This window comes from Rhizobium sp. N731, assembly GCF_001664145.1.
Taxonomy (GTDB): domain Bacteria; phylum Pseudomonadota; class Alphaproteobacteria; order Rhizobiales; family Rhizobiaceae; genus Rhizobium; species Rhizobium esperanzae.
Genome location: NZ_CP013602.1, coordinates 56,069 through 162,302 on the forward strand (window position 1 = coordinate 56,069; position 106,234 = coordinate 162,302).

At 61.6% G+C, this 106,234-nt stretch carries 94 protein-coding genes, 5 pseudogenes and 1 riboswitch (1 of these 100 only partly in view); of the genes and pseudogenes, 42 read left to right on the forward strand and 57 right to left on the reverse strand.

Going from position 1 to position 106,234, the window contains the following annotated elements:
* From AMK02_RS21225 to AMK02_RS21275, 11 genes and pseudogenes are all read left to right on the forward strand, one after another.
* Window positions 1–719: the 3' portion of a glycosyltransferase family 4 protein gene (locus AMK02_RS21225; protein WP_064806515.1), read on the forward strand. The gene continues 394 nt to the left of window position 1, outside the view; 719 of the gene's 1,113 nt are visible here — the last part of the coding sequence; its start codon lies beyond the left edge, outside the window; it ends in the stop codon at window positions 717–719.
* Window positions 720–721: 2 nt separating this feature from the next.
* Window positions 722–1,852: a CgeB family protein gene (locus AMK02_RS21230; RefSeq protein ID WP_064806516.1), complete on the forward strand. Its 1,131-nt coding sequence runs from the start codon at window positions 722–724 to the stop codon at window positions 1,850–1,852.
* On the forward strand, window positions 1,849–2,937 hold the full coding sequence (locus AMK02_RS21235; protein ID WP_064806517.1) for a CgeB family protein: 1,089 nt from the start codon (window positions 1,849–1,851) through the stop codon (window positions 2,935–2,937). Before AMK02_RS21230 ends, AMK02_RS21235 begins: the two co-directional genes overlap by 4 nt.
* Complete coding sequence (locus AMK02_RS21240) at window positions 2,934–4,034, forward strand: CgeB family protein (protein WP_064806518.1); 1,101 nt, start codon at window positions 2,934–2,936, stop codon at window positions 4,032–4,034. The genes AMK02_RS21235 and AMK02_RS21240 overlap by 4 nt, the downstream gene beginning before the upstream one ends.
* Window positions 4,035–4,046: 12 nt before the next feature.
* On the forward strand, window positions 4,047–5,093 hold the full coding sequence (locus AMK02_RS21245) for a UDP-glucuronic acid decarboxylase family protein (RefSeq protein ID WP_064806520.1): 1,047 nt from the start codon (window positions 4,047–4,049) through the stop codon (window positions 5,091–5,093).
* A 20-nt stretch (window positions 5,094–5,113) separates the two neighbouring features.
* Window positions 5,114–5,318 (forward strand): annotated as a pseudogene (locus tag AMK02_RS21250) (TIGR04290 family methyltransferase); the annotation flags it as partial.
* 64 nt (window positions 5,319–5,382) lie between these two features.
* Window positions 5,383–6,297 (forward strand): cytochrome c, encoded by a 915-nt coding sequence (locus AMK02_RS21255; RefSeq protein WP_064806524.1) that lies wholly within the window; start codon window positions 5,383–5,385, stop codon window positions 6,295–6,297.
* 203 nt (window positions 6,298–6,500) lie between these two features.
* Window positions 6,501–7,664, forward strand: a complete 1,164-nt coding sequence (locus tag AMK02_RS21260) for a helix-turn-helix domain-containing protein (protein ID WP_064806526.1) — start codon at window positions 6,501–6,503, stop codon at window positions 7,662–7,664.
* Window positions 7,665–7,821: 157 nt separating this feature from the next.
* Window positions 7,822–8,217 (forward strand): response regulator, encoded by a 396-nt coding sequence (locus AMK02_RS21265; RefSeq protein ID WP_064806528.1) that lies wholly within the window; start codon window positions 7,822–7,824, stop codon window positions 8,215–8,217.
* A 182-nt stretch (window positions 8,218–8,399) separates the two neighbouring features.
* Window positions 8,400–9,422: a chemotaxis protein CheB gene (locus tag AMK02_RS21270; RefSeq protein WP_064806529.1), complete on the forward strand. Its 1,023-nt coding sequence runs from the start codon at window positions 8,400–8,402 to the stop codon at window positions 9,420–9,422.
* Between the two features lie 65 nt (window positions 9,423–9,487).
* Window positions 9,488–13,459: a CheR family methyltransferase gene (locus AMK02_RS21275; RefSeq protein WP_064806530.1), complete on the forward strand. Its 3,972-nt coding sequence runs from the start codon at window positions 9,488–9,490 to the stop codon at window positions 13,457–13,459.
* 175 nt (window positions 13,460–13,634) lie between these two features.
* Here AMK02_RS21275 and AMK02_RS21280 read toward each other — a convergent pair whose 3' ends face one another.
* The 18 genes and pseudogenes from AMK02_RS21280 to AMK02_RS21360 all read right to left on the reverse strand — a co-directional run bounded on the left by AMK02_RS21280 (window position 13,635) and on the right by AMK02_RS21360 (window position 33,903).
* Window positions 13,635–13,898, reverse strand: coding sequence for a hypothetical protein (locus AMK02_RS21280; RefSeq protein ID WP_064806659.1), 264 nt, complete (start codon window positions 13,896–13,898; stop codon window positions 13,635–13,637).
* Between the two features lie 205 nt (window positions 13,899–14,103).
* Window positions 14,104–14,526, reverse strand: coding sequence for a c-type cytochrome (locus AMK02_RS21285; protein ID WP_064806531.1), 423 nt, complete (start codon window positions 14,524–14,526; stop codon window positions 14,104–14,106).
* A complete protein-coding gene (locus tag AMK02_RS21290; RefSeq protein ID WP_064806532.1) occupies window positions 14,501–15,394 on the reverse strand; it encodes a cytochrome c oxidase assembly protein in 894 nt (297 codons plus the stop codon). Before AMK02_RS21290 ends, AMK02_RS21285 begins: the two co-directional genes overlap by 26 nt.
* A complete protein-coding gene (locus tag AMK02_RS21295; RefSeq protein ID WP_064806533.1) occupies window positions 15,391–15,993 on the reverse strand; it encodes a cytochrome c oxidase subunit 3 in 603 nt (200 codons plus the stop codon). The genes AMK02_RS21290 and AMK02_RS21295 overlap by 4 nt, the downstream gene beginning before the upstream one ends.
* Window positions 15,990–17,903 (reverse strand): cytochrome c oxidase subunit I, encoded by a 1,914-nt coding sequence (ctaD, locus tag AMK02_RS21300; RefSeq protein ID WP_064806534.1) that lies wholly within the window; start codon window positions 17,901–17,903, stop codon window positions 15,990–15,992. The genes AMK02_RS21295 and ctaD overlap by 4 nt, the downstream gene beginning before the upstream one ends.
* Entirely contained in the window at window positions 17,900–18,880 is a 981-nt protein-coding gene (gene coxB / locus AMK02_RS21305; protein ID WP_064806535.1) for a cytochrome c oxidase subunit II, read from the reverse strand. The genes ctaD and coxB overlap by 4 nt, the downstream gene beginning before the upstream one ends.
* Window positions 18,877–19,419 carry a c-type cytochrome gene (locus AMK02_RS21310; RefSeq protein WP_064806661.1) on the reverse strand — a complete coding sequence of 181 codons (543 nt, stop codon included), beginning with the start codon at window positions 19,417–19,419 and terminating at the stop codon, window positions 18,877–18,879. Before AMK02_RS21310 ends, coxB begins: the two co-directional genes overlap by 4 nt.
* A 221-nt stretch (window positions 19,420–19,640) precedes the next feature.
* Window positions 19,641–22,043, reverse strand: coding sequence for an FdhF/YdeP family oxidoreductase (locus AMK02_RS21315; protein WP_064806536.1), 2,403 nt, complete (start codon window positions 22,041–22,043; stop codon window positions 19,641–19,643).
* A 187-nt stretch (window positions 22,044–22,230) separates the two neighbouring features.
* Window positions 22,231–22,482, reverse strand: a complete 252-nt coding sequence (locus AMK02_RS21320) for a hypothetical protein (protein WP_064806537.1) — start codon at window positions 22,480–22,482, stop codon at window positions 22,231–22,233.
* A gap of 398 nt (window positions 22,483–22,880) precedes the next feature.
* Window positions 22,881–24,253: pseudogene (locus AMK02_RS21325) on the reverse strand (ISNCY family transposase).
* A 179-nt stretch (window positions 24,254–24,432) separates the two neighbouring features.
* Window positions 24,433–24,662 (reverse strand): annotated as a pseudogene (locus AMK02_RS32585) (FadR family transcriptional regulator); the annotation flags it as partial.
* 24 nt (window positions 24,663–24,686) lie between these two features.
* Window positions 24,687–27,713 (reverse strand): D-2-hydroxyglutarate dehydrogenase YdiJ, encoded by a 3,027-nt coding sequence (gene ydiJ, locus AMK02_RS21330; RefSeq protein WP_064806538.1) that lies wholly within the window; start codon window positions 27,711–27,713, stop codon window positions 24,687–24,689.
* A gap of 318 nt (window positions 27,714–28,031) precedes the next feature.
* A complete protein-coding gene (locus AMK02_RS21335; protein ID WP_064806539.1) occupies window positions 28,032–28,652 on the reverse strand; it encodes a thiamine phosphate synthase in 621 nt (206 codons plus the stop codon).
* Entirely contained in the window at window positions 28,649–29,422 is a 774-nt protein-coding gene (locus tag AMK02_RS21340; RefSeq protein WP_064806540.1) for a thiazole synthase, read from the reverse strand. The genes AMK02_RS21335 and AMK02_RS21340 overlap by 4 nt, the downstream gene beginning before the upstream one ends.
* Before the next feature lies 1 nt (window position 29,423).
* Complete coding sequence (gene thiS, locus AMK02_RS21345) at window positions 29,424–29,621, reverse strand: sulfur carrier protein ThiS (protein ID WP_040112909.1); 198 nt, start codon at window positions 29,619–29,621, stop codon at window positions 29,424–29,426.
* The gene (gene thiO / locus AMK02_RS21350; RefSeq protein WP_189637028.1) at window positions 29,618–30,604 is read right to left on the reverse strand and encodes a glycine oxidase ThiO; all 987 of its coding nucleotides are present in this window, start codon (window positions 30,602–30,604) and stop codon (window positions 29,618–29,620) included. The genes thiS and thiO overlap by 4 nt, the downstream gene beginning before the upstream one ends.
* Before the next feature lie 2 nt (window positions 30,605–30,606).
* Window positions 30,607–32,439, reverse strand: coding sequence for a phosphomethylpyrimidine synthase ThiC (gene thiC / locus AMK02_RS21355; RefSeq protein ID WP_064806542.1), 1,833 nt, complete (start codon window positions 32,437–32,439; stop codon window positions 30,607–30,609).
* A gap of 95 nt (window positions 32,440–32,534) precedes the next feature.
* A riboswitch (TPP riboswitch) is annotated at window positions 32,535–32,666 on the reverse strand.
* A gap of 106 nt (window positions 32,667–32,772) precedes the next feature.
* Complete coding sequence (locus AMK02_RS21360) at window positions 32,773–33,903, reverse strand: acyltransferase family protein (RefSeq protein ID WP_082929702.1); 1,131 nt, start codon at window positions 33,901–33,903, stop codon at window positions 32,773–32,775.
* 429 nt (window positions 33,904–34,332) lie between these two features.
* Here AMK02_RS21360 and AMK02_RS21365 point away from each other — a divergent pair, with 429 nt between their 5' ends.
* Complete coding sequence (locus AMK02_RS21365) at window positions 34,333–35,601, forward strand: metallophosphoesterase family protein (protein WP_064806543.1); 1,269 nt, start codon at window positions 34,333–34,335, stop codon at window positions 35,599–35,601.
* On the forward strand, window positions 35,601–39,074 hold the full coding sequence (locus AMK02_RS21370) for an AAA family ATPase (protein WP_064806544.1): 3,474 nt from the start codon (window positions 35,601–35,603) through the stop codon (window positions 39,072–39,074). Before AMK02_RS21365 ends, AMK02_RS21370 begins: the two co-directional genes overlap by 1 nt.
* 120 nt (window positions 39,075–39,194) lie before the next feature.
* Here AMK02_RS21370 and AMK02_RS21375 read toward each other — a convergent pair whose 3' ends face one another.
* Window positions 39,195–39,617 (reverse strand): type II toxin-antitoxin system VapC family toxin, encoded by a 423-nt coding sequence (locus AMK02_RS21375; RefSeq protein ID WP_064806545.1) that lies wholly within the window; start codon window positions 39,615–39,617, stop codon window positions 39,195–39,197.
* Window positions 39,614–39,868 (reverse strand): type II toxin-antitoxin system Phd/YefM family antitoxin, encoded by a 255-nt coding sequence (locus tag AMK02_RS21380; RefSeq protein WP_064806546.1) that lies wholly within the window; start codon window positions 39,866–39,868, stop codon window positions 39,614–39,616. Before AMK02_RS21380 ends, AMK02_RS21375 begins: the two co-directional genes overlap by 4 nt.
* Before the next feature lie 260 nt (window positions 39,869–40,128).
* Here AMK02_RS21380 and AMK02_RS21385 point away from each other — a divergent pair, with 260 nt between their 5' ends.
* Window positions 40,129–41,040, forward strand: coding sequence for an acetamidase/formamidase family protein (locus AMK02_RS21385; RefSeq protein WP_064806547.1), 912 nt, complete (start codon window positions 40,129–40,131; stop codon window positions 41,038–41,040).
* 159 nt (window positions 41,041–41,199) lie between these two features.
* Here the strand turns inward: AMK02_RS21385 and yghU are convergent, their stop codons facing one another.
* On the reverse strand, window positions 41,200–42,078 hold the full coding sequence (gene yghU, locus AMK02_RS21390; RefSeq protein WP_064806548.1) for a glutathione-dependent disulfide-bond oxidoreductase: 879 nt from the start codon (window positions 42,076–42,078) through the stop codon (window positions 41,200–41,202).
* Window positions 42,079–42,380: 302 nt separating this feature from the next.
* Here yghU and AMK02_RS30325 point away from each other — a divergent pair.
* A pseudogene (locus AMK02_RS30325) lies at window positions 42,381–42,572 on the forward strand (phosphoenolpyruvate hydrolase family protein); the annotation flags it as partial.
* A 67-nt stretch (window positions 42,573–42,639) separates the two neighbouring features.
* Here the strand turns inward: AMK02_RS30325 and AMK02_RS21400 are convergent.
* Complete coding sequence (locus AMK02_RS21400; protein WP_064806550.1) at window positions 42,640–43,500, reverse strand: NAD(P)-dependent oxidoreductase; 861 nt, start codon at window positions 43,498–43,500, stop codon at window positions 42,640–42,642.
* 207 nt (window positions 43,501–43,707) lie between these two features.
* Between AMK02_RS21400 and AMK02_RS21405 the strand changes: the two genes are divergently transcribed.
* The 3 genes from AMK02_RS21405 (at window position 43,708) to AMK02_RS21415 (ending at window position 45,545) form a co-directional block, all read left to right on the forward strand.
* Entirely contained in the window at window positions 43,708–44,175 is a 468-nt protein-coding gene (locus AMK02_RS21405; RefSeq protein WP_064806551.1) for a universal stress protein, read from the forward strand.
* A 129-nt stretch (window positions 44,176–44,304) separates the two neighbouring features.
* Window positions 44,305–45,219, forward strand: coding sequence for a DnaJ C-terminal domain-containing protein (locus tag AMK02_RS21410; protein ID WP_064806552.1), 915 nt, complete (start codon window positions 44,305–44,307; stop codon window positions 45,217–45,219).
* A gap of 2 nt (window positions 45,220–45,221) precedes the next feature.
* On the forward strand, window positions 45,222–45,545 hold the full coding sequence (locus AMK02_RS21415; RefSeq protein ID WP_064806553.1) for a chaperone modulator CbpM: 324 nt from the start codon (window positions 45,222–45,224) through the stop codon (window positions 45,543–45,545).
* Window positions 45,546–45,563: 18 nt separating this feature from the next.
* On the opposite strand, the gene AMK02_RS21420 is transcribed toward AMK02_RS21415, so the two are convergent.
* Genes AMK02_RS21420 through AMK02_RS21430 form a run of 3 tightly spaced genes read right to left on the reverse strand, consistent with a single transcriptional unit; the run spans window position 45,564 to window position 47,736 of the window.
* Window positions 45,564–46,493, reverse strand: coding sequence for a phosphatidate cytidylyltransferase (locus AMK02_RS21420; protein ID WP_064806554.1), 930 nt, complete (start codon window positions 46,491–46,493; stop codon window positions 45,564–45,566).
* Window positions 46,490–47,110, reverse strand: coding sequence for a lysophospholipid acyltransferase family protein (locus AMK02_RS21425; protein ID WP_064806555.1), 621 nt, complete (start codon window positions 47,108–47,110; stop codon window positions 46,490–46,492). Before AMK02_RS21425 ends, AMK02_RS21420 begins: the two co-directional genes overlap by 4 nt.
* Complete coding sequence (locus AMK02_RS21430; RefSeq protein ID WP_064806556.1) at window positions 47,107–47,736, reverse strand: CDP-alcohol phosphatidyltransferase family protein; 630 nt, start codon at window positions 47,734–47,736, stop codon at window positions 47,107–47,109. The genes AMK02_RS21425 and AMK02_RS21430 overlap by 4 nt, the downstream gene beginning before the upstream one ends.
* Before the next feature lie 381 nt (window positions 47,737–48,117).
* Here AMK02_RS21430 and AMK02_RS31320 point away from each other — a divergent pair.
* Window positions 48,118–48,249 (forward strand): annotated as a pseudogene (locus AMK02_RS31320) (ABC transporter permease); the annotation flags it as partial.
* A gap of 26 nt (window positions 48,250–48,275) precedes the next feature.
* On the forward strand, window positions 48,276–49,565 hold the full coding sequence (locus tag AMK02_RS21435) for an amidohydrolase family protein (protein ID WP_064806557.1): 1,290 nt from the start codon (window positions 48,276–48,278) through the stop codon (window positions 49,563–49,565).
* 20 nt (window positions 49,566–49,585) lie between these two features.
* Here the strand turns inward: AMK02_RS21435 and AMK02_RS21440 are convergent, their stop codons facing one another.
* Complete coding sequence (locus tag AMK02_RS21440; RefSeq protein WP_064806558.1) at window positions 49,586–50,365, reverse strand: class I SAM-dependent methyltransferase; 780 nt, start codon at window positions 50,363–50,365, stop codon at window positions 49,586–49,588.
* Between the two features lie 78 nt (window positions 50,366–50,443).
* On the reverse strand, window positions 50,444–50,953 hold the full coding sequence (gene msrA, locus AMK02_RS21445; RefSeq protein WP_064806559.1) for a peptide-methionine (S)-S-oxide reductase MsrA: 510 nt from the start codon (window positions 50,951–50,953) through the stop codon (window positions 50,444–50,446).
* A gap of 188 nt (window positions 50,954–51,141) precedes the next feature.
* Here msrA and AMK02_RS21450 point away from each other — a divergent pair, with 188 nt between their 5' ends.
* Genes AMK02_RS21450 through AMK02_RS21465 form a run of 4 tightly spaced genes read left to right on the forward strand, consistent with a single transcriptional unit; the run spans window position 51,142 to window position 55,115 of the window.
* Complete coding sequence (locus AMK02_RS21450; RefSeq protein WP_064806560.1) at window positions 51,142–52,287, forward strand: extracellular solute-binding protein; 1,146 nt, start codon at window positions 51,142–51,144, stop codon at window positions 52,285–52,287.
* Complete coding sequence (locus AMK02_RS21455; RefSeq protein ID WP_064806561.1) at window positions 52,287–53,177, forward strand: ABC transporter permease; 891 nt, start codon at window positions 52,287–52,289, stop codon at window positions 53,175–53,177. Before AMK02_RS21450 ends, AMK02_RS21455 begins: the two co-directional genes overlap by 1 nt.
* A complete protein-coding gene (locus AMK02_RS21460) occupies window positions 53,174–54,001 on the forward strand; it encodes an ABC transporter permease (protein ID WP_064806562.1) in 828 nt (275 codons plus the stop codon). The genes AMK02_RS21455 and AMK02_RS21460 overlap by 4 nt, the downstream gene beginning before the upstream one ends.
* Window positions 54,002–54,035: 34 nt before the next feature.
* Window positions 54,036–55,115 (forward strand): ABC transporter ATP-binding protein, encoded by a 1,080-nt coding sequence (locus AMK02_RS21465; RefSeq protein WP_064806563.1) that lies wholly within the window; start codon window positions 54,036–54,038, stop codon window positions 55,113–55,115.
* Between the two features lie 5 nt (window positions 55,116–55,120).
* Here the strand turns inward: AMK02_RS21465 and AMK02_RS21470 are convergent, their stop codons facing one another.
* The 7 genes from AMK02_RS21470 to AMK02_RS21500 all read right to left on the reverse strand — a co-directional run bounded on the left by AMK02_RS21470 (window position 55,121) and on the right by AMK02_RS21500 (window position 62,377).
* The gene (locus AMK02_RS21470) at window positions 55,121–55,954 is read right to left on the reverse strand and encodes an inositol monophosphatase family protein (RefSeq protein WP_064806565.1); all 834 of its coding nucleotides are present in this window, start codon (window positions 55,952–55,954) and stop codon (window positions 55,121–55,123) included.
* Between the two features lie 106 nt (window positions 55,955–56,060).
* The gene (locus tag AMK02_RS21475) at window positions 56,061–57,137 is read right to left on the reverse strand and encodes an ABC transporter ATP-binding protein (RefSeq protein ID WP_064806566.1); all 1,077 of its coding nucleotides are present in this window, start codon (window positions 57,135–57,137) and stop codon (window positions 56,061–56,063) included.
* A gap of 61 nt (window positions 57,138–57,198) precedes the next feature.
* The gene (locus AMK02_RS21480) at window positions 57,199–58,086 is read right to left on the reverse strand and encodes a carbohydrate ABC transporter permease (RefSeq protein ID WP_064806568.1); all 888 of its coding nucleotides are present in this window, start codon (window positions 58,084–58,086) and stop codon (window positions 57,199–57,201) included.
* Window positions 58,087–58,089: 3 nt separating this feature from the next.
* Window positions 58,090–58,998 (reverse strand): carbohydrate ABC transporter permease, encoded by a 909-nt coding sequence (locus AMK02_RS21485; RefSeq protein ID WP_064806570.1) that lies wholly within the window; start codon window positions 58,996–58,998, stop codon window positions 58,090–58,092.
* A 66-nt stretch (window positions 58,999–59,064) separates the two neighbouring features.
* The gene (locus AMK02_RS21490) at window positions 59,065–60,327 is read right to left on the reverse strand and encodes an ABC transporter substrate-binding protein (protein ID WP_064806572.1); all 1,263 of its coding nucleotides are present in this window, start codon (window positions 60,325–60,327) and stop codon (window positions 59,065–59,067) included.
* Between the two features lie 104 nt (window positions 60,328–60,431).
* Window positions 60,432–61,331, reverse strand: coding sequence for a sugar phosphate isomerase/epimerase family protein (locus tag AMK02_RS21495; protein ID WP_064806574.1), 900 nt, complete (start codon window positions 61,329–61,331; stop codon window positions 60,432–60,434).
* Between the two features lie 11 nt (window positions 61,332–61,342).
* Window positions 61,343–62,377 (reverse strand): Gfo/Idh/MocA family protein, encoded by a 1,035-nt coding sequence (locus AMK02_RS21500; protein ID WP_064806576.1) that lies wholly within the window; start codon window positions 62,375–62,377, stop codon window positions 61,343–61,345.
* A 135-nt stretch (window positions 62,378–62,512) separates the two neighbouring features.
* Here AMK02_RS21500 and AMK02_RS21505 point away from each other — a divergent pair, with 135 nt between their 5' ends.
* Together AMK02_RS21505 and AMK02_RS21510 are read left to right on the forward strand one after the other, a co-directional pair.
* Window positions 62,513–63,556, forward strand: a complete 1,044-nt coding sequence (locus AMK02_RS21505) for a substrate-binding domain-containing protein (RefSeq protein ID WP_064806578.1) — start codon at window positions 62,513–62,515, stop codon at window positions 63,554–63,556.
* 180 nt (window positions 63,557–63,736) lie between these two features.
* Window positions 63,737–64,606: a glycerophosphodiester phosphodiesterase gene (locus AMK02_RS21510; protein ID WP_064806581.1), complete on the forward strand. Its 870-nt coding sequence runs from the start codon at window positions 63,737–63,739 to the stop codon at window positions 64,604–64,606.
* A 23-nt stretch (window positions 64,607–64,629) separates the two neighbouring features.
* On the opposite strand, the gene AMK02_RS21515 is transcribed toward AMK02_RS21510, so the two are convergent.
* From AMK02_RS21515 to AMK02_RS21545, 7 genes are all read right to left on the reverse strand, one after another.
* Complete coding sequence (locus AMK02_RS21515) at window positions 64,630–65,439, reverse strand: inositol monophosphatase family protein (RefSeq protein WP_064806583.1); 810 nt, start codon at window positions 65,437–65,439, stop codon at window positions 64,630–64,632.
* Window positions 65,439–66,443 (reverse strand): LacI family DNA-binding transcriptional regulator, encoded by a 1,005-nt coding sequence (locus AMK02_RS21520; protein WP_064806585.1) that lies wholly within the window; start codon window positions 66,441–66,443, stop codon window positions 65,439–65,441. Before AMK02_RS21520 ends, AMK02_RS21515 begins: the two co-directional genes overlap by 1 nt.
* A complete protein-coding gene (locus tag AMK02_RS21525) occupies window positions 66,436–67,206 on the reverse strand; it encodes a glycerophosphodiester phosphodiesterase (RefSeq protein ID WP_064806587.1) in 771 nt (256 codons plus the stop codon). The genes AMK02_RS21520 and AMK02_RS21525 overlap by 8 nt, the downstream gene beginning before the upstream one ends.
* On the reverse strand, window positions 67,206–68,261 hold the full coding sequence (locus AMK02_RS21530; RefSeq protein WP_064806589.1) for an ABC transporter ATP-binding protein: 1,056 nt from the start codon (window positions 68,259–68,261) through the stop codon (window positions 67,206–67,208). The genes AMK02_RS21525 and AMK02_RS21530 overlap by 1 nt, the downstream gene beginning before the upstream one ends.
* Window positions 68,261–69,103, reverse strand: coding sequence for a carbohydrate ABC transporter permease (locus AMK02_RS21535; RefSeq protein WP_064806591.1), 843 nt, complete (start codon window positions 69,101–69,103; stop codon window positions 68,261–68,263). Before AMK02_RS21535 ends, AMK02_RS21530 begins: the two co-directional genes overlap by 1 nt.
* 2 nt (window positions 69,104–69,105) lie before the next feature.
* Window positions 69,106–70,407, reverse strand: coding sequence for a carbohydrate ABC transporter permease (locus tag AMK02_RS21540; RefSeq protein WP_064806593.1), 1,302 nt, complete (start codon window positions 70,405–70,407; stop codon window positions 69,106–69,108).
* 65 nt (window positions 70,408–70,472) lie between these two features.
* A complete protein-coding gene (locus AMK02_RS21545; RefSeq protein ID WP_064806595.1) occupies window positions 70,473–71,819 on the reverse strand; it encodes an extracellular solute-binding protein in 1,347 nt (448 codons plus the stop codon).
* A gap of 248 nt (window positions 71,820–72,067) precedes the next feature.
* On the opposite strand from AMK02_RS21545, the gene AMK02_RS21550 reads away from it, so the two are divergent.
* Both AMK02_RS21550 and AMK02_RS21555 read left to right on the forward strand, forming a co-directional pair.
* The gene (locus AMK02_RS21550; RefSeq protein ID WP_064806597.1) at window positions 72,068–72,526 is read left to right on the forward strand and encodes a YbaK/EbsC family protein; all 459 of its coding nucleotides are present in this window, start codon (window positions 72,068–72,070) and stop codon (window positions 72,524–72,526) included.
* A gap of 84 nt (window positions 72,527–72,610) precedes the next feature.
* On the forward strand, window positions 72,611–73,624 hold the full coding sequence (locus AMK02_RS21555) for a Tim44 domain-containing protein (RefSeq protein ID WP_064806598.1): 1,014 nt from the start codon (window positions 72,611–72,613) through the stop codon (window positions 73,622–73,624).
* Between the two features lie 52 nt (window positions 73,625–73,676).
* On the opposite strand, the gene AMK02_RS21560 is transcribed toward AMK02_RS21555, so the two are convergent.
* The gene (locus tag AMK02_RS21560) at window positions 73,677–74,708 is read right to left on the reverse strand and encodes a hydroxyacid dehydrogenase (RefSeq protein ID WP_064806665.1); all 1,032 of its coding nucleotides are present in this window, start codon (window positions 74,706–74,708) and stop codon (window positions 73,677–73,679) included.
* A 290-nt stretch (window positions 74,709–74,998) separates the two neighbouring features.
* On the opposite strand from AMK02_RS21560, the gene AMK02_RS21565 reads away from it, so the two are divergent.
* The 7 genes from AMK02_RS21565 to cydX all read left to right on the forward strand — a co-directional run bounded on the left by AMK02_RS21565 (window position 74,999) and on the right by cydX (window position 82,845).
* On the forward strand, window positions 74,999–75,598 hold the full coding sequence (locus AMK02_RS21565) for a HupE/UreJ family protein (RefSeq protein WP_064806600.1): 600 nt from the start codon (window positions 74,999–75,001) through the stop codon (window positions 75,596–75,598).
* Between the two features lie 275 nt (window positions 75,599–75,873).
* Entirely contained in the window at window positions 75,874–76,452 is a 579-nt protein-coding gene (locus AMK02_RS21570; RefSeq protein WP_064806603.1) for a GbsR/MarR family transcriptional regulator, read from the forward strand.
* Window positions 76,453–76,456: 4 nt separating this feature from the next.
* Window positions 76,457–78,187 (forward strand): thiol reductant ABC exporter subunit CydD, encoded by a 1,731-nt coding sequence (gene cydD, locus AMK02_RS21575; protein WP_064806605.1) that lies wholly within the window; start codon window positions 76,457–76,459, stop codon window positions 78,185–78,187.
* The gene (locus AMK02_RS21580) at window positions 78,184–79,875 is read left to right on the forward strand and encodes an amino acid ABC transporter ATP-binding/permease protein (RefSeq protein ID WP_064806607.1); all 1,692 of its coding nucleotides are present in this window, start codon (window positions 78,184–78,186) and stop codon (window positions 79,873–79,875) included. The genes cydD and AMK02_RS21580 overlap by 4 nt, the downstream gene beginning before the upstream one ends.
* A 77-nt stretch (window positions 79,876–79,952) precedes the next feature.
* The gene (locus tag AMK02_RS21585; RefSeq protein ID WP_064806609.1) at window positions 79,953–81,533 is read left to right on the forward strand and encodes a cytochrome ubiquinol oxidase subunit I; all 1,581 of its coding nucleotides are present in this window, start codon (window positions 79,953–79,955) and stop codon (window positions 81,531–81,533) included.
* Window positions 81,534–81,539: 6 nt separating this feature from the next.
* Complete coding sequence (gene cydB, locus AMK02_RS21590) at window positions 81,540–82,709, forward strand: cytochrome d ubiquinol oxidase subunit II (protein ID WP_064806611.1); 1,170 nt, start codon at window positions 81,540–81,542, stop codon at window positions 82,707–82,709.
* A 13-nt stretch (window positions 82,710–82,722) separates the two neighbouring features.
* The gene (gene cydX, locus AMK02_RS21595; protein WP_064806613.1) at window positions 82,723–82,845 is read left to right on the forward strand and encodes a cytochrome bd-I oxidase subunit CydX; all 123 of its coding nucleotides are present in this window, start codon (window positions 82,723–82,725) and stop codon (window positions 82,843–82,845) included.
* Window positions 82,846–82,890: 45 nt separating this feature from the next.
* Here the strand turns inward: cydX and AMK02_RS21600 are convergent, their stop codons facing one another.
* The 5 genes from AMK02_RS21600 to AMK02_RS21620 form a co-directional block, all read right to left on the reverse strand.
* On the reverse strand, window positions 82,891–84,894 hold the full coding sequence (locus AMK02_RS21600) for an aldo/keto reductase (RefSeq protein ID WP_064806615.1): 2,004 nt from the start codon (window positions 84,892–84,894) through the stop codon (window positions 82,891–82,893).
* A gap of 35 nt (window positions 84,895–84,929) precedes the next feature.
* The gene (locus tag AMK02_RS21605; RefSeq protein WP_064806616.1) at window positions 84,930–86,012 is read right to left on the reverse strand and encodes an ABC transporter ATP-binding protein; all 1,083 of its coding nucleotides are present in this window, start codon (window positions 86,010–86,012) and stop codon (window positions 84,930–84,932) included.
* A gap of 13 nt (window positions 86,013–86,025) precedes the next feature.
* Entirely contained in the window at window positions 86,026–86,862 is an 837-nt protein-coding gene (locus AMK02_RS21610; RefSeq protein WP_064806618.1) for a carbohydrate ABC transporter permease, read from the reverse strand.
* Window positions 86,859–87,719: a carbohydrate ABC transporter permease gene (locus tag AMK02_RS21615; protein ID WP_064806620.1), complete on the reverse strand. Its 861-nt coding sequence runs from the start codon at window positions 87,717–87,719 to the stop codon at window positions 86,859–86,861. The genes AMK02_RS21610 and AMK02_RS21615 overlap by 4 nt, the downstream gene beginning before the upstream one ends.
* 83 nt (window positions 87,720–87,802) lie before the next feature.
* Window positions 87,803–89,077, reverse strand: coding sequence for an extracellular solute-binding protein (locus AMK02_RS21620; protein ID WP_064806621.1), 1,275 nt, complete (start codon window positions 89,075–89,077; stop codon window positions 87,803–87,805).
* Between the two features lie 86 nt (window positions 89,078–89,163).
* On the opposite strand from AMK02_RS21620, the gene AMK02_RS21625 reads away from it, so the two are divergent.
* On the forward strand, window positions 89,164–90,084 hold the full coding sequence (locus tag AMK02_RS21625) for a helix-turn-helix domain-containing protein (protein ID WP_064806623.1): 921 nt from the start codon (window positions 89,164–89,166) through the stop codon (window positions 90,082–90,084).
* A gap of 41 nt (window positions 90,085–90,125) precedes the next feature.
* Here the strand turns inward: AMK02_RS21625 and AMK02_RS21630 are convergent, their stop codons facing one another.
* Window positions 90,126–90,521 (reverse strand): VOC family protein, encoded by a 396-nt coding sequence (locus tag AMK02_RS21630; protein WP_064806624.1) that lies wholly within the window; start codon window positions 90,519–90,521, stop codon window positions 90,126–90,128.
* 134 nt (window positions 90,522–90,655) lie between these two features.
* Here AMK02_RS21630 and AMK02_RS21635 point away from each other — a divergent pair, with 134 nt between their 5' ends.
* Window positions 90,656–91,165 carry a GNAT family N-acetyltransferase gene (locus tag AMK02_RS21635; RefSeq protein WP_064806626.1) on the forward strand — a complete coding sequence of 170 codons (510 nt, stop codon included), beginning with the start codon at window positions 90,656–90,658 and terminating at the stop codon, window positions 91,163–91,165.
* 20 nt (window positions 91,166–91,185) lie between these two features.
* On the opposite strand, the gene AMK02_RS21640 is transcribed toward AMK02_RS21635, so the two are convergent.
* Both AMK02_RS21640 and AMK02_RS21645 read right to left on the reverse strand, forming a co-directional pair.
* Window positions 91,186–92,280: a Gfo/Idh/MocA family protein gene (locus tag AMK02_RS21640; protein ID WP_064806628.1), complete on the reverse strand. Its 1,095-nt coding sequence runs from the start codon at window positions 92,278–92,280 to the stop codon at window positions 91,186–91,188.
* A gap of 10 nt (window positions 92,281–92,290) precedes the next feature.
* Window positions 92,291–93,301, reverse strand: a complete 1,011-nt coding sequence (locus tag AMK02_RS21645) for a Gfo/Idh/MocA family protein (RefSeq protein ID WP_064806630.1) — start codon at window positions 93,299–93,301, stop codon at window positions 92,291–92,293.
* Between the two features lie 358 nt (window positions 93,302–93,659).
* Between AMK02_RS21645 and AMK02_RS21650 the strand changes: the two genes are divergently transcribed.
* Window positions 93,660–94,820, forward strand: coding sequence for a fumarylacetoacetate hydrolase family protein (locus AMK02_RS21650; protein ID WP_064806632.1), 1,161 nt, complete (start codon window positions 93,660–93,662; stop codon window positions 94,818–94,820).
* 51 nt (window positions 94,821–94,871) lie between these two features.
* Here AMK02_RS21650 and scpA read toward each other — a convergent pair whose 3' ends face one another.
* The 6 genes from scpA to AMK02_RS31835 all read right to left on the reverse strand — a co-directional run bounded on the left by scpA (window position 94,872) and on the right by AMK02_RS31835 (window position 101,462).
* Entirely contained in the window at window positions 94,872–97,010 is a 2,139-nt protein-coding gene (gene scpA / locus AMK02_RS21655) for a methylmalonyl-CoA mutase (RefSeq protein ID WP_064806667.1), read from the reverse strand.
* A gap of 116 nt (window positions 97,011–97,126) precedes the next feature.
* Window positions 97,127–97,780, reverse strand: coding sequence for a methionine ABC transporter permease (locus tag AMK02_RS21660; RefSeq protein WP_064806634.1), 654 nt, complete (start codon window positions 97,778–97,780; stop codon window positions 97,127–97,129).
* Window positions 97,761–98,846, reverse strand: coding sequence for a methionine ABC transporter ATP-binding protein (locus AMK02_RS21665; RefSeq protein WP_064806636.1), 1,086 nt, complete (start codon window positions 98,844–98,846; stop codon window positions 97,761–97,763). Before AMK02_RS21665 ends, AMK02_RS21660 begins: the two co-directional genes overlap by 20 nt.
* Before the next feature lie 88 nt (window positions 98,847–98,934).
* Window positions 98,935–99,774, reverse strand: coding sequence for a MetQ/NlpA family lipoprotein (locus AMK02_RS21670; RefSeq protein ID WP_064806638.1), 840 nt, complete (start codon window positions 99,772–99,774; stop codon window positions 98,935–98,937).
* Between the two features lie 309 nt (window positions 99,775–100,083).
* Window positions 100,084–101,286 (reverse strand): MFS transporter, encoded by a 1,203-nt coding sequence (locus AMK02_RS21675; RefSeq protein WP_064806640.1) that lies wholly within the window; start codon window positions 101,284–101,286, stop codon window positions 100,084–100,086.
* On the reverse strand, window positions 101,286–101,462 hold the full coding sequence (locus AMK02_RS31835; protein ID WP_164517817.1) for a hypothetical protein: 177 nt from the start codon (window positions 101,460–101,462) through the stop codon (window positions 101,286–101,288). Before AMK02_RS31835 ends, AMK02_RS21675 begins: the two co-directional genes overlap by 1 nt.
* Before the next feature lie 169 nt (window positions 101,463–101,631).
* On the opposite strand from AMK02_RS31835, the gene AMK02_RS21680 reads away from it, so the two are divergent.
* On the forward strand, window positions 101,632–102,084 hold the full coding sequence (locus tag AMK02_RS21680) for a helix-turn-helix domain-containing protein (RefSeq protein WP_064806641.1): 453 nt from the start codon (window positions 101,632–101,634) through the stop codon (window positions 102,082–102,084).
* A 52-nt stretch (window positions 102,085–102,136) separates the two neighbouring features.
* Here the strand turns inward: AMK02_RS21680 and AMK02_RS31325 are convergent, their stop codons facing one another.
* Window positions 102,137–102,487, reverse strand: coding sequence for a hypothetical protein (locus tag AMK02_RS31325; RefSeq protein ID WP_145924247.1), 351 nt, complete (start codon window positions 102,485–102,487; stop codon window positions 102,137–102,139).
* Between AMK02_RS31325 and repA the strand changes: the two genes are divergently transcribed.
* From repA to repC, 3 genes are all read left to right on the forward strand, one after another.
* A complete protein-coding gene (gene repA, locus AMK02_RS21690) occupies window positions 102,486–103,700 on the forward strand; it encodes a plasmid partitioning protein RepA (RefSeq protein WP_064806645.1) in 1,215 nt (404 codons plus the stop codon). The two genes, AMK02_RS31325 and repA, sit on opposite strands and share 2 nt — an antisense overlap.
* A 42-nt stretch (window positions 103,701–103,742) precedes the next feature.
* Window positions 103,743–104,792 carry a plasmid partitioning protein RepB gene (repB, locus tag AMK02_RS21695; protein ID WP_064806647.1) on the forward strand — a complete coding sequence of 350 codons (1,050 nt, stop codon included), beginning with the start codon at window positions 103,743–103,745 and terminating at the stop codon, window positions 104,790–104,792.
* Window positions 104,793–104,941: 149 nt separating this feature from the next.
* Window positions 104,942–106,234, forward strand: a complete 1,293-nt coding sequence (gene repC, locus AMK02_RS21700; protein WP_064806649.1) for a plasmid replication protein RepC — start codon at window positions 104,942–104,944, stop codon at window positions 106,232–106,234.

Below are 106,234 nucleotides of genomic sequence, written 5' to 3' on the forward strand. Positions count from 1 at the left end.
TTCGCGGACGTGAAGTGCCAAAGGACTGGCAATGGCAGTACCGGCTGAACCAGGAGGGCTTTGCATGCGCGGACGCAGTGATCGCGCCAAGCCACGGCCATGCGAAAGCGATGGAAGCGGCCTACGGAATGATCGGAAATCTTCAGGTCGTTCACAACGCCAGCGCCCTTGAGGCTTCCGACGAGCCCAAGCAGGACTTTGTTCTTGCCGCTGGGCGCTGGTGGGACGACGGCAAAAACGGCGCCGTGCTGGATAAGGCTGCAGCTATGACGCGCTGGACGGTGGCGGCGGCCGGCGCGACCACCGGTCCCAATGGCCAGACCATGCGATTTCGCCATGCTGATTATCGAGGCGAGCTTTCGCATGAGCGGATGAGCGCCTTGACGCGGCGGGCGGCCGTCGTGGCCTCGCCGTCGCTCTACGAGCCGTTCGGTCTTGCCGCTCTCGAGGCGGCGCGGTCGGGCGCGGCCTTGGTGCTTTCTGATATCCCAACCTATCGCGAGATATGGGACGGGGCTGCTCTTTTTGCCGATCCACATCGCCCCGATGCCTTCGCCGATGCCTTCAATACTCTTGCCGACGATCCGCAGCTGCGCGCTGCGTTCGGACGAAAAGCGCGTGCCAGGTCCGCCGCCTTCAGCGTCGAGGCTCAGGCAGAGGCGATGTGCTCGATCTATTCCGGCATGTGCGCCCGCGATTTTTCAACAGCAGCGGAGTAATCATGAAGTTCGTTTTCTACACCCATTCACTGGTCTCCGACTGGAATCACGGCAATGCTCATTTTCTTCGCGGCGTCATGCGCGATCTCCAGCGGCGCGGTCATGAGACGCTGGCGCTGGAGCCGCACGATGCCTGGAGCCGGGCCAATCTGCTGAGGGACCAGGGGGCGGCTGCGGTCGAGGCATTTCACCAGGCATTTCCGCAGCACCGTTCGCGGACTTATGGCGTCGAGTTCGACCATGAAGCAGCGCTTGCCGATGCCGACGTCGTTATCGTCCACGAATGGACGGAGCCGCAATTGGTCGAGAGGCTCGGCCGCATCAGGCGCGATGGCGCGACCTTCACCCTGCTTTTCCACGATACGCATCATCGCGCCGTCTCCGCCGAAGGCGATATCGCGGGGCTGGCGCTTGACGATTATGATGGTGTGCTGGCCTTCGGGCAGACCTTGCGTGAACGCTATCTCCGAGCCGGCTGGGGAAAGTCGGTCTTTACCTGGCACGAGGCGGCTGACGACGCCCTGTTTCGGCCGCTGCCGGACATCGAGAAAACTGGAGACCTCATCTGGATCGGCAACTGGGGCGACGATGAACGGTCGGCCGAAATCGGCGAATTCCTGATCCGTCCCGCGACAGATCTCGCCTTGAACACGGTCGTCCGCGGCGTTCGCTATCCCGCTCATGCACTGGACGAACTTCGAAAAGTCGGCATCGCCTATGGCGGCTGGATCGCCAATGCCGACGTTCCTGCGGCCTTCGCCCGCCACAGGGTCACCGTCCACATTCCGCGCCGACCCTATGTCGAACATCTGCCGGGTATTCCGACCATCCGTGTCTTCGAGGCGCTCGCCTGCGGAATACCGTTGATCTCGGCGCCGTGGAACGATGTCGAACATCTCTTCGAAGCTGGCCGCGACTATTTGCTCGTCGGTGACGGCGAGGGGATGAAGAAAAGCCTGCGCGATGTCCTCTCCGATGCCGATCTGGCGGCGAGCCTTGCCGCCGCCGGGCTTGAAACGATTAAGGGCCGTCACACCTGCCGCCACCGCGTCGACGAGCTTTTCGCCGTCCTGGCGCGCTGCGGCACGCATAGGGTCACCGCAAACCTGCAATCCAGGGAGGCTGCCGAATGAAGATCGCCTTTTACGGATCGAGTCTCGTCTCCGCCTATTGGAACGGCGCCGCCACCTATTATCGCGGCTTGCTGCGCGCTCTGGCGGAGAAAGGTTACGACATCACCTTCTTCGAACCCGATGTCTATGATCGGCAGAAGAACCGCGACATGGATCCGCCGGACTGGTGCAGGGTCGTTGTCTATGAAGGGACGATCGATGCCCTCAAGACCGTCACAAGTCAAGCAACTGAAGCTGATATCGTCGTCAAGGCAAGCGGCGTCGGTTTCGAGGACGATCGATTGCTGGAAGAGGTGCTACGTCACGCACGCCCGCACGCGCTGAAGATCTTCTGGGACGTCGATGCGCCGGCGACGCTCGCCGAACTCAGGGCCAACCCCGATCACCCATTGCGCCATGCGCTCGCCGGGCTTGATCTCGTGCTGACCTACGGTGGCGGCGATCCTGTGGTAAGCGCATACCGTTCCTTCGGAGCGGCCGAATGTGTGCCGATCTACAATGCGCTGGACCCGCAAACGCATCATCCGGTGCCGCAGGACTACCGCTTCGCCGCCGACCTCGGGTTCCTTGGCAATCGCCTGCCGGACCGCGAGGCGAGGGTCGAGCATTTCTTCCTGGAGCCGGCGTCGCGTCTGCCGAACCGGACGTTCCTGCTTGGCGGATCCGGCTGGCAGGACAAGCCGATCTCGTCAAATGTCCGTTATATCGGCCATGTCCCGACACGCGATCACAACGCCTTCAACGTGACGCCGAAGGCGGTCCTCAACATATCGCGCGCCAGTATGGCGGAGAATGGCTTTTCTCCCGCGACGCGGGTCTTCGAGGCGGCCGGTGCCGGGGCTTGCCTTATCACCGATTACTGGGAAGGCATCGATGTCTTTCTGAAGTCCGGCGAGGAGGTCCTGGTCGCGCGCGACGGACAGGACGTGGCTGCCTTGCTCAGCGGCCTGTCCCACCAATCCGCACGGGAAATTGGAGAAAGGGCGCGCCGGCGCGTCCTGGCCGAACACACCTATAGCAATCGCGCCGAAGCGGTAGACGAGATTTTTCGCGCACGGCTCGGCGGACGGGAGGCGGCCGAATGACGAGATCGCTCGACATCGTCCTCCTCGGGCTTTCCCTTTCCTCTTCCTGGGGGAACGGTCACGCCACGACCTATCGCGCCCTGATCAAAGGTCTTCGGCAGGACGGCCATCGGGTCCTGTTCGTGGAGCGGGACGTGCCGTGGTATGCCAGCCACCGGGATCTCCCTTCGCCTGACTTCTGCGAGCTCGCCTATTATTCCGATATCGGCGCAATGGTCGAGCGTCACGGCGAAAGGCTCCGCAGAGCCGATGCCGTCATCGTCGGATCCTACGTTCCCCACGGTGTGCAGCTCATCGACAGGCTCGAGGCGCTGGAGCCGAAACGCCTGTGCTTCTATGACATCGATACGCCAGTCACGCTGGCGAAGCTCGATCGGGCCGATCAGGAATATCTGGCGCTAAGGCAGATTCCTTTGTTCGACGCTTATTTTTCCTTCTCCGGAGGCGAGGTGTTGACCCGGCTGGAACAGAGATACGGTGCCCGCAGAGCCATCGCGCTCTACTGCTCGGTCGACGAGAGCCGGTATGTCCGGACGGGCGAGTCCCATCGCTGGGATTTCGGCTATCTCGGAACCTACAGCCCTGACCGGCAGCCGACACTGGAGCGCCTTCTGCTGGAGCCGGCGCGCCGCCTGCCGTCGATGCGCTTCGTGGTCGCCGGGCCGCAATATCCAGCCGAGATCGAATGGCCGGCCAATGTCGAGCGCATCGAGCATCTGCCGCCTGCCGATCACGCAAGCTTTTACAGTCGGCAGCGGTTCACGCTGAACGTGACCCGCGGCGATATGATCGCCGCCGGCTGGTCTCCCAGCGTGCGGCTGTTCGAGGCTGCTGCCTGCGGGGCGCCCATTGTCAGCGACTTCTGGCAGGGCCTCGATGAGCTGCTGCCGGACGGCAAGGCTTTGTTCATTGCGCGCGCGCCGGAGGATGTCGTGGCGCTCCTGACGGAGCTTCCCGACAGCGACCGTCTGGCGGTCGCCGCCGCAGCGAGAAAGCTGGTGATGAGCAGTCATACCGGTGCCGCACGTGCCGGTGAGCTCGTCAGGGCTCTTTCCGACCTGCCCGCCAAGCCAGCTTTCGACCGTATCTCAGCGTGAAGGAGAGTATCGATGCTTCAAGTCAATCGTCGCGGAAAAGGCAAGACTATTCTGGTGGCAGGAGGCGCCGGCTTTGTCGGCTCGCATCTCTGCGATGCTCTGCTCGGCCGTGGCGACACCGTCATTTGCGTCGACAGCTATATTACCGGCTCGCCGGACAACGTCAGGCCGTTGATGAACCATCCGGACTTCCGGCTCATCGAACAGGATATCTGCAAATTCATTGAAATCGGCGAACCGCTCGACCAGATCTATAATCTCGCCTGCGCCGCGTCCCCGCCGCAATACCAGGCGGATCCCGTTCACACGATGATGACGTGCGTCGCCGGTACGGGCAATCTGCTGGCGCTTGCCGAGCGGCACCGGGCCGCCTTTCTCCAGGCCTCGACGAGCGAGGTCTATGGCGATCCCGCCGAGCATCCGCAAAAGGAAGACTATCGCGGCAACGTCAGCTGCACCGGGCCGCGCGCCTGCTATGACGAGGGAAAGCGCGCCGCCGAAGCTCTTTGCTTCGATATGCTGCGTGCCGGCCGCGTCGACGTGCGGGTCGCCCGCATCTTCAACACCTATGGGCCGCGAATGCAGGCCAATGACGGCCGAATCGTCTCCAACCTGATCGTGCAGGCACTCTCGGGGAATCCGCTCACCATCTACGGAAGCGGCATGCAGACCCGGTCCTTCTGCTACGTCAGCGATCTTGTCGGCGGCCTTATGGCGCTGATGGATGTGCGGCCGAACCCTGGTGTTCCCGTCAACCTCGGCAATCCCGGGGAGTTCACCATCAACGAGCTCGCGCAGATGATCCGTTCGATGGTGCCTGTGCGAACGGCTGTTGCCTACCGACCTTTGCCGAAGGATGATCCTCAACGCCGCCGGCCCGATATTTCTCGCGCGACAGAACTTCTCGATTGGCAGCCGACAGTGCCCCTTGCCGAGGGGCTCAGATATACGATCGACTGGTTTGCCGCCAATTTGGATGATCGTCCCCGCAAACGCGTCGCTGCGCCTCGCCGTCATCGCGCCGCGGCTGCCTCGCAGGCTGCCCCCTTGGACAACTGACCGAGAAGCGGATGCACGCGATGATGAACCTGGCTTTGCAACAGCGTATCAACGGATTAGGCCCCCTGGTTTCAGAATATGCGGTTCGGAGAGATCGAAACCGCGCCGGATCATTTTCTCGGCGACTATCCGGCGTTCAAATGGGAAGGCTTCAAGCATGTCGTGCCGAAGGATCTGCAAGGACGCAGCGTTCTCGATATCAGCTGCAATGCCGGCTTTTATAGCGCTTCGCGCTTTGCCTGGGAAAACCGTTTCACACTTTTTCTGGAATTGCTCTAGCGGGTTCAGAATGCTTAGAGGTGCCCGATTGTTTTCGACCGCTGTCGCTGCGGTCCTCCTTGTCTTACTCTCGACCTGGCTGCTGACGAGACCGCATCCACGTTTTGCGGCCGGCGATCCGACGCTGACGCCGGGAGATGCCGGGCGCGGCAGACTGGTCTTTGCCGCAGGCGGATGTGCCTCCTGCCATGCTTCCCCCGGTCAGCCGGACCGCTTCAGGCTGGGAGGCGACCTTGCGCTGGCCTCACACTACGGAACCTTCAGAGTTCCCAATATCTCGCCCGACCCGAAGGCCGGTATCGGATCGTGGTCGGTCGCCGATCTCGCCAATGCCCTGATCTCAGGCGTTTCTCCGTCAGGTCAACATTACTATCCCGCATTCCCCTATGCCAGCTACACCGGCATGATGCTCGACGATATCAGAGATCTCTACGCCTTTCTGCATACGCTTTCGCCGGTGCCGGAGCGCCCGCAACCGCATGAGATTTCTCCGCTGTTTCGCATCCGCCGGTTCGTCGGTTTCTGGAAGCTCCTGTTCTTCCACGAAGGCAGATCGGAAGGAGCGCGGAACGGCGATCCGGTACATGATCGCGGCGCCTATCTCGTGGAGACACTCGGCCATTGCGCCGAGTGCCACTCATCCCGCAACATCTTCGGCGCGGTAAAGCCGAAAACGCGGTTCGCCGGCGGAGTGAGTTCGGAAGGTGTCGGCTTCAGCCCTAACATCACGCCGACAGGCATCGGCTCGTGGTCGCAGCAGGATGTCGTCGAAATGCTTTACAGCGGCAGGACGCCCGACCACGGCTATGTCGGCTGGTCCATGGTGGATGTGGTCGAGAATACGGCGGAACTCCCGGAGGCCGACCGGCTGGCCGTCGCCCGATATCTGAAGTCGCTGCCGCCGCGACCGACGCCGCATCCTTGATGCGTATCGTCCATAAGCGCGCGACGGGTTGCAGACTCCGCCAGAAACCGGAATTATCCGGCAGCAGATCTTGAAGAAGGCGAGGACGCGGCCGGCGCTCGAAGCTATCGATGATGCAACGCCATCCGATTGGATACCGGCGGAACAGGGCAATGGCGGGAACGTTTCCAGCTGAACAGATATAATGTGGGAGGCAGATCGTCATGAATACGGCTTTTGACGAACTCGCGCAAAAAGCTGTCTTGGTCGTCGAGGACGATTACGCTCTCGCCAGCGAACTCGCATCGAAGCTGACAGCAACCGGAATCAAGATTGTCGGGCCCGCACCGAGCGTCGAACGAGCGTTGCAATATATTGAAGATTCCCAAGTTGAAGCTGCCATTCTGGATATCAATCTCGGTGGCACGATGGTGTTCCCTGTCGCCGATGCGCTGGCGAAGCGCAATATCCCCTTCTTCTTCGCAACCGGCTACAGCCGCGACGTTGTGCCTCCCCGCTTTGCGGATCGGATTTTCGTGGAAAAGCCGCTGGACACGAGCGCGATTTACGCTGCCCTTTCCGATTGCCGAACTTCGACGGCGAAAGCACCAGGCGGCCAGAAGAATCTCGTTCTTTCCGCTCTTTCCCAGCGTGAAAATGATCTTATCCGGCCGCTTCTCAAGCCGGTTCGGCTGATTCAAGGAGAGATTCTTGAGCAGCAGTTTGGAGAGATCACGACAGTTTCTTTCATTGAAAGCGGGACGGTCTCGCTGATCGCCTCGTCTCTGGATCGCTCACAGGTAGAGGTGGGCCTTATCGGGCGTGAAGGCGTAACGGGCACCGGGCTGTTGGAGGGCGATTGGCGCACTCCCTACAATCTGGTGGTGCAGACCGAAGGAACCGCGCAGCGCATCGACATCGACAGCTTCCTTCGTCTGACGCAGAGGGCACCGCAACTGCGCTCGCTTTCATCGGCGTTTTCAAGGACGCTCGCAATTCAGATGGGTTATACGGCCCTGGCCAACAGCCGATATTCCATCGAACAGAGACTGGCCCGTTTGCTGCTCATGCTTGATGATCGATCGGAAAGCCAGGTGCTGCTTCTCACCCACGAGCACATGTCTTCCATGCTCGGCGTCCGGCGTTCCGGAGTTACTGGCGCGCTTCCCATCCTGGAGGGTGAAAAGCTCATCAGGTCGGTACGAGGCAAGGTGATCGTCGTCGATCGCGAGGGCCTCATTCTCAAGGCCAATGGCTCCTACGGCATTCCGGAGGCGGAATACGAGCGGTTGATGGGATTTCCATTGAGGGGCACCGAGAATGTTAGAAGAGTTCATAACCAATTACGGCCTCACTTTTACAGCCCCCAAAATTCCGGGGAGAGGTAGTCGCGCATAAATCGCTATGACGAAAATTGCTGAACTTCGTCACGGACGGGATCCCGTCGAAAAAGAGCGCAACTTTAGCCGTCCGCAATCGTTCGGACGCGCAAAGGACTTTGTAACAGTTTGAATCGACGCATCGTGCTCGTTGGAAAGGCGCCCGGTGGAAAAAATCAATCAAGCCAGACTTTTCTCGGGAAAGCGTATTCTGGTTGTCGAAGACGAGTATTTTGTTGCCGACGAGACGCGTCGGAAATTGGAAAATCTCGGGGCAATCGTCGTAGGCCCCACCGCAAATATTCACCGCGCGCTCGACCTGATCGCCGGGGAAGACGTCGACGCGGCGATCCTTGACGTTCACCTTGGTGACGAGCTGGTGTTTGCTGTGGCCGATGAACTGGAGGCGCGACAAATCAACTTCGTCTTTGCCACCGGCTACGACCCATCCTTCGTTCCGACAAAGTATAATGGTTTTGCCTTGTGTGAAAAACCGACCGAACTCGAAAAGATCGCCGTTGCGCTCTTCGGTGCGACCGATGGTTTGAAACGGCTTGATTGATCGCCTGGCGGTAGAGCTGTCTTGCAGGTGCTGACGTGCACTTGGCTCGCCGGCATCTCCTGGCCGCCAGCCGCAGCTCCGCCGCCTCGAGCCGGTACCCGGCGGACTGATTCCGTTTGCACTCACGCGCAAGGGAACCATATGGGGCATCGACTGTTGGGGTGACATGAAAGGGCAAGACCATGTCTTCCAGCGCTACCAAGGATATCATTGCGATCGGCGGGTCGGCGGGGAGCAGAGCTGTCCTCAAGACCCTCTTTGCCGATTTGCCCTCCGACCTTCCGGCAAGCATTTTCGTCAGCACCCATATTCCTGCAAACTCTCCCAGCCTGCTACCTGAGATTCTTGCCGATAGTTCCAACCTGCCCGTGAGGCAGGCGGTCGACGGGCAGCCGATCGAGCGAGGCCACATCTATGTCGCCGCACCCGACCGCCACCTTCTCCTCATGGGTGAAACGATCAAGTTCGGAGCGGGTCCGCGCGAGAACATGGTCCGTCCGTCGATTGACCCGATGTTCCGATCTGCTGCCCTGTCGTTTGGTCCACGAGCAGTGGGGCTCGTCCTGACGGGGATGCTCAATGACGGAGCGGCGGGGCTGCATGCGATCAAGTCCCATGGCGGGACGACCGTGGTGCAACACCCGCTTGATGCGGAGGCGGATCAAATGCCCTTAGCCGCGTTGGAAGCAGTGGAGGTCGATCATGTGGCCTCGGCAGCCGAGCTCGGCGGGCTTCTTGTCAAAATCGCCGGAAGCGAGGCCGGACCGGTTCCTGATGTGCCATCCGACGATCTGCGGCTGGAGGTCGAAATCGCCGCTGGCGACCGGCTTGGCAGTGCGGCACTTCGCAAGATCGCGTCTCCAAGCGCCCTGACCTGCCCCGATTGCCATGGCGTGCTTTCCGAGGTTCGCGGTTCGCGGCCGTTGCGATTTCGGTGCCAGATCGGCCACGCCTATACCGCCGACGTCCTTGCTTCGCATATCGACGAGCTTGATGAGGCGATCAGAATCGCCATGCGCATCATGGAGGAGCGGCTGACGCTCGTGGAACGGATGGCACGCGACGCTCGCGCCACCGGCCGCAATGCCGTTGCCGAACTCTACGAGGCAAGGGCGGCGGAGTATCGGCAATATTCCACGACCCTGCGTGACGCCGCTCTGAGCTCGCTGCGCCACGGTCGCGCGTCGCCGTTCCAGGACATCTGATAAAGTTGTATCTTTCTGCCGTGCGGAGGGTTTAGAATCGTCCGCGGCAGAGGCATGGATCGACGATGGCGTACGACGAACGGGAAGACATGGAGGAACAGACAGGCGCGGCTGAGCGAGATCAGCACGAACAGCCTATCGTGATCGTCGGCATAGCGGTATGCGCTCGCTCGCTCCGTTCGCTCGAGCAGGTATTCTCCGACATCGGCGCCGGCCTCGGCGCATCCTATCTCGTGGCGGTGCGCCAGGAGGAGGGGCTCACTGCAGCTGCCGTCCTCGAAATGCTGGCACAGCAGCAACGACTGGCGGTGACGGTCGCGGTGGACGGAGAGTGCATCCTTCCAAACCATATCTACGTCGGCGGTTCCGACGATATGATGACCGTCGAGGATGGTCATATCCGCATTCGGCCTGCCTCGGAACCCGTCGGCCATCGTGGAACGGTCGACACGATGTTGATCTCGCTGGCAGAACATGCCCATGAACGCGCGATCGCTGTGGTCCTGGCGGGTCTCGACAATGATGGCATCGCCGGGGTGGCGGCAACCAAGAAATTTGGCGGTCTGTCGATCACGGAGATAGACGACGGCGACGATCAATCTGCTGAGGAGGGAGGAGTGCTGGCAATCGCTGACTTGCGACTGCCGGCGAGGGGTATCGCAGCCCACATTGCGCTCTATGCCGGCAATGTCGTCGAGGAGGAAGACGCGGGCCTGGATGAGGAGCCATCGAGCGCCATCGAGGCGCAGATCACCCAGATTGCCACGGTTCTTCGTAATGTCACCAGCCATGACTTCCACGGATACAAGCGCGGCACCTTCACGCGGCGCGTTCAGCGGCGTATGCAGGTGCTGCAAATCGGCGATATCGATAGCTATATCGAGCGGCTGCGCGCCAGCCGCGACGAAGTTCAAAACCTCTTTCAGGACCTGCTGATCGGCGTTACCCAGTTTTTCAGAGATCCCGCCGAGTTCGAAGCGCTGGAGCGCGAAATTCCGAGGCTGTTCGAGGGCAAGGAACCGGGTGACCAGCTGCGCGTCTGGGTGCTGGGCTGCGCCACCGGGGAAGAAGCCTATTCGATCGCGATGCTGCTGCGCGAGCATATGGCGACCATGGATTATCCTCCGGACGTGCAGATCTTCGCGACAGATCTCGATGCCCGCGCGCTCGGGATTGCGCGTGCCGGGCGGTATTCCGCAGCGATAACCTCCCAGCTCAAGCCGGACCGGCTTGCCCGATGGTTCGTGCGTGAGGGCGACACCTATTGCGTCGTCAAGGAGTTGCGGGAAATGTGCATCTTCTCGCCGCACAACATCGTCAAGGATGCGCCATTCTCCCGCATCGACATCCTCTCGTGCAGGAACCTGCTGATCTATCTCGACAGCGAGCTGCAGAACCGGGTTATCCCGATCTTTCACTTCGCCCTCAGGCCGAGTGGTATCCTGTTTCTGGGTTCATCGGAAAACGTCACCCGCCACGCCAAGCTTTTCGCGCCTGTCGACCGAAAGAACCGGCTGTTTCGAAGGCTGGAGACGGCGACCCGCATTATTCCGGACTTCCCGCTCAGTCCACGTCCTCGCAGCCCCGACCATGCGCTTTCGGCGCCGGCGCCGATGCTGCAGACCGGCCGGCTGTCGGCCACGATCAGCCGGCAGGCAGAGGTCGTCGCAGAGCGATTCGCGCCGGCCTATGTCGTCGTCGATTCACATTACGACGTGCTGCACTTTTCGGGACGCACGGGCCGGTACCTCGAACCGGCTTCGGGGACCGCGACGCTCAATCTCCTCAGCCTTGCCCACCGAGATCTGCGGCTTGACATGCGATCCGCCTTGCAGCGTGCCACGACGGAGGCGGTCAAGGTCGAAGTTCCAAGGGTGCTGCTGCGCCAGGACGATCGCACCTACGCCGTCAACATCATTGTCGAACCCCTCGGAAGCGGCGATGTCACCTCGCTGATCGTGCTTTTTCAGGATGCCGGGCAAGTGGCCGAAGGGGCGGCTCCTGACGGAGGGAGGCTGACGAGCGAAGAGCATGTCCAGCGTCTGGAGACCGATCTGCGCGTCACCCGTGACCGTCTTCAGGCAACGATCGAGGAGCTCGAATCGACAAATGAGGAGCTCAAATCTTCGAACGAGGAATATCAGTCGATCAATGAAGAGCTGCAGTCGGCCAACGAGGAGATGGAAACCTCGAAGGAAGAATTGCAGTCGGTGAACGAGGAGCTGCAGACCGTCAACGGCGAGCTTGCCCATCGCGTTACCGAACTCGATCGTACGAATTCCGACTTGAAGAACCTTCTCGAAGCGACGCAGATCGCCACGGTGTTCCTCGACAACGATCTGCGAGTCAGGAGCTTCACGCCGGCGGCGACCGAAATATTCCATCTGCTCGAAACCGATGTCGGGCGGCCGCTGGACCACGTCGTCTCCCGCGTCGCTTATCCGGAGCTGCTGGACGATGTTCGCCTTGTCCTCAGAACGTTGGTGCCTGTTGATCGGAAAGTCAGCGATCCCGTTAATAACCGGCATTATGCTGCACGCGCCCTGCCTTACCGCAGTGTCGACAACTATATCAGCGGTGCTGTCGTCACCTTCACCGATCTGACCGCCACTTACGAGGCGGAGGTGGCGCTTCGACGGAGCGAGGAGCGCCTGCAGCGCGTCTTGGAGACGGACGCGGTCGGCGTGATTTTTCTTCATCGGGACGGCGTCATATTCGACGCCAACGAGGTTTTCCTGAAGATGTCCGGCTACAGCCGCTCGCAGATGGAACGCGGCGAACTGCACTGGCGTCGGCTGACTCCGGAGGAGCATCTCGCCGAGACCGAAGCCCAGATGGAGGCTTTGAAGGAGACCGGCAAGATCGGGCCATATGAGAAGGAGTTTTTCCTCGCCGACGGCACGCGCCGCTGGATGTTGTTTGCCGGTCGTGATCTTGGGGATGGTACGATCGCCGAATTCTGCATCGACATCTCGGCGAGAAAACAGGCGCAAGCAGCTGTGCGGCAGGGGGAGGAGCAGTTCCGCCTGTTCGGCGAAGCCTCTTCCGACGTTTTGTGGATCCGAGACGCAGAGACGCTGCAATGGGTCTATCTGACGCCGGCCTTCGAGACCATCTATGGTGTCGACCGGGAGCAGGCGATGACCGGCAATAATTTCCGCAGCTGGGCCGAACTGATCATTCCCGAAGACCGGGAACAGGCGCTTTCCGAGATTCGCCGTGTGCGGAACGGTGAGCGGGTAGAATTCGAATACCGCATCAGGCGGGCCTCGGACCACGAAATCCGCTGGTTGCGCAACGCCGACTTCCCGCTCTTAGGAGAAGACGGAAATGTCCAGCAGATCGGTGGTATCGGCCGCGACATCACCGATGAAAAGGCCTCTGCCGACCGTATGAAGGTACTCGTTGCCGAGCTTCAGCACCGCACGCGCAACCTCATGGCCGTTGTCCGCTCGATGGCTGATAAGACCATGCGTACCAGCGTCGACCTGGCGGATTTCCACGAAAGATTCCGTAACCGCCTGGATGTGCTGGCACGGGTGCAGGGCCTCCTGTCACGTCTGCAGGAGGGAGACCGCATCACATTCGATCAGCTAATCCGTTCCGAACTGGCGGCCCACGGCGTGCTGGACGGCCAGATGGACCGGATCACCCTGGATGGCGCGGAAGGCGTCAGGCTTCGCTCGACCACCGTGCAGACAATGGCTTTGGCAATGCATGAGTTGGCCACCAATGCCGTCAAATATGGGGCGCTTAGCCAACCCCAAGCGCAACTGTCGATCACGTGGCGCCTCGAACAACCCGGCGACGGGGGCAAGCCATGGCTGCATGTCGACTGGCGGGAGAACGGGGTGAAGATGCCGCCCGAAGATTCCGGACCGCAAGGGGGCGGCCAAGGCCGAGAATTGATCGAGCGGGCGCTGCCCTACCAGCTTGATGCGAAAACCTCCTACACACTTGGAGAGGACGGAATCAGTTGCTCGATCGCAATTCCCATTTCCGTCAGCAACCTGCTCGAGGACGAAGCAAACGGCTGAAGGATAAGGCGTCGATGCTTGGTCGTTCGAGAGGACAGATTTTGGCTGATGGATCTCTCCGGGAGAGCTGAGACAAAGCCCTTGAACCGTGTCAAGCTATAAGCTGACGGCCGTGTCGCAGCTGTTTTCGGGGTCGGTGGGCGTAGCTAAAAGGACGGCGTAAGACTCTCGCCCGTCACGGGGTCGAACTATCTTCGGATCCGCCGGCCTGTTGCTTCTCGTCGCATTCTAGCAGCTCTGCCTTAAGCCTCTCAAGGTGCGCCACATGCATGTCCTGCGACTCCTCGAAATTGGTCAAAAGCCGTATCGCTTCCGTCACGTCGGCGCCGCGGTTGATCAGCTCAGCGACGATCTCGCGCTGCCGAGCGACGTGCAGTCCTCCCGCGGTGACATGTTCTTGCGCCTGCTCTAAATGCTTCTTCACAATCGCGCGATCCATCCGGATCTCCTCTAAAGCGCGTCGAGCAAATTTCTTCATGCCACGCGCTTTAGTTTTTGTTTTGATGCATGTCACATCTTGGAACTGCAGACTTCCGGAGGGCATGCACCCAAGCATGATCATGCGCTTATTATCAACGTTTGGATACTGGCGCCGTGATGGTCCGAGTAACTTTAAAGGCGGGTTGATCGGAAACCCAAATTTCTTAACGAGCATAGAGATAGGCTGCGAGATCGCGGGCCTCCTGTTCGGATATTCCGGTAGGCGGCATCGCCGTTCTTGGCGACTGGGCCTGCGGCGCGACGATCCAGCCAATGAGGTTGTCGGCGGAATTGTTAAGTACGCCGGCAATGTAGACCCTCTCGCGCAGACCGGAGAGATCGCCGCCGACCTTGCCGTCGGCGCCCTCGATGCCGGGAATGGTGTGACATCCGGCGCAGCCATATCGGCGAAAAATCGCCGGCGCCCGCGCCGGATCGCCTTTCGTCATGGCGACGGCAACAGCTTGCCTTTCGGACCGCTGCCGGTAGATGTCGGTCAAAGTCAATGCCGCCGTCAGGCTCACCACGCAGGCGGCGATCACAAAGGCGGAGCGAAGGGAATTATGGGGCGACGATACGTGTTCCATCTGCGCCTCCTTTTCCGGAATCCCTGATCCACAGAGCCGTCAGCGCCAGCGCAACAGTGGCGTAGACGAGGCCGGCAGGAACCCACATTACCAAGCCTGCCATCTGCTGGTCTTCGAGCGGCGACAGCCCCCAAGCCCCGGACGATCGGGTCTGCACGGCGTAGAGCACGTTTGGTGACAGGGCGATGAGGGCCCCGAGAATGCTCATATGGAGCATCGTCAGGAAAAGATGCCAGGCCGCCAGCCCCCTGTTCGTCTTCCAGATGACGGACCACCAGAACAGGATGGCACTCAGGAAAAACGAAAGATGCTGCAGACGGTGGAGCGGCGTGCTTTCGATCGCGGCGTCGAACAGGACGGGCGCATGCCATGCCCAGATTGCCGCCCCGTGCAGCAGCGTCGCGACAGTGCCGTTGCTCAGCAACGTCCAGGTCCTGCGGACCATGCTCGAGGCAAGCACCTGTCCCGCCCGGCGCCTGACGATCCTTGGCAGGCCCCAGAGCAGCACCGCCGATGGGCGTGCCAATACGATGAGCGGCGCGGCGATTGCCATGGCCAGTTCATGTTCGATCATATGGACGGTGAAAAGCTGCTCTCCCAGCCAATGCAGGGGAGAGATCAGTGCGCCGGCAAGCACCAGCCAGCCGGCCCAATAGGCCAAAAGCCGGTGCGCGAAGACGCGGCGGCCCGCGGATGATCGCGACATGAAGCGAAGGCTTCCGCTTGCATAGAGACCTGCGCAGACTGCGAGCGGCGCAATTATCCAGGCATCGGCCGTCCATGGGAACGAACTCGAATGGGCATGGCCTTCATGTGCCAATCCCGGTGTCGCCATGAGAAGAAAAGCGATTGTCGTTGCTGTTCTCATAGCCGCGGCACCCAATAGATGCATCCGTAGAGGGGAAGCCAGGCGAGGACGACAAAGTTCCAGTAGAGCGCATTGTCTTCGACATCGCCGTAGCGCCGCGCATTGTCGCCATGCTTCGAAAACATCAGGCAGGCGAGAACGACGGTATCGACGAGGTCGGTGATGATGTGGGTCGCGTGCAGGCCGAGCATCGTCCAGACGATCGATCCGTAGGCATCGTCGTCCCAGCCTATGTGAAGGGCAGGAAATTCATAGGCGCGGGGTATGAGGGGCGCCGCGCCGAGAAGCGCCATGATGATCAATCCCGCGCGCACCTTGCGGAGATCCCTCTGCTTCGCCCACCGCGCGACAAGCATATTCGGCACGATGCTGAGGAGAAGCAGCAAAGTCAGGATCGTGCCGGGAAGGAGATCCGGGGCAGGGGCTTCGATCGGCCAACGCGGCGCCAGGCTCATGAGATAGAAGTAGACGACGATCGCCAGCGCGAATCCCATGCCTTCGATCAGCATGAAGGCGCTGGTTCCCCAGAAGGTCAGGCTCGCGCTGCCCAGGCCGTGCAGGGGAAGCTTCGACAGATCGGTGACCACGCGCTCCTTCATGACTCGTCCTCCGGCGTTTGCTTGGGCCAGAACCATCCTGTCAGGGTGATCGCCACCGGAACGGCTCCCCAGACGACCGCCCACGGGCTGAAGATCGAGCCGATCAGCATGATGCTGGTGGCAATGGCCGCCAGAAATGGCCAGATGGAATCGGCTGGCGAGGCCTCCCGCGCCTCCGGCTCGCCTGATGTGACGCTGCTGACGATCAGTTCCCGCCGATCGAGCCGAAGTCCCGTCGCCACCGGCAACGTCTCGCCCGACATCCAGAGCGGTTCGCGCGTTTCGACCACGGGAATATGCCGAAAATTATAAGGGGGAGGGGGCGAGGGTATGGCCCACTCCAGTGTTGACGCATTCCAGGGATTGGGGCCGGCCGGTGGGCCATGGCGGAAGCTGCGCAGGGCATCGATGAAGAATACGAGGAAGCCGGCGGCCAGGATAAAGGCGCTGAGGCTGACGAACAGGTTCAAGCCGGCCCAGGGCAGCTCGGGCGGATAGGTGTAGACGCGCCGCGGCATGCCCTGGAGGCCCAGGATGTGCATCGGGAAGAAAGTCAGGTGGAAGCCGGTGAAGATCAGGCCGAAGGCCCACCGGCCGAGCCTTTCGCTCATCATCCGGCCGGTCATCTTCGGGAACCAGTAATAGATCGCGCCGATCAGCGGGAAGACGGAGCCGCCGATCAGCACATAGTGGAAATGGGCGACGACGAAATAGGTGTCGTGGACCTGGGTATCGAGCGGCACCGACGCCACCATGACGCCGGTCAGGCCGCCGATGACGAAGGTGATGAGAAAGCCGATGACGAAAAGCAGCGGTGTCTTGAAGACCGGACGGCCATCCCACAGCGTTGCCAGCCAGCAAAAGATCTGGGTTCCGGCGGGAATGGCGATTGCCATGCTCGAGGCGGTGAAAAAGCTGCTCCCCAGCCGCGGCAGGCCGGCCACGAACATGTGGTGCACCCACAGGCCGAAGGAGAGAATTCCGGTGGCGATCATCGCCAGCACCAGCGGCATATAGCCGAAGACAGGACGCCGCGTGAAGGTGGAGATCATGGCGGAGACGATGCCGACCGCCGGCAGGAAGATGATGTAGACCTCGGGATGACCGAAGAACCAGAACAGGTGCTGCCAGAGAAGGACATCGCCCCCTTCTGCCGGATTATAGAACTGGGTGCCGACCAGCCGGTCGAGAATGAGCGACGAGCTGGCGAACATGATCGCCGGCATGGCCAGGATGACGAGAAAGGCGGTGACCAGCATCGACCAGACGAAGACGGGGATCCGGTCGAGCGACATGCCGGGCGCCCGCAGTTTGAAGACCGTCACGACGATTTCGACGGCAACAGCGAGGGCGGAGACCTCGGTGAAGGTGATCATCTGCGCCCAGAGGTCTGCCCGTTTCCCCGCGCCATATTGCGGGCCGGCCAGAGGCACGTAGGAAAACCAGCCGACATCGGGGGCGGTATCGAGGGCGAGAGAGATCCAGAGCAGCAGCCCGCCCGCGAGGTAGATCCAGTAGGAGAAGGCATTCAGCCTGGGAAAGGCGATGTTGCGGGTTCCGACCATCAGAGGAACCAGATAGACCGCCATCGCCTCCATGACCGGCACCGCAAACAGGAACATCATGTTGCTTCCGTGCACGGTGAAGATCTGATTGTAGCGGTCGGCGCTGATGAAGCGGGCCTCGGGGAAGGCGAGCTGGATGCGCATCACCAGCGCCAGCACGCCGCCGAGGATGAGAAAGACAAAGGCTGTCGCGATATAGCGCCGACCGATGATCTTGTGATCGACCGTGGAGAGCGCTGCCAGCAATCCGGAAGGCGTCGACCATGTGCGCCTGAGGAAGGCTTCCGCTTCTTCACTGCCGGCAGCCAGATCGGCGGGCGAAGGGGTTCTGCCGCCGCCGGTCATCGCAGACCACTCAAGTAGGCGCTCACTTGCCGCAGCTCTTCGCCGGTGAGGGGGATCAAGGGCATGTTGTTGCCGGGCTTCAGCGTTTGCGGGTCGGCAATCCATGCCGCAACCGATCCCCGCGTATTCTCCAGCCGCCCCGCGGCAATCATGCTGCGGCTGCCGACATGGGTGAGGTCAGGTCCGGAGGTGCCCGATGCCTCGGTGCCGCGGATGGCGTGACAGGCGGCGCAAGGCTTGCTCATGAAAACCAGCTTTCCCGACGCGGCATCACCGTCGGCCGGCGCGGCTGCCGTCTTTCTCTGCGACTCCAGCCATCTGGCATAGTCCTCCGGCTCCTCGGCGATCACCAACAGCGCCATGTGGCTGTGCTGCAGGCCGCAGAATTCGGCGCATTGGCCACGATAGATGCCGGCTTTGCTGGCATGCAGCGTCAGCCGGTTGTCGCGGCCGGGGACCAGATCCTGCTTTCCCGTCAGGTTGGGCACCCAGAAGGAATGAATGACATCAGTCGCTTCCAGGCGCAGCCGGACATCGGTTCCCACCGGGATATGCAGCTCGTTGGCGGTCTGGAATGTCCTGGCGGGATCCGCATCGAGATAGGTAAACTGCCACCACCACTGCTGCCCGCGAACGGCGATGGTCGGCGGATTGTCCCGGCCGCGGTCGACGCCATTCGTTGCGTAAAAGCTGGTGACGGTCAGGAAGCTTACGACCAGGAAGGTCATAACGATCGCGCCGCTAACGACCCTGCCCATGGAACGCTCAGTTTGTGGTTCGCCGAGGGCCTGGTTTTTCCTGCCAACCAGCGCCCATGCCATGACGCTCATGACAAGCACGAAGACGACGCCGCAGACGGCGACGAACAGGAATATCAGGCTCTTGAGTTCCGAAGCGGCAGGTCCGTCCGCATTCAGCGCCGATTGCGTCCCAGCGCAGCCTGACAAAAACAGGGTGCATGCCGCGGCGATCTTCAAGGCCGGACACCTCGATCGGAGCGGACGCCCACCGGCCCTTCCTCGAAAAGAGTTGCGGCCGGCGCGCGGTTCTCGGCCGGTCTCGTATGCTTGTCGTCGTTGCGGCTCGGCGCGGTATAGGGGGCGGAATAGGCGCCGATCGTCCTGACATAACCGGCGAGCTGCCAGATCTGGTCGCTCGTCATTCTGTTCGCGAAGGCAGGCATGCCGTGAGGCCGTCCGTCGCGTATGGATGCCACGACCGATACCATTTCCGAGCCATAAAACCACCAGCCGTCAAGAAACGAAGGGCCGGTCCCGCCTCGTCCGTCTCCATGGCAAGTAGGGCAGCCGAACCAGGAATAAAGGCGCTTGCCCTGGCTCAGATCATAAGCGGTCGTCTCATAGGGCTTGCCAAGCGCGAAATAGACGTCGGGTGGTGTGCCGCCGATCCTGTCCGGCATCAGCCGGAACTGATCGAGAGATGATGTGAGCGGCGGATCGGCGCGATACTGCCTTGGATGTCTTGCCCAGCCGATCGCGGCTCCGATCATCAACATACCGAGCAGCACTATCGAGACCAACCAGATGCCGTCCTTCTTGACGGCGCTATCGGCAAGCAAAGGGAACCGATCGGGACCGGACGCGACGCTGGGATGGGCGCGACGCAAGCATAGACGGCTTGCCCAGGCGATGGCGGCCCAGACGGCTGCCATCGTGAGAAGCGATACTGCCGCCGACCAGGGGACGTGCTTGCTTTCGCGCATTGCCGGGACCTAGATCAGGACCGCGACGACAGGGCCGAGAGACTGAGCCGCACCGGCAACATCTTGTAAGAGGGGGTCTTGGCCTTGGCGTCGTGGTGCGACAGCGGAAAGAGCGGGTTCGCCTCAGGGTAATAGGCCGCACAGCACCCGGCCGGAATTGGGTGCCGAGCAACCTTGAAGCCGGTGACGCGGCGCGTTGTGGCGATGTCGATGGCGGTCGTCAGATCGACGAAATCGCCTTCTTTGAAGCCCAGTCTGCCAATATCCTCTTCGTTCATGAAGACCACCTTTCGCGTTCCCTTCACGCCGCGATAGCGATCGCCGTAACCGTAGATGGTCGTGTTGAACTGGTCGTTGGAGCGTAGCGTGGCGAGGTTGAGAACCTCAGTGGCGCCCGGACCGATGTCGAGTTCGGGGAAGAGCCGCGGCGGCGTGATGAAATTGGCTTTCTGGTTGGGCGTCGTCCATTTGCGTTCCCTGGCCGGCACCGGTCTCGGAATGCCGCCCGGCTGAAACATGCGTTTGTTGAAATCCCTGAATGTCTCGGGATAGGTCGCTTCGATCGCATCGCGGATCTTCGAATAATCGCCGACCCATTCGTCCCAGGGGACTCGGCCATTCGCCAGCGTCGCCTTGGCAATGCCGGCGATGATGGCGGGCTCCGACAGAAGCTCCTCGCTCGCGGGCTTCGCCTTCCCACGCGAGCCATGGAAATGAGCCACAGAACTTTCGATGGAAACGGCTTGCGGACCGCTTGCCTGTTCATCGATCTCGATACGGCCGAGACAGGGAAGGAGATAGGCGATTTCGCCATGGATAACGTGGCTGCGATTGAGCTTCGTCGCGATCTGTACGGTCAGGCGGAGTTTGCGCCAGGCCTCCTCCATCGCTTCCGTTTCCGGGACGGCGCGCAAGAAATTGCCACCGAGGCTGACGAAGGCCTTGGCTTCGCCCTCCATGATCGCCTTGCAGGTGTCGACGGTCGAGCGTCCTTCCCATGGTGGCGGTTCGAACCGGTAGAGTTCCTTCAGCTTATCGAGCGGCACGAGGTCCGGCTTTTCCGTTATCCCGACCGTGCGCTGGCCCTGCACGTTCGAGTGGCCACGCACGGCGCAGATATTGGCGCCGGGCTTGCCGATATTGCCGCGCAACAGCGCGAGGTTGGCGACCATATGAACGTTCTGGACACCCATCACATGCTGGGTGAGACCCATGCCGTAGATCATTAGCACCGCCTCCGAATGGGCGTAGGTGCGGGCTGCCTGAATCATCTGTTCGCGGGTCAAGCCGGAAACACGTTCCAGCTCGGCCCAGTCATATCGGCGGGCGGCTTCGGCGAATTCCTCGAAACCCGACGTATGCGTGTTGATGAAATCGTGGTCGAGAACATGCTTTTTGTCGGCGGCGGCAATGGAAGCGGCGAACGCCACCGCCGCGGCATTATCCGGTTTATGGGGCACGGCATCGGAGCCTGAAACCTTGCTCATGCCCATTGCCTTCATCGCATCGTCGGCTTCGATCAAGGCTTTGCAGACCCCGAAGAGGGCCGCGATGTCGCCTCCGTTCTTCACCTGGTAATATTCCGACGAAATCGGCGTCGACCGACCGGTCAGCATCTGGCTCGGCATTTGCGGGTTGATGAAACGTTCAAGGCCCGGTTCGCGCAACAAATTGAAGGTGACGATTTTCACGCCACGGTCGACGGCGTCCTGAAGGTCATGCAGCATTCGCGGGGAGGAGGTGGCGACGTTCTGCGCCATATAGAAAATGCAATCGCAGTTCTGGAAATCGGACAGGATTGCCGTGCCGACGGAGGCTCCGATGCTTTCCGGCAGACCGACCGAGGAGCTTTCGTGACACATATTGGAAGAATCGGGCAAGTTGTTGCTGCCGAAGATGCGGGCAAAAAGCTGATACATGTAGGAGGTCTCGAGGGAGGCGCGCCCGGAGGTGTAGAAATCGACCTCACGCGGAGGAATTGACCGCAGCGCCTCGCCGATTTCTGCGAATGCATCGTTCCAGTCTACCGGCTCGTATTTGTCGGTCGAGCGGTTCCACCGCATCGGATGGGTCAGGCGACCTTGTTCTTCGAGATCGTGATCGCTCCACTGCTCCAGCTCATGCAATGTATGGGCGGCGAAGAAGGCGCGGTCGGCGCGGCGGGAAGTGACCTCCCAGGCGGTCGCCTTCGCGCCGCTTTCGCAAAATTCCATCGCATGCGGTTTTGCAGGCTTGGCCCAGGCACAACTGACGCACATGTAACCGTCTGGTTTGTTGTGATGGGAAAGCAGCGACGGCCCCGATCGGGGGACGTGTTCGCGGAGAAGAATTTCTCCAAGAGATCTCGCCGCCGCCCAGCCGCCAGCCGCAGGCGTGCTCTCACCGATAGTTGGCGGATGTTTCGATCGCGCTGACATTTTTGCCTCCCGATATTGTCGTAGGGGGATCCCCGGCAGATATTTTGCGACCCAAACTCTTCGAGAAACAAACTGTTCCAGGCGAGTCGGCAAAGTGACGAGCGGGGCTGTCGACAGCCGGTGACGAGAGACGATAGGCAATAGGCAATAGGCAATAGGCTGGGCTTCTCAGCCGCGTCGCATATGCTTAGAGCGGCGTCGGAGCGTCGGCCTCCACCTCGGCATAGAGCTGACCGCACATCGTCAGCGATCGCCGCATCGCAGCGACGCGATCTTCGGCGTCTTTGGATGAATAGGCCCAGATGTCGGTCGCCCAGCTCTTGCCATCCATCTCGTACTGCAGGGCAAATCTATAGAGCCGTCGCTCATCTGCATCGGTGCTGACGAAAGCGCGATCGGGATCATCGTGGCGCTGGCGCGGAAAACTTACAACATTCACAACCTGCTCCTCGGGTTCACCTCATCGCCAGGGCTCGAAAGCCCGCTTTTCCTTTGGACTAACCTGATCGCCCGGATTTCGTTCCCTGAGCTCTGAGCGACGAATAATGTGTGGGACTTTTTCAGTTGCGAGGGCTTGCGTGCCGAAAACTGGCTGCTCGCGTGAGCGCCAAAGGGCGGCCCGGCGCGTCGCAGTTGGAAATAGAATGTACCCGCCTACAGGCCATGTGGCGGGGAAGTTGAAATGTCCGGATGTTTGCAAAGTAGGAATGTCACTTTGGTCCGCATCCGGCAGGTCGATCAGCCCCGATCTGAGCGGCTGGTCCGGGTTGCAAGATCAGATCGGGGCGGGTGAGGGGCACCCTTCGGCTTTAGCTATGTAACGATGCGACCAACGCCTCACTCGGCAGCGTCAAGCTTTGCCAGCGCCGCTTTACGGCGTTCGATCACCCCGGATCGTTCATGAAATCCTTCCGCCGTCCCGGACCGCGAGCCCGTCGCACATAGCCGTTCTTCTCGCTGTTGGTCTTCACATCAGGCTTCGGCTGCTGCTCCTGGCGCTCCTTGATATAAGCCAGAATGTCGCCGACCCGCTTGTTCTCGATGATCGCCGCATGCGTCACCCGCTGGTCCTTGTCGAACACCTTGTAGGGCAGGGAGTGTCCCTTCCACCGCACATCGAGCCGGCCGTCCGCATAGGCATAGGTCTCGACATAGCGGCCCACCAGACCGCGCGTCACCTCGGTCTCCTCCAGCATGATCCGCTTGCGCTCAAACGAAAACGTCAACTGCGCCCCGACATAGCGCTGCTCGCGTTTGCACAGGATCTCGGCCAACCGATCCGGGGCCAGATTCATCGGCCGGTGCAGATCACCGGATCGGGCAGGCACAAGCGCAAACCGCGCATTGTAGTCCGCCATGAAGCCAGGCAAGAACGCATTGCCTGCCTCCATGTTGTCGATGCCTGCCAGCCGCAATTCCTTGACCAGCCGGTCCTGCAACGTCCGGTTCATGAGCTCGACACGACCTTTGGCCTGGCTGGAGTTTGCACAAAGAATCTCGATGTTTAGCTCTGAAAGCGCCCGCCCGAACTGGGTCATGCCCTGGCCACCCTTGGCATCCTTCTTCGCCACCCGGAACACTGAGTGCTTGTCGGAATAAAAGGCGATCGGCGCCCCGTGATGCTTCAGATAAAGCTCCAGGGCATCGAAATAGCTGACGGCGCTTTCGGAACGGACGAAGCGCAGCTGCATCAACCTGCCCGTCGCATCATCGACGAACACCAAGAGCGAACACGGATCGCCGCGATCCTCGAACCAGCGATGTTCGGACCCGTCGATCTGTACCAGCTCGCCATAGGCTTCGCGCCGCAACCGCGGCTGATGAAACGTCCGCCGCTGCTTGGCAGATAGCCACAGGCCAGCCTCCACCATCCAGCTGCGCAACGTCTCGCGCGACACACGCAATCCATCGCGTTCGGCCAGCTTCTCGGCCGCCAGCGTCGGACCGAAATCCGCATAGCGTTCGCCAACCAACGTCATCGCATAATCGCGAACGCCGTCGCTGATCCGGTTGTTCGACGGCCGACCGATCGCCTTATGGCGGATCGACGCGGCGCCGTCAGTACTAATGCGATCCAACAGGCGCCGCACCTGGCGCTCGCTCAGATCAAGCACATGCGCCGCCGTGACCATCGTCATCCGGCCGGCGATCACCTTCGACAGAACCTCGATCCGCTGCAGATCACGCTCGCTCATCGCTATCAATCCCATCCGCAATCTCCGCCGTCATCCAAAACGGGGAGAGAGTGACATTCCTACTTTGCAGAAACAGGACATTCTAACTTTGCGGCTACAGGCGAATCTGGCGTAAGCTGAATTATGGAACTTGCTTCCGTGGTGGGCTATTCGCAATAGCCGCTGTGGCCGCGCGCGAAAGGAACCATCGCCGCATGCTCCTTGTTGATCCGGGGTTGCGCCTCGGGCGTGCGCCGGGTTGCGGCGAGCGCTGCGGCCTGAATTTCGACACCCAGGCGCAGTTCGAGGATCTGCATGGCGGAACGGATGTCTTCGACCCGGCTGATCTCGAAATTCAGGGTCCTGGCATCCTTTTCGCTGACGAAAACGCCGGCCCCTGGCGGGCGGTCACCCTGCCGCCGACCTTCAGCGACGTCAGCGTCTCGCCACCTGCCTTGCGCCCGGGTTTTCAGCTTATCAGATCCCGGATGACTTCCAGAGGATGGGGGATCATCCTGCGGTCTATTTCCTTGACCTGCGACCGGCAGGAATAGCCGGTCGCCATGACGACGGTCCCGTCCTCGCCGGCGGCGATCTGTTCTGCCCAGCTCATCGCATAGAGCGTTTCGGAAATCTCTCTGTTGCGGGCTTCGTGGCCAAACGTTCCCGCCATGCCGCAGCAACCCGCATCGGCCACCTGCAGGTCGATGCCGAGGGTGCCGAAGACCGCTTTCCACTGCGCAACCGCCGAGGGCATATTGGTGCGTTCGGTACAGTGCGGCAGAAGCCGGACCGTCGCCACGGCCTGCCGCCTGACCGCCTCCGCCAGGTCCTTGCCGTTTGCGGCCAGCCATTCCTGCGGCAGCTGCACGGTTGCGTGGGGTAGTCCTTTCGGCAAGGTCATGTACTCGCTGCGATAGGCGAGGGTCATGGATGGGTCCAGCCCGACAAGCGGCACGCCGATTGTCGCCAAACGATTCAGGGAGCGCAAGGTCGCGACGGCCGCCTTTTCGAAACGGTCGAGGTAGCCGTGGACATGCAGCGCTTTTCCGTTGGTGAGCGGCGGCGCGATGAACGGCGACAGCCCGAGCTTGCGGGCGACCTCGACGGCGGCGACGACCACTTTGGGATCGAAATGCGCAGTGAAGGCGTCGGGAATGAAGACGACGGTGCGGCCGCGCGCCTCGGGAGACATCTTCATGATCTGCTCCGCGTCGGCGGTCGGAACCCCGAGGCCGGCCAGCGGTGACGCCGGCGGCATCTTCGGCAGCGCGGTCAAGCCGACGAGCTTCATCGCCGCGCGGCCGGCAGCCGTTCCGGCAAGGAGATTGTAGAGAGGACGGATCCGCGCCATCAGCGGCAGAGTGGCCTCAATGCCGGCCACCAGCGGATCTTTCAGCGGCCTGAGGTAGCGGCCGTAATAGAGGTTCAGGAACTTCGAGCGGAACGCGGGGACGCTGACCTTGACAGGACATTGACCGGCGCAGGCCTTGCAGGCGAGGCACGTATCCATAGCTGCCCGCACTTCGTGCGAAAAATCGGTCCGATTGGCCGGGTTCAGCGAGTTGAACGCCCGCCTGACAAGCCCGATCACCTTGTTCGAATTGCGGAGCCGAACCGCTTCCTCACGGGGATCGACACCCTGCTCGACGAGGAGCCGCAGCCATTCCCGCATCAGGGCGGCGCGCCCCTTCGGCGAGTACACCCGGTTGCGGGTTGCCTTGTAGGACGGGCACATCGGGCTGGTCTCGTCGAAATCGAAACAGGCGCCGTTGCCGTTGCAATAGGCCGCATTGTCGAAGGCCGCGCGGATCTCGTTGCCGATGATGCGGTCGACGCTTCCCCGCAAGGGAACCTCGTCGATCTTCATCAGCGCGCCATCGTCGGGCGTGGCGATCTTGCCCGGATTGAGGCGGTTCTCCGGATCGAACGTCTTCTTGATCTGCTGGAGGCTCGGATAGAGATCGCCGAAGAATTCCGGCACATATTCTGAACGCACACCCTTGCCGTGCTCGCCCCAGAGAACGCCGCCATGCTTGCGGGTGAGCGCCACCACCGCGTCGGTGATTTCCCGGATGAGCGGCACATGGTCGTCCCGCGTCAGGTCGAGGGCCGGCCGCACATGAAGCACGCCCGCATCCACATGCCCGAACATGCCGTAGGAGACGCCGGCCGCATCGAGGAGAGCGCGGAATTCTCGGATATAGGCGGCGAGATTGTCAGGAGGGACGGCGGTGTCCTCGACGAAAGCCACAGGGCGCACCGGGCCTTCGACATTGCCGAGAAGCCCGACGGCGCGCTTGCGCATCGCCCATATCGCCTCGACGTCCGCTTTCTCCCGGGCGATCGTAAGGCCGATATTGCGGACGACATCGGCGCGGGCCAGCGCCGACGTCACCGCCATGAGCTTCTGTTCCAACTCGACCGGGTCGTCGGCCAACACCTCGGCGATATTGATGCCGTTGGCCGGACCGCGCTGGTCATCCGGGAAAAACCGCGCGATGCCGCTCCACACGATGTCACCCTTGGCAAGGCCAAGCACCTTCTCGTCGATCGTTTCCACCGAGGCGACGTTCAGCGCGGTCAGCGACCTTGCGTCTTCGAGAGCGGTGTTGAAGTCGTCGTAGCGGATATTGACCAGCGCCGCATATTTGGGGATCGGCAGAAGGCTGAGCTCGATCTCGGCGATCATCGCCAGCGTGCCTTCCGAGCCGCAGATGATCGCATTGAGATCGAAGCGTCCGTCGTCGCGACGGATATGCGCAAGGTCGTAGCCCGTCATGTAGCGGTTGAGGCGCGGAAAGATTTCCTCGATGCGCGCGCGCTCGTCGCGCGCGATCCTGTCGACCGTCCGATGGATTTCGCCGACGCGATCATCGCGAGACTTGACCTTGGCAAGAGACACGTCGTCGAGGGGACGCGACCACCAGTCCGTCGCATCGGTCAGGACCATCCTGAGGCCGAGCACATGGTTGCTCGTCTTGCCGTAGAGGCAGGAGCCCTGGCCGCAGGCATCGGTCGAGACCATGCCGCCGATCGTCGCCCGATTGGAGGTCGAAAGTTCCGGAGCGAAGAACAGGCCATGATTCTCAAGGGCGCGGTTGAGCTGGTCCTTGACGACGCCGGCTTCGACGCGGGCGACCCGCCGCACCGGATCGATCTCCAGAATCCGGTTCATATGCCGTGAGCAGTCGACGACGAGGCCGTCCGTCAGCGACTGGCCATTGGTGCCGGTGCCGCCGCCGCGCGCGACGATGCACAGGTCGCGGAACGGGTCTTCGGAGAGGACCCGCATCAAGGCCTTCATGTCCGCGATATCCTTGGGAAAGAGGATCCCTGCCGGCTCGATCTGGTAGATCGAGTTATCCGTCGAAAGCACGGTGCGCGAGGCGGCGCTGGTCTCGATGTCGCCGGCAAAGCCTGCCTCGAGCAGTCGCTCGAAGAAGCCAGCTCCGGGAAGAAGTGAAGATTCTCTGGTCTTGATACGGGGGATCATTTTATCGCTGCCGAAAACGCCCGAGCTTATAAAACTTTTGAAGCAACTGAAATAGAGTGCGCAGGTACCGCAGCCATTTTCGCCATGGCTGAATGCTGAACCGACAGGCTGGCAAGATTGAAAATTGCTCTTCTCTTGGAGGGAGTAGAACCTGAGACTCGCCATTTGACGTCTGGCTGTTGAACAGATCCGAACCGGCGTTCCCCCTCACAAGTGAACTACGCAATCGAAAAGTCGAATTTCCGGTGTAGTTGAGCATGTAACAATACCCTGCCCGGCAGCATCAAAGGTTTCCGCGCTGTCGGCAAGATCAACCCTTCATACGTCATTCGCGGGCCGCCACGGCGCGGTCGCGGCAAGCCACTGTCGCGTGCGGGCCTCGGGATCCGCGTTGCGGGTGATATCGGTGACCACGGCAGCACTATCGGCGCCTTTTTCCAGCACCAGCTGCGCGCGTTCGGCGGTGATCCCGCCAATGGCGACGAGCGGTATCGCGCCGACGCGCCGCCGCCAGTCCGAAAGACGTTCAATGCCTTGCGGCGCCCATTTCATCTGTTTGAGAATCGTCGGCCAGACCGGTCCGAGTGCAACGTAATCCGGCTCGGCCGCCAGCGCCGTCTCCAGCTCCGATATGTCGTGCGTCGAAAGGCCGAGCTTCAGGCCGGCGCGACGAATGGCATTCCTGTCGGCGGCCATCAGGTCTTCCTGCCCGAGATGAATGAAATCGCATCCTTCATCGATCGCCAGTTTCCAGTAGTCGTTGACGACCAATTGGCAACCTGCTGCCGCGCAGGCAGCCTTCGAACGCCGGATCTCCTCGCGAAGCGCGGAGTCCGGGCAATCCTTGATGCGCAGCTGGACGAGTTTGACGCCGAGTGGCACGAGACGCTCGACCCATTCGGCGCTGTCGACGATGAGATAGAAGGGGTCTAGCCTCATGAGAAGACTGCCTTGCCGATGACGGGAGTGGATGGGACGGCCATGTCGCGCGGCTCCAACGGCACGGCGCCATGCGCAATGCGGCCGGCATCGATGGCAAGCGCGAAGGCCTCGGCCATGGCGGCGGGATCACCAGCGCCGGCAACGGCGGTGTTGAGAAGAACGGCATCATAGCCGTATTCCATGACAGCGGCGGCGTGAGACGGGCGGCCGATGCCGGCATCGACGATGAGCGGCACATCCGGAAAATGTGCTCGGAATGCCCGCAGCGCCATCGGGTTCACCGGTCCCATGGCGGAGCCGATCGGCGCGCACCAGGGCATCAGAACGCGGCAGCCGGCATCCAGCAGTTTTTCGGCGACGACTAGATCGTCGGTCGTATAGGGGAAGACCTGAAAGCCTTCGCCCGACAGGATGCGAGCCGCTTCGACAAGGCCGAAGACATCGGGCTGCAGCGTATCGTGATGGCCGATCACCTCGAGCTTGATCCAGTCGGTGCGGAATACGTCGCGCGCCATCTTCGCCGTCAGCACAGCCTCCTGTACGCTGTGGCATCCGGCGGTATTCGGCAGCACGCGCACACCAAGCTCGCGGATCAGCTCGAAGAAGGCGCCACCCGCCTTGCCGCCGGCGGCCTCGCGCCGAAGCGAGACAGTGACAATCTCAGCCTTCGAGCGTCTCACGGCTTCTGCAAGGACGGCGGGTGACGGGTAGCGGGCGGTGCCGAGCAGCAGTCGGGAGCGGACTTCAACATCATAAATTTTCAGCATCTCAGCCCCCTTGCATCGGTGAGAGAATTTCGATGCGGTCGCCTTCGCCGAGCCTGAAATCGGCGCGATCCTCGCGGTGCACCAACTCGCCGTTGACCGCAGTTGCCAGCCAGCCGCCTTCGTAGTCCAGAGCGAGAAGCAGGTCTGCGAGCGTCGCGGCCGCGACCTGCTGTTCCTCGCCATTGATGATGAAGGTCATGAGGGCCTCCTTTCCGGTTGTCCTTGTTCTGTGAGAAGACGCCGCGCCACCTCGCCGGCCATCGCCGGCGCCAGCAGAAAGCCGTGGCGGTAGAGGCCGTTGACATGGAGGGTGGATCCCTCCTGTGTCACCCGCGGCAGATTGTCGGGATTAGCGGGGCGCACGCCTGCACCGGTTTCCGTGACCCGTGCCTCGCCGAAGGCGGGATGCATCGCATAGGCGGCGTTCAGCAACTCCATCAGCGAACGCGCGGTAACCGGGCCGGCATCGTCGCTTTCGATCATCGTCGCGCCGACCATGAAGCGATTTTTCTCGCGCGGCACGATGTAGATCGGGTGGCGGGGATGCAGCAGGCGGACGGGGCGGGACAGACTGAGCTCGCTTGTTTCGAGGCAGAGCATCTCACCTCGAACACCGCGCAATCCGGGCAGCCGGCCGATCTGGGCGGCACCGGTGCAGTCGATCACCCGGTCATAATGGGCAAAATCAGCTTCGCCGGTGACGCCGAGCATGAGACGCATGCGGGCGTCCTCCAACCCTGCGGCCAGGGCGGCGAGCGCCTGCCGTGGATCGAGATGCGCTTCCTGCCGGAAGAACAGCGCCCTGCGGAAGCGGCCGGCGAGATCAGGCTCCAGAGCGGCGATCGCCGCCTCGTCCAGCCATTCCCATCCACTTGTCCGGCGGGAAAAGCGGTCGAGCTCGCCGGCATCGCGCCCGCCCGCCACGACAAGTGTTCCCCGGCGATTGACATGGCCGGGCAGTGCAGCCTCCCACCAGTCCGCGGCAAGGCGACCGAGCGTCAGCACCGGCTCCTCCGCACCTTCCCGCTCGCACCACGGCGCCAGCATGCCGCCGGCAAAGCCGGAGGCACCAGCGCCGACCTTGTCGGCCAGCTCCGCAAGGGTGACGCGGAAGCCGTGGCGATAGAGCTGCCAGGCCACGGTGAGGCCGGCAACGCCGGCCCCCTTGACGAGAACGCGCATGGTCATTCTCCGACGGGCGTTTTCGCGACCTCTGCGACCGGCATGTAGAGATCGCCGCCATCGCGGTACTTGGCCGCCATGGCTTCCAATCCCTCTTTCTGGGCTTCGGCGCGAATGTCGTGGGAAATTCGCATGGAGCAGAATTTCGGGCCGCACATCGAACAGAAATGCGCCACCTTGTGCGCCTCCTTCGGGAGGGTCTCGTCGTGGAAGGAACGCGCCGTATCCGGGTCGAGGGAGAGGTTGAACTGATCCTCCCAACGGAATTCGAAGCGCGCCCGCGACAGCGCATCGTCGCGGATGCGGGCGGCCGGATGTCCCTTGGCAAGATCGGCGGCATGGGCGGCGATCTTGTAGGTAATGACGCCGGTCTTGACGTCGCTGCGGTCGGGCAGCCCCAGATGCTCCTTCGGCGTGACGTAGCAGAGCATCGCCGTGCCGAACCAGCCGATCATGGCGGCTCCGATGCCGGAGGTAATGTGATCATAGCCCGGCGCGATGTCGGTCGTCAGCGGACCGAGCGTATAGAAGGGGGCTTCGCCGCAGACCTTGAGCTGCTTATCCATATTCTCTTTGATCTTGTGCATCGGCACATGGCCGGGGCCTTCGATCATCACCTGGCAATCCCTGGCCCAGGCGATCTTCGTCAGTTCGCCGAGGGTTTCGAGCTCGGCAAATTGCGCTGCGTCATTGGCATCCGCGATCGACCCCGGCCGCAAACCGTCGCCGAGCGAGAAGGAGACGTCATAGGCACGGCAGATGTCGCAGATTTCCTCGAAATGCTCGTAGAGGAAACTCTCCTTGTGGTGATGCAAACACCACTTGGCCATGATCGAGCCGCCGCGTGAGACGATGCCGGTGACGCGATTGACGGTGAGCGGAATATAGGCCAGCCGCACGCCCGCATGGATCGTGAAATAATCGACGCCCTGCTCGGCCTGCTCGATCAGCGTATCCCGATAGACTTCCCAGGTCAGATCTTCGGCAATGCCGTTGACCTTCTCGAGCGCCTGGTAAAGCGGCACGGTTCCAATCGGAACCGGCGAGTTGCGAATGATCCATTCGCGGATGTTGTGAATGTTGCGACCGGTGGAAAGGTCCATGACGGTGTCGGCGCCCCAGCGGATCGCCCAGACCATCTTTTCCACCTCTTCCGCCATCGACGAGGTGACGGCCGAATTGCCGATATTGGCGTTGATCTTCACGAGGAAATTCCGGCCGATGATCATCGGTTCGGATTCGGGGTGGTTGATATTCGCTGGGATGATCGCCCTGCCCTCGGCGACTTCCCGGCGCACGAATTCGGGCGTCACGAAATCCGGAACATGCGCGCCGAAGCTCTCGCCGTCGCGGGTGAGCGCCTCCTTCGCGGCCTGCCGGCCGAGGTTTTCGCGGATCGCGATAAATTCCATTTCCGGGGTGATAATGCCGGCCCGCGCATAGGCGAGCTGGGTGACGGCGCGGCCGGCCTTTGCCTTTAGCGGCGTGTTGCGAATGGGAAATTCCGGCGTCAGCCGTTCGCCCGTGGCAAAACCATTGTCTTCAGGCTTCACCACCCGGCCTTCGTAGGCTTCGACGTCGCCACGCGCCCTGACCCAGGCCTCGCGCAAACGCGGCAGCCCGGCGTCGATGGAGACCACGTGGGCCGGATCGGTATAAGGGCCGGAGGAATCATAGACCGTGACCGGCGGTTCACCCGAGGTCGGGTGAAGGTTGATTTCGCGCATCGGCACGCGCAGATCCGGATAGAGCGTTCCGGGTTTGACGATCTTGGTCGAGGCCGGAAGCGAGCCGGTGGTGACGACGGGAGTAAGCTGGGGTGCAACAATATTCATGGATGAGGCTCCAAGGTTTGACGTTTGGAGACCCAGTTCCAGTGTTGGAATGATGGAAAGACGCCTTCCGCGACAAAGCGAAGATCCGCCCAACAGCCGCAGCGTCCGCACCGTCCCTACGCCAGTATGAACTGGATCAGGTTCAACGGGTCACTGCGCCACAACAGGCAAAGCCGTATTGTTCAGCAGAATCTCAGCCCCTTGCCGGGACACCCCTGGTGAATGTTCGGCATCAAAGAGCGGAGCGGCCTTCGTGTCAAGCCACGACCCGATGCGTTTCCATCGCCCAATCCCTAGCACGGGGGTTGCCGCCGTCGCAAAAAAACGACGCCGTCAAGCTGATCTGAGCAGCTTGCGGCCTAAATAGACGCGCACGGGTGTATCGAAGCGAGTGTACAAGAGATGCGCAACAGCTATGGCAGTCAGGAGTGCGAGGCCGGCGGTGATCGGCCGTGGGATCACCTCGCCGGTGGAGATTTGGAGCTGTGCGCCGAGTTGCATTATTGGCTGATGGACGATGTAGAGAGGATAAGATATCTGGCCAAGATATGCGGCGAATGGCCGTTTCTCATGGGAGGAAACCGCTACGGCCAGCACGAGCACGATCGGAAATATGATAGCGATGCAGACGAAGTCGAAGATGTCTCTGGCGACGGCAAAGGGGCAAAACAGAACCGCGATCAGGAGGAAAAGCGGGACCTGAGGCGGTACCGCCCTGATACGGTTGCTTATATCCCAGCGGAGGATCAGCACACCGGCAAGGAACGAAAAGCCGACCCTGACCAATCCCTCGAAGAACGTTCGCCAGCTGCCAAATCCGACCGATCCGACGGTACCCTCGATCGAGACGACGGCGAAAAGCGCTGCGGCCAATAGGGCGAGAGCCGCTATCTCATGCCAAAGACGAATTCTCCGTCGGGCGACTGAGCCGTAGGCCACGCCTGCGACTATTTCAAAACAGATAGACCAGAGGGGGTTGTTGATCGCGAACGCCTCTTGTCCCACCAAAAGTCCGAGCGGCAAAAGAAGCAATGCGCCGAGTGCAAGAATCGAGACGTCAAGACCGGAAAGAATCGAGGCGTAGGTAAATTGCGCCGCGAGAACGCCTAAAGCGACACCGACCGCGATCATGGGATAAAGTCGTATTGTGCGTTTGAGGAGGAATGTCCTGTTTCGCAACATGCCCGACTTCAGCTTTGCGTCATATCCGTGTGCGAGAACGAAGCCACTGAGACAAAAGAAGAAATCCACCGCCAGATAGGCGTGAAAATGAAGGCCGAAGGCAAAAGCCTGGTTAGCATGTAGGAGAACCACTGACAGCGCCGCTATCCCCCGAAGCTCGTCCAGGAAGACAAAATGGTTCTTTACCTCGTTTTCCCAACTGGCCGGGCGCAAGGCGCCATTGGTATCGAGATCCGCGGTGCCACAGAATTCTGATCGGGTTAACTCGTCTGTGACAGCCAAGGGCTTTCACTCCCCTCATGTTTGCGTGCATTTTCCTGCCGGGAGTCAAAAACCGCTGCACATTCCGCGAAGATCGTCCGGCTCATTTTCTTCCGCAAGTTGCGACGATAGACATTTGGGTTGAAAATATTGCCACAGCGGAACCTAAAGTTTTATCGACAGGAAATTTGCCGCCGCGATACCGAAAGCAGCAATCATGAGTTTGCATTCGAAATACCTCATGCTGCGATTGCTGCCGTGCCTGCCCCGATCGAGCAGCATTGACTGTGGATGGGCCGGTTTCGCCGACCCATTTTACTCGCCAGGCCGCCGCCGCCATGCTCTGAATGTTCGTGGCATATTCCGATGTTTTACTGCCGGGCGATAACGATCGTACGCTTATCTCCGGCGCCTGTTGGATCACTCTATCGCAACACCATTCTTGCATTCATGGCCTATCGTTTCGTCCACACCGCCGATCTCCATCTCGACTCTCCCCTGCGCTCTCTCGCGCTTCGCAACGCAGAGCTGGCCGACCTCGTGAGTGACGCCAGCCGGCAAGCGCTGGTCGCGATCGTCGATCTTTGCCTTGAAGAGCGGGTCGATGCGCTTGTCATCGCCGGTGATCTCTATGACGGCGAGCAGACGTCGATGAAGACGGCGCGCTTCCTGGCAGGCGAGCTCGAACGCCTGCACCGAGCGGGCATCTCAGTCTTCAAGATCCGGGGCAATCATGATGCGATGTCGAAGATCGCCAGGGAACTGGTGATGCCCGATACGGTGAAGATCTTCGGCGGTCATGCCGAGATCGTGGAGGCCACGAAGGGCAGCTTGTCGGTCGCGATCCACGGCCTGAGCTTTGCGAAACCGCAGGCCCCGGACCCGTTGCTGCCGAAATTCAAGCCGCCGGTAGCGGATGCCGTCAACATCGGCATCATGCATACGAGCCTGGCCGGATCGGCCGGACATGATGTCTATGCGCCCTGCAGCGTGCTCGACCTGCATACCTCGGGTTTCGATTACTGGGCGCTCGGGCATCTCCACCAGCGCAGCCATTATCCCGGCGCGGCGACGGTCATCATGCCCGGCATGCCGCAGGGCCGCGACATCAATGAAGCGGGGGTCAAGACCGTGTCGCTGGTGACCGTGGCGGACAACCGGACCGTGACGGTCGAGGAGCGGCGCACCAGCATCGCGCAGTTCGAGCGCGTCAATGTCGACCTCACGGATGTCGATGATTGGCGTGAGGCGGCCACAGTGGTCGAGACGGCGCTGATGGCGCAGCGCGACCGCACGGCTTCGCCGCATCTTGTCGCACGCCTCAGGCTTTCCGGCCGCACGCCGCTCTCCTGGCAGCTGCGGCGCGATGTTGACCTCATGCAGGCGGAAGCCGAGCGGCGCAGCGACGTGATCGGCCGCACCTGGATCGAGAAGCTGGAACTCGCCTTCGAAGCGCCCTCGATCCCCGCAGACGCGCCCGCCGCCGATCCCGTCGTCGAACTCGGCGCGCTGATGCGGGACGAGGTCATCGCCCGCAGCGGGTTTCGCGACGATGTCAGGGAGATGGTCCGGGACCTGCTCGCCGACCTGCCGCCCGAGAGCCGGGCATTTGCCGGCCAGAACGAGGAGGGTTTTGAGCGCTTCATCAACAGCCTTCTCGCCGATGGCGCCGAGGACATCGCTGCCCGAATGAAGGCGGTGGATCGGGGAGACAGCTGATGCGCCTGCGCCGCCTCGACCTCACCCGTTATGGCAAGTTCACTGATCACTCCATCGATTTCGGCACGGCCCGTCAAGGTTCGCCGGACTTGCACATCGTTTATGGCCTGAACGAAGCGGGCAAATCGACCACCTTCGCCGCCTATCTTGATCTGCTCTACGGCATTGGTGAGCGCAGCACCTATAATTTCCTGCATCCCTACAATACGATGAAGGTCGGTGCGCGGCTGGAATTTGGTGGCTCGGAATACGAGCTGGCGCGGCTCAAGCTGCGGACCGGCAGCCTTGTCGACGATCGGGGACAAGCTGTGAACGAGGCGCTCCTGGCCGGCGCGCTTGGCGGCGTCGGTCGCGAGGCCTATCGCACCATGTTCTCGCTCGATGATCAGTCGCTCAAGGAAGGCGGCAACGCCATCATACAAAGCAAGGGCGAACTCGGCGAATTGCTGTTCTCGGCCAGCTCGGGTCTGGCAGGGCTCAGCCGTTCGCTGGTGACCGCGGCCGACGAAGCCAACGCGATCTATAAGAAGCGGTCGTCGAGCACCAGGCTGGCGGAACTCAAGCGCTCGCTCGAAGCGCTCAAGGCCGAGCGCAATGCCATCGACACGCTGGCCTCGGCCTATGCGGGCCTGAAATCGACCCATGAGCAGGCCGAGCGCGCCTATAGCACGACCACACGGGAACTGGCCGAGACCAAGTCGCGGCATCAGGAGCTGACGCGCCTTCTCGGCGCCTTGCCTGCGGCGCTGGAGCTCCGGCGGCTGATCGCAGATACAGCCGGCATGGCCGATCTGCCGCGGCCGCCCTCCGAATGGTATGCGCTCCTGCCGCAGCTTTCCCGCGACGAGACGCGGCTGCAGGCGCTTGTCGAGGCCGCCGACCGCACGCTCCGCCAGCTTGCCGATCAGATCGAGGCGATCACCATCGACGAAAAGGGGCTGGCAGTCGCTGCGCATATGGACCTGCTGGATCAGGGGCGGGCGCGCTGTCTCGCGGCGGAGAGCGATCTGCCGAAACGCCGGTTAGCGCTCGCCGAACAGGAAGGCATGTTGGTTCGGCTGTTGGCCGATCTCGAACAGCCCGGCCACACGGCGCCCGAGGCACTGCTGCTGCCCGCTTCGCTGATCGGCGTCGTCCGCGATCTCATCGAACGGCGCTCCGGCGTCGAGGCCAAACTGGCCGCGGCGGGCCGCGAACTGGTGCGAGCACAAGAGAATCTCGAAAGGCTGAACAAGGAAGGCGGCTCGCAAGATGCGGCCGGCCACCTCGATCCCACGCGTCTCGGCCGCATCGAGATCGCCCTGAACCGGCTGACGGGGTCTGATCTCTCGATGCGGCTGACCATGGAGGAACGCACACTTGTCCAGGCGAAGCGAATACAGGAGAAGCAATTCGCACAGCTTGCACCTTGGACCGGTGATGCCGTCGCCCTAGAACGCACGGCTGCGGCGGAGCCACGGCAGATCGAGGTTTGGCGCGGCCAGGCGACCTCTATCGACAAGCGGATCGAGGATCATCAGGCACGGCTGCGGGATCTCGGTACGGAACAGGCGCTGACCAAAGCCCGGATCGTGGCGATCGCCACTGACGGTTCGATAGACGATGGCCAAGCCGCGCGGCTACGCGATGAACGCGATGCCGCCTGGGAGGTGCATCTCGCCAATCTGAATGCCGCCACAGCTCAGACATTCGAGGAGCGGATGCGACAAGACGACATGTTGTCCGCCGGCCGGCTGTCCCGCGCTCAGGAACTGGCCGAACTGCGCCAACTCCGCCAGACGGAAGCGGCAACGATAGCGGCGATCGAACGGCAAAGGGAACTGCTTGCCGAAGCGCGCGCCGAACATGAGGCGCTCTGCGAGCGCCTCGGCGGTCTGCTGCCGGGTGCAATCGAATATGGTGCCGAAGCCGCGGCGCGCATTGCCGCACTCGAGGCATGGAGCGCCAAGCGAGCCGCGGCGCTTTCCGCCTGGGACGATCTGCAACAGGCCGAAGACGCGGTGGACGCGCTTCGCCTCGAACTGGACGGGCACGTCGCGACGCTTGCGGCGAGCCTTGCGGATGCTGGTCATGATGACGTCGACCAATTATCGGTCGCCGAGCTGATGCAGACTGCGAACAATATGCTTGCCACCGGCAAAGCGGAACAAGCGGCGCGGCAGGCGCATGAGAAGGCGCTCGACGATCTCAATCGCGATTTCAGGGAACGCGAGCGCGACCGGCAGGAGGCGGAAGCCGCCATGGCGGCCTGGGAGCGGGAATGGGCGGAGGCGCTGTCGCGAACTTGGTTTGCCGACAAGGCCGGTTCGATGGCCGCCGTCCGCGCAATGCTGAATGCGCTCGCTACACTGCCCTCCATCCTGAAGGAGAGGGATGACCTCGCAAGTCGTGTTGCCGCGATGGAGCGCGACCAGCAGCAATTCCGCGAGCATATCGCCGGTCTTCTCATAGACTGCGGCCTTAGCCAGCCGGCGGTGGATACGCTCGCCTCCGCAAACGCGCTCGTGGAACGTCATGAGGCGGCGCGGCATGCGGCGCAGCTTCGGGCAGACCGGCAGGCAGATCTCGACAAACAATTGGAAAAACGGCGTGCGCTGGAGGAGGAACTGGCCGTTCACAATGCCCGCAAGGACGAATTGACCGGCTATTTCGCCGCAGACTCGCTTGCTTCGGTCGAAATATTCCTGAACCAGTCCCGAGAGCGGGACCGGCTGGAAGAGCGGGCGGCCACCTTACGCCACCAGATCACCGAGGCATTGCGTGCTGCGAGTTTTTCCGAGGCGGAACAGCGCCTCGACGGTGTCGACGCCGCTGCGGTCGAGCGCGACGCCATGGAGCTTGGCGCCCGGATCGAGGATCTTACCGAGCGTGCGAAGCTTCTCTATTCCGACGTGTCGCTGGCGCGGCGGAAGCTCGAGGCCGTCGGCGGAGACGACGCCGTGGCCCGGATCGAGGCCAAGCGCCGAACCATTTTCCTTGAAATCGAGGAACTGGCCGTGCGGCACCTGACGCTGCGCGCCGGCACGCTCGCGGCCGAACAGGCGCTGCATATCTATCGGGAAAAACATCGCAGTTCGATGATGAACCGCGCATCGGAGGCCTTTCGCCTGATCACCGGCGGCAATTATTCCGGCCTGACGACCCAGCCCGACCGGGACAAGGAGATATTGATCGGCGTGTCGCGCGACGGTGGTTCGAAGCTTGCGGATGCGATGTCGGCCGGCACTCAGTTCCAGCTCTACCTCGCGCTTCGGCTGGCGGGTTACGAGGAATTCGCAGCGTTTCGCCGGCCCGTACCCTTCGTCGCCGACGACATCATGGAGAGCTTCGACAATCCCCGCTCCGAAGAGGTTTTCCGCCTGCTCGGCGAAATGGCAAAGGTCGGACAGGTTATCTACCTGACCCACCATTGGCATCTCTGCGAGATCGCGCGAGACGTTGTTCCGAACGTGACCATACATCAACTGCCGTGACAGGTTGCAGAGAAACGCCGCGCCACCATGACGCGACGCTCCTGGTGAGGGCAAACTGGCGGCGTCCCCAATAAGGAGCAGCCCTGGCCGTAGCATTGTCTCTGCATTTCGGCAGAGAGATCAATCTTGCCACGGATCCAGCACGATAACGCCTGCGCCTTCGAAATCCCGGACATTGCGGGTAACGACGGTCAGGCCGTGAATCAGGGCAGTCGCGGCAATCAAGGCATCGGCTTCATTGCGCCGGTCTGGAACATGTAGATGCGCGCAGCGCGTCGCGACCGCATCGTCGATCGGCAGGATACGGTCGGCGAATGCTGGTCGAACCTGATTTTCCAGCCACGCACGCAGACGAGCGCCCTGCGCTGCATCGCGGCGCTGCACGCCGAGTATTCCACGTTCCAATTCCAGGATCGTCATGGCGGAGATACATAGGCCTGTTGCATCTTGCGCTCCAGCCCATGCGACCACATTGGCATCGGCCTTGCCGTCTCCGACCTTGCGCAGCTCGGAAACAACATTGGTATCCAGCAGATATTTCAAGATAGATCGACTCCTCGGGGGGCGATCTCAACACGAGACGGGTCGAAGTCGATATCCGAAAGGCCAGGCATTGAGAGAGCATCGACGAGACTGCGGGGCTTGCCGGTTAGCCGCTCGAATTCGTCATAGGTCATCAACACGTGGGATGGCTTCCCACGATCCGTGATGATGACCGGACCATGTTGCGCCGCCTTCTTTGCCCTGCTCACGTCGTGATTGAGTTCGCGGCTGGAAAGATGTGTCACGCTCATAATCCACCTCCGACGTAGGTACTTACCTACATATAGCATCCGGAGAATGAAAGGCAAGATCGGCCATAACGCTCCTGAGCGGATCGGCCAACCGACTCGCGGCAGCAGACGTCGGGGCACGATCGCGAAATCGACGCAGGGCTACACGAGCGATGCAGGGATATTGGCTTCCCAGATCATCTCTGATCTAGTCTCGACTCTCAGCCTGGCAGCCCAGCCGTGGCCTGATGGTATCTGAAAAAAGCGAGAGCCGTATTCTCATGACCACTCACCGCTTCATTCCGACGACCTTTCACAATGTCATCGGCTCTCTTCCGCCCGCCTTGCATATCGCTGACGGCGATACTGTCGTCACGGAGACGCTCGACGCCATTGGCTATGACAAGGACGGCATCCGGCGGACATCCGGTCCCAACCCGATGAACGGCCCGATCTTAGTAGAGGGCGCGGAGCCCGGAGATGCGCTGAAGGTCGAGATCATCAGCATGATTCCGACGAGGGACACTGGATTTACGCGCAGCATTGTCGCGGCCAATGTCATCGATCCTGAAACGGTTCGCGACCTGCCGCCGCGCGATATGGCGATCTGGGCCATCGACCGCGAAGCATTGACGGTCCGATTGTCCGAGCCGGTCTCCGGACTCGATAATTTCGTTGTGCCTCTTGCGCCGATGATCGGCTGTTTCGGCGTTGCGCCCAGCCTTGGCCAGGCAATCTCGACGGCGACCAGCGGCGAATATGGCGGTAACATGGATTATCGCCTGTTTGGTCCGGGCACGGCCGTACGATTGCCCGTATCGGCGCCGGGCGCCCTTTTCTTTTTGGGCGACTGCCATGCCGTGCAAGGAGATGGCGAGATCGTCGGCACCGGCGTCGAGACCACTTTCGAAGTCACGGTGCGGCTGACGGTGGAAAAGAAGGCCGGGCTGGTCTGGCCACGCGGAGAAACTAATGAAGACATTTTCACTATCGGCAATGCCCGGCCCCTCGATCAAGCGCTTCAGCATGCGACGAGCGAAATGTTGAACTGGCTGGCCTCGGATTACGGGCTCGACAGGACAGCGGCAAGCCATCTGCTGGGTCAGGTGGTGCGTTACGATGTCGGCAACGTCTTTGACCCGGCCTATACAATGGCTTGCCGGGTCGCCAAGAAATGGCTGGTCCGCCGATAGGCCGCTGCATATCGCCCGGAAGTGTTCAGCGGTTCCGGGGTAACGACATGCATGGAAGCAAAGAGCTAAGCGCGTCGCATGAATCAAGTTTAACGCGACGCGCTTTAGATCGAAGGCCGATCACCGGCCTTTGATCTGACCGCCTGATGTCAGGCTTGTTTATTCGGCGGCAGCCGCCAGCTTGTCCTGCGTCCTGGTCTCGAAGTCGCTGGCGTCGTGGCGCTCGTGCAATTGCGTCGAGGGTTCGCCGGAGAGACGGTTGACCATCCGGCCGCGTTGAACCGCCGGCCGGCTGTGGATAGCGTCGGCCCAGCGCAGCACGTTCTTATAGTCCTCGACCTGCAGGAACTCGGCCGCTCCGTAGGTCCAGCCCTTCACCAGGCCGCCATACCAGGGCCAGACGGCAATATCGGCGATCGTGTATTGGCTGCCTGCCAGATATTCGCTTTCAGCAAGACGGCGATCGAGCACGTCGAGCTGACGCTTCACTTCCATGGCGAAGCGATCGATCGCATATTCGATCTTGACAGGCGCATAGGCGTAGAAATGGCCGAAGCCGCCGCCGAGATAGGGTGCACTTCCCATCTGCCAGAACAGCCAGGACAGGCATTCGGCGCGTTCGGCCGGCTCGGTCGGCAGGAAGGCGCCGAATTTTTCGGCGAGATAGGTGAGAATGGCGCCGGACTCGAAGACGCGGATCGGCTTCGGGCCGCTGCGGTCCATCAGCGCCGGGATCTTGGAATTGGGATTGACGGCGACAAAGCCGCTGCCGAACTGGTCGCCCTCGCCGATCCTGATCAGCCAGGCGTCGTACTCCGCGCCGCTATGGCCAAGGGCCAGCAGTTCCTCGAGCATGATCGTGACCTTCTGGCCGTTTGGCGTTCCGAGCGAATAAAGCTGCAGCGGATGGCGGCCGATCGGAAGCTCCTTCTCATGTGTCGGTCCTGCTATCGGCCGGTTGATGTTGGCGAATTGGCCGCCATTCGCCTTGTTCCAGGTCCAGACCTTCGGGGGGATATAGTCGGAGGTACCGCTCATCTTTCAAACTCCTGGCATCGATCAGACAGAGCGCGACGCCGGTTGGGTCGCCGCATTTTTCCTGACATAGCAGAGGCGGTGAGGTTTTGTCACAGCTATCGGGGCGGCTTCACGCAATCGTCAGAGCCTTGGCAAAGTCGAGCAAAACGGCAGGTTCAGGCTGCGCCCTCGCCTTCATGATTGACCGCCGTCCGCGTGCCGGAGGAGAACATGATCAGGGCAAGAGCGGTTCGCTGCCGAGCGCGCGCCCAGTGACGGATATTGCGGGGAATGCGGATAGCATCGCCAGCTTCGAGCCGATAAAGGGCGCGAGGTCCGTGCGCGACGACATTATTGTGCTCTGCCATGGCGGCCCGATCGCCATGCCTGCGGATGCGGCCTATGTGCTTGCCCGCTGCAAGGATTGCAACAGCTTTTATAGCGCCAGTTCGATGGAACATCTGCCGACCGAGGTCGCGATCCGGGCGCAGGTCGAGGACTTCGCGAAAATATAAGCACCGCTCGGAACGGCCGCACGCCAGCTGCCGGCGCCTCCGGTAGGGCACCGGCGAAGAGGGGGAACTATGGCATGACCATCGCGCCGGTTTCCGAGGGTGTTTGGATCTCGTCCAACTGCCTGACGAGTGTGCGGCTGCCTTCCACGTCCGCTGCCAGCCTGGAGAAAAGATCAGCCATGCCCTGAAAAATAGTTGCCGCCGGATCGTTCTCTCCGAGGAAATCGGCGATCTCCTGCATTTCGGCAACCCATCGATAGGCCTTCGGATACATGTCGGGAATGGATTTCGACAGCTTCCTGTCGACGTCGGGAAGGCTTTCGGCGAGTTCGGCCTTCAGGCTTTCGGCCGCGCCCGAGCGGGAAGCGGCAAGCAGCATCGCAGCGCCGAGACCGATAAAACCCTTGTTGATGCCGGCATAACACATCTTCAGCGCTGAAGCGGCGCCGAGCGATCCATCGAGCCTGCGGACCTGCAAGCCGCAATCTTCGAGCAGTCTGCTTCGCTCGGCTGCATCGCCACTGATATAGATGGTCGGCCCTGATTTGCCGGCAACCGGAGGTCCGCCGATGATGGCGCCGTCCAGCACCGTCGTCCCGCTGCCGTCGAATCGGGCCGCAAGCGCCTGCATCGTCTTGGGTGCAATCGCATTGAGGTCGATGAAGGGTGGCGCCGGCGTCTTAGCCGATATGTCCGCAACCAGTTCGGCGACCTTCATTGCCTCAGCCGGCGGAACGATCGACAGGATCAGCTCGGCCTCGGTCAGCTCCTGGCGGCCGACCGGCACCATGCCGGCTGTCTTGGCTCGCACGATCGTCTGCTCGCTTCGGCCCTCGAGGCAAGTCAGCACCGTAGCGCCATGCTCGATCAGCCGTTTGGCGACCGCGCTTCCCATTGCCCCCGCTCCGATAATAGCAAAGTTCGGCATCTGAAACCTCGATGTTGTGACGGCACCGCATGAGAGCTACCGCCGATGGGACGGTCGTCAACTGCGACAATGCGGCTGAATTCTCGTCTTGAGGCGGGCGGTGGTTGCCGTATGCCGGCGGCAGTCCGGCTTGACTTTAGTCAAAGCAGGCGCTGTCGATAGCGCTATGATCAGGGAAATGACTCGCATTCGAGGATATTGATTTCAATGTATCGCACGATCATCTGCTGCATCGGCATGGGCTCGAGACAGACGGCCAAGCGTCTGCTGCACCGGGCTGCGGCGCTGGTGGACGAAGGCGGAACGATCGTCGTCATGCACGTCCTCGAAAATATCCCGCGCCACCACCTGACCGAGATCCCCGAGGAATTCGAGACGGCTGCCATTATCGACGCCGAACGCAAACTTGCGTCGCTGTGCAAGGAGCTGGACATCCGGGCGATGATCGAGGTTCGCATCGGCGTTGCCGCCTCGCTGCTGGTGTCGACCGCCAGGGAGAGAGCGGCCGATCTTATCCTGCTGTCATTCCACGTGCCCGATATCACCGACTATGTCTTCTCCTCGATCGTCGAGAAGGTCGTGCGCCATGCAGAGTGCTCGGTTCTCATCGACCGGCGCCGCGACCATGCCGGTGAAGACTCTGCGGCTCAAACAGAAGACGTCGCTTCGCTCTGATCCTGCGAGTTCCGCTGATCATGCACGACTGGTTTCTTGAGGTTTGACCACCCCTCCCCTGCGGCGGCCCGGCAACCTATATCAATCCCAACCCAACCAGCAGTATTCACTGCCCGACCGGAGATATGCATGAGCCAGGATCCCTATGAGCTTCTGGGCGTGAAGCGGGATGCGACGCAGAAGGATATTCAGAGCGCCTTCCGCAAGCTCGCCAAGAAACTTCACCCCGACCTCAACCCCGGCGACAAACACGCCGAGGAAAGGTTCAAGGAAATTTCGACAGCCTACGAGATTTTGAGCGATGAGGAAAAGCGCGGCCGCTTCGACCGCGGCGAGATCGATATGTCGGGCACCGAGCGGGCCCAGCGCAACTATTATCGCGATTATGCCTCGGCAAGCGGTCCCAACGATCCCTATCACAACAGCGCCGGCTTCGCCGATTTCGGCGATGCCGATGACATCTTTGCGAGCTTCTTTTCACGCCGCACCGGCGGTGGCCGGTCGCGCAGCCAGGGTCAGGATCGGCGGTTCTCCATGGAGGTCGATTTCCTCGAGGCCGTCAACGGCGCCAAAACCGAGGTCAAGTTTCCCAATGGCCTCGCGCTCGAGGTGCAGATCCCGCCGGGAACCCGCGACGGCCAGACCTTGCGGCTGCGCGGCAAGGGTGAGCCGGGCATCGGGGGCGGGCCAGCGGGCGATGCGCTGATCGAAATCCGCGTGCGGCCGCATCGCTTCTTCACGCGTGACGGCGACGACATCCGCCTGGAGCTGCCGATTTCGCTCAGCGAAGCCGTGCTCGGCGGCAAGGTTCGTGCACCGACGCCGTCCGGACCGGTCAGTCTGACGCTGCCGCCGCATTCCAACACCGGCAAAGTGCTGCGTCTCAAAGGCAAGGGTGCTCCGAAACGCGGCGGTGGACACGGTGACGTCTACGTCTCGCTGAAGATCGTATTGCCCGATCGCCCCGACGAGCGGCTGACGTCTCTGGTGGAGGAATGGGCGGCCGCACATCCATACGATCCGAGAAAGAACATGGAGGCCTGATCATGAATGATCTCGAATTCCGTCTTTACTTGAAAATCGATGTCGTCCAGCTCGATTTCTGGATCGAACAGGGCTGGCTGATCCCGGAGACGTCGAGCGGCCAGCGACAGTTTCGTGACGCCGACGTCGCCCGCGCGAGGCTCATTCTGGACCTGATGGGTAGTATGGGCGTCAATGAAGCCGGCGTCGATATCGTCATGGAACTGGTGGACGAGGTGCACGGCCTGCGCGGAACGATGGATAAGTTGATGACCGCCATCGGCAGGCAGGAGCGCGATGTTCAGCGCCGGCTGTTCGAGAGCCTGGAGGATCTCGATCGGTCTTAACACGACTGCGCGTCGCGCCTATGTCGTGAACCAATAGCGCACAATGTGGAAGAACAGCGGCGCTGAGAATGTGATGGAATCCAGGCGGTCGAGCACGCCGCCATGACCCTCGATCACATATCCCCAATCCTTGGCGTTGAGGTCGCGTTTGATCGCGGAGAGCACGAAACCGCCGAAGAAGCCCGCGACGACGATGACCGTGCTCACGGCCGCCGCCTGCAGCGGCGAGAACGGCGTCAGGCGATAGAGCAGCGTTCCCAGAAGGATAGCCGATGCGCCGCCGCCAAAGAGGCCTTCCAGCGTCTTCGAGGGGCTGATGTTCGGCGAGAAGCGGTGCTTTCCCAGGAGCTTGCCCCAGACATATTGGAAGACGTCACTGAGCTGCACGACGATAACCAGATAGACGAGAAGAAGCGCGGAGGGCGTGCCGGTCTGCAGCATGAGGAGCGCGGGGGCATGGCTGATCGAATAGACCGTCAGCATCAAGCCCCATTGCACTCTGGCGCTGCGCGCCAGAAATTCGTTGACGTCTCCCGTCAGGGTGGCCACCGCCGGCAGGATCAGGAAGGCATAGACGGGGATGAAGATCGAAAAGAGGCCATACCACGCCGTTCCGAGTAACACGTAGTGAAGCGGCAGGACCACGAAGAAGGACAGGAAGAGCGCCTGGTGATCGCCGCGCCGTGAGGGTGTCAACGTCCAGAACTCGCGAAGCGCCATGAAGGATAGAAATGCGAACAGAATGATCGTCGCCATATCGCCGAGCAGGATCGCGCTGCCGAAGACCCCGACCATGATCCACCAGGAGCGGATACGGGCATTGAGGTTGTGGACGGTGGCGACGGAGCCGGGCTCGGTTGCGCGCCGTTGAAGGATGAAGCCGATGGCCGACGCGACGGCGAGCAGGCCGAGGATCGCGGCCAGCACGATGGAGAAAAAGCTGGTCATGCGACGGGGCCTCCGCCAGCGAGCTCGATGACCGCGGCGCGGGCGCGGGCCAGGAACGCACCCTTTTCCTCGCCCGGTTCGACGCGCAGCGGCTTGCCGAACCGCGCCGTGCAGGTGATCGGGACGATCAGCATGCTTCCCTTCGGCAGGATGCGCTGAAGGTTGTCGAGATGAATCGGCACGAGGTCGACATCAGGGAAACGGCAAGCTAGGCGATAGATGCCGCTGCGGAACGGGGCGATCTCGTCGCTGGAGCTTCTCGTTCCTTCCGGGAAGATCAGGACCGAGCGCCCTTCCTCGAGCAGGCGCTCGACCGGCGCCAGCGGGTTGCTGTCGGGCAGAGGCTTTCGGTCTATCAGCACAGCACGCAGGCCTTTTTCCGCGATGAAACGGAGAAAGGCGTTGGTTCCCCAATAATCGCGTGCCGCTACCGGATGGGTCAGCCGGCGCACTTGCCACGGCAGGGCGGCCATGACGGCGACGGTATCGACATGGCTGTTGTGATTGGCGAAATAAATGCGGCGGGTCGGATCGGGGGTGCAGCCCCGCCATTCGCTTCGGGCGCCGACCATGATACGGACGAACAGCACGAGAAGACGACGGATGAGCGCGATCATAGTCTCTCCAGTGAGCGGGCAAGTCTCATCATGCGTGTAACGCAGGTGACGAGGCTGCCGGCCGCGATGATGGTGGAGGCGATGAGCAGCGACCAACGGCTGGGCGATATCAGCATCTCCAAGCTCTGGGTGAGGAAGCCCGCCGTCAACACCGCCATGCGGCGTTGCTTGGCCATGATGCCGCTGAAATCCTGAGGCAGACCGACCGCTCCTCCGAAGACCCTGATATAGCCGGTGAGTGCGGCGAGCAGCGCCGACAGCCAGCCGATGGAGGGAATGCCGCAGGCATAACCGGCGGCGACAAGCAGCAGGCTGTCGGCGACCCGGTCAGGGAATTCGTTGTAGATCGGCCCGCTCTTGGTTTTTTTGCCGCCTTCGATGGCGACCATCCCGTCCAGCAAGTTGCAAACGAGCCGCAGTTGCACCGAGATTGCCGCGCCGATCATGGCGATCGGATGTGTCGAGAACAGGACGAGTGCTGCGCCGAAGCCGGCAAACAGGATCGAGAAAAGCGAAATGCTGTTCGGTGTCACGCCGCTGCGCGCCAGCCATGCGCTCAAGCCGATCGCCCAAGACGACGACCGGCTCGCGATCGGTCGCCGCGAGGCGTCCTCTTCTTTACCCATTTTCATTTCCCCGACCCAATGCTCCAATGCATATCCTGCCAACCTCGTCGCGCCAAGCCCTCGTTCCGTCAGACCGATCGCGGCGGCCATCAGCCTGATTTTTAAGCTGGTTCGCTGCTTGACACCTTTTTGGGCGCTACTATGATTTTTAAACCAGATGGTAAAAAAGGGGAGCAATCAATGATCAAAGACATGCCGATTTCACGCCGGGTAGTAATCGTGTCGGGCATTGCGCTTGGCGTCAGCGGCTCGTCCCGCTCGCAAGGGCGGCCGCGCCCCTGAAAGTTGCCGGCATCCATGCGTCCTGGAACTCCTGTCTGCACAAAGCCCTCCAGAACGCCGCCAAGGACGGCGTGATCGAATATGTCTTCTCGTGCCTTATTCACGCTTCGGCTGCAAACTGTGCTGAGCGGGCTCGTGCCCAATCGGCTCTTCCTGATGACGCCCTATATTCTCCGCCGCGCCCGCGTTCCGCAGGCGCTGATGCAGCCCTATCGCCGTGGCGAGCGCTGAGACCGTCCACATCCAACGAGGCTCCGATGTTCGATCTGATCGTCAGAAACGCAAATCTCTCCGATGGCCACACCAGCATGGACATCGGCATCGGCGGCGGCAGGATCATCGCCGTCGAGCGCAATCTCCAGGCGCAGGCGGGCGAAGAAATCGATGCAACCGGCAGGCTGGTCAGCCCGCCTTTCGTCGATCCGCATTTTCATATGGACGCCACCCTGTCGCTCGGCCTGCCGCGCATGAACGTCTCCGGCACCCTGCTCGAAGGCATCGCGCTGTGGGGCGAGCTGCGCCCGATCGTGACGAGGGAAGAGCTGGTGGACCGTGCGCTGCGCTATTGCGATCTGGCGGTGACGCAAGGCCTGCTCTTCATCCGCAGCCATGTCGATACCAGCGATCCCAGGCTGGTGACGGTCGAGGCGATGATCGAGGTCCGCGAAAGGGTGGCGCCCTATATCGATCTGCAACTGGTCGCCTTCCCGCAGGACGGTTATTACCGTTCCCCGGGCGCGATCGATGCGCTCAACCGGGCTCTCGACATGGGAGTCGACATCGTCGGCGGCATTCCGCACTTCGAACGGACGATGGGCGAAGGGACAGCCTCGGTCGAGGCGCTCTGCCGCATCGCCGCAGATCGCGGTCTGCCGGTCGACATGCACTGCGACGAGACCGACGATCCGCTGTCGCGCCATATCGAAACGCTGGCAGCCGAAACCATCCGCTTCGGCCTGCAGGGACGTGTCGCAGGCTCGCATCTGACCTCGATGCATTCGATGGACAATTATTATATCTCGAAGCTCATTCCGCTAATGGCGGAAGCCGAGATCAACGTCATCCCCAATCCGCTGATCAACATCATGCTGCAGGGCCGGCACGATACCTATCCGAAACGCCGCGGCATGACCCGCGTGCGTGAGCTGATGGATGCCGGGCTCAACGTCTCCTTCGGGCACGATTGCGTCATGGACCCGTGGTATTCGATGGGATCCGGCGACATGCTGGAGGTTGGCCACATGGCGATCCATGTCGCGCAGATGGCCGGCATCGACGACAAGAAGAAAATCTTCGACGCATTGACCGTCAATTCGGCGAAGACGATGGGCCTTTCAGGTTACGGCCTGGAGAAGGGATGCAACGCCGACCTCGTCATCCTTCAGGCGAGAGATACGCTGGAAGCGCTGAGGCTGAAGCCGAACCGGCTGGCGGTGATCCGCCGCGGCAAGGTCGTCGCCCGCTCGGCGCCGCGCATCGGCGAGCTTTTCCTGGATGGGCGCCCGGCCCGGATCGACGGCGGCCTCGATTACTCACCACGCTATTGAGACGCGCCGACGCCTGCGTACTATCCCGCCGCGCGGCGAGCTGTGATGATCCAGGCGCGGGAGTCGAAAAACACGCCCTCCGGCGTCATATGCGCCTCGAGCAAATCGCGCAGACGCTGCAGCGGTTTGCCGGGCGGTTCATCGGTATGTGCGAGTGCGTTCTTCACAAGATAAAGACCGGCGAGCGCGTCAGACGCCGCATCGACGTCTGGTCCATAGAAGACCGGCTCTCGCACGTCGGCGAAGTCGATCGAATTAAAACCTGCGGCGCTCAAAAGGTCCTTCGCAATCGGAGGAGCGCCAAGCGAAAACGGATTGGGACCACCTGCCGAAACCGCAGTTCCGGGCGCCAGAGCTTGCCGGATCGCGCCAGACCACTCGTTACGCTCCCGGCTCTGCCACACCATCCACACAAGGCGCGCCCCCGGGCGCATCGCCCGACTGATATTGGCAAAGGCTGCGGCCGAATCGGCAAAAAACATTACGCCAAACCGGCTGATGCAGAGGTCGAAACTGGCAGCCGGAAAGGCGTGGAATTGCGCGTCTGCCTGCTCGAACACCACATTTCGCAAACCCTCCGCAGCGCTCCGTCGCCTTGCGACTTCCAGCATTTCTGCGGAAGTATCCACCCCGACCACTTCTCCTTGCAGTGCGGCGCGGGCGGCCTCGCGCGTCGTCTGCCCCGCGCCGCAGCCGATATCGAGCACTCGGTCAGCCACACCGACATCGGCAGCATCCCGAAGGTGCCGATTATGCCGCGCCAATTCTGCGTCGTAAAAATCGGCACGATCCCACGCCATGACACTGACTCCGCTTCGCCCGGTGGCGTCCCTCATCGGTGAGAATGCCGGAGTCGCTTCCGGCATCCATGAGCGGTATCAGGCGATCTTCTGGCGAGCCGGCAGCTTCCAGCCGGGCCGGACGAAGTGGCAGGTATAGCCATTCGGGATGCGTTCCAGATAATCCTGGTGTTCGGGTTCGGCCTCCCAGAAATCGCTGGCCGGCACGACTTCGGTGACGACCTTGCCGGGCCACAGGCCGGATGCGTCGACATCGGCGATCGTATCCCTGGCGACGCGCTCCTGCTCCGGGCTGGCGTAGAAGATCGCCGAGCGATAGCTCGTTCCGACGTCGTTGCCCTGGCGGTTGCGCGTGGTCGGATCGTGGATCTGGAAGAAGAATTCGAGGATTTCGCGGTAGCTGATCCGTGCGGGGTCGAAGACGATCTCGATCGCCTCGGCATGGGTCCCGTGGTTGCGGTAAGTGGCATTCGGCACATCGCCGCCGGTATAGCCGACGCGGGTCGAAATCACGCCCTTATAGCGGCGGATGAGGTCCTGCATGCCCCAGAAGCAGCCGCCGGCGAGCACTGCACGTTCTTCGGTCATTGGATGTCTCCTTGTTTTCACGAGAGATAGTGTCTCCCACCGCCGATTTCCATACGGCGGAAATCAGCACAGCTGTGCAATTTCCCTTCGAACAGGGCCGCCCTGTCATGCCGATGTTACGCGCCGGCGCTAGCAAAGTCGTGGACAATCCTGCGGAGGCTGAGCCTCGACACTGATGGAGACGGGTTATGAACAGGCGTGAATTTCTGATCGCATCGTCGGCCGCGGCCGGCCTTCTGGCTCTTCCGCGTTTCGCAGCGGCCGCGGCCGGCACGATCGACCTCTACAGCGGTTCGGATGCCAATATCGTCGACCTCTGGAACAACATCATCCGTCCGGCCTTCGAAAAGGCCCATCCCGGCGTCGTCCTGAAGGTGACGGATGCCGGCGACAATAACGGCCTGCGCGCCATCGCCGACCGTGCGCTTGCAGCGCTGAAGACGAAGACCGATCCGCAGGCGGACCTGTTCGAACAGTTCGATCCGCGTCTGCCGTCCGGCGGTATCGACGCCGGCCTCTGGGTCAAATTCTCAGCCGAGAACATCGAAGGCTACGGCCGCCTCAACCCGCTCGCCCTCGACACTCTCTATTCCCTTCCCTATCGCGGCTCGCAGGTCCTACTCGCCTATGACACCACCAAGCTCGATCCGAAGAATGCGCCGAAGAGCTGGGAGCAGCTCACCACATGGATTAAGGCCAATCCGGGCCAGTTCATCTACAACCGTCCCGACAAGGGTGGTTCGGGCGGCAACTTCGTCCGCCGGGCCATCCATGAGGTCAACGGCCGCGATCCGAAGAAATTCAAGATCGACAATTTCACCGCCGATTTTGCCGGTGAGGCCCTGACGCCGGCCTGGAAGATCCTCAACGACCTCGCTCCCTCGCTCTACGACAAGGGCGCCTACACCGCCGGCAATACGCAGTCGATTCAACTGCTCGCCCAAGGCGTCGTCACCATGGTGCCGGTCTGGTCGGACCAGGTGCTGCAGGCGGTCGCGCAGGGCGTGCTGCCGGATACGACCGGTCTCGTGCAGCTCGGCGATCTCGCTCTTTGCGGCGGCTTCTCCAGCATCACCGTGTTCTCGAACGGCGCCAACAAGGATGCGGCCCTGAAGCTTGCCGCCTTCATGCTCACCAAGGAAATGCAGGAAGCGATCATCACTCAGATCGGCGGCTTCCCGGCCGTTTCCTGGGACCACATTTCCGATGATCTGCGCAAGAAATATGCCGACGTCATCCCCTCGACGATCCCGACCTTCCCAGGCGGCGATTGGGAAAAGGCGATCAATGACGGCTGGTATCGCAACGTCGCCCCCAACATCAGCCGCACCTGATGTTCGCCGATACTGCCCCGGCGGCTTGGCGTCGTCACAGGTCCATCAACAGGGGGAGCGCAATCGGGCTCCTCCTCGTCGCCCTGCCGGTGTTCCTGCTTGCATGGTTGATCATCTTTCCTATTCTTTCGGCGGTCGTCGGCACGATCTTCGTCCGAGGGCCTGACGGGGCGACGGGCTTTTCGTTCGCCTCCTACCGTTTCTTCTTCACCGATGGCTACAGCCTCGCCAATCTCGGGGTGACGCTCTGGACCACCGCCGTCTGCGGCGTCCTGCTTCTGGCGATCGGGCTTCCGATCGCACTTTACCTCCGCTTCTCGCAGGGACGCCTTGCCGCTTACGTGCAGGGCCTGGCGATCTTCCCGATGTTCGTGCCGTCGATCATCCTCGCCTATGCGCTGATCAGGACCATCGGGCCGAACGGCACCGTCGACCTGCTGCTGAATTCCGTCGGCCTACCAAAACTGCGTACGCCCTATCTGACGCCATGGGGACCGGTCATCGGTCTGGTCTGGGACAATCTTCCGCTGACGGTGCTGATGCTGACGGCCGGGCTCTCCTCCGTTTCGAACAGCGCCATCGAGGCTGCCCGCGATGTCGGCGCAAGGCCGCTGCGGGTCTTCATCTCGATCATCCTGCCGCGCATGGGCAATTCGTTGCTGGTGACCGCCTCCTTCGCCGTGCTCGGCATCTTCTCCGCCTTCACCCTTCCCTACGTGCTCGGCCCTGCATCGCCTGAAATGATGGGGCCGTTCATGCAGCGCACCTTCGCCGATATGAACGATCCGCTTGATGCCATGACCCAAGCCGTCATCACCTTCGGTTTTTGCCTGGTCTTCGGCATCTTTTATATCAGATCGATCGCTCGCAACCGCGAGGCCAAGCCATGAGCGCGGGCAGAGCGGGCTTCATCCTCCGCTTCGACTGGATCGGCATGCTCTTCGCAAGCCTGCTAACGCTGTTCATCGCGCTGCCGCTTCTCGTCGTGGGAACATGGGCCTTCACCGAAGTGTGGCGCTATCCCTCGGTGATCCCGCAACAATTCGGCCTGCGCTTTTGGGGCCAGACGCTGGCGCGTTCCGATGTCTGGGAGGCTCTCCTCCTCAGCCTGCGGCTGACGGCGACGGTCACCTTTCTGTCTGCTGTCATCTGCCTTCCCGCGGCTTATGCCTTTGCGCGCATGCGCTTTCCCGGCAGGAACATCCTGTTCCTCTCGTTCCTGGCGTCACATGCCTTTCCGAAATTCGGCCTGCTCGTCGCCATTGCCGGCATCTTCCTGCAGCTCGGCCTGATCAGCACCTTCTGGGGCGTCGTGCTGATCCAGCTGGTCGGCACGCTGATGTTGATGATTTGGATTCCGGTCGCGGCCTTTCAGAATGTCGACCGACGCATGGAAGAGGCGGCGCGCGATGCCGGTGCTGCGCCGCTGCGCGTCTTCTGGTCGATCACCCTGCCGCAGGCCGCGCCGACCATATCCGCCGCGCTGCTTCTGACCTTCGTCGGCACCTTTTACGAAACCGAAGGCGCCTGGCTGATCGGCGCGCCTGAAATCCGCACCATGCCGGTGTTGATGATCAGCTTCATCAACAATCAGATCGTTGTGCAATACGGCGCCGTGCTCTCCCTCATGCTGTGGGTGCCGTCCTTCATCGCGCTGATGTTTGCGCGGCGCGTCGTCGGCACCGGTGCCTTTGCGAGAGGTTTTGGCGCGTAAAGCGTCCCGCACCAATTCAGGGAAGGACTTGAGAATGGCACATCTGGCAATCGAGAGTGTTTCGAAGCTGTTCGGAACCACCTTTGCCGTGCGTGACTTTTCGCTCGAAGTCGGCGACGGCGAGCTCGTCTGCCTGCTCGGCCCGTCCGGTTCCGGCAAATCGACTCTGTTGCGGATGATCGGCGGCTTCGAGCGACCGAGCGGCGGAACGATCCGCATCGATGCCAAGGATGTGACGAACTTGCCGCCCGAGCGGCGTCCGACCGGCATGGTGTTCCAGAGCCATGCGCTCTGGACGCATATGGATGTCTTTAACAACATCGCCTTCGGCCTGAAGCTGCGCCGCCTGCCGAAAGCGGAAATCCGTGAGCGGGTCGAAAACGCTTTGGCGCTGGTCGGGCTTGCCGATTACGGACGGCGGATGACGCCGCAGCTATCGGGCGGACAGCAGCAGCGCGTCGCGCTCGCCCGTTCGCTGGTGCTCGAACCGAAGATCCTGTTGCTCGACGAGCCCTTTGCCAGCCTCGACCAGCACCTGCGCGAAAGATTGCGGGAAGAAGTACGCGATATTCAGCAGCGCCTCGGCATCACAACGCTCTTCGTCACTCACGGCCAGGACGAGGCCTTGGCGCTTGCCGATCGCATCGTCGTCATGCGTGACGGACGAACCGAACAGATCGCGCCGCCGAGCACCATCTATCGGCAGCCGCAGACAGCCTTCGTCGCCGGCTTCATCGGCTCGATGAATTTCGTCGAGAGCCGCATCAGAAACGGCGTCTGCGAGCATCCGCTCTTCCCGCTTGCCGTTGCCGTCGAGGACGGGCCGGTGACGCTTGCCAGCCGCCCGGAAGCACTGGCGATCCATCCCTCCGATCGGGCGAATGCGGCGACTGTCCACCGCGCCGTCGACTTCGGCACCCACAAGATGGTCGATGTCGATCTCGCCGATGGCACCCGCCTGAAAGCGATGGTGGCGCCGGACGACCGGTTCCAGGCCGGAATGAAGGTCGAGCCCAGCTTCGTGAGCTTCTTCGCCTTCCGCGACAATGCCCTCGTGCATCAGTCGATGCCGTCTAAGAGCGATGCGGAGGCCGATCGACTGCTGTCGGTCTGACGCCGTCACACTTGATCTGAGAAGCCTTCCTTGAGCCAGGGATGCAGCGCCTTGCTGGCCGCGAGGATATCGCCGCGCCCGTCGACTTCAGCGCCGGAAAAACGCGTGACGATGCCGCCGGCCTCTTCGACCATCAGCGCCGAAGCGCCGAAATCATGGATCGACAGCCCGTCCTCGAAGAAGCCGTCCAGCCGGCCGCAGGCGACATAGGCGATCGACAGCGCCGCCGAGCCCATGCGGCGCACGCCCGCCGTGTTGGCCATCAGGCGTTTGATGGCATCGAAATAGGTCTCTTCCGCAACCGCCTTCACCTGGCCTGGAATGGGCAGCCCGGCACCGATCAGCACGTTTTCGATGTCGGCGACAGCGGCGCAGCGGATGCGCTCGCCGTTGAGATAAGCGCCACCGCCGATCTCGGCGCTGAAGAGCTCGTCCTGCATGGCGTCATAGACGACGCCGGCCGCCTGCCTGCCGCCTTCGGCGATCGAGATCGTCATGCCGAAATGCGGGAGGCTCCAGGCGTAATTGGTCGTGCCGTCGATCGGGTCGATGTAGATGATTGGTGTCTCCGGCCCGGCAGTGCGGTTGCCGACAGCCTCCTCGCCCTGGATGGCATAATCGGGAAAGGCCTTCGTCAGCTCCTCCACGATGATGCGCTCGACGGCGACGTCGATCTCCGTCTGGTAGTCACGTGGCGCCTTGGCAATCATTTCCCCAGATGTCCGCCGCCGCAGGGAAGCCCGGGCCGTCTCGCCCGCCTTCAGCACCGTTTCGGCAAGAATGACCAGGCGGGGCGACGCGTTCGGGGAAAGACGCGCTGATATCGGGGAGGATGCCATGAAGAAAATCCGGATGCTGCAGATATGAACGAAGTGAATCGTGCGGAGCCACTCCCTTCGCAGAGACCGATGATGGTTTTATGAAGCTGCCCGCGCCTGACGCGGCTTATAACAGGCGCTCGGTCGATGCGTCAAAGAGATGGACCTGGGCCGGGTCGACCGAAAGTCCGATCATCTCTCCTGGTCTGACCTTGTCGCGCCGCGTTTCGACGATCGTCAGTTCCGGCTGCGTCGCCGCGACGATGAAGGTCGAGGAGCCCGTCGATTCGACGAAGGCGATCGGCACGTCGAAGCTGCCCTGCCCGGGCGCGACGACCTCGATATGCTCCGGCCGGATGCCGGCGACGATTTGGCGCCCCGGTTCGACGGCGCGTGCCAGCGCAAGCTTCTGCTTCACCGCGCCAAAATCCAGGATCAGGCTTTTTCCGTCCTCCGCGGCGATGGCGGGAATGAAGTTCATTGCCGGCGAGCCGATGAAGCCGGCGACGAACCGGTTCGCCGGCCGGTCGTAGAGATCAAGCGGCGCGCCCTGCTGTTCGATGATGCCGTCGCGCATGACAACCACATGGTCGGCCATGGTCATCGCTTCGACCTGGTCATGCGTGACATAGACGAAGGTGGCGTTCAGCCGGTCATGCAGGGCGCGGATTTCCTTGCGCATCGAGACACGCAACGCGGCGTCAAGGTTGGAAAGCGGCTCGTCGAACAGGAAGGCCTGGGGGTTGCGGATAATGGCGCGGCCCATGGCGACTCGCTGCCGTTGGCCCCCGGAAAGCTGGCGCGGATAACGGTCGAGCAGGCGGGAAAGGCCGGTGATAACAGCGACTTCCTCGGCTTTCTTTTTTGCTTCGGCCTTGGGGACGCCGTGCATTTTCAGTGAATAGGTCAGGTTCTGTTCCACCGTCATATGTGGATAGAGGGCGTAACTCTGAAAAACCATGGCGATATCGCGTGCCCGCGGCGGCACGTCGTTCATCACCTCGCCGGCAATCTTCAGCGTGCCGCCGGTAATTTTTTCCAGCCCGGCAAGCGAACGGAGCAACGTGGACTTGCCACATCCCGACGGACCGACCAGCGCCACGAACGTGCCCTTGGGAATTGAAAGGTTGACGTTCTTAAGCGCGTGAAAGGCGCCGTAGTGCTTCTCGACGCCCAAGAGCTCGATTTGGATGTCCTGGCTCATACTGAAAACCTTGCTGGTCCCCAACCGGGACCGATAGGATGGTCAAGGGTGAAAAACGTCGTCATTTGACTGCTCCAGCGGCAATGCCGCGCGTTAGCGTGCGCTGGAAGATCAAGAAGAAGATTACGGTCGGTATTATACCCAGGAAAGCCGCCGAGGCCTGCAGCACCGGGTCAGACATGTTCTGACCGCGGGTGAGGCCCATGGCGACCGAGACCGTCTGGTTGTTGTTGGACACCAGCATGACGAGCGGGATCAGGAATTCGTTCCAAGTCCAGATGAAAAAGAAGGTTCCCAGGACCATGAGCGTCGGCCTCAGCATCGGGACGACTACGAACCACAGCGTTTTCCAGTGGGTCGAGCCATCCATCTCCGCCGCTTCGAGGATTTCCTTGGGAAAGGTACTCAGCACGGTCGAGAGCAGGTAAGTCCCGAAAGCACTTTGCAGGACCGCGAAAATGATGATCACGGAAAGCTGCGTATCGTAGAGGCCGCTCGCTTTCGCCATGTAGTAAAGCGGGTAAATGATGGACTCCTGCGGAACCATAATGCCGAGAAGAAAGACCACCAAAATCACGCGCGAACCCGGCACCTTGCCGACCCCAATCGCATAGGCGTTGAACAGGCTTATCAGTACCCCCAGCACCGACACAGCGAGACTGATCACCGCGCTGTTGAGCAGCTTGCGGCTGAAATCAGACACCGTCCAGAATTTCTCGATCGCCGTGAGATCGATCGACCGAGGAATCGAAAGCGGTCCGCCGACTGCATATTCGGCGCTCGCCTTGACGGCGTTGAGCAGAGCAAGGAAAAAGGGAAAGAGCGTAAGGGCGAGGAGTAGAATAAGGATGGCCAGCACCACCCACCGCATGGAATCGCGTCGCGCGCGATCGGTTGCCGCCGTCGTCTTTGCCTTGGTCGTGTCATCGCTGAGAGCTGAGTAAGCCATGATCTACTCCTTCGACTCCTGCTGGCTCTGAAAGCGTAGAAAAATCACGGCCAAAGCGATCGTCAGAGTCGTTTGAACGACCGCGATGGCTGCTGCATAGCCGACGCGTTGTGTTGTGAAGAAGTGGTAGTAAGTCAGATAGGATGGCACGAGGGTGGAATTGTCGGGGCCGCCGGCGGTGATGACAAAGATTGGCGCAAAGACCTTAAGCGCTGCGATCAGCGTGGTCAGCACGACGACGAAAATCTCCGGCGCCAGAAGCGGAATGGTGATCGTCACCAGCCGGCTCCACCAGTTTGCCCCATCAAGCTCGGCAGCCTCGTAGAGAGAAGGGTCGATGCGCGAAAGACCGGCCATGAAAACCACCAGACAATAGCCGACCTGTATCCAGACAATGACGAGCGAGACGGCAGCAAGCGCGTATGTCGCATCGCCGATCCAGTTCTGGGCGAGATTATCAAGGCCGATGGACTTTAGCGTGATGTTGATGACGCCGACGGGATTGAGAATCCAACCCCAGAGCACGCCCGCGACCGTTACGGGCAGAATCTGCGGTAAGTAAAAACCGGCCCTGAAGAAGCTCGAGACCCATTCGCCGAATTGGTCCCTGACGTAGTCGAACAGCAGAGCGGCCAGCACCAGGCCGATGCACACCGGTATCACGGTCATCGAGACGATGAACAGCAGCGTGTGATACATCGATCCCCAGAATTGATCGTCCGTAAGCAGGCGATGATAGTTCTGCAGGCCCACCGGTCGCGGCGTGCCAACGCCTTTCCATGCCGTGAAGCTCAGCCCGAGATTAGCAAGCTGCGGTATGAGCACGATGAGAATGAAGCCGATCGTTCCCGGGATGAGGTAGAGGCTATAGCTTCGTGAACCGTCGCTCGATCGCTGGCTGGATATGGCCATATCATTCTTCCTTCCGGCTCCCAAAATGGGCTGCGCCAGAGGCGCAACCCAGCGTTCAAAGTCGCGCTACTGATTTTCCTGCGCGTCGTCGTAAACCTGCTTGATCTGTTCGACGAACTGTTCAGCAGTCAGACTGCCCTGGAAGAGACCGGTGTCTTTCTGATTAAGCACGTCGTAGTAGCCGGGGACCGGCCAGTCAGGGTAGAAACCGAGACCGCTTTTGTCAGAGATCTGCTGGAAAACTGCTGCGGCGTTCTTGCCGATGGGGTTGGTGATGGCGGAAAGGTCAGCGGCGATCGGCACGCCGCCCGCATTGCCGAGTTCGGCTTGGTACTTCGGCGACAAGGTCAAGCTGATCCACTCGGCGGCGAGATCGGGATTCTTGCTACCCTTGGGAACCACCCAGAGATTGCCTGTCGAGCCGACCGAATATTTCGGGGTCGGAATTACGAACTGACCCCACTTGAAGTCCTTGATGGTCGAGGCAAAGGTGCCGAGATTCCACGTGCCCGAGACGTACATCGGTGCCTTGCCGGAGGTAAAGAGCAGAGCTGCATCCGGGTCCTTCATGCCCGTGGAGTCCTTGCTGATGTAGCCCTTGCTGACCCAGTCGACCAAGGTCTGCGCCGCATAAAGGTAGGGCGCTCCGTCGAGAGGCGCCTTCAAACCTTGATAATTCTGGATCCAGGCGTCATCGGCCTTGGTGTAGGCGAGAGAGGCAAGCAAGTGCTGGCCACTGGTGTCGATGGCGCCGAGCGCGAGAGGTGTGAGACCCTTCTGCTTGAAAGCTTCCATGTCAGACACCCACTCTTCGAGCGTCGTCGGCGGCTTGAGGCCTGCCTTTTCGAACATGTCGATATTGTAGAAGCACGAAACATATTCGCCGAAGACCGAGACGCCCCAAACAGGGCCGGAGCCATAGATGCCCTTTTCGTCATAACGGCTTAGGACAAAATCGCCTTCGTTAAGGATCTTGTCCCAGCCTTCCTTCTTCACATAGGCATCCAGATTGGTCAGCAATCCCTGGCTTGCAACCAAGCCAGCGGTCGCATTGCCCTTATTGTACTCGAGCACGTCGGGGGCCTGATCGGAATTGAGGATCATGCCGCCTGAGGCCTGCAACTGCTGAAAGGTCTTCTGCTCAAAGCTGACGTCGATGTCCGGATGTTTCGCCTTGAACTCCTCGAGCGCCTTCTTCCAGACAATGCCCTGAGCCGTGGTCGGCTCCTCGAACCACCATATCTTGAAGGTCTTCTGCTCGGCATGGCCGATCGATGTCATCAGCATCGCCGTGCCGAGTGCTAGCGCAAATGTTGCAATCCTTTTCATGCTTTCCTCCCAAAAAAGCGGCTGCGCCGCGAAAAGACCAGTTAGTCAGTCATGGCGCCCCGCCCCGGCCTCCCAGCCCAACGGCGCGCCACTTAGGCGGTTAATCAGGGATCAACAATGAAATCTCCGCCCCGGCATTTCTTTAGATAGTTGAGCCCGTGAACCTGGCCAGTCATCTCAAGTTCGTCGCGATAGACCGGGTCGTGCCAGCCTTCGATGTCGATCGAGCCCGACCAGCCGGCAAGGCGCAGCTCGGAAATGATGTCGGTCCAGTTGCTGTCGCCGAAACCCGGCGTGCGCATGAAGACGAACTTCTCCTTGCCGAAGATGCCGTGTTCCTTGATGACCTCCCAGCGGATGGTCGCGTCCTTGCCGTGGACGTGGAAGAACTTATGTGCCCATTTGCGGATCTGCGGCATGGGATCGATCAGATAGACCATCTGATGGCAGGGTTCCCATTCGAGCCCGATATGATCGTCTGGCGTCTCGTTGAAGATCAGTTCCCAGGCGTCGGGATTGTGAGCGATGTTCCAGTCGCCGCTCGCCCAGTTGCCATCCATGGCGCAATTCTCGAAGGCAATCTTGATGCCCTTGTCGGCAGCGCGCCTGGCCAGCTCGCTCCAGATCTGCTTATAGCGCGGCAGGCTGTCGGTCAGCGGCTTGCCGCGGACGCGGCCGGTGAAGCCGGCAACGCAGGTGGCGCCGAAATGATGCGCATTGTCGATGCAATCCTTCCAGCCCTGCAGCGTTTCGAGATCGATGTCAGTCTCTTCGAGCGGGTTGCCGAACATGCCGAGCGTCGAAATGGTGATATCGCGGTCGCCGATCGCGTCGAGGCAGCGCTTGCCGAGCTCGGCGAGGTTCTGCCCCTTGGTCGTTTGCCAGAAGAAAGGTTCGAAGCTTTCGAAGCCGAGGTCGGCGATCTGACCGATACGCGCGGCGGCATCGCCCTTGTTGCCGCTGACCATGGTGCCGATGCGAATGGATTTTGCAGGGTTGCTCACGTCACTTCATCCTATGCTGAAATTTCGATGCGACGGCCGGTCTTGGCGCTTTCGATTGCGCCGAAGACCATGGCGAGGCTTCTGATATTATCCGAATTGACAGTTTCGGGTTGTTTGCCGGTGCGGATCGCCGCGATGAAATCGGCGATGACGCTGGCATGGCCGTGGGTTTCCGCGTCATGCTCTGGACCGAGAACGTTTACGGAAGCAAAGCCGCGCAGAAGGCCCGGCTCTTGTCCGGCGACGGCGGCCTTGAAGCTCTCCTCACCATCCCAGGTCAGCATTCCCTTCGAGCCGACGAGACGCCACTGGCTTTCCCAGCTGGTGCGCTCGCCTTCGGCGCACCAGGAGCCGCGATAGGTGAAGACGATATCGTCGGAAAATTCGAAAATGGCATTGGCCGAGGCGCCGTGCCGGTACCAGGAACCCTTCGGGTTGCGCTCGACGCAATAGACGGCGACCGGCTTTTTATCCGCAACGTAGCGGGCGGCATCGAAGGTGTGGATCGCCATGTCGAGAAGCAGGACATTGTCCATCTCTTCGCGGAAGCCGCCGAAATGCGGGGCGAGGAAGAAGTCGCAGTGAATGCCGGTGAGCTCGCCGATCGCACCGCTGTCGACGAAACGGCGCAGGCGCCTGACCCCCGATATGAAGCGACGGTTCTGGATGACGGCATGGATGCGGCCGGTCTCTGCGGCAAGGTCGATCAGCGCAGCGCCTTCGGCCAGCGAGGCCGCCATCGGCTTTTCGCTTAGCACGTGGCATCCGGCCTTGAGCGCGGTCGAAACGACATCGTATCGGGCAGCTGGAATGACGATGTCGAAAACGAGATCGGCCTTCGTGGCATCGATGACTTCGGACAGGGCAGAGCCGATGACGGCGCCTTCCAGACCGAACTCGGCGGCGAGCTTTTCCGCCGTCTCCCGGTTCAGGTCGACGAGGCCGACGATCGCGATAGACTCGGCGAGTTGAGGGTTGGACGCGATGGCGCGCAACCAACCTTTGGACATAGCTCCGCACCCGCACAGAATGGCACTGAATTTCACGATTTCCTCCGGGGAGTGGCGCCAACTCTCCTCGTGACACGCATCCCGTAAACGTTTACGAATGTAGGCGGAAACGTTTTGGGATGTCAATAGAGGCGAAATACGAAAGTGCGAACCGAAGGAAAATCGCCAGCCATGAAAGGGATTCGCCAGCTTGCCGAGCATCTGGATATCTCGATCGGCACGGTCTCCCGTGCGCTGAACGGCAAGCCCGATGTGAACGAGGAAACCCGCCGACGCGTGCTGGCGGCGGCCGAGGAGTTCGGCTATGTCGCCAATCAATCGGGTCGAAGTCTTCGGCAAGGTGAGACGAAGGTCATCGGTCTGATGATCGAATCGAGCCAGGAAGCGGTCGAAAATGCCGACAACTTCTTCCTCGGCGTCACCAGCGGCCTGCAGCATGTCTTTGCCCGCCACAAGCTCGACCTCTTGATGCTTCCCTGCCCGGCCGACGAAGACCCTTGCGAATATCTGAAGCGCATGGTGGCGCGGCGTGTCGTCGATGCGATGATCATCTCCAATACGCAGCGCGTGGACCGGCGCGTCGATCTTCTCTCGCGCGCAAAGATCCCCTTCGCCGCCGTCGGCCGCAGCCTTTCGGCAGGCAATTTCCCCTGGGTCGATCTCGATTTCGAAGGCGTCGCCGAACGCGCTGTCGAACGGCTGGTCGCGCGCGGCCATCGCCGGATCGCGATCACCGCGCCCTCGAGCGAAGTCAATCTCGGCTACGTCTTTGTCGAGGGCTATCGCCGCACGCTCGAACGGCACGGCATTCCCTTCGACCCGTCGCTCGTCATCCGTGTCAAGTCGAGCGAACAGGGCGGCTATCAGGCAGCACATGAATTGCTGCAGCTTGGACACCGGCCGACCGCGGTCATCCTGATCTACGAGCTGATGGCGATCGGCCTTTACCGCCGGCTGATGGAAGCGGGCATCCGGATTGGCCGCGACCTTGCAGTCATCGGCTTCCGCGATGCCCCGCGCGCACGCTTTCTGCAGCCCTCGCTCAGCTGCTTCCGCATGTCGCTCTACGATCTCGGCATTGCCCTCGGTCAGACGCTTCTCGCCAACATGCCGGCCTATCGCGCGTTCTATCCGGACGGCGGCCGCAACATCGTCTGGCCGCTGGAACTGGCACCGGGGCAAAGCGATGCCTTTGAGGTCGAGGCCCAGGCCTGAGCGCTGCGGCGGCGACGGTCGCCGTGCGCCACGATCGGCCGCCGCCGCGCTCGCGGCAGCCATTCCCCTCTCGTTGATCGAACGGTAGTGAAGGGGGAGGCCGGCATCTCGTCGTAAGGTCATATTCGGCCCTTGATAATCGCTGCCTGGCAAGGCAGGAGAGTGACATCGCGGAGGTAGATGCAGATGACGAGATTGGCGGATTCGCAGGGCCTGGAGATTTCGCATGAGGGGCATCGCACCCGTCTGAAATGGCACCGGCTGCGCAAGCGGTTCGCCGATCCCCTGTTTTCCGCCGAGGTGATGGCGGAGGGTTTTGCAGCAGGCGCCTCGATGGAACTCGATCTGCGCGTGCGCGCCGACGGCGGCTTCGTCGTGCTGCACGACAGGGAGCTCGAAGGTGAAACGACGGGCCGTGGACCAATCGCTGCGAAGAACGTTGCCGACCTCCGCGATGTCAGGATGAAGGACGGCGCCCGGCCGCTGATCCTCAGCGAGGATCTCGCCGATATGATGCAGGCAACGCATCCGGCCGCATTGCTCCAATTCGACATGAAGGACGATTACGACGCTGTCGGCACCCGCGGCATCGAGCATCTTGCCAGGCATTTCCGCGATATCGCCGCCTCGGTGATCGTCAGCGGCGGCAGTCTCGACCTCATCGTGGCAGTCAAGGAAAAGCTTCCGCATCTGCTGCGCGGCATCGATCCGACCGAGAAACTTTACGATATCCGGGAGGCCAGCGGCTGGAGCGCGGCGGAAATGGAACTGCGCGCCGACCTGCGCGGTCCGACCGAACCCGACACGATCTATCTCCACTGGCAGCTGATCCTTGATGCCGCCAAGGATGGCCTCGACCTCATCGGGCTTTGCCGGGACGAAGGCAAACGCGTCGACGCGTGGACCTTCACGCTGAAGGACCCGGTGGCCGGTTTCAGCGATGCGGAATGGCGGAGCTTCTCGACATTGATGGCGCTGAAACCGGATCAGATCACCACAGACGAGGCACCGGCGACCGAACGCGCCTGGGCGCGCCGCATAGCGGCTTGATCGGCGAAAGGGCGCACGGCGCTCTAAAGTCCCTCGATATCGAGGATGAAGGCAAATTCGCCGGCAAGCCCCGACGCGTAGGCGATGACGGGCCCGCCTTGCGCAAGCAGCCTGCGGACCGGCGGCATCGCGACCATCGCGCCGGCCTCTTCGGCGATCAGCGCACCGGCGAGCATATCCCAGGCGTTGAGGTGGCGTTCGTAACAGAGATCAGCTGCACCCTCGGCAACGCGGACAAGGTCAATGGCGGCTGCGCCCAAGCGCCGATAATCCATGCCGCGCTCATGAAGTCGCTTGGACAGCGCGAGATACTCATCGAAGCTCGTTTTGCGCGAATGGCCGAGAATGATGAGCGCATTGGCCGGATCGACAGTCGTCGCCGCATGGATCGGCAGTCCATCCTTGAAGGCGCCGCCGCCGCGCACCGCGTGAAAGACTTTGTCCTCGGCAGCGTCGTAGACGACGCCGATCTCGACCTTGTCGCCGACGACAAAGGCGATCGAAACGCCCCAGTGGCGGAAGCCCCTGATGTAGTTGGTCGTGCCGTCGATCGGATCGACGACCCAGGTGCCGGCCCCTTCCGATTGCCCGCCGCTCTCCTCTCCCATGAAGGTATCGTCCGGAAAGCGCGAGATGAGCCCGTGTCGGATTGCCTGCTCGGCCCTCCTGTCGGCGATGGTGACGAAGTCCTGCAATCCTTTGTTTTGAACGGCAAGGGTGCCGGGATCCGACTCGCGCCGAAACCTGGCCGTCTCCCGTCCGACCTCGAGCGCAACGGTAATCGCGGCCTCCGCCCGTGCGCGGACGGCAGCGGCGTCGAATACGGCATTCATCAGGCAGTCCTTCTTTTTATCAATGTCACCGGTGTGAACTCGACACGCGCCGTCAGCTCCGGTTCGGCCATCCGGCTGATCAACAGGTCGACGGTCTGTTCTGCCTGGAGGTCGCAGGGTTGGCGGATGGTCGTCAGGTCGTAGGCGGTCCAAGCGGCCTGGGGAATGTCGTCATGGCCGATAATAGGGAGCGGCGGCGCCTCATCGCGGCCCCTGCCCTGCATGATGCGGTCGATGACGCCGCAGGCCATGTAGTCATTAGCGCAGAACAGCCCGTCGATGCCGGATGCGGCCAGGTCGGTCGCCGCGTCAGAGCCGCTCCGGTAGTCGTTGATTCTGACCTGCAGGAACTGCGCCTCGATGCCAAGCTGCTTGCAGTGGGCGATGAAGGCCTCGCTGCGACGGCGCGCGGTATAAGATCTGGCCGGGGCAGCCATCACGGCGGGCTTTCGCACGCCGCTGTCGATCAGGCGGCTGGCTGCCAGATGCCCGGCCATGCGGTCGTCGGAGATGATACGGTCGACCAAGGGAATGTCGTTGCCCTTGTTGATCAGTACGATCGGTACGCCTTCGGCTGCGCATTGTTCGCAGATTTCGGTCGGCGGCGCGTCCGATGTGACGATGACGCCGGACACGGCGTAATGCAGCAATTGGCCGATGACTGTCGAGGTATCCGCCTCCTGCGAGGTCGGCAACAGGATCGGGCGGAAGTTACGGGCGAGCAGCGCCCGAGAGAGATGCTCGATCTGCAGCGTGCGGAACGGGTTGTCGAAACCGGCGGCGACGAGACCGACGAGATCGGAGCGTTTGTTGGTGAGGCTTCGGGCAAGATAGTTCACCCGATAGCCGAGTTCCTTGGCCGCCTGATAGACCTTCTCGCGCGTTTTCGGTGAGACGCTGGCATCCGGGGTGAAGGCGCGCGACACAGCAGCGCGCGAGACGCCTGCCACCCGCGCCACGTCGAAGGAGGTTGCCTTGCGCGGCCCCTTGTCCTTGTCAGCCAAGTGCTTTCTCCTTGATCGGAGGCGGCCGCATCAGATCGGGCAAATCGGTGCAGATGCCGAGAACCGGGAGTGTCATCAGGTCATCGAGAATGGTCCGCCGCTCCTCGTGCCAGAGCACGATCTCGCGGCCGGCCTCGAAGGCGCGAGCCATCAGCGCCTTGGTCACCAGATCCTGCGGGCGCTCCCCTGCCCTCTCCCAGCAGAGATGGAGAATATCGGCGCCGGCCTCATCACCGAGCGCATGCGGTTCGTCGCCGACGCGGATCAGCACCGAGAGCGGAAAATCGCAGGCCGCGTCCCTGAGTTCGCGCACCTGCGCGGTATCGAAGGAGCCAAGGCAGGCAAAGCGCTGGTTCATTTCGACAAGGTGCCGCCAGCAGCGGATGCCGGTTCCCGGCGCCTTGAGTTCGACATAGAGACCGGTTCCGGTCTCTCGGGCGAGAGCGGCGACCTGCGAAAAGCTCGGCACGTCGACGCCGTCAAGGTCGGCAAGCTCAGCCGCCGTCATTTCCGAGATGCGCCGGTCGATGCCGTAGACCCGCTCCAGATGGTCGTCATGGGAGACGACCACCACGCCGTCACCGGTCAACTGCGTGTCGAGCTCCCACATCTCCGCGCCAAGTTCGGCCGCGCGGCGGAAAGCGGCGAGGGTGTTTTCGCGTTCGTGGCCGCTGGCGCCGCGATGGCCGATGCAGAAGGGAAGCCGGCCCTTGGCCGTCGGCCAGCCATAACGTTCGAAGAAGGCTGAAAAATCGCGGGTCATCAGAGCCTCGTTCCGTTCTCGTCGAAGACGAACACGCCGCGGCTGTCGATCCCCCAGGCGACATCGTCGCCGACGTGAATATCGTTGCGCGCCGGCTGGATCGAGCGCAGCAGCGGCCCGCCGGCAATCCGCACGTCGTAAAGGTTTTCTCGCCCCTGCGTTTCGGCGAAGGTGATCTTGCCGGAGACGGTGACGTCGCCCGCCGGGGTGAAATGCTCCGGCCGCACGCCGAGCATCAGCTTGGTGCCCTCGGCGGCGCCGATGGCGTTCGGCAACGGGACCCGGATCTCACTTTCCGGGATTGCGAAGGCGCCCTTGTTCATGACGCCGCGCAGGAAGGTGATCGGGGGATTGCCGAGGAAGCCGGCGACGAAAGCGGTCTTTGGATCGTTGTACATCTCGGCCGGCGTGGCGATCTGGACGATCTCGCCTTCCTTCATGATAGCGATGCGGTCGCACATGCTCATCGCCTCCACCTGGTCATGGGTAACAAGGATGGCGGTGATTCCGGTCTCGCGCTGCAGGCGGCGGATTTCCGAGCGCATTTCGAGGCGCAGCTTGGCGTCGAGATTGGCGAGCGGTTCGTCGAGCAGCAGCACGTCCGGCTTGCGGATCAGCGCTCGCGCCAACGCCACGCGCTGCTGCTGGCCGCCGGAAAGCTCGGCCGGCCGGCGGCCCATCAGATTGCCGATGTGAACCAGGCCTGCGATGCGATCGACCTCTTTGCGGATCTCGGCGGCAGGCGCGCGCTTGACCTTCAGAGGAAATCCAATGTTCTCGGCAACCGTCATGTGCGGGTAGAGCGCATAGGACTGGAAGACGACACCGACATTGCGGGCCTGGCTCGGGAGATCCGTGACGTCCCGATCGCCGAAGAGGATGCGCCCGCCGGTCGGCCTGTGAATGCCGCAGACTGAAAAAAGTGTCGTCGACTTGCCGCAGCCGGACGGGCCAAGGAGCGCCAGCATCTCGCCGCCGGCGACCTCGAGCCGCATGTTCTCGATGACCTTCGTGGAGCCGAAGCTCTTCGAGAAATTGTCGAGGAGGATGCGCATCAGCCTTTGCTCCCGCCGCCGTAGATGTTCATGAGGTATTTGTTGAAGAGCGCGTAAGCGATCAGCACCGGAATGAGGTAGAAGAGGCCGACCGCCTTGAACATGTTGAAATCGTAATTGTTGTCGTCGGCAAGGAAGCCGGCGAGATAGACCGACAGCACCTGCACCTGATTGCCCGGCGCCAGCACCTGCGGCAGGATGAACTCGCCCCAGCCGGACAGGAAGGAGAACAGGCCGAGGGCCATGATGCCGGGCTTGACCTGCGGCAGCACCAGGCTGCGCCAGACCCTGAAACGCGACGCGCCATCAACGACGCCGGCCATTTCGATTTCCCAGGGCACGGTATCGTAGAAGCCCTTCATCAGCCAGATGCCGAGCGGCAGGTCGATCGCCGCCTTCACCAGGATGACGCCGATCAGCGAGTTATAGAGGCCGATCATCTGCAGCACGATGAAGATGGCGATGATCAGCGTTACCGACGGGAAGGCGTGCAGCACCATGACGCCGGCAAGGAAGAAGCCGCGTGCCGGCACGTTCAGCCGAGACAGCACATAACCGGCCATTGAGGAGACGATCAGCACCAGACTGGTGGTGCAGGCCGAAAACAGCAGCGTATTCAGGGTCACGTGCCAGATGTTCGCCTTGCCCGCCGTTGTCTGCCACAGGAAACGCCAATGGTGGAGCGTCAAGCCGGAGGGCAGCAAGGCGTCCGGCGGCTTCACCGTGACGGTGTCGAGGAAGAGATAGACATACATCAAGAGCAGCGGCAGGCTGACGATGGTCAGCGCCGTCAGGACAGGCCAGCTGCGATAATTTGCCGAGGGCTGCGCGCGTTCGACCATGGTCAATCCTCGATCAAGGGCTTGGCGACAAGCGTGCCATAGTTGAAGACGCGCAGATAAAGCAGCGACAGCACCACGCCGATGACGACGAGCACCAGCGCCATGGCGGCACCCAGCCCGTATTCGAGATTGCCGGCATAGTTTCTGAGCGCGGTGTGATAGGCGGAGAGCGCCCAGACCTCGGTCGCGTTGCCCGGCCCGCCATTGGTGGCGAGCAGGATTTCATTGAAGGAGGCGAGCAGCGACAGCGTCTGATAGCAGGTGACGAAGAGGATCGGCCAGCGCATCTGGGGCAGGATGATGTAGCGGATCTGCTGCCAGCGTGAGGCGCCGTCGACCTCGCTCGCATAGAACTGGCTCTTCGGGATGGCCTTCATCGCCGACGAGAACACCAGCATGCCCATGGAGGCGCCGATGAAGCCGTTGATCAGCACGACGAAGAACCAGGCATTATAGGCGGTATCGAGCAGGTAGTTCTTCGGGGGGTAGCCGAACTTGCCCATCAGGATCGAAATGAAGCCGCTGTCCCAGGCGAGCCACTTCCACAGCATGACGTAGATGACGACGGGCGTGATGCGCGGCAGGAGCCAGATGCCGCGAAAGATCGAGGCCGGCGTCGGAGGCATGTAATGCGTCCAGATGGCAAGCAGCAGCGCATAACCGACGTTGAAGAGCATCAATACCAGCGCGACATAGAGCACGGTATTGAAAAGCACACGCGCCATGTCGGGCGAGCTGGCCATGCGAGAGAAATTGTCGGTCGTCCAGGTCCAGCCGGTATAGGTGGTCTTGGCGACGGTTTCCTTTTGCTCCGGCGTCAGCTTGAAACCCAGACCGTCCAGCGACGAAAACAGCTGTTCCTTGCTGTCGAAGCGCGTGTTGAGGACGGAGCGGTTGAACTGTTCGGAGATCTGCTTGACCTCGCGCGTCGAAGGCCGTTCGGTAAGATCCTTGATCATGCGTTCGACGTCGCGCCGCGTCGCAAAGACCTCGCCGGCGTGTTTGGCGCGCAACTCCGCCGCGATCGCAGGCGCAAGGCCGAGGCCCTCCACCGCCTTGAGGCCGGCTTCGTCGATCGTGTAGCGCGGCTCGGCCATCTCGGCGGCGATCTCCGGCATCGCCGATTTCAGCGTGATCAGCGAATTGGGTGCGATCTGATAGACGCCCCCTGAAATGCCGGTCGCCGTGGTCATGTTGGTCATGGAGAAGACCGCTGTCAGAACGACCGGCATCAGGAAAAAGAGCAAGATCATGACCGCCGCAGGCGCGATCATCACCAGTCCGAGCGTTCTGGACGATTTCATGGAAGCCTCCTCGAAGGGATCGATCGGGCGGCGGGATCCCCGCCGCCCGGAGGGATGCTTCGATCTTAGCGGATGACGATCTTGTCGCCGAGCGTGCTTTTCAGCTCGCTTTCGGCATCGCCGATGGCGGCGTCGACGGTCTTGGCGCCGGTCCAGGAAGCTTCGAGGTTCTTCCACATGATGTTCCAATAGGTGCCGAAATCGGAATTGTTCGGCATGGCATTGGCATGCGGCAGCAGGCGTTCGGTGGCTTCGCGGGTCCACCGGTCAGCCGAGTAAAAATCCACTTCCGACTCCGCCTCCGAGATGCCGAGATGGGCTGACTTGACCGCATGCAACGCGTTGATGCGCGGCTCCGAGGCGATCGTGATCAGCTTGGCGGCTATATCGGTGTCCTCCTTGTCGTGACCTGCGGTCAGGAGATAGACGAGCGGATGCGTCAGCGTGTTGGCCTTGCCGCCTTCGCCGGCCGGGATCAGCGTGAAGATCACGTTGCCGAAGAAATCCTTGAGGCCTTCCTGGTTGACGAGGCGGGCATAGTGCCAGGTGCCGCCGTCCCAGATGCCGGCCTTGCCGGTGGCGACTTCCTTCCACCACTGGTCGCCCGGCATGCCGATGTGGTTCTTCTTGGTGACGCCTGATTTAACGGCATCGGCGAAGAACTGGTAGGTGCGGGCCATCGCCGCCTTGTCGAAGACAAGCTTGCCGCCTTCTTCCATCGTGCCGCCGAAGCTGGTGTAGAACTGCCAGTAATCCGGGCCGTTGCTGGTGCGCGGATAAAAGCCGTAGCCGGGCTGGACGAGGCCCTTGTCCTGCATCTTCTTGGCGTCTTCGAGCAGGTTCTTCATCGTATACTTGCCGTCCTGCACGTTCTGCGGCAGGGCGTCGAGATCGGCGTCGCTGTAGCCGATCGCCTTCATATACGGCTTCCAGAAGAACATCGGCCGGGATTCGGCATCCTGCGGGATGCCGTAGACGGTGCCGTTGTAGGAGGCGATCTTCAGAAGATTTTCATAGATACCGTTGAGCGGCCAGGAATCGAGGTCGACATAATCTTCGATCGGAACGATCAGGCCGGATTGCGACCAGGGTGCGATGTCCTCGTGGCCGCTGACGACGATGTTCGGAGCGGTCTTGGCTTCTGCGGCAAGGGTCAGCGCCTGTTTGAAGTCTTCCCAAGCGCTATACGGCTTCTTTTCGACGGTAATTTTCAGATCTTCGCCCTTGAGCGCGGCTTCGCGCTGCAGCTGCTGGGCCGCGATCTCGATGGCATCGAGACGATAGACGTCGTTCGGGCCGGTGCCGCCGGCCCAGACGCTGATTGTAACGTCCTTGGCGAGTGCGAATACGGAGGTCGAGGCCAGGATGGCAGCAGCGATCGTAAGGGATTTCAATGTCGGCAAAATGGTCATCTTCTTCATCTCCCCAGAAGAGCAGTGTGAGGCCTCTTTGACGGGTCATCACTGGTGTTGACGACCGCTTCGAGAGCCCGCGAAAACGTGACAAGTCCCGCTCTATGGGCTGAACGTAACGGCCGAATGACAAAATTGAGCACGTGTGCAAAATTATTATGACGATGTCCGCGACACTTGCAAGCGGCGGTGTTCGGCGGGCATCTTTTATGCTTCAAATTGCGCCTTTCCTGGTCTAGCATCGCCTCATGAGCCTTGAATCCGTCCGCGCCTTCCTCGGCACCCACGCACCCGACATCGAAATCATCGAAACCGCCGAGAGCTCCTCGACGGTGACGCTTGCCGCCGAAGCTCATGGCGTCGAGCCCGCTCAGATCGCTAAGACGATCTGCCTGCGCGTCGGCGAGCAGATGATGCTGGTTGTTGCCGGCGGTACGGCGCGGCTCGACAATCGCAAGTTCAAGGACACTTTCGGCGCCAAGGGGCGCATGCTCGATGCCGAAGAGGTCGTGGCGGTCACCAGCCATCCTGTCGGTGGTGTCTGCCCGTTCGGCCTGCCCTCGCCGCTGCCGATCTATTGCGATATTTCGCTGAAACGCTTCGACGAAGTGGTGCCGGCGGCCGGCTCGACCAATTCGGCCGTGCGCATCGCCACAGGACGGCTTGCCGAGCTGACCGGCGCCAGCTGGGTCGATGTTTGTCAGTAAAACGGTCGAAAATCTTCAAACAGAGGAAAGACGACCTATATTCTATCCCGACATGCCGTGATTGTGCATGACAGGAGACCAGAAATGCCGAGTGCCGTTTCGCGTTTTGCCAAGATGGCGGCCATTGCCGTACTGACGAGCGCTACCGTTTTTGCCACGATCAGCGATGCCGATGCGCGCCGCGCCGGCGGCTTCGGCGGGTTCGGAAGCCGTGGGACCCGTACTTTCAGCGCGCCTCCGATTACCCGCACGGCGCCTGCCCCGGCTGCCCCCATTGAACGCTCGATGACGCCGCGCCCGCAAACGACCGCACCTTATGGCACGCAGCAGCCCGGCTACGCCCAGCAACGCCCGGGTTTCTTCAACGGCTTCGGCCGTTCGATGATCGGCGGTCTGATCGCCGGCGGTCTCCTCGGCATGCTGCTTGGCCACGGTTTCGGCGGCGGCTTCGGCTTCCTCGGCATGCTGCTGCAGATCGCTCTGATCGGCGGCGCCATCATGCTCGCCATGCGTTATTTCGCCAACCGCCGCCAGCCTTCTTACGGCGTCGGCGGTCAGAACCGGTCTTACGGCCAGTCCTTCAACATGTCGCCCACCAACAATTCGTCGTTCCAGATCCCGGCGATCGGCTCGGGCGCCGGTTACGGCGGACCGTCGCGCGGCAATCGCCCGAGCGACGAGATCGGGCTGGCTCAGGCTGATCTCGACCAGTTCGAGGAGTTGCTGACGAGCGTGCAGACCGCTTATGGCGCCGAAGATTATGGCGCATTGCGCCGGCTGACGACGCCCGAGGCAATGTCCTACCTTGCCGAGGAACTGGGAGAAAACGCCACCAACGGCGTGCGCAACCGTGTCTCCGACGTCAAGCTGCTGCAGGGCGATATTGCCGAAGCCTGGCGCGAGAACGGCCAGGACTATGCGACGCTCGCCATGCGTTATTCCTCGATCGATGCCATGGTCGAACGAGACAGCGGTCGTGTCGTTTCCGGCGACGACCGCCGTCCGAGCGAAAGCACCGAAATCTGGACCTTCGTGCGCAAGTCCGGCGCGGACTGGAAGCTCGCTGCGATCCAGGGCGCCGGCCAGCGCGCCGCTTAAAACAACGCCTCTGTTTGTGCCCCCCAAGCTGCCGGCCAGCTTGGGCGGCATTTTAGTTGACCGCGACCGGATTTGAACGCATGCGAGAGACCGTCTCGCGTTCGGCGCGTTTGCAGCGCATCGGCGGCAGGCCGCGATCCATCAGGTCCATGTCCTCGAGCACCATATCGCCCATCTTCTTGAAGGCGCTGTCGAGCGCACCGGCCCGGTGTGCCGAGCGGATGAAGCCTTTCAGGCTGCGTACCGGATGATCAGGCGGCAGCGGCTCCTCAGGGTAGACGTCGCTTGCCGCGACGATATGGCCTGACGAAACGGCCGCCATCAATGCGTCGAAATCGACGACGTCGGCGCGGCTGAGCAGGATGAAGGCCGCTCCCCTGCGCATGCTGGAAAAGGCCTCGGCGCCGAGAAATCCCCTGTTTTCACTGGTGACGGCTGCGACGACAAAGACGAAATCGCTCTTCGTCAACACATCTTCCAGGCTCGCGGGCTCGGCGCCGTTTTCCTCGAGGATCGAGCGGGGCAGCCATGGATCGAAGACCCTGATGCGTGCCCTGAAGCCGGAAAGCACGCGGCGCAGCGCCTTGCCAAGATCGCCGAAACCGACGATGCCGATCTCGGAACCGGCCATCAGCCGCGCGCTCGCATTGCTCTCCCCGCCCCAGAGCTCGCTGCCTTCGCGGAAGGCAACATCCGCATCGACGATGCCGCGCGCCAGGGCCAGCGCAAAGCCGAGACCGATTTCGGCCACCGGCTCGGCGAAAACCTGGCCCGTCGTCACGACATGAATGCCGCGCTGAAAGAGCACGTCATAGGGCATGTTGTTGAGAAGGTTGCTCTCGACGTTGAGGATCGAGCGTAGAGCCGGCATTCTGGCGAGCGTTTCCGCAGAGAGCGGCGGCTGACCGATCACATAGCGCGCTCTGCCGAGGATCCCGTCGCCAAGCCCGGCGATGTTCTCCGGATCGGCTTCGACAACCTCGTATTTCGCATGCAGTTCGACGCGTGCCTTATCGCTGAAGAGCAGATCGAGCGTGCGCGGCTCGGGCGCGCTGATCGCCAGCGGCCGTTCGGTATTTGTCATCGGCATCTCCTCCGTCGCAGGCGGCTTGTGTTGCCTCGGCTGGAGAATTGATAACCTCCGGCTGCGGCCGTTTCCAGTTGGCGGAGGAGAAATTGGAGAGCAAACCTTTGATCGTCGCTGATCATGAGTGGCCGACGCAATTGAAAGCGGCATTTGCCTATCAGATAAGCAATTGAATTCTCACGCTATTCATGGTTTCTCTGTTGACGGTTCGAACTGCCTGAATTAGCTTGAGGCATCCAATTTGGGCGCCTCGCCGCGGCAGGAAGTCGAAGCAAAGGAAACGAACCATGAAGTCAATACTTAAAAGCGGCCTGCTTGCCTTGGCTGCCGCAGCGCTGCCGGCTGTCGCTTCCGCCCATCCTGCCGTCGGTGACGCTGCCGGCTTCGGTCATGGCTTTGCTCATCCGATGTCCGGCCTCGATCATGTCCTTGCCATGGTGATGGTCGGTGTGGTTGCGTTCCAGCTCGGCGGCCGCGCCATCTGGCTCTTGCCGCTGACCTTCGTCTCGATGATGGCGTTTGGCGGTGCTCTCGGCGTTGCCGGCGTTGATCTTCCCTTCGTTGAGACAGGCATTGCGCTTTCCGTCGTCGTTCTGGGGGGCATGATTGCAATCAATGTCAGGGCGCCGCTCGCCGCGGCGTTCGGCATGGCAGGCCTCTTCGCCATCTTTCATGGCCATGCGCACGGCGCCGAAATGCCGGAGGATGCTGCCGGCGCCGCCTATGCCGCCGGCTTCATGATGGCAACCGGACTGCTGCATGGCGCCGGCCTCGCGCTTGGCTACGTGATCGGCCACGCCGGCGAGCGCCAAGGCGTTTTCGTCACGCGGGCGGCCGGCGGCCTTGCCGCTATCTCGGGACTGGGCATCCTGGCCGGTCTGATCTGATCTGTCCGCATCTCGGCAAGAAGCCGATACGCAGCTGACGCACCTCGCTCAGACAATTAAGCTCGGCATGCGCGACGCAATGCCGGGCATAGTTTTGCATTATTGCGATGACGAACCGCAGGCTTGCGCCGCGTAATCCGCTACGGTCAATCCGACGCGTGAATTGACAATATCCAAATTGACGCAGGGCGCCTCTTGCTGATTGTCGCCGGGAGGTAAAACTCTGTATAGTAATTTCAGAAATTTCTGAAATCACAGACGCAACGGAAATTGTCATGAACCTTCCGCCTCTCGTTCAGTCCTTTGTTCTCCATTTCGGCGAAATGGGATCGCGCTGGGGGATCAATCGTACGGTGGGCCAGATCTATGCCCTGCTATTCGTCTCCCCCGCGCCGCTCTGCGCCGAGGAGATCGCCGATTCCCTCAGCATCTCGCGCTCCAATGTGTCGATGAGCCTGCGCGAGCTGCAGGCCTGGAACCTCGTCCTTCTCAAACACAAGCCGGACGATCGCCGCGATTTCTTCACCACACCCGATGATGTCTGGCAGATATTGAGGACGCTTGCCGAGGAGCGGAAGAAGCGGGAGGTCGACCCGACGCTGTCGGTTCTGCGCGAAATCCTGATGCAGCGCCCGGCAAGCGAAACCGAGCGCTATGCGCAGGAGCGCATGGGCGAGATGCATACGCTGATCGAACAGCTGACGCATTGGTATGAAGACGTAAAACAACTTGAAACAGAAAGGCTCGCAACGCTACTCTCGCTGGGCGCGAAAGTGACGAAGCTTCTGGAGGCCAAGGACCGGGTCATCTCGCTCGGGCGCAGCCGCCGGCCGAATCCTGCGAACAAGAGTTAGCGGCATGGGCACTGCTTTCTTCGACGCGACAAACGAAGCAGATGGACGGCCGAGGGCTGGAGAGGTCGCGCCGCCACACGCCGATGCGGGTAAAGGCCGGCTGCGCAATTCGGCGATGCTGCAGGCGCTGGCCGCCGCCATCTGGATCCCACAGGCTGCGCTGCTGGCCGTCTCCGTCGGCTGGATCGCCGATGACGGCGGGCTGCATGACGTTCTCTGGCCGGCCTTCGGCATCCTCGTTCTCGGATTGGTAAGAAGCGGTCTTGACGCGGCTGGCGGTCGCCTGGCCTTTTGCGCCGCGCGGAGCGACCTCAGCCGGAAGCGGCAGGCCGCAGCCGCTTCCCTCTCTCTGTCGTCGCCGGCCGACCGCCGCCGTCCGGCATCCGGCAAGGCCGCGAGCGTCATCGGCGAACAGGCCGAACTCATCGTGCCCTATCTCGCCCGCTTCCAGCCGGCGCGTGTGAAAGCGAGCCTTGTGCCGCTCGTCATTCTTGTCTTTATCCTCCCCGTCTCCTGGATCGCCGCGCTGGTCCTGCTGTTTGCGGCGCCGCTGATTCCGATCTTCATGGCGCTGATCGGTTGGCGTGCCCAGGCGGCCAGCGCAAAACAGCTCGTCGCGACCGGCGGTCTCAACGGCTTCCTGCTCGACCGCCTGCGCGGACTGACGACGATCCGTGCGCTGGACGCGGTCGATACAACGGCCCTGCGGCTGCGTCGCGAGGCGAAATCGCTGCGCGCGCGCACCATGTCCGTGCTGAAGATCGCCTTTCTGTCCTCCGCCGTGCTCGAGCTTTTCGCAGCGCTCGGCGTGGCTATGGTTGCCGTCTATGTCGGCTTCAGCCTGCTCGGCGAAATCCGTTTCGGCACTTGGACAGGACGGCTCGACCTGACAGAGGGACTGTTCGTGCTGCTGCTGGCGCCGGCCTTCTTCGAGCCGCTGCGCGAACTCTCGGCCGTCTGGCACGACCGGGCGGCCGGCGAAGCGGCGCTGAAAGCCCTGGACGCGCTTGCCGCCGAAGGTCTGTCCATTCGGGGGTCGGCCGAACCGGCGGCTCTCGCCAGCACCGAGGCGCCTGCCATCCGACTTGAGAATCTCGCCTTTGGTTATGGGGCCGACGGGCCGCTTGTTCTCGACGGGTTCAATCTCGATATCGCCGCCGGCGAACATCTGGCGCTGCTTGGTGTCAGCGGCTCCGGCAAGTCAACGCTTCTTTCGCTGATATCGGGACTGGCGCCCTGCGTCGGCGGTCGCATCGTCATCGGCGGCGTCGAACTCGGAGATGACACCGCCGCCACGCTGCGGGGCGCGATGGCTTGGATCGGCCAAAAGCCGCATATCTTTGCCGGTACCATCGCAGGCAATATCGCACTCGGCAGGCCCGGTATCTCACCTGGTGACGTGGCGGACGCGCTTGCCGCCGCCAAGCTCGGAAAGGTTGCCGACGCCTATGGCAGCCGGCCGCTCGGCGAAGGCGGGATCGGGCTTTCTGGCGGCGAGGCGCTGCGGCTTGCGATCGCGCGTGCTGCCTGCAATCCGGATCTGAAGATCATCCTGGCCGACGAGCCGACCGCCCATCTCGACGCCGACACGGCGGCTGATGTGACCGAGAGCCTGCTCGCGCTAGCGCGGGGTCGTACCCTCATCGTCGCGACGCATGATCCGCTGCTCGCCGCCCGCATGCATCGCGCCATCCGCATCGATGCCGATTTCGCCATGAGGGAGGCGGCCGAATGAGCTTCTTTGTTGCAGACATCAAGCCGATCCTTCGTCTGTTTTTCGCTGAACGCCGGCGCACGCTGTTCGTCGGCACCGTGCTTTCGGCGGCAACGGTGACAGCAGGGATCGCGCTGCTCGGACTCTCCGGCTGGTTCGTCACCGCCACTGCCCTTGCCGGGCTATCGGCCGCGGCGGCCATGACCTTCGACGTTTTTGCGCCGGCCGCCGGCATCCGCCTGCTCGCCGTCGTCAGGACCGCGGCACGCTACGGTGAGAGGCTTGCGACCCATGATGCAACACTCGGCGTGCTTGCCGCGCTGCGCGAGAGGCTGTTTCGCGGCTTTGCCGAACCGGGTGCTGCCCGCGCTCTCTTGCACCGCCCCGCGCGGTTGCTGTTCCGGCTGACGGCCGATATCGATGCGCTCGATTCCCTCTATCTGCGCATTCTCGTGCCGGCTGCTGTCGCGATCGGCGCAACACTGGCTGCGAGCGTGGTGCTGGGCCTGATGCATGCCCTGTTCGGCCTGTGTTTCGGCCTCTTTCTCGCCGCCGCCGGCCTTGGCCTGCCATTGATCGCGGGCCGTGTTGCGCGCAAACCGGCCCGCAGGCGCGCCCATGGCATCGAGGCGCTGCGGTCGCGGACGATCGATCTCGTCGCCGGCCAGACCGACCTGCTGATGGCCGGCCGGCTTGAGGCGCAGACGAGCGCGATCGCTGCCGCCGACAGCTATGCCGCTCGTGCCGATGATCGGCTGAACCGCGTCGAAACCGGTCTGACATTCGGCTTCGGCATCGTCTCCACCCTGCTGCTGACGGCATCGCTGCTTGCCGTCGCAGCCCTTGCGGAAACGAAGGCGATTAGCGCGCCTGTCGCAGCCCTCGGCCTGCTCGTCGCCTTTGCGGCGGTCGAACCCTTCGCGGCGCTCCGCCGCGGCGCTTTGGAACTCGGGCGGACGCTGCTGGCCGCAAGACGCATCGCACCGCGGCTTGCCGTCGCTGATGAGACCCAACCGCCAGCGACGCCGCTGCCGGGACACGCCTTTTGCCTGGCCGGCGTGTCCGCCTTCCATGAGAATTCCGCCGTGCCGGCGCTGGAGGACATCGACCTGGTGCTCAAGCAGGGCGAACGCCTTGCCGTTATCGGCAGCAGCGGCGCCGGCAAGTCGAGCCTGCTCGCTCTGCTTTCCCGCGAGTTGCCGGCAAGCAAAGGATGCGTCGCCGCGATGAGGGCGACCTTGCTGACGCAACGGACTGAACTCTTCGAGGATAGCCTGCGCGGCAATCTTCTTCTTGCGAACCCGGATGCGAGCGAGGCCCGCCTTCGCGAAGCGCTCGCCGCCGCCGGCCTGCTTGCCGCAATCGAGGCCATGCCACAGGAGGTCGACACAAGGCTCGGCGAGGGTGGGCTTGGACTTTCGGGCGGCCAGTCGCGCCGGCTGGCGCTTGCCCGGCTCTTCCTGCGCGACACGCCGCTCTGGCTGCTCGACGAGCCGACCGAAGGCCTCGATGGCGCCACCGCCCGCGATGTGCTCTCACGGCTGTCGTTAATGGCGGCAGGCCGCTCGCTGGTGATCGCAACGCATATCCGCCGCGAGGCTGCGGTTGCCGACCGCGTCGCCGTCATTGAAGGCGGCCGTATTTCGGAAATTTCGTGCCGTGGGGAGGCGGCGTTCGAAAAGGCGCTCGACCGGCTTCGGTCGGACTGAGCAAGACCCGCATGCCCTCACGCGCCGGCCGGCGCTGAGGAACGCTCCGTACCCCGTGGGACCGTGGGAGAAAGACAATGGAACTAGATATCGTAGCACTTTCGCGCTTCCAATTTGCGCTGACGGCGCTTTACCACTTCCTGTTCGTGCCGCTGACGCTTGGCCTATCCGTGCTGCTCGCGATCATGGAAACCGTCTATGTTATGACCGGTCGTCAGATCTGGCGGCAGATGACAAAATTCTGGGGCACGCTGTTCGGCATCAATTTCGTGCTCGGCGTGGCCACCGGCATCGTCATGGAATTCCAGTTCGGCATGAACTGGAGCTATTACAGCTATTATGTCGGCGACATCTTCGGCGCGCCGCTGGCGATCGAGGGCCTGATGGCCTTCTTCCTCGAGGCGACCTTCGTCGGGCTGTTCTTCTTCGGCTGGGACAAGCTGTCGAAGGTCGGCCATCTCGTCGCCACCTGGGCTGTGGCGCTCGGCTCGAATTTTTCCGCCCTCTGGATTCTCATCGCCAATGGCTGGATGCAGAACCCGGTGGGATCGGCGCTCAATCCGCAGACGATGCGCATGGAGATCACAAGCTTCTTCGACGTCGTCTTCAACCCGGTCGCCCAGGCAAAATTCGTCCACACGGTCTCGGCGGGTTATGTCTGTGCGTCGATCTTCGTGCTCGGCGTCTCGGCCTGGTATGTCCTCAAGGGTCGGCATATCGAACTGGCCAAGCGTTCGATGACGGTCGCCGCCTCCTTCGGCCTTGCCTCGGCGCTGTCCGTCGTCGTGCTCGGTGACGAGAGCGGTTATCTCGCAACCGAAAATCAGAAGATGAAGCTCGCCGCGATCGAAGGCATGTGGAAGACGGAGCCGGCTCCGGCAGCCTTCACCGCGTTCGGCTTTCCGGATCAGGAAGCGCGCGAGACACATTTCGCCGTGCATATCCCGTGGGTCATGGGTTTGATCGGCACACGATCGCTGACGACGGAAATCCCCGGCATCGACAAGCTCGAACAGCAAGCCGAAGCCCGCATCCGCGGCGGCATCAGAGCTTACGACGCTCTGATGCAGATCCGCGCAACGCCGACGCAGGATCAGGTTGCGCAGGAAGTGCGCACCTCCTTCGAGGATCTCGGCCATGATCTCGGCTACGCGCTTCTGCTGAAGCGTTATGTCGACGATCCCCGCCAGGCGACCGACGCTCAGATCGTTCAGGCGGCGCGTGATACGATCCCGCATGTGCCGACGCTCTTCTGGTCCTTCCGCATCATGGTTGGGCTCGGCGTCTTCTTCATCCTCCTGACATCAACCTTCTTCTGGCTGTCGGCGCGGCGCCATCTCGACAAATATCCGCTGCTGCTGCGGATTGCCGTGCTGGCGATCCCGCTTCCCTGGGTCGCCATCGAGCTCGGCTGGGTCGTCGCCGAATTCGGCCGCCAGCCCTGGGTGATCGAAGGCGTGCTGCCGACGGCGGCAGCCGTCTCCAGCCTCGGCGCCGGCACCGTGCTTCTGACGATCATCGGTTTTGCCGCGCTCTACACGGTGCTGATCGTCATCGAGATGAGCCTGATGATCAAGGCGATCCGCCAGGGACCGGAACCGGACGACGAGCCGGAAGCCGTCCTGATTTCCGAAACCCTCGTCCCGGCCGCGGAGTGACCTGCCATGATTCTCCATGAACTCCTCGATTATGAAACCCTGCGCATCATCTGGTGGCTGCTGCTCGGCGTCTTGCTGATCGCCTTTGCGACAACCGGCGGATTCGACCTCGGAGTCGGCACGCTGTTGCCCTTCGTCGCCAGGACCGATACGGAACGGCGCGTCGCGATCAACACCATCGGCGCCACCTGGGAAGGCAACCAGGTCTGGCTGATCCTCGGCGGCGGCGCCATCTTCGCCGCCTGGCCACCGCTCTATGCGGTCTCCTTCTCGGGCTTCTATCTCGCGATGTTTGCGATCCTCTTCGCGCTTATCCTGCGCCCGGTCGGTTTCAAATACCGGTCGAAACGGGAAAGCGCCGCCTGGCGCAACGGCTGGGATTGGGCGCTCTTCGTCGGCGGCTTCGTGCCGGCGCTGATCTTCGGCGTTGCCGTCGGCAACGTGCTGCTGGGCGTGCCCTTCCGCTTTGCCGACGACATGCGGATCTTCTACGAAGGCTCGTTCTTTGCTCTGCTCAACGCCTATGCTTTGCTCTGCGGCTTGCTCTCCGTCGCCATGCTGACGATGCACGGCGCGGCCTGGCTGGTGCTGAAGGCGAGCGGCCCGGTTGCGGAGCGCGCCAGAAGGTATGGCAGTATCGCCGCCCTTGCCGCCATCGTGCTCTTTGCCCTTGGCGGCCTCTTCCTGTGGACTGGCGTTGGCGGCTATCGCGTTACCAGCGATATCAGCCCGATCGGCCCTTCCAATCCACTCCTGAAGACGGTGGTGCTCGAGCACGGCGCATGGCTTGCCAATTACACCGCCCATTCCTGGATGATCGTCGCGCCCGTTCTCGGCTTCGTCGGCGCGGCATTGGCTTTCATCGCCATGCGGGCGAGACGCGAGGTGATGACGCTGCTCTTCAGCAAACTCGCGATCTTTGGCATCATCTCGACGGTCGGCCTGTCGATGTTCCCGTTCATCCTGCCCTCCTCACTCGATCCGCGATCGAGCCTGACGGTCTGGGATGCGTCCTCCAGCCATATGACGCTGTTCATCATGCTGGCGGTGTCGGCAATCTTCCTGCCGATCATCTTTGCCTACACGGCCTGGGTCTACAAGGTTTTGTGGGGCAAGGTCGATGAGAAATCCGTCACCGACAAATCCGTCACCGACAAAAACAGCCACGCTTACTGAGGGAAACGAAAAGATGTGGTATTTCGCATGGATCCTGGGCCTGCCGCTGGCAGCCGCCTTCGCCGTCCTCAACGCCATGTGGTACGAGCTCATGGACGACGCAGCCGGAAAGAAGGCGTCGCAGACGCGCAAGTAGATATGGAAAGGGCGCGGTGCGAAGCCGCGCCCTTTCCCTCGTTCATCAGCCTTCCAGCCACTTCACCTGATCGGGTGTCAGCTTGATATCGAGCGCCGAGAGGCTGTCCTCCAATTCGGCGATGGTGCGCGGCCCGATCAATGGAATGACCGGGAAAGGCTGGGCGATCACGTAGGCGAGCGCGATGTGGATCGGATTGCGGCCGAGCTTGTTGGCGAGTTCGATGGCGCGGTCGCGGCGCCCGAAATTCCGCTCGGAATACCAGACGCGCACGATCTCCTCGTCATCGCGCTTGTCGCGGCCGGCACGGTCGGTGAAGAAGCCGCGGCCCTGGCTCGACCATGCGAAGTTAGGGATCTGCTTATCGTTCAGCCATTTCTTCCAGTCGTCATCGGATGCCGCGACGCAGCCGGCCCAGATCGGGTCGAGCATCTCGGCGAGCGAAAAGTTGTTGGAGAGTGCCGCCGGTGCCGCCTTGCCAGTCTTTTCGGCATAGGCGATCGCCTCGTCGAAACGAGCGCGTGTCCAGTTCGACCCGCCGAAAATGCCGCGGATGCGGCCGCGCTTGACTTCGGCATCCATCGCATCGACGAACTCGCCGACTGGAACGTCGGTATTGTCGCGATGCATGAAATAGACATCGACATAGTCTGTCTTCAGCCGGGCGAGCGACTGGTCGAGCTGCTTGGCGATCATATCGGGATAGCAGAGCGGCGAATGCGCGCCCTTGCCAATCAGCACGATCTCCTCACGCGGAACCTTGCGGCTGGTGTGCCAGTCGCCGAAAATCGCCTCCGTCTTTCCGGCGCCATAGACAAAGGCTGTATCGAAGGCATTGCCGCCGGCCTCGTAGAAGGCATCGAGCGTCAGCGAGGCGGCGGCGAAATTCGGGAAGAATTCGAAGCCGAGCGTGACGACCGAGGCCGGCTTGGAGATACCGGGTATCTCACGGCGCGGGATGGTGCTGCCGCGCGTGACCGCGCCGCCTGATATATTGGCCGTGCGCTTTGCGGCTTTCTCGACGCCGTATTCGAGGCCGACCGAGGCGCGCCATTGGTCGAGCACGCGCAGGTTTCCGATCGAATCCGCCCAGCTCATGCCAGGGGCGCTGAATTCGGTTCTGCCGGCGCGGATGGCATCGCCCGCCGCATCGGCTTCGAAGGAATAGAGCCAGCGATCTTCCTTGACCTCGACCGTTTCCTGTTTGCCGCCCTTGAAGATCTCGATCTTGCCGATGCCGCCCTTGTGACCGGAGGCGAACCAGAAGTCGGCGACTTCGATCCGGCCCTCGGAGCCGATGATGCGAAGCACGTTGTCCTGCTGTGCCATGATCGAGCAGGAGACTTCGGCGATGATCTCGTTGGGGAACTTCAGCACCGCGGAAGCCCATTCGTCGACGCCGCTCTCTCCGAGATGGGCGACGCCCGAAACCTTTTCCGGTTCGAGGAAGGCCTTGCCTTCCTCAGCACCGGCGATCAGCCGCGCCATCGAAACCGGGTAACCGCCGACATCGAGGATGCCGCCGCCGGCGGTATCGTTGGCGAATAGCCGGTGCTCCGGCCGGTAGCTGCCCATATTGAAGCCGAAGCTGGAGCGAATGATACGCAGGGTACCGATGACGCCGCTCTTGATGAGTTCGACCAGCTTCTCCGTCTGCGGATGCACGCGGTACATGAAGGCTTCGCCGGCAAAGACGCCGGCCTTCTTGGCTTCGTAGTAAACGGCTTCAGCATCATAGGCCGAAAGCGCGATCGGCTTTTCCACCAGGATATGCTTGCCGGCGCGGGCGGCCTTGATCGCCCATTCGGCATGGCCGGTATGGGGAACAGAAATATAGACCGCATCAACCTCAGGGTCGGAAAGCAGCGCCTCATAGCCGTTGACGATGCGGGCGCCGGGGAAGTTTTCGGCAAGTCCCGGCTTGGAAGGATTGCGGGTGGCGATTGCCACCAGCTTGCCGGTGCGCGAATGGGCGACGCCGTCGGCAAAGGTGCGGGCGATGGTGCCGGGGCCGATGATGCCCCAGCGGATCGGTTGATCGGAAGTCATGGAAACCTCTTTCGTCTTTCTGCCTTGGGAGGGGTTTAGCGAAGCCGTTTACCGGCGCCGTCGAAAAGGAATGTGTGGCGTGCGGGAAGGCCGAAGGTCAGCGTCTCGCGATTGCCCGCGGTGCGCGATTCCGGCCGCTCGATGATCAGCTGCTCGCTGCCGATGGCGGCATAGATGTAGCTGGTATTGCCGAGATGCTCGGCGACGTCGATGGCGACTGTGAGATCGGCATCGCCCGCCCCTGCATCGGCGAAATGTTCGGGACGGATGCCGAGCGTCACCTTGGTGCCGGCTTCGACCGGTTCGGCGATGGGCAGCGGCAGTCGCGTCTCCGGGTTGCTTTCCAGCGCGATCACCGCCCTGCCCGGCTGCGCTTCGACCACCACGGCTGTCAGGAAATTCATCTTCGGCGAGCCGACGAAGCCGGCGACGAACTGGTTGGCGGGATCGTCGTAGAGATCGAGCGGCGCGCCGATCTGTTCGATATTGCCGGCGCGCAGCACAACGATCCTATCGGCCAGCGTCATCGCTTCCGTCTGGTCGTGAGTGACGTAGATCATCGTCGTGCCGAGCTGCTTGTGCAGCCTCGAGATCTCGACACGCATCTGCACGCGCAGTTCCGCGTCGAGGTTCGACAAAGGCTCGTCGAACAGGAAGACCTCGGGTTCACGCACGATCGCGCGGCCGATCGCGACGCGCTGGCGCTGGCCGCCGGAAAGCTGCTTCGGCCGCCGCTTCATCAGTTCGGTGATCTGCAGGATATCGGCGACATGGCTCACGCGCCGCTCGGTATCGGCCTTCGGGTTGCCGTTCATGCGCAAGCCGAAGCTCAAGTTTTCCTCGACCGTCAGGTGCGGATAGAGCGCATAGGACTGGAAGACCATGGCGATGCCGCGATCGGCCGGCTCGACGTCGTTGACGACCTTGCCTCCGATCCGAAGCTCGCCCGATGTAATATCCTCCAAGCCGGCGATCATCCTCAGCAGCGTGGACTTGCCACAGCCGGAAGGGCCGACGAAGACGACGAATTCGCCGTCCTTCACCTCCAGATTGGCGCCATGGATGATCTCAAAGCCGCCGAAGCGTTTGACGATGTTGGTCAATGAAAGCTCTGCCATTCGGCTTCCCCGATTACTTGATTGCGCCGGCCGCGATGCCGGCGATGAAATGGCGCTGGAGCGCCACGAAGACGACGAGAATCGGCGCCGTCAGCAGCACCGCGCCGGCCATGATGCCGCCCCAGGATACCTTGGTGAGGCCGATCAGCGTTCCCAGGGCCACCGGCGCCGTCATCATCCCCGGTCTGGAATTGATGAGCAGCGGCCAGAGGTAATTGTTCCACGAATGCAGGAAGAGAATGATCGCCAATGCCGCCATGGTCGGGCGCGCCAGCGGCAGGGCGATGCGCAGGAAGATCTGCCATTCCTTGACGCCTTCAACGCGGGCCGCATCGAAGAGCTCGCCCGGCATCATCGAGAAGGACTGGCGCATGAATAAGACTCCGAGGGAATTGAAGAGCGGCGGCACGATCAGTGCCACCCAGGTATTTGCCAGCTTGAACTCGCGCGCCACCATGATGAATTGCGGGATGACCACCACGGAGAACGGCAGCGTGATCGTGCCGAGGATGATGGCGATGACGACGGAGCGGCCGACGAAACGGTAACGTGCCAGCGCCCAGCCGGCCATCGACGTCAGCATCACCGAGAGCACGGTATAGATAAGCGCCACGCCGATGGAGATCACCATTGCGCCGACGAAATCGGTATCGGCCTGCAGATTTTTGAAATTCTCGACGAAGTTGGTCGATGGCCACAGCACGATCTCGGGATTGAAGATGCCGTTGTCGGGCATTGTCGAGAAGACGAACATCATCCACAGCGGAAACAGCCAGATTAGCGCCAGCGGCGCCAGCGCAGCGTGCAGCGCGATCTGACGGATGAGAAGGGATTGCGACTTGGATCTCATTTCGGGTCCCTCCCGATCCAGAGATTGAAAAGGGAGATCACCACGGCCAGAGCGGCCATCGTATAGGCGATCGCCGAGGCATAGCCGAAGTTCAGCGAGGTAAAACCTTGGCGGTAGAGGAAGAGGCCGAGTGTCTCCGTGCCGCCGCCCGGACCACCGCGATTGGTGATGAGGAAGGGCTCGGTAAAGAGCTGCATGGTGCCGATCACCGAGAGCACCACACAGAAGAGGATGATCGGTTTCAAGAGCGGCAGGGTGATGTGGAAGAATTGTTGTGTCTTGTTCACCCGGTCGAGCGTCGCGGCCTCGTAGACATCGTCGGGGATGGCCTGCAGGCCGGCCAGGATGATGATGGCGTTATAGCCGGCCCAGCGCCATGTGACGGCGAGGATGATCACGCCCATCGCAGCATTGGCGTTGTCGAACCAGGAGATCGGACTGAAGCCGACCGCTGAAATCATCTTGTTGATGATGCCGAAATCGAGGCTGAACATCAGCCGGAACACGGCCGCATAAGCGACCTCGCCGACGACGACGGGGGCAAAGAAGGCGAAACGGAAAAGCGGGCGCGCTTTCAGGAGCGGCGAATTGAGCAGCACGGCCATGACGGTGGCGAGCGCGATCATCACAGGCACCTGGATCACCAGGATGATCAGCGTGTTGTACAGAGCGTTATAAAAGGCGGGGTCGTAGAAGAGCCGGCCCCAGTTGGCCTGGAAACTGTATTTCCACGGATTGATGCGGGTGTTCTGAAAGGAAATCAGGAACGAGTCGATGATCGGCCAGACCCAGAAGGTGGCGAAAACAAGCAGATAGGGGGCGAGGAACGCATAGGCGCTCCGGGTTCTGAACGGCATCGAGCCTCCTCCTCACGAACGAATGACGGACCGCGCTGCAGGCGGGTGAAATGCCGGGCGCGAGAAGCGCCCGGCATCGTCATTCATTGCGCGATCGGAAGTCCGGTTGCGGAAGCGATCTGTTTGGCGGCATCGTCGAGAGCCGCTTTCGCGTCGGGGTAGCCGCCGGCGAAGAATTTCGCCTGCGTTGCCTTGAAGATGCCTTCGGCATCACTCTGGAAGGCGGTGCCGCGGCTCGGCACGATCTTCGGCAGTGTCGCGAGGATGTCGGCCCAGACTTTCTGGCCGCCCCAATAGGGCTGCGCCTCGTTGACGAAAGGATCCTTTTCGGCAGAAAGCAGCGACGGCACCAGACCGAATTCCTTCAGCATGGTGACCTGCCCTTCATTCGTACCGAGGGCGTAATTGACGAATTTCCAGGCGGCTTCCTTGTTTGCGGAAGTTGCCGAAATGGCGAGCGAGGAACCGCCGAGGTTGGCGGCATGGGGACCATCGGCTGTCAGGCTCGGCATTCTGTAAACGCCCCACTTGCCCTTGAGGTCAGGCGAGGTCGAGCGCACGGTGCCCTCATACCAGCCGCCATAGAGCTGGCTTGCGGCCTTGCCGGCGGTATTGGCCTGGATCTTCTCGTCCCAGTTGGCCGCCGTCAGCGTGCCGGCATCCTTCATCTCCTTCACCTTTTGCAGCGCGGCGACGCAGGCCGGCTGATTGATGGTGATGTTCTGGCCGTCGGTCGAGAAATAGCCGCAGCCCTGCTCGTTGGCGATCATGCGGAACCATTCGCTGTCGCCGTTGAAATCCGCCTGCGCCATGACGACGCCGGGATTGGCGGCAGAAATCTTCTTGCCGGCGGCGATGAAATCGTCCCAGGTGCTGATCGTGCTCGGATCGACGCCGGCCTTTTCGTACATGTCGCGGCGGTAGAAGACGGCGACGGGACCGGAATCCCACGGCATGGCGTAGGCGACATCGCCGACCTCAAGTTCGGTGCGCTTGAAGTCGGGGAACTTCGCCTGGATATCGGCCGTGTAGCCGAGCTCCTTCAGATTGGCGAAGCAGTCCGGGAAACGGCTCCAGAAGATTTCAGCCTCGAAATTCTCGATGCTGACAATGTCGGGCAAGCCGTCGCCGCCGGCAGCGCAGGCCGCGAGCGTCTTGTCGAAGACCTGGCTGTTGCCAAGGTCTTCGACGGTGACCTTGATATCGGGGAACTGTTTGTTGAAGCCGGGAAGCGTGGATTTCAACGCCGATGCGGCGACATTCCAGCTCCAGATGGTGAGATTGGCCGACTCAGCGAAGGCGGAGCCGGAAGCAAGCAGTGCAAGAGCTGCGGTCGCAGCGAGAAGTTTGAAGCGCATTGAAAATCCTCCCTTTTCAATTGCCGATCTTTCACGAACGCGGTTAGACTATCCGCAAGGGAGCGGCTGTCTCCTAAAAAGGGAATATGGATTTGGCGGAAAGTAAGGTCAGCACGCGCGCAATCTATCAGCCCGGCGCAAGCAGCATTGAGGGTTCGCCGACGGCGCTGCAGATGTTCCACGCCCATCCGCCTGTCATGGTCATGCCGCACTGGCATGCGCAGGTCGAAGTCAATTATGTGATGCGCGGCAGCGTGCATTACCGCATGAGCGACCACGAATTCCGGCTGAACGCTGGGGAAATGTGCCTGTTCTGGGGCGGGCAGCCGCATCAGATGGACGAATCCTCGGATGATTCGCTCTATGCTGGCGCTCATCTGCCGCTCGTCTATTTCTTTCGGCTGCGCCTGCCCATCAGCATTTCAAGCCGGCTGATGAAGGGCGAGACGCTGCTGACCTCGGCAACGGATGCGGCCGACATCGACAACTTCGCCCGTTGGTTCCGCTATGCCAACTCAGGCGACGCCGCCAAGGCTCAGCACGCCGTCGACGAGCTGCTGCTGCGCATCGAGCGTATCGCATTCGAACCCTATTCGATGACGACATCGAAGACGACCGCCAGCCTGGAAGGCGATCAGCTTCATCCCAACTCCTCGCGCAGCGTCGCGCGCATTTGCGATTTCATCGCCGCCAATTTCCTGCAGGACATCGATTCGGTCGATATCGCCCGCGCCGCCGATCTGCATCCGAAATATGCCATGAATCTTTTCAAGCGATCGACCGGCATGACGCTCAGCAAATATGTGACGCTGCTCAGGCTGTCTCGCGCCCAGGCGATGCTGATGAGCGAAGGCGCCAACGTTCTGCAGGTGGCAATGGACAGCGGCTTCGGCTCGATCAGCGCCTTCAACAAATCCTTCCGCCACATCGCCGGGATGTCGCCGTCCGATTTCCGCCGCGACATCCGGCTGGTGACGACGATGCCCGCCGGCGCCTTCCGCAATTAACGCATGTTCCGCCTCATCACCCGCCATACGCGGCTGAGGGCTCATCTTTTTTCAGCGAGCTCAATCTGGATGCCATCGGGATCGCGCACGAAGGCGACCTTGTGCAGGACCTCGGCGTTGATTGCCAGGCGCGGCCGTTCCTTGACCTCGACGCCGGCCTTTTGCAGACGGGTGAAGGTCTCCTCGACATCTTCGAACAGGAAGGTCAGGTGGCGCAGACCGGCCGTGCCCTCGGGCACATCGACCGCCCTTGCCGCGCCTCCCGCCGGTGCGAAAATTTCCAGCATACCGCCGCCGGCGTCGAGAAAGGCGATCTCGGCACCATCGGCCATCCTCTTGCGCAGATGCAGGCGCAGGCCGACCAGACCGCAGTAGAAATCGACGGACCGGTCCATGTCGCTGACCGTCATGCCGACATGTTCGAAGGATTTCAGCATGGGTGCTTTTCTCAGTTCGGATTGCAAAAGGATTTCATAGAAGTCTTTCAGCGTTGACGGCAGCAGACGTGGCGGCCGCTTGTGCTCTGTGGGCGTCGCCGCTACCGTGAGGGTCAAAACGGGGTCAGAACCATATGCACATTCGAAAGGCAGTATCCGCCGATGCGGAGGAGCTGTGCAGTCTCCTGAACGAAATCATTCTGGCCGGGGGGACAACCGCGCTCGAGACGCCGTTGACGGCTGCGGAATTCGCGGATTGGTTCATCGACGGCGAGTTCCCCCTTATCTGTCATGTTGCGGTGCATGATCGGTCGCTTGCCGGCTTCCAGTCATTGAGCCTCTATGGCGATCCGCCGAAAGGTCATGCCGATATCGCAACATTTGCCCGCGTAAACCCGAAGATACCAGGCGTGGGCCGCGCCCTTTTTCCGGCGACGCTGGCAGCAGCCGAGGAACTCGGGCTTGAATTCATCAATGCGACCATTCGGGCCGATAATGTCGGCGGTCTTGCCTATTACACAAAGATGGGCTTCGAGCCCTATGACCGGCTTATTCAGGTTCCGCTTCTGGACGGAACGCCCGTCGATCGGATCAAGAAGCGTTTCAGAGTAGATGCCGAGCGCCGCCCGGCATCCTCCGTTTGACCGTTCGGGGTCGGAATCGTTCAGAGGCCGCCAGCCCTGCGCTGTTCTTCCGGAAGCCATGAGCGATAGAGCGGATGATCGGCGGCAATCGGCATCGGCGTCGGCTGGCCGGTGCGCTGAGAGAAATAGGCGGCCGTCACCAACTCCAGCGAATTGCGGGCGTCCTGCAATGTCACCGGCGGATCCGTGTCTTCGACGATCGCCCGATGGAACAGCTCGAACTGGCGGGTATAACCATCCTCGCCCGGCACATAGGCGGCGAGCGCCGCATCGATCCGCGCCTGGTGCTCTTCGGTTCCGGCGGTAAAGACCCAGGGATCGCGGCCCATCGTATAGGGTTCGAGGATGCTTTCGGCGACCAGATCGCTGAAGCAGAAGCGTAGCCGCGAGATTTCTTTGCGCGAGCCGAGCGTCATCGACAGCGTCGCCAGCGAACCATTCTGCATTCTCACCGAGAGGGCGGCCGTATCCTCGACCTCGATCGGATTGACCAGCGTCGCGCCATAGGAAAACACTTCGGCGCAAGGGCCGTGCACATAGTTCAGCATATCATGGGCATGGATCGCGTGGCCGAGAAGGCCGCCGCCGAGTTCGCTCGCCCATTTGCCGCGCCACGGCACGGCGTAATAATCCGGGCCGCGCCACCAGTGGGTCTCGATCGTCGTCAGGAAGGGCTTGCCGGCGAGTCCCTGCTCGATCAGCAGTTTCAGCTTCTGCAGGCCGGAGCCGTAGCGATACTGAAAGATCGGCATCAGCTTTCGGCCGGGGAAGCGAGCGAGGATGCGGCCCATCTCGTCGACTTCGGCAATCGAGCCAAACAGAGGCTTTTCACAAATCACGTGCTTGCCGGATTCGATGCCTTTGCGGCAGAGCTCGAAATGCGAGCTCGGCGGCGTCGAAATGTCGATGATGTCGAGATCGTCCCGGGCAAACAGCGAATCCGCATCCTGCGTATATTCCGCTATGCCGAATTCATCGCACAGCGCCCGGCCGCGATCCTCATCGAGCGAGCAAAGTACGGGAACCTCGAAGAGTTCCTTGTTCCAGCCGAAGCCGGTCAGATGCCGCGCGGCGATACCAGCGCCGATAACGCCGACGCGTAATTTTCTGGCCATGATATCCTCCTCAGCGAGCGCCGATGCGCGCGGCTTTCGTCTGGGCTTCGAGCGAAAGGCGGCAGACTTCGAAAACGTGATCCTGCGTCATCGCCGTTTGCGTACGGTTTGCGACATCGGCGGTGAACGCGTCGAAATAATCGAGTGTCTCGCCGCTGCAATCGATATGGGTCATCTCCTTGCCGTTGACGAGGAAGAGGTGATCCTTGCCCGGCCGGCCGGCGATATCGATATATTTGCGCAGCTCGATATAACCTTCGGTGCCGAGGATGGTGAGGCGGCCGTCGCCCCAGGTGGGCAGCGCCTCCGGCGTGAACCAGTCGACACGGACATAACCCGCCGCCTTGTCGGAGCGCAGCAGCACCTCGCCGAAATCCTGGAAGGCAGGTTTATCGGGCATTCCGAAATTACCGATCGAGCTGGCGATGACTTCGCCTGAGGTCGAGCCGGTATAGAACAGGAACTGATCGACCTGGTGCGAGGCGATGTCGACGATGATGCCGCCGAAATATTCCGGATCGAAGAACCAATCGGGCCGCGTCGGCAGCTGCAGCCGGTGCGGACCGACGCCGAGCGTCTGAATGACCTTGCCGATCGCGCCTTCCTTTACCAGCTTGCCGGCCTTGACGGCGGAGCGCACGCAGTGGCGCTCGGAAAAGCAGATGGAGAAGATCTTGCCGGTTTCGGCAACGGTGCGCTTGACCTCTTCGAGCTGGGCAAAGGTCGTCACGCCAGGCTTGTCGGTCATCACGTCCTTGCCCGCTTTCATCGCGCGGATGGCAAGCCCGGCGCGGTCGCGCGGAATGGCGGAAATGCAGATGACGTCGATCGAGGGATCGTCGAACAGTTTCTCCCGGTCGATCTGCGGTGCATCGGGATAGGTCTTCTCAAAGGCTTCCCGCAACGCCGGCACGGAGGTCTGCGGGCAATAGCCGACGAACTCGCCGCCTGCGGCGAGCAGTCCCTTCACGTGATCGAACGTATGCCCATGGTCGATTCCGACGACGGCAAATCTCAACATCGCTGCAATATCCTCCCGGGATTTTCCTGGCACCGGCCGAGCCGGTATCCTCCATGTCGGCCAAAACAGATAACGAAAGCTCACTCCTGTCAAGGCGAGAAGAGCGGTGAAATCGCCCTGGCTCCAAATTAAATGCATGAAAAATAATGATTATTTTGTATCTAAATAGTTATTTTGCCGCATGTTTAGGGTTGGAGATCCGCCTTTCGATCCAATCGGGCGAAAGTCTTTTTGCCACGCATATCTTGCCCCGTCTCCATGAATGTGATCGATTTCGGCCGCCGCCGGGCTGGAGGGCGGCAACGACTTCGAAAAATTTCAAAGAGCGCTCGCCGCTTGCCTGTGACGGAGGATCACCATGTCTCATCCCCTTCTCGATGCCGCCGCTTCGGGTGGTCTTTTTGTCGGCCGCGTCTGGAACCCTGAGGCCGCCGGCCCAAGCATCGTGACGCTACGCGAGGGAATGCTGATCGACATTACCTCGCGCGAGGCGCCGACGCTGAGCGCCTTGCTCGAAAAGGAGGATGCGGCCGGCTTCGTCCGTGCCGCAACCGGCAAGGGGATCGGCTCGTTTGACGAGATCGCTGCCAACAGCACCGGAACCCCGGATGCCGGACGGCCCTACCTCCTTGCGCCCGCCGACCTACAGGCGGTCAAGGCCTGCGGCGTCACCTTTGCCCAGTCGATGATCGAACGCGTCATCGAGGAGAAGGCGGCAGGCAATCCCGATCGCGCCGCTTCGATCCGCGAGCGCGTCAGCGCGCTGATCGGCGGCAGTCTCACCAATCTCAAGGCCGGGTCGCCGCAGGCCGCCAAGGTCAAGCAGGCGCTGATCGACGAGGGCATGTGGTCGCAGTATCTTGAGGTCGGCATCGGCCCCGACGCCGAGGTCTTCACCAAGGCGCCGGTGCTCTCTTCCGTCGGCTGGGGTGCCGATGTCGGCCTGCATCCGATCTCGACCTGGAACAATCCGGAGCCGGAAATCGTGCTCGCGGTCAACAGCCGCGGCGAGATCAAGGGTGCGACGCTCGGCAATGACGTCAACCTTCGCGATGTCGAAGGCCGCTCGGCACTCTTGCTCGGCAAGGCCAAGGACAACAATGCCTCCTGCTCGATCGGTCCGTTCGTCCGGCTGTTCGATGCCGGTTATGGGCTGGACGAGGTGCGCAGGGCCGAACTCGACCTAAAGGTAACCGGGCAGGACGGCTTCGTGCTGCATGGCAAGAGCTCGATGTCGCAGATCAGCCGCGACCCGACCGATCTCGTCAAACAGACGCTTGGCCCCCACCATCAATACCCCGATGGTTTCATGCTCTTTCTCGGCACGCTGTTTGCGCCGACGCAGGATCGCGACGCGCCAAAGCAAGGCTTCACGCACAAGATCGGCGATGTCGTCGAGATTTCCTCGGCCGGGCTCGGCACGCTCGTCAATACCGTGCGCCTCTCCACCGAATGCCCGCCCTGGACGTTCGGCATATCGGCGCTGATGCGCAACCTTGCGACGCGTGGGTTACTCTAAGCAGCAAGGTGCGCAGCGGATTTGTGTCCGGCATTGCGCAGATTTTATGACCTATTGGTTTCGCCGTTTGCCCTCTAGCAGGTCGAGAACGGAGTTTGCCGCTTCCAGAACGTTCGTGCCCGGGCCGAACACGGCCGCAACGCCGTGTTCATGGAGGAATTCATAGTCCTGCCGTGGAATGACGCCGCCGCAGACGACGATGATATCGTCACCGCCCTTTTCCCTGAGCCTCTCGACCAATTGCGGCAGCAGCGTCCTGTGGCCTGCGGCGAGGGACGAGACGCCGACGACATTGACCTTTCGATCAAGCGCCAACTCGACAGCCTCGTCAGGCGTCTGAAACAGCGGACCGGCGAGCACGTCGAAGCCGATATCGCCGAAAGCCGAGGCGATCACCTTGGCGCCCCGGTCGTGCCCGTCCTGACCGAGCTTGGCGACCATGATTTTCGGCCGGTATCCCATCGCTTCCGTCACCCCGGCCATACGCTCCCTCAGGACGGCAAGTTCCGGCTCGTTGTCATAGGCTTCGCCATAGACGCCTTTGATGACATCAGGTATCGCGGCATGATCACCAAAAGCAGCGCGCATCGCATCCGATATCTCGCCGACTGTGGCACGGGCCCGCGCCGCCTCGATGGCGGCGGCCAGCAGATTGCCTTTGCCGCTGCGTGCGGTTTCCGCCAGGGCGGCCAGCGTTTCGCGCACGGCGCCGCTGTCGCGCCGCCGCTTCGTCTCCTCGATGCGGCGGATCTGCGCGGTGCGCACCGCGCTGTTGTCGATCTCCAAAATGTCGATCGGCTGTTCGTTGTCGAGCCTGTAGCGATTGACCCCGACGATGACCTCGTCGCCCTTGTCGACGGCGGCCTGGCGGCGCGCCGCCGCTTCTTCGATCAGCCGCTTCGGCAAACCGTCGTTGACAGCCTTCGTCATGCCGCCGAGCGCTTCCACCTCCTCGATCAGCGCCCAGGCGTTGTCGGCAAGTTCCTTCGTCAGGCTCTCGACATAATAGGAGCCGGCCAGCGGATCGACCACTTTGGTGACGCCGGTTTCATGCTGAAGGATCAGCTGGGTATTGCGGGCGATGCGGGCGGAGAACTCCGTCGGCAGCGCGATCGCCTCGTCGAAGGAATTGGTGTGCAGCGACTGCGTGCCGCCGAGCACGGCCGACATCGCCTCGAAAGCGGTGCGGATGATGTTGTTGTAGGGATCCTGCTCCTGCAGAGAGACGCCGGAGGTCTGGCAATGGGTGCGCAGCATCAGCGAGGATGCCTTCTTCGGCTGGAACTCCTCCATGATGCGGGTCCAGAGCAGCCGGGCGGCGCGCAGCTTTGCTGCCTCCATGAAAAAATTCATGCCGATCGCAAAGAAGAAGGAGAGCCTTCCCGCGAAATCATCGACGTTGAGACCCTTGGCGATCGCCGCCCTGACATATTCGCGACCGTCGGCCAGCGTGAAGGCAAGCTCCTGCGTGAGCGTCGCGCCGGCCTCCTGCATGTGATAGCCGGAGATCGAGATCGAGTTGAATTTCGGCATCTCCCTTGCCGTATAGTCGATGATGTCGGCAACAATCCGCATCGAAGGTTCTGGCGGATAGATATAGGTGTTGCGGACCATGAACTCCTTAAGGATGTCGTTCTGGATGGTTCCTGATAGCTCGGCCCTCGGCACGCCCTGCTCTTCGCCGGCGACAATGAAGGAAGCGAGGATCGGAATGACGGCGCCGTTCATGGTCATTGAAACCGACATATCCCCAAGCGGAATGCCGTCGAACAGGATTTTCATGTCCTCGACGCTGTCGATCGCGACGCCTGCCTTGCCGACATCGCCCTCGACGCGAGGGTGGTCGCTGTCATAACCGCGATGGGTGGCAAGATCGAAGGCGACCGACAGGCCCTTCTGGCCGGCAGCGAGATTGCGGCGATAAAAGGCGTTCGATTCCTCTGCCGTGGAGAAGCCGGCATACTGGCGGATCGTCCAGGGACGGCCGGCATACATCGTCGCGCGCGGTCCGCGGGTAAAGGGTGCAAAACCGGGCAGCGAGCCGAGATGCGCGGCGCCTTCGAGGTCCTCAGCGGTATAAAGCGGCTTGACTGCGATGCCTTCCGGCGTGTGCCAGGTCAGTGTCTCGGGTGAGGCGCGCAGTTCCTTCTGCGCAAGCTCCGCCCAATCCGACAGCGTCTTCTTCGTCATGCGTTCCTCCGGCTGCTTCATCGCCACCTTATCACTTCACAGGTGGATGATGCGATACAGCCTTAGGACAATTAACACAGCAAGGCATTCGCCCGCCGCAAGCCTCCGACTTTGACCTATCTGTGGTCGAGCTTGGTGACCAGCCGGTCGCCGAGCCACTGGATGCCGCAGACGAGGATGACGAGGACGGCGACCACTGCGATCATGACATTGGTTTCGAAGCGCTGATAGCCATAGCGGATGGCAAGGTCGCCGAGGCCGCCGGCGCCGATCGCGCCCGCCATGGCCGAGGCGCCGATCAGCGTCACCAGCGTGACGGTGAAGCCCGCGACGATGCCCGGCAGTGCTTCAGGCACCAGCACCTCGCGGATGATGGTCCAGCGATTGCCGCCCATGGCGCGTACGGCATCGATCAGCCCGCGGTCCACCTCGCGCAACGACACCTCGGCGATACGCGCATAATAAGGTGTTGCGGCGATGGCGAGCGGCACGATGGCGGCCCCGGTGCCGAGCGCGGTGCCGACGATCAGCCGCGTCAGCGGGATCAGCGCCACCAGCAGGATGATGAATGGCACCGAGCGGAAGCCGTTGATGACGGCGCCGAGCATGCGGTTGATCCAGAGATTTTCGGCGATGCCGCCGCGCGCCGTGACGACGAGGGCAAGGCCGAGCGGCAGGCCGGCGACGAGCGAAATCACTCCCGAGGCGACGGTCATCAGGACCGTTTCCCAAAGCGAGCGAAGAAGCAGTTCAAGCATGATCGGTGTCATAACCAAGCACCTCCACCCGGGCGGACCGGGCCGTCAGGAATTGTTCGACCTTTCCGGCGAGCGCGGGGTCGCGCGCGGGAACGGCGATGAAGAACCGCGCCACCGGCTGGTTCTGGATATGATCGATGCCGCCATGGACAAGGCGGAAGGAATGCGGCAGCGTCGCCGAGAGTTCTGCAAACAGCGCGCCCTGCGCTTGCGGCCCGGCAAGATCGACACTGAGGATCACTTCCCTGCCCGCCGTCGCCGACAGCCGGCCGAGAATATGATCGGGAAGTTGCGGGCGGATGCCGCCAAGCAAGCTCCTGGTGATGTCAGTCTGCGGATTGGCGAAGACCGACCAGACCTGGCCCTCCTCGACGATCCGTCCGGCATCGATGACCGCGACGCGATCGGCAATGCCGCGCACCACTTCCATCTCATGCGTGATCAGCAGAATGGTCAGTCCGAGCTTACAGTTGATATCCCTGAGCAGCGCCAGGATCGATCGTGTTGTCTCAGGGTCGAGGGCCGATGTCGCCTCGTCTGACAGCAGTAGTGCCGGGCGCGCCGCCAGCGCCCGGGCGATGCCGACGCGTTGTTTCTGGCCGCCGGAGAGCGATGAGGGATAGGCCTGCGCCTTGTCGGCGAGACCGACGAGCTCGAGCAGTTCCTGCGCCCGCCTCAGGCGCTCGGCCCTGGCAATACCCTCGATCTTCAGCGGCAGCGCAACATTGTCCTCCACCGTCTTGGCGGAAAGCAGATTGAAGTGCTGAAAGATCATGCCGATGCGGCGACGCAGCGGCTGCAGTTCCTGCTCTTCTAGCCCGGTAATATCGCGGCCCTCTATGCGGATCTCGCCGCTGTCAGCGCGCTCCAGCCCGTTCAGGCAGCGGATCAGCGTCGACTTGCCGGCGCCGCTGCGGCCGATGATGCCAAGGATCTCGCCCCTATTCACGCTCAGCGAAATACCGTCAAGTGCCGGCGTGGCCCCGAACCGACGCTTCACGTCGATAAGCCTCACCACCTCTTCGGCCGCCGCCTGCGGCCGCGGCTCGATCGCCGCCTTGGAAACAACGGAGTTCATGTACTTTTCCCTGCAAATACCGAAGGCGGCCCCGGCAGGAACGCCCGGGCCGCCTTTCGGCAGGCCTTAACTGCGGCCCAGTTTTGGATCAATAGGCGCTGAGACCCGTCCCCTTGTATACCTTGTCGAACTCGGCCTTGACGGTGTCGTTCTGGTAGGAAGATACCAGCGTCTTGACCCAGTCCGCATCCTTGTTCTCTTCCTTGACGGCGATGAAGTTGCGGTACGGGTTGTCGGCGATCGGCTCCTGCGCAATGCGCTCGGCCGGAGAAAGTCCGCTCTTCAGCGCCCAGTCGGTGTTGACGACGCCGGCATCCAGATCGTCGATCGAACGGCCGACGATGCCAGCATCGAGCTCCTTGATCTCGATCTTCTTCGGATTGTCGCTGACGTCGGCAACGGTCGCAAGAATGCCGGTGCCGTCCTTCAGCTTGATCAGGCCTTCATTCTGGAGAACCCGCAGTGCCCGACCTTCGTTCGAGGGGTCGTTCGGTACGCCGATGACGGCGCCTTCGGGAATCTCGGCGACGGCCTTGTGCTTCTTGCTATAGAGGCCGATCGGCCAGACGCCGGTGTAGCCGACGGGGACGATGTGATAGCCGTGCTGCTGGATCTGATTGTCGAGATAGGGCTGGTGCTGGAAGGCATTCGCGTCGATTTCGCCGCGCTCCAGCGCTTCGTTCGGCTGCGTGTAATCGTTGAAGATGACGGTTTCGATCGTCAGGCCCTTCTTGGCCGCCTCGCTGGTCACCACCCTCCATACATCCTCATCCTCGCCGGCCATGATGCCGACCTTGATCGACTTGTCCTCCGCAAAGGAAGGTGCCGGTGCTGCGAAGGCAAAAAGCGTTGCCGCGGAAACAGCGACGGCCGCAAGAGCCGCGCGGCGCGAAAGGTGGAAGCGGTGAAGATTTTTGTTCTTGGTCATTTTATGTCCCGTCTGACTGGATGAGGCCGAACGCCTCGAGCAGGCCAATCATGGCAAATGGCTGGATCACGAGCGAAGCAAGAATGTCTGATGTAGGGGAAAGGCCGGAAAAACTCTTGCCCCGCCATCAATGCCGGCAGGATAAATTTCCATCAAATTTATGGATTAATTGCGGCTTTTGAGCATGTTCTAAAAAAGGAAACCGTCGATTTAGGCCATCGTTTTCTATGACGGCGGCCTAAGGCCGACGGAATTCTCCGACCGCTGCGACAGGGATCGGACGAGACACCGTACTCGTGACGGATGGTCTCAGACCGGTTTGTGCTTCGGAATACGGGGCAGCAAGATCGTCAGCAGGCCGAGCAGCGGCAGGTAGGAGCAGATGCGGTAGACGAAGGCGATGCCGTGAGTGTCGGCGAAATCGCCGAGCAGCGCAGCTCCTAGCCCCCCTGCCCCGAATGCGAAGCCGAAAAAGACACCGGCGATCAGCCCGACGCGACCGGGCACCAGTTCCTGCGCGAAGACGACGATCGCGGAAAAGGCCGACGCGAAGACCAGGCCGATGACGATGCTGAGCACGCCTGTCCAGAAAAGATCGGCATAGGGCAGCAGCAACGCGAAGGGAATGACGCCGAGGATCGAAAACCAGATGACGAAACGGGCACCGAAGCGATCGCCGATCGGTCCGCCGAGGAAAGTGCCGATGGCGACCGAGCCGAGGAACAGGAACAGCATCAGCTGCGCCTGCTGCACGCTGAGTTCGAACCTGTCGATGACATAGAAGGTGAAGTAGCTCGACACGCTCGCCATGTAGACATTCTTCGTCGCCGTCAGCAGCACCAGGATCAGCAGCGCCCAGACGACCCGGTTCTGCGGCAGCGGCAGAGTTCGGCTGACGGCCGGTTTGCTGGCGTTTTGACGCCTGTGGCTCATATACCAGCTGCCCACCCAGCTCAGCACGACCATGCCGATCATGGCGATGGCGGCAAACCAGGAGACGCTATGTTGCCCGAGCGGCAGCACGATGAAGGCTGCGAGCAGCGGACCGATCGCCTGGCCGGCATTGCCGCCGACCTGGAAAAAGGACTGCGCGAAACCGTGACGGCCGCCGGAAGCAAGACGGGCAACACGCGAGGATTCCGGATGGAAGACCGCCGAGCCAAAGCCGATCAGGCTTGCCGCGACCAGCAGCAGCGCGAAACTGCCGGCATTGCCGAGCAGAATGAGACCGCAAAAGGTACTCGCCATGCCGACCGGCAGCGAATAGGGCATCGGCCAGCGATCGGTGACGATGCCGACGGCCGGCTGCAGCAGAGACGCCGTGACCTGGAACGTCATGGTCAGCAGGCCGATCTGGACAAAATCGAGATCGTAGTTTGCCTTGAACAGTGGATAGAGCGAGGCGAGCAGCGACTGCATGATGTCGTTCAGCATATGGCAGAAGCTGACAGCCATCAGAATGGACATCGTTGTCTTCTCGAAACGGGGCGCGCGCTCGGCAACGGTTGCCATCAATATCCCTCCTGAACAGGCACGATCAGTGCCGCGGCGTTTTCGATGGATTTTGGGCGATCGGGGCTGGCGAGACTATCGAGCGACGGTCGCTGAAAGATATTTACCGCAGGCCGGGCAATGATCACCAGCCCGGTTTGGCCTGGATCGGTACGGCTTTTGTTTGATTTGCCCATCCCCGACCGGCTCTTGCGTCGCTGGCCGTGTGTGGATGGGGGTTTTCATATCACAGTCAGCCGCGATCATCGCATGTATGCTATACTATATGAAAACAACCGTGGAAAACTGCTTACGGGGGTACTACAGCTGCGCCGATTGAAATCCGATCGAGGCTGAAAACACGCGATGAATGTGAAGACACCGAATGCCATAGACAGCTACGTCGGAGCGCGCATCAGAACACGCCGGCAGCTGCTTGGAATGAGCCAGGAGCGGCTTGCCGAGCAGATCGGCGTGACTTTTCAGCAGGTTCAGAAATACGAGAAAGGCATCAACCGCATTGGTGCGAGCCGTTTGCAGTGCATCGCGGAAGTGCTTCACACCTCACCGAGCTTCTTCTTCGAGCAGAACGAATCCCAGCCATTGAGCCTGCAAGGATTGGCTCTGCCGGACAATGCCGACCCCGTCGCTGAATTCCTGCGGACGAAGGAGGGATTGGTGCTTAACCGCGCCTTTCTGAAGATTGCCGATCCCGATATTCGTGAAACGATCATCGCATTGGTGAAAGCGATGGCGCAGGCGGAAAGCGCTCCGGATTTGCCTTCGATAGCGAATATCACCCGTCCGCCCCTGGAGTAGCTGGCCAGGCGGGCAATTCTCCTGTGAGCTCAGGCTCGAATGATCTGGCAAGTTACGGCTGATCGACCAGACCCGGGGCTTGCCGCCGCGCCCCGCTCAATGCACGCCAGCGAACCGTTGCCTTGCAGCTGCGGCGTGGCGCAAAGCGCTTTGCACGCCCGACATTACGATTCGGATTATACTGCCATTGTTTCCAGCCGGTCTCGTCCGATTCGGCCTGTGAATGTGCGATTGCCGGACGGCCGGCGACACGCGCGGCCTGCGCAAGCATTTGAAATAGATTGAACAACCTTTTTTGATAGGATCTTGTTAACCCTATTTGCCTTGCCACGCTTCCAGAATCGGCGCTAAATGCGGTTTCAAAGCGCGTAGAGCTTTTAAATCGCATTTTCGAGATTTCCATGAATATGGCACCGCAAATAGAAAAAGCAATTTCCGATGTCGACCAGCTGATCATCGGTCAGGCGCAGGAACTATCCGACAAGCTGAAGCAGCATCGGCTGGAAATGTTTCCTCCACGCGCGCTGAAGGGTCTGCGGGAATTTCAGCTGGCCGAAGTGGCGCGGTTTCTCGGCGTGACCAGCGGCTATCTTCGAAATCTCTCGCTCGAGGGCAAAGGTGCCCTCCCCCAGGTTACCCCGTCTGGCCGCCGGTCCTATACGGCGGAGCAGATGGAAGAGATGCGCGGCTTCCTTGAGCATAATGCGCGTGCCGGAACGCATTATATGCGTCATCGCCGCGGCCACGAACATCTGCAGGTCGTCGCCGTCGTCAACTTCAAAGGCGGCAGCGGTAAGACGACGAGTGCCGCGCACCTTGCCCAGCATCTTGCTCTGACCGGTCACCGCGTCCTGGCCGTCGATCTCGATCCGCAGGCGTCTCTTTCTGCCATACACGGCTTTCAGCCGGAGTTCGACGTCAACGAAAACGAGACGCTCTACGCCGCCATTCGCTATGACGATCAGCGGCGTCCGCTGCGGGACATTATTCGGCCGACCAACTTCCCGAACCTTCATCTTGTGCCGGGCAATCTCGAGCTGATGGAATTCGAGCACGACACGCCGCGGGTCCTCGCTCAGGGCAAAGCGAGTGATTATGGGCGCGTCTTCTTCGCGCGGCTGGATGAGGCGCTGGCCTCGGTCGCGGATGATTACGACGTCGTCATCATCGACTGCCCTCCCCAGCTTGGCTTTTTGACCATGAGCGCCATTTGCGGTGCGACGGCGGTTCTGATCACCGTTCATCCGCAGATGCTCGATGTCATGTCGATGTGCCAGTTCCTGCAAATGCTTGGCGAAGTGCTGAACACGCTGAAGGGAGCCGGCGGCAACATGAACCTCGACTGGCTGCGTTACCTCGTGACCCGTTACGATCCGCAGGACGGGCCGCAGACGCAGATGGTCGCTTTCATGCGTTCGATGTTCAAGAGCCACGTGCTCACCAACCCGATGCTGCGCAGCGTCGCGATCTCCGATGCGGCGATGACCAACCAGACGCTGTACGAAGTCGAGCGAAGTCAGTTTACCCGCGCGACCTATGACCGCGCCATGGAGGCGATGGAGTCAGTCAACACGGAAATCGTCGATCTCATCCACAAGGCATGGGGCCGGAAATGAGCGGGAAGTTTACTGCGGTAAACCGGGGCAAGGAGCTGGTTGATGGCGCGTAAAAATCTTCTGTCGGGCCTGATGGACGATTCCAAGAAGTTTACTGCGGTAAACAATGAGGATGAGCCGGTCCATCGCGACGAGAGGCAGCATATCACCTATAAGGGGATTGGCGCGCTCGGTGCGGTCACCCGCAGCATCGATGCCCTGGCCGCCAAGGCCGATGCCGCCAAGGCGATCGAAGAGCAGCTGGCGAGCGGCGAGACGGTGATCGATCTCGACCCGGCGCTGATCGAAGATTCCTTCGTGACCGACCGACTGGCGCATACGGACGAACAGTTCCGGGAATTGGTCGAGGCGATCCGCCTGCGCGGCCAGGATTCACCGATCCTTGTGCGCCCGCATCCCGAGAGAGAGGGGCGATATCAGATCGCTTTTGGTCATCGTCGTGCCCGGGCGGCAAAGGAGCTCGGCCGACCTGTCCGGGCGGTGGTCAAGAGACTCGACGACCGCGACCATGTCATTGCGCAGGGCCAGGAGAATTCGGCGCGCGCCGATCTGTCCTTCATCGAGAGGACGATGTTTGCCGACAAGCTCGATACGTTGGGTTTCGACCGGGAAACGATCATGTCGGCACTCAGCGCCGACAAGACGACAGTGTCCAAGATGCTGTCGGTCACGAAGCGGATTCCGCCCGAAGTCCTGGCCGCGATCGGCGCAGCCAAGACGACCGGCCGCGATCGCTGGCATGATCTTTCGGCGAAATTCGAGACGGAAAACATCGCCGCCCGGGCGATCGAGTTCACCAGATCGGTGGAGTTCGAGACGGCGGAGCCGGACGCCCGCTTCGACATGCTCGTCGCCTTCATCAGCAGGAAGCAACCGGCTTCGCCCGCTGCCGCAATTCAGCCGGTGGCGCACGCCTGGCAGCGCCAGGACGGAGCCGTCAAAGCGAAGATCAAGGATGATGGAAAACAGTTCACCATCGCGCTGAAGGCGGAGAAGGCATCTGCCTTTGGCGCCTACATCGCCAGCAATCTGGATCGTCTCTACGAGGCGTTCGAGAAGACACAGGATTTGACGAAGAACGGAGATCAATAAGCAAAAGAAAAGGCCCCCGAACGTTGCCGTCGCGGAAGCCCTCTCTGATCTAGACACCCAGAGAATCACATTTCCGCGAATCATAGTCAAGAGTCTTTGGCACCGAATTTGGTGAGCCGTGATCTTTTGCCTTGAAGAAGGCGAAGAAAATGGAAAGCGGAAGTGTAACGACGCCCTTCGGGCGGCGGCCGATGACGTTTGGCATGTTGGCAAGTCAGGCCGCTGCTCGAAAAATCGAGCCGGGCCGATCGATTGATAAATGGAAACTCTATCGCGCTCTGTGCGAGGCCAGGCCGCTGCTCGGCATTACCGACCGCGCGCTTTCCATCCTGAACGCCTTGCTGAGCTTTTATCCCAAGGGAGAACTCTCTGAGGACAGCGGGTTGGTTGTTTTTCCTTCGAACACGCAGCTCTCTCTGCGCGCGCATGGAATGGCGGAGCAGACGATCCGTCGCCATCTGGCGGCGCTGATCGAGGCCGGATTGCTGATCCGCAAGGACAGCCCGAACGGCAAACGTTACGCCCGCAAGGAGCAGGGCGGGGATATCCGTGAGGCATTCGGCTTCTCGCTGGCGCCGCTGCTTGCGCGCGCGGACGAGATCGAGCGGCTGGCGGCGGAGGTGGCAGCCGAACGATTGCAGTTGCAGCGGCTCAAAGAACGCCTGACGCTTTGCCGGCGCGACATCGCCAAGCTCATCGAGATGGCCGTGGAAGAGGGGGCCTCTGGTGATTGGAGCGGGGTTCACCTGCATTTTCGAGGCGTTGTCGAACGGCTGCCGCGGTCACCATCCTCTGAGAAGATCGCCGCCGCACTCGACGAACTGGAACTATTGCGCGAAGAAATCATCAATCAGTTGGAAATACAGGTTAAAGCTCCAGATCAAAGCGGCAATGCCCAACATTCTGAGCGGCACATACAGAATTCAAACCCACACTACATTACTGAATCTGAACCAGGCTTCGAAACGAAGCAGGGCGCAACGGCGGACGACCAATCGGAAGGTCTGGCCGAGCCGATGGCCAGAATAGCGACACAAGAAGGGAAGGGCCGGCCCGTGCCGGCGGCAAGCTCGGCCTCGGTTGCCGCCGGCGGGCTCAAATCCTTCCCGCTGGGCCTAGTGCTGCAGGCCTGCCCAGAGATCACCGCCTATGGGCCGCAGGGTTCGGTGGGCACATGGCGCGATCTGATGGCGGCGGCTGTCGTCGTGCGTTCAATGCTGGGAGTGAGCCCCTCGGCCTATGAACAGGCCTGCGAGGTCATGGGGCCTGAAAATGCGGCTACCGTAATAGCGTGCGTGCTTGAAAGGGCAGGGCACATCAATTCCGCCGGCGGTTACCTCCGTGACCTGACCCGCCGCGCCGAGAGAGGCGAATTTGCCATCGGACCGATGTTGATGGCGCTTGTCCGCACCAATTCGCCAATCAGAGCCAAGACCGGATGA

Coding starts and splice junctions, on each gene's coding strand:
- AMK02_RS21275 (WP_064806530.1), top strand. CDS start 9,488: ATGGCGTACGACGAACGGGAAGACATGGAGGAACAGACAGGCGCGGCT.
- AMK02_RS21430 (WP_064806556.1), bottom strand. CDS start 47,736: ATGGGTAAAGAAGAGGACGCCTCGCGGCGACCGATCGCGAGCCGGTCG.
- AMK02_RS21455 (WP_064806561.1), top strand. CDS start 52,287: ATGTTCGCCGATACTGCCCCGGCGGCTTGGCGTCGTCACAGGTCCATC.
- AMK02_RS21570 (WP_064806603.1), top strand. CDS start 75,874: ATGAACCTTCCGCCTCTCGTTCAGTCCTTTGTTCTCCATTTCGGCGAA.
- AMK02_RS21380 (WP_064806546.1), bottom strand. CDS start 39,868: ATGAGCGTGACACATCTTTCCAGCCGCGAACTCAATCACGACGTGAGC.
- cydX (WP_064806613.1), top strand. CDS start 82,723: ATGTGGTATTTCGCATGGATCCTGGGCCTGCCGCTGGCAGCCGCCTTC.
- AMK02_RS21540 (WP_064806593.1), bottom strand. CDS start 70,407: ATGAAATCGTCCAGAACGCTCGGACTGGTGATGATCGCGCCTGCGGCG.
- thiS (WP_040112909.1), bottom strand. CDS start 29,621: ATGACCTTCATCATCAATGGCGAGGAACAGCAGGTCGCGGCCGCGACG.
- AMK02_RS21550 (WP_064806597.1), top strand. CDS start 72,068: ATGAGCCTTGAATCCGTCCGCGCCTTCCTCGGCACCCACGCACCCGAC.
- AMK02_RS21515 (WP_064806583.1), bottom strand. CDS start 65,439: ATGAATGCCGTATTCGACGCCGCTGCCGTCCGCGCACGGGCGGAGGCC.
- AMK02_RS21530 (WP_064806589.1), bottom strand. CDS start 68,261: ATGCGCATCCTCCTCGACAATTTCTCGAAGAGCTTCGGCTCCACGAAG.
- AMK02_RS21450 (WP_064806560.1), top strand. CDS start 51,142: ATGAACAGGCGTGAATTTCTGATCGCATCGTCGGCCGCGGCCGGCCTT.
- AMK02_RS21400 (WP_064806550.1), bottom strand. CDS start 43,500: ATGCCGAACTTTGCTATTATCGGAGCGGGGGCAATGGGAAGCGCGGTC.
- AMK02_RS21650 (WP_064806632.1), top strand. CDS start 93,660: ATGTCTCATCCCCTTCTCGATGCCGCCGCTTCGGGTGGTCTTTTTGTC.
- yghU (WP_064806548.1), bottom strand. CDS start 42,078: ATGAGCGGTACCTCCGACTATATCCCCCCGAAGGTCTGGACCTGGAAC.
- AMK02_RS21255 (WP_064806524.1), top strand. CDS start 5,383: ATGCTTAGAGGTGCCCGATTGTTTTCGACCGCTGTCGCTGCGGTCCTC.
- cydB (WP_064806611.1), top strand. CDS start 81,540: ATGATTCTCCATGAACTCCTCGATTATGAAACCCTGCGCATCATCTGG.
- AMK02_RS21440 (WP_064806558.1), bottom strand. CDS start 50,365: ATGGCGTGGGATCGTGCCGATTTTTACGACGCAGAATTGGCGCGGCAT.
- AMK02_RS21680 (WP_064806641.1), top strand. CDS start 101,632: ATGAATGTGAAGACACCGAATGCCATAGACAGCTACGTCGGAGCGCGC.
- AMK02_RS21510 (WP_064806581.1), top strand. CDS start 63,737: ATGCAGATGACGAGATTGGCGGATTCGCAGGGCCTGGAGATTTCGCAT.
- repA (WP_064806645.1), top strand. CDS start 102,486: ATGAATATGGCACCGCAAATAGAAAAAGCAATTTCCGATGTCGACCAG.
- AMK02_RS21475 (WP_064806566.1), bottom strand. CDS start 57,137: ATGAGCCAGGACATCCAAATCGAGCTCTTGGGCGTCGAGAAGCACTAC.
- AMK02_RS21675 (WP_064806640.1), bottom strand. CDS start 101,286: ATGGCAACCGTTGCCGAGCGCGCGCCCCGTTTCGAGAAGACAACGATG.
- AMK02_RS21465 (WP_064806563.1), top strand. CDS start 54,036: ATGGCACATCTGGCAATCGAGAGTGTTTCGAAGCTGTTCGGAACCACC.
- AMK02_RS21290 (WP_064806532.1), bottom strand. CDS start 15,394: ATGAGAACAGCAACGACAATCGCTTTTCTTCTCATGGCGACACCGGGA.
- AMK02_RS21635 (WP_064806626.1), top strand. CDS start 90,656: ATGCACATTCGAAAGGCAGTATCCGCCGATGCGGAGGAGCTGTGCAGT.
- AMK02_RS21585 (WP_064806609.1), top strand. CDS start 79,953: ATGGAACTAGATATCGTAGCACTTTCGCGCTTCCAATTTGCGCTGACG.
- scpA (WP_064806667.1), bottom strand. CDS start 97,010: ATGACGAAGAAGACGCTGTCGGATTGGGCGGAGCTTGCGCAGAAGGAA.
- AMK02_RS21600 (WP_064806615.1), bottom strand. CDS start 84,894: ATGACTTCCGATCAACCGATCCGCTGGGGCATCATCGGCCCCGGCACC.
- repB (WP_064806647.1), top strand. CDS start 103,743: ATGGCGCGTAAAAATCTTCTGTCGGGCCTGATGGACGATTCCAAGAAG.
- AMK02_RS21505 (WP_064806578.1), top strand. CDS start 62,513: ATGAAAGGGATTCGCCAGCTTGCCGAGCATCTGGATATCTCGATCGGC.
- AMK02_RS21525 (WP_064806587.1), bottom strand. CDS start 67,206: ATGACCCGCGATTTTTCAGCCTTCTTCGAACGTTATGGCTGGCCGACG.
- AMK02_RS21340 (WP_064806540.1), bottom strand. CDS start 29,422: ATGCTGAAAATTTATGATGTTGAAGTCCGCTCCCGACTGCTGCTCGGC.
- AMK02_RS21415 (WP_064806553.1), top strand. CDS start 45,222: ATGAATGATCTCGAATTCCGTCTTTACTTGAAAATCGATGTCGTCCAG.
- AMK02_RS21645 (WP_064806630.1), bottom strand. CDS start 93,301: ATGTTGAGATTTGCCGTCGTCGGAATCGACCATGGGCATACGTTCGAT.
- AMK02_RS21295 (WP_064806533.1), bottom strand. CDS start 15,993: ATGAAGGAGCGCGTGGTCACCGATCTGTCGAAGCTTCCCCTGCACGGC.
- AMK02_RS31325 (WP_145924247.1), bottom strand. CDS start 102,487: ATGGAAATCTCGAAAATGCGATTTAAAAGCTCTACGCGCTTTGAAACC.
- AMK02_RS21480 (WP_064806568.1), bottom strand. CDS start 58,086: ATGGCTTACTCAGCTCTCAGCGATGACACGACCAAGGCAAAGACGACG.
- AMK02_RS21580 (WP_064806607.1), top strand. CDS start 78,184: ATGAGCTTCTTTGTTGCAGACATCAAGCCGATCCTTCGTCTGTTTTTC.
- AMK02_RS21630 (WP_064806624.1), bottom strand. CDS start 90,521: ATGCTGAAATCCTTCGAACATGTCGGCATGACGGTCAGCGACATGGAC.
- AMK02_RS21485 (WP_064806570.1), bottom strand. CDS start 58,998: ATGGCCATATCCAGCCAGCGATCGAGCGACGGTTCACGAAGCTATAGC.
- AMK02_RS21470 (WP_064806565.1), bottom strand. CDS start 55,954: ATGGCATCCTCCCCGATATCAGCGCGTCTTTCCCCGAACGCGTCGCCC.
- AMK02_RS21280 (WP_064806659.1), bottom strand. CDS start 13,898: ATGGATCGCGCGATTGTGAAGAAGCATTTAGAGCAGGCGCAAGAACAT.
- AMK02_RS21460 (WP_064806562.1), top strand. CDS start 53,174: ATGAGCGCGGGCAGAGCGGGCTTCATCCTCCGCTTCGACTGGATCGGC.
- AMK02_RS21365 (WP_064806543.1), top strand. CDS start 34,333: ATGGCCTATCGTTTCGTCCACACCGCCGATCTCCATCTCGACTCTCCC.
- cydD (WP_064806605.1), top strand. CDS start 76,457: ATGGGCACTGCTTTCTTCGACGCGACAAACGAAGCAGATGGACGGCCG.
- AMK02_RS21410 (WP_064806552.1), top strand. CDS start 44,305: ATGAGCCAGGATCCCTATGAGCTTCTGGGCGTGAAGCGGGATGCGACG.
- AMK02_RS21565 (WP_064806600.1), top strand. CDS start 74,999: ATGAAGTCAATACTTAAAAGCGGCCTGCTTGCCTTGGCTGCCGCAGCG.
- AMK02_RS21285 (WP_064806531.1), bottom strand. CDS start 14,526: ATGGAACACGTATCGTCGCCCCATAATTCCCTTCGCTCCGCCTTTGTG.
- AMK02_RS21555 (WP_064806598.1), top strand. CDS start 72,611: ATGCCGAGTGCCGTTTCGCGTTTTGCCAAGATGGCGGCCATTGCCGTA.
- AMK02_RS21260 (WP_064806526.1), top strand. CDS start 6,501: ATGAATACGGCTTTTGACGAACTCGCGCAAAAAGCTGTCTTGGTCGTC.
- AMK02_RS21670 (WP_064806638.1), bottom strand. CDS start 99,774: ATGACCAAGAACAAAAATCTTCACCGCTTCCACCTTTCGCGCCGCGCG.
- AMK02_RS21535 (WP_064806591.1), bottom strand. CDS start 69,103: ATGGTCGAACGCGCGCAGCCCTCGGCAAATTATCGCAGCTGGCCTGTC.
- thiC (WP_064806542.1), bottom strand. CDS start 32,439: ATGAATATTGTTGCACCCCAGCTTACTCCCGTCGTCACCACCGGCTCG.
- AMK02_RS21240 (WP_064806518.1), top strand. CDS start 2,934: ATGACGAGATCGCTCGACATCGTCCTCCTCGGGCTTTCCCTTTCCTCT.
- msrA (WP_064806559.1), bottom strand. CDS start 50,953: ATGACCGAAGAACGTGCAGTGCTCGCCGGCGGCTGCTTCTGGGGCATG.
- AMK02_RS21435 (WP_064806557.1), top strand. CDS start 48,276: ATGTTCGATCTGATCGTCAGAAACGCAAATCTCTCCGATGGCCACACC.
- AMK02_RS21560 (WP_064806665.1), bottom strand. CDS start 74,708: ATGACAAATACCGAACGGCCGCTGGCGATCAGCGCGCCCGAGCCGCGC.
- AMK02_RS21665 (WP_064806636.1), bottom strand. CDS start 98,846: ATGAACTCCGTTGTTTCCAAGGCGGCGATCGAGCCGCGGCCGCAGGCG.
- AMK02_RS21660 (WP_064806634.1), bottom strand. CDS start 97,780: ATGACACCGATCATGCTTGAACTGCTTCTTCGCTCGCTTTGGGAAACG.
- ctaD (WP_064806534.1), bottom strand. CDS start 17,903: ATGACCGGCGGCGGCAGAACCCCTTCGCCCGCCGATCTGGCTGCCGGC.
- AMK02_RS21245 (WP_064806520.1), top strand. CDS start 4,047: ATGCTTCAAGTCAATCGTCGCGGAAAAGGCAAGACTATTCTGGTGGCA.
- AMK02_RS21405 (WP_064806551.1), top strand. CDS start 43,708: ATGTATCGCACGATCATCTGCTGCATCGGCATGGGCTCGAGACAGACG.
- AMK02_RS21420 (WP_064806554.1), bottom strand. CDS start 46,493: ATGACCAGCTTTTTCTCCATCGTGCTGGCCGCGATCCTCGGCCTGCTC.
- AMK02_RS21310 (WP_064806661.1), bottom strand. CDS start 19,419: ATGTTGATGATCGGAGCCGCGATCGGCTGGGCAAGACATCCAAGGCAG.
- ydiJ (WP_064806538.1), bottom strand. CDS start 27,713: ATGATCCCCCGTATCAAGACCAGAGAATCTTCACTTCTTCCCGGAGCT.
- AMK02_RS21385 (WP_064806547.1), top strand. CDS start 40,129: ATGACCACTCACCGCTTCATTCCGACGACCTTTCACAATGTCATCGGC.
- AMK02_RS21230 (WP_064806516.1), top strand. CDS start 722: ATGAAGTTCGTTTTCTACACCCATTCACTGGTCTCCGACTGGAATCAC.
- AMK02_RS21235 (WP_064806517.1), top strand. CDS start 1,849: ATGAAGATCGCCTTTTACGGATCGAGTCTCGTCTCCGCCTATTGGAAC.
- AMK02_RS21270 (WP_064806529.1), top strand. CDS start 8,400: ATGTCTTCCAGCGCTACCAAGGATATCATTGCGATCGGCGGGTCGGCG.
- AMK02_RS21490 (WP_064806572.1), bottom strand. CDS start 60,327: ATGAAAAGGATTGCAACATTTGCGCTAGCACTCGGCACGGCGATGCTG.
- AMK02_RS21425 (WP_064806555.1), bottom strand. CDS start 47,110: ATGATCGCGCTCATCCGTCGTCTTCTCGTGCTGTTCGTCCGTATCATG.
- AMK02_RS21615 (WP_064806620.1), bottom strand. CDS start 87,719: ATGCCGTTCAGAACCCGGAGCGCCTATGCGTTCCTCGCCCCCTATCTG.
- AMK02_RS21315 (WP_064806536.1), bottom strand. CDS start 22,043: ATGTCAGCGCGATCGAAACATCCGCCAACTATCGGTGAGAGCACGCCT.
- AMK02_RS21370 (WP_064806544.1), top strand. CDS start 35,601: ATGCGCCTGCGCCGCCTCGACCTCACCCGTTATGGCAAGTTCACTGAT.
- thiO (WP_189637028.1), bottom strand. CDS start 30,604: ATGCGCGTTCTCGTCAAGGGGGCCGGCGTTGCCGGCCTCACCGTGGCC.
- AMK02_RS21640 (WP_064806628.1), bottom strand. CDS start 92,280: ATGGCCAGAAAATTACGCGTCGGCGTTATCGGCGCTGGTATCGCCGCG.
- repC (WP_064806649.1), top strand. CDS start 104,942: ATGGAAAGCGGAAGTGTAACGACGCCCTTCGGGCGGCGGCCGATGACG.
- AMK02_RS21620 (WP_064806621.1), bottom strand. CDS start 89,077: ATGCGCTTCAAACTTCTCGCTGCGACCGCAGCTCTTGCACTGCTTGCT.
- AMK02_RS21335 (WP_064806539.1), bottom strand. CDS start 28,652: ATGAGGCTAGACCCCTTCTATCTCATCGTCGACAGCGCCGAATGGGTC.
- AMK02_RS21610 (WP_064806618.1), bottom strand. CDS start 86,862: ATGAGATCCAAGTCGCAATCCCTTCTCATCCGTCAGATCGCGCTGCAC.
- AMK02_RS21545 (WP_064806595.1), bottom strand. CDS start 71,819: ATGACCATTTTGCCGACATTGAAATCCCTTACGATCGCTGCTGCCATC.
- AMK02_RS31835 (WP_164517817.1), bottom strand. CDS start 101,462: ATGGGCAAATCAAACAAAAGCCGTACCGATCCAGGCCAAACCGGGCTG.
- AMK02_RS21625 (WP_064806623.1), top strand. CDS start 89,164: ATGGATTTGGCGGAAAGTAAGGTCAGCACGCGCGCAATCTATCAGCCC.
- AMK02_RS21605 (WP_064806616.1), bottom strand. CDS start 86,012: ATGGCAGAGCTTTCATTGACCAACATCGTCAAACGCTTCGGCGGCTTT.